The organism is Planobispora longispora (assembly GCF_016863135.1).
Lineage (GTDB): Bacteria > Actinomycetota > Actinomycetes > Streptosporangiales > Streptosporangiaceae > Planobispora > Planobispora longispora.
The window spans coordinates 1-112078 of the sequence record NZ_BOOH01000039.1; the positions used below are offsets into that span (position 1 = coordinate 1).

The 112078-nt window shown below is 68.3% G+C and carries 114 protein-coding genes and 2 tRNA genes (1 of these 116 cut by a window edge); 60 read left to right on the forward strand and 56 right to left on the reverse strand.

The features are described from left to right. The first annotated feature begins 447 nt into the window (after nt 1-447). From Plo01_RS23410 to Plo01_RS23450, 9 genes are all read left to right on the forward strand, one after another. Nucleotides 448-684: a hypothetical protein gene (locus tag Plo01_RS23410; protein ID WP_203892822.1), complete on the forward strand. Its 237-nt coding sequence runs from the start codon at nt 448-450 to the stop codon at nt 682-684. Between the two features lie 347 nt (nt 685-1031). Further along, nucleotides 1032-1391, forward strand: a complete 360-nt coding sequence (locus tag Plo01_RS23415; protein WP_203892823.1) for a hypothetical protein — start codon at nt 1032-1034, stop codon at nt 1389-1391. A 3-nt stretch (nt 1392-1394) separates the two neighbouring features. Next, entirely contained in the window at nt 1395-1586 is a 192-nt protein-coding gene (locus tag Plo01_RS23420; protein WP_203892824.1) for a hypothetical protein, read from the forward strand. Nucleotides 1587-1778: 192 nt separating this feature from the next. Next, on the forward strand, nt 1779-1967 hold the full coding sequence (locus Plo01_RS23425) for a hypothetical protein (protein WP_189243792.1): 189 nt from the start codon (nt 1779-1781) through the stop codon (nt 1965-1967). Between the two features lie 32 nt (nt 1968-1999). Further along, nucleotides 2000-2344, forward strand: a complete 345-nt coding sequence (locus tag Plo01_RS23430) for a hypothetical protein (protein ID WP_203892825.1) — start codon at nt 2000-2002, stop codon at nt 2342-2344. Then, nucleotides 2341-4167: a cell division protein FtsK gene (locus Plo01_RS23435; RefSeq protein WP_203892826.1), complete on the forward strand. Its 1827-nt coding sequence runs from the start codon at nt 2341-2343 to the stop codon at nt 4165-4167. The genes Plo01_RS23430 and Plo01_RS23435 overlap by 4 nt, the downstream gene beginning before the upstream one ends. Nucleotides 4168-4334: 167 nt before the next feature. After that, nucleotides 4335-4511, forward strand: a complete 177-nt coding sequence (locus Plo01_RS23440; protein WP_203892827.1) for a helix-turn-helix domain-containing protein — start codon at nt 4335-4337, stop codon at nt 4509-4511. Between the two features lie 100 nt (nt 4512-4611). Next, on the forward strand, nt 4612-4764 hold the full coding sequence (locus tag Plo01_RS23445) for a CopG family ribbon-helix-helix protein (RefSeq protein ID WP_189243796.1): 153 nt from the start codon (nt 4612-4614) through the stop codon (nt 4762-4764). 4 nt (nt 4765-4768) lie between these two features. Then, nucleotides 4769-5965, forward strand: coding sequence for a site-specific integrase (locus Plo01_RS23450; protein ID WP_239316899.1), 1197 nt, complete (start codon nt 4769-4771; stop codon nt 5963-5965). A 92-nt stretch (nt 5966-6057) separates the two neighbouring features. On the opposite strand, the gene Plo01_RS23455 is transcribed toward Plo01_RS23450, so the two are convergent. The 8 genes from Plo01_RS23455 to galU all read right to left on the reverse strand — a co-directional run bounded on the left by Plo01_RS23455 (nt 6058) and on the right by galU (nt 10978). Further along, nucleotides 6058-6131 (reverse strand) — tRNA-Ala (locus Plo01_RS23455). Between the two features lie 73 nt (nt 6132-6204). Beyond that, nucleotides 6205-6837, reverse strand: coding sequence for a divisome protein SepX/GlpR (gene sepX, locus Plo01_RS23460; protein ID WP_203892828.1), 633 nt, complete (start codon nt 6835-6837; stop codon nt 6205-6207). 124 nt (nt 6838-6961) lie between these two features. Continuing rightward, complete coding sequence (locus Plo01_RS23465) at nt 6962-7606, reverse strand: GNAT family N-acetyltransferase (protein WP_239316901.1); 645 nt, start codon at nt 7604-7606, stop codon at nt 6962-6964. A gap of 45 nt (nt 7607-7651) precedes the next feature. After that, nucleotides 7652-8125, reverse strand: coding sequence for a MogA/MoaB family molybdenum cofactor biosynthesis protein (locus Plo01_RS23470; protein ID WP_239316903.1), 474 nt, complete (start codon nt 8123-8125; stop codon nt 7652-7654). A gap of 90 nt (nt 8126-8215) precedes the next feature. Further along, nucleotides 8216-8644, reverse strand: a complete 429-nt coding sequence (gene moaC, locus Plo01_RS23475) for a cyclic pyranopterin monophosphate synthase MoaC (protein WP_239316948.1) — start codon at nt 8642-8644, stop codon at nt 8216-8218. A 38-nt stretch (nt 8645-8682) separates the two neighbouring features. Continuing rightward, nucleotides 8683-8826 carry a hypothetical protein gene (locus Plo01_RS23480; RefSeq protein ID WP_203892831.1) on the reverse strand — a complete coding sequence of 48 codons (144 nt, stop codon included), beginning with the start codon at nt 8824-8826 and terminating at the stop codon, nt 8683-8685. Next, nucleotides 8823-10010, reverse strand: coding sequence for a molybdotransferase-like divisome protein Glp (gene glp, locus Plo01_RS23485; RefSeq protein ID WP_203893030.1), 1188 nt, complete (start codon nt 10008-10010; stop codon nt 8823-8825). The genes Plo01_RS23480 and glp overlap by 4 nt, the downstream gene beginning before the upstream one ends. A 68-nt stretch (nt 10011-10078) precedes the next feature. Continuing rightward, nucleotides 10079-10978, reverse strand: a complete 900-nt coding sequence (gene galU / locus Plo01_RS23490) for a UTP--glucose-1-phosphate uridylyltransferase GalU (protein ID WP_203892832.1) — start codon at nt 10976-10978, stop codon at nt 10079-10081. 24 nt (nt 10979-11002) lie between these two features. On the opposite strand from galU, the gene Plo01_RS23495 reads away from it, so the two are divergent. The 3 genes from Plo01_RS23495 to Plo01_RS41385 all read left to right on the forward strand — a co-directional run bounded on the left by Plo01_RS23495 (nt 11003) and on the right by Plo01_RS41385 (nt 14000). After that, nucleotides 11003-11590 (forward strand): 5-formyltetrahydrofolate cyclo-ligase, encoded by a 588-nt coding sequence (locus Plo01_RS23495; RefSeq protein ID WP_203892833.1) that lies wholly within the window; start codon nt 11003-11005, stop codon nt 11588-11590. Between the two features lie 297 nt (nt 11591-11887). Then, nucleotides 11888-13393: a potassium/proton antiporter gene (locus Plo01_RS23500; protein ID WP_203892834.1), complete on the forward strand. Its 1506-nt coding sequence runs from the start codon at nt 11888-11890 to the stop codon at nt 13391-13393. 304 nt (nt 13394-13697) lie between these two features. Beyond that, nucleotides 13698-14000, forward strand: coding sequence for an FmdB family zinc ribbon protein (locus tag Plo01_RS41385; RefSeq protein WP_203892835.1), 303 nt, complete (start codon nt 13698-13700; stop codon nt 13998-14000). 113 nt (nt 14001-14113) lie between these two features. Here Plo01_RS41385 and Plo01_RS23510 read toward each other — a convergent pair whose 3' ends face one another. Next, nucleotides 14114-16111, reverse strand: coding sequence for an MFS transporter (locus Plo01_RS23510; protein ID WP_203892836.1), 1998 nt, complete (start codon nt 16109-16111; stop codon nt 14114-14116). Between the two features lie 130 nt (nt 16112-16241). Here Plo01_RS23510 and Plo01_RS23515 point away from each other — a divergent pair, with 130 nt between their 5' ends. From Plo01_RS23515 to mscL, 3 genes are all read left to right on the forward strand, one after another. Beyond that, complete coding sequence (locus tag Plo01_RS23515) at nt 16242-17051, forward strand: S-methyl-5'-thioadenosine phosphorylase (protein WP_203892837.1); 810 nt, start codon at nt 16242-16244, stop codon at nt 17049-17051. Between the two features lie 441 nt (nt 17052-17492). Beyond that, nucleotides 17493-18056, forward strand: coding sequence for a CpaB family protein (locus Plo01_RS23520; RefSeq protein ID WP_203892838.1), 564 nt, complete (start codon nt 17493-17495; stop codon nt 18054-18056). A gap of 87 nt (nt 18057-18143) precedes the next feature. Beyond that, the gene (gene mscL, locus Plo01_RS23525; protein ID WP_203892839.1) at nt 18144-18575 is read left to right on the forward strand and encodes a large conductance mechanosensitive channel protein MscL; all 432 of its coding nucleotides are present in this window, start codon (nt 18144-18146) and stop codon (nt 18573-18575) included. Between the two features lie 42 nt (nt 18576-18617). Here the strand turns inward: mscL and Plo01_RS23530 are convergent, their stop codons facing one another. Together Plo01_RS23530 and Plo01_RS41065 are read right to left on the reverse strand one after the other, a co-directional pair. Beyond that, nucleotides 18618-19589, reverse strand: coding sequence for a M15 family metallopeptidase (locus Plo01_RS23530; protein ID WP_239316905.1), 972 nt, complete (start codon nt 19587-19589; stop codon nt 18618-18620). A 353-nt stretch (nt 19590-19942) separates the two neighbouring features. Next, nucleotides 19943-20068: a hypothetical protein gene (locus tag Plo01_RS41065; protein WP_275415416.1), complete on the reverse strand. Its 126-nt coding sequence runs from the start codon at nt 20066-20068 to the stop codon at nt 19943-19945. 624 nt (nt 20069-20692) lie between these two features. Here Plo01_RS41065 and Plo01_RS23535 point away from each other — a divergent pair. Continuing rightward, a tRNA-Arg gene (locus Plo01_RS23535) sits at nt 20693-20768 on the forward strand. Nucleotides 20769-21002: 234 nt separating this feature from the next. Here Plo01_RS23535 and Plo01_RS23540 read toward each other — a convergent pair. From Plo01_RS23540 to Plo01_RS23580, 9 genes are all read right to left on the reverse strand, one after another. Next, nucleotides 21003-21737, reverse strand: coding sequence for a hypothetical protein (locus Plo01_RS23540; RefSeq protein WP_203892841.1), 735 nt, complete (start codon nt 21735-21737; stop codon nt 21003-21005). Between the two features lie 115 nt (nt 21738-21852). Beyond that, complete coding sequence (locus Plo01_RS23545) at nt 21853-23220, reverse strand: tyrosine-type recombinase/integrase (RefSeq protein WP_203892842.1); 1368 nt, start codon at nt 23218-23220, stop codon at nt 21853-21855. Beyond that, a complete protein-coding gene (locus Plo01_RS23550) occupies nt 23217-23408 on the reverse strand; it encodes a helix-turn-helix transcriptional regulator (protein WP_203892843.1) in 192 nt (63 codons plus the stop codon). The genes Plo01_RS23545 and Plo01_RS23550 overlap by 4 nt, the downstream gene beginning before the upstream one ends. After that, a complete protein-coding gene (locus Plo01_RS23555) occupies nt 23405-24796 on the reverse strand; it encodes a replication initiator (RefSeq protein WP_373871710.1) in 1392 nt (463 codons plus the stop codon). Before Plo01_RS23555 ends, Plo01_RS23550 begins: the two co-directional genes overlap by 4 nt. Before the next feature lie 96 nt (nt 24797-24892). Beyond that, entirely contained in the window at nt 24893-25051 is a 159-nt protein-coding gene (locus Plo01_RS23560) for a hypothetical protein (RefSeq protein ID WP_203892844.1), read from the reverse strand. Beyond that, entirely contained in the window at nt 25041-25388 is a 348-nt protein-coding gene (locus Plo01_RS23565; RefSeq protein ID WP_203892845.1) for a hypothetical protein, read from the reverse strand. Before Plo01_RS23565 ends, Plo01_RS23560 begins: the two co-directional genes overlap by 11 nt. 16 nt (nt 25389-25404) lie before the next feature. Then, on the reverse strand, nt 25405-26049 hold the full coding sequence (locus Plo01_RS23570) for a DUF2637 domain-containing protein (protein ID WP_203892846.1): 645 nt from the start codon (nt 26047-26049) through the stop codon (nt 25405-25407). A 23-nt stretch (nt 26050-26072) separates the two neighbouring features. Then, complete coding sequence (locus Plo01_RS23575) at nt 26073-27422, reverse strand: FtsK/SpoIIIE domain-containing protein (RefSeq protein WP_203892847.1); 1350 nt, start codon at nt 27420-27422, stop codon at nt 26073-26075. Further along, nucleotides 27419-27769 (reverse strand): SCO3933 family regulatory protein, encoded by a 351-nt coding sequence (locus Plo01_RS23580; protein WP_203892848.1) that lies wholly within the window; start codon nt 27767-27769, stop codon nt 27419-27421. The genes Plo01_RS23575 and Plo01_RS23580 overlap by 4 nt, the downstream gene beginning before the upstream one ends. Nucleotides 27770-27898: 129 nt before the next feature. Between Plo01_RS23580 and Plo01_RS23585 the strand changes: the two genes are divergently transcribed. Then, the gene (locus Plo01_RS23585; RefSeq protein WP_203892849.1) at nt 27899-28234 is read left to right on the forward strand and encodes a winged helix-turn-helix domain-containing protein; all 336 of its coding nucleotides are present in this window, start codon (nt 27899-27901) and stop codon (nt 28232-28234) included. A 177-nt stretch (nt 28235-28411) separates the two neighbouring features. On the opposite strand, the gene Plo01_RS23590 is transcribed toward Plo01_RS23585, so the two are convergent. Further along, the gene (locus Plo01_RS23590) at nt 28412-28633 is read right to left on the reverse strand and encodes a hypothetical protein (RefSeq protein WP_203892850.1); all 222 of its coding nucleotides are present in this window, start codon (nt 28631-28633) and stop codon (nt 28412-28414) included. A 150-nt stretch (nt 28634-28783) separates the two neighbouring features. On the opposite strand from Plo01_RS23590, the gene Plo01_RS23595 reads away from it, so the two are divergent. From Plo01_RS23595 to Plo01_RS23605, 3 genes are read left to right on the forward strand one after another with little or no spacing between them, the layout of a single operon-like run. Further along, entirely contained in the window at nt 28784-29524 is a 741-nt protein-coding gene (locus Plo01_RS23595) for a DUF5919 domain-containing protein (protein WP_203892851.1), read from the forward strand. 3 nt (nt 29525-29527) lie between these two features. Then, nucleotides 29528-30004, forward strand: a complete 477-nt coding sequence (locus tag Plo01_RS23600; RefSeq protein WP_203892852.1) for an NUDIX hydrolase — start codon at nt 29528-29530, stop codon at nt 30002-30004. Between the two features lie 34 nt (nt 30005-30038). Beyond that, nucleotides 30039-30665, forward strand: coding sequence for an SMI1/KNR4 family protein (locus tag Plo01_RS23605; protein ID WP_203892853.1), 627 nt, complete (start codon nt 30039-30041; stop codon nt 30663-30665). Between the two features lies 1 nt (nt 30666). On the opposite strand, the gene Plo01_RS23610 is transcribed toward Plo01_RS23605, so the two are convergent. From Plo01_RS23610 to Plo01_RS23620, 3 genes are all read right to left on the reverse strand, one after another. Beyond that, nucleotides 30667-31236 (reverse strand): HD domain-containing protein, encoded by a 570-nt coding sequence (locus Plo01_RS23610; RefSeq protein WP_203892854.1) that lies wholly within the window; start codon nt 31234-31236, stop codon nt 30667-30669. Between the two features lie 68 nt (nt 31237-31304). Next, on the reverse strand, nt 31305-31775 hold the full coding sequence (locus Plo01_RS23615; protein WP_203892855.1) for a GntR family transcriptional regulator: 471 nt from the start codon (nt 31773-31775) through the stop codon (nt 31305-31307). 4 nt (nt 31776-31779) lie between these two features. Next, the gene (locus Plo01_RS23620) at nt 31780-32124 is read right to left on the reverse strand and encodes a hypothetical protein (RefSeq protein WP_203892856.1); all 345 of its coding nucleotides are present in this window, start codon (nt 32122-32124) and stop codon (nt 31780-31782) included. A 164-nt stretch (nt 32125-32288) separates the two neighbouring features. On the opposite strand from Plo01_RS23620, the gene Plo01_RS23625 reads away from it, so the two are divergent. Beyond that, nucleotides 32289-33023: a helix-turn-helix transcriptional regulator gene (locus Plo01_RS23625; protein ID WP_203892857.1), complete on the forward strand. Its 735-nt coding sequence runs from the start codon at nt 32289-32291 to the stop codon at nt 33021-33023. A 163-nt stretch (nt 33024-33186) separates the two neighbouring features. Here the strand turns inward: Plo01_RS23625 and Plo01_RS23630 are convergent, their stop codons facing one another. After that, entirely contained in the window at nt 33187-33729 is a 543-nt protein-coding gene (locus Plo01_RS23630; protein WP_203892858.1) for a hypothetical protein, read from the reverse strand. A 442-nt stretch (nt 33730-34171) separates the two neighbouring features. Between Plo01_RS23630 and Plo01_RS23635 the strand changes: the two genes are divergently transcribed. The 4 genes from Plo01_RS23635 (at nt 34172) to Plo01_RS41555 (ending at nt 40092) form a co-directional block, all read left to right on the forward strand. After that, nucleotides 34172-35974, forward strand: coding sequence for an Eco57I restriction-modification methylase domain-containing protein (locus Plo01_RS23635; protein ID WP_203892859.1), 1803 nt, complete (start codon nt 34172-34174; stop codon nt 35972-35974). A 2-nt stretch (nt 35975-35976) separates the two neighbouring features. Further along, nucleotides 35977-38349 (forward strand): sensor histidine kinase, encoded by a 2373-nt coding sequence (locus Plo01_RS23640; protein WP_203892860.1) that lies wholly within the window; start codon nt 35977-35979, stop codon nt 38347-38349. Beyond that, nucleotides 38342-39475: a hypothetical protein gene (locus tag Plo01_RS23645; protein WP_203892861.1), complete on the forward strand. Its 1134-nt coding sequence runs from the start codon at nt 38342-38344 to the stop codon at nt 39473-39475. Before Plo01_RS23640 ends, Plo01_RS23645 begins: the two co-directional genes overlap by 8 nt. A 110-nt stretch (nt 39476-39585) precedes the next feature. After that, nucleotides 39586-40092: a hypothetical protein gene (locus Plo01_RS41555; protein WP_465264447.1), complete on the forward strand. Its 507-nt coding sequence runs from the start codon at nt 39586-39588 to the stop codon at nt 40090-40092. A 480-nt stretch (nt 40093-40572) separates the two neighbouring features. On the opposite strand, the gene Plo01_RS23655 is transcribed toward Plo01_RS41555, so the two are convergent. Beyond that, on the reverse strand, nt 40573-41097 hold the full coding sequence (locus Plo01_RS23655; protein WP_203892863.1) for a hypothetical protein: 525 nt from the start codon (nt 41095-41097) through the stop codon (nt 40573-40575). A gap of 378 nt (nt 41098-41475) precedes the next feature. Here Plo01_RS23655 and Plo01_RS23660 point away from each other — a divergent pair, with 378 nt between their 5' ends. Together Plo01_RS23660 and Plo01_RS23665 are read left to right on the forward strand one after the other, a co-directional pair. After that, nucleotides 41476-42198 (forward strand): VOC family protein, encoded by a 723-nt coding sequence (locus Plo01_RS23660; protein ID WP_203892864.1) that lies wholly within the window; start codon nt 41476-41478, stop codon nt 42196-42198. Nucleotides 42199-42764: 566 nt separating this feature from the next. Beyond that, a complete protein-coding gene (locus tag Plo01_RS23665; protein WP_203892865.1) occupies nt 42765-43208 on the forward strand; it encodes an NUDIX hydrolase in 444 nt (147 codons plus the stop codon). On the opposite strand, the gene Plo01_RS23670 is transcribed toward Plo01_RS23665, so the two are convergent. The 5 genes from Plo01_RS23670 to Plo01_RS23690 form a co-directional block, all read right to left on the reverse strand. Then, entirely contained in the window at nt 43177-43665 is a 489-nt protein-coding gene (locus Plo01_RS23670) for a hypothetical protein (protein WP_203892866.1), read from the reverse strand. The two genes, Plo01_RS23665 and Plo01_RS23670, sit on opposite strands and share 32 nt — an antisense overlap. A gap of 398 nt (nt 43666-44063) precedes the next feature. Beyond that, nucleotides 44064-44354 carry a hypothetical protein gene (locus tag Plo01_RS23675; protein ID WP_203892867.1) on the reverse strand — a complete coding sequence of 97 codons (291 nt, stop codon included), beginning with the start codon at nt 44352-44354 and terminating at the stop codon, nt 44064-44066. Between the two features lie 294 nt (nt 44355-44648). Then, nucleotides 44649-45200, reverse strand: a complete 552-nt coding sequence (locus Plo01_RS23680) for a hypothetical protein (RefSeq protein ID WP_203892868.1) — start codon at nt 45198-45200, stop codon at nt 44649-44651. Between the two features lie 174 nt (nt 45201-45374). Next, complete coding sequence (locus Plo01_RS23685) at nt 45375-45773, reverse strand: DUF1304 domain-containing protein (RefSeq protein ID WP_203892869.1); 399 nt, start codon at nt 45771-45773, stop codon at nt 45375-45377. Beyond that, a complete protein-coding gene (locus tag Plo01_RS23690) occupies nt 45770-46234 on the reverse strand; it encodes a cupin domain-containing protein (RefSeq protein ID WP_203892870.1) in 465 nt (154 codons plus the stop codon). The genes Plo01_RS23685 and Plo01_RS23690 overlap by 4 nt, the downstream gene beginning before the upstream one ends. 237 nt (nt 46235-46471) lie before the next feature. Here Plo01_RS23690 and Plo01_RS23695 point away from each other — a divergent pair, with 237 nt between their 5' ends. The 5 genes from Plo01_RS23695 to Plo01_RS23715 all read left to right on the forward strand — a co-directional run bounded on the left by Plo01_RS23695 (nt 46472) and on the right by Plo01_RS23715 (nt 52642). After that, nucleotides 46472-47509: a response regulator transcription factor gene (locus Plo01_RS23695; RefSeq protein ID WP_203892871.1), complete on the forward strand. Its 1038-nt coding sequence runs from the start codon at nt 46472-46474 to the stop codon at nt 47507-47509. 121 nt (nt 47510-47630) lie between these two features. Continuing rightward, nucleotides 47631-48296 carry a class I SAM-dependent DNA methyltransferase gene (locus tag Plo01_RS23700; RefSeq protein WP_203892872.1) on the forward strand — a complete coding sequence of 222 codons (666 nt, stop codon included), beginning with the start codon at nt 47631-47633 and terminating at the stop codon, nt 48294-48296. A gap of 138 nt (nt 48297-48434) precedes the next feature. Further along, nucleotides 48435-51593, forward strand: a complete 3159-nt coding sequence (locus Plo01_RS23705; protein ID WP_203892873.1) for a glycoside hydrolase family 130 protein — start codon at nt 48435-48437, stop codon at nt 51591-51593. A gap of 41 nt (nt 51594-51634) precedes the next feature. Further along, nucleotides 51635-52129 carry a nuclear transport factor 2 family protein gene (locus Plo01_RS23710; protein ID WP_203892874.1) on the forward strand — a complete coding sequence of 165 codons (495 nt, stop codon included), beginning with the start codon at nt 51635-51637 and terminating at the stop codon, nt 52127-52129. A gap of 60 nt (nt 52130-52189) precedes the next feature. Beyond that, entirely contained in the window at nt 52190-52642 is a 453-nt protein-coding gene (locus tag Plo01_RS23715; RefSeq protein WP_203892875.1) for an SgcJ/EcaC family oxidoreductase, read from the forward strand. Nucleotides 52643-52739: 97 nt separating this feature from the next. Here the strand turns inward: Plo01_RS23715 and Plo01_RS23720 are convergent, their stop codons facing one another. Next, the gene (locus tag Plo01_RS23720; protein ID WP_203892876.1) at nt 52740-53207 is read right to left on the reverse strand and encodes an ATP-binding protein; all 468 of its coding nucleotides are present in this window, start codon (nt 53205-53207) and stop codon (nt 52740-52742) included. After that, nucleotides 53204-53491, reverse strand: coding sequence for a hypothetical protein (locus tag Plo01_RS23725; RefSeq protein ID WP_203892877.1), 288 nt, complete (start codon nt 53489-53491; stop codon nt 53204-53206). Before Plo01_RS23725 ends, Plo01_RS23720 begins: the two co-directional genes overlap by 4 nt. 239 nt (nt 53492-53730) lie before the next feature. On the opposite strand from Plo01_RS23725, the gene Plo01_RS23730 reads away from it, so the two are divergent. From Plo01_RS23730 to Plo01_RS23745, 4 genes are all read left to right on the forward strand, one after another. Beyond that, the gene (locus Plo01_RS23730; RefSeq protein ID WP_203892878.1) at nt 53731-54588 is read left to right on the forward strand and encodes a helix-turn-helix domain-containing protein; all 858 of its coding nucleotides are present in this window, start codon (nt 53731-53733) and stop codon (nt 54586-54588) included. Next, the gene (locus Plo01_RS23735) at nt 54581-54784 is read left to right on the forward strand and encodes a DUF397 domain-containing protein (protein ID WP_203892879.1); all 204 of its coding nucleotides are present in this window, start codon (nt 54581-54583) and stop codon (nt 54782-54784) included. Before Plo01_RS23730 ends, Plo01_RS23735 begins: the two co-directional genes overlap by 8 nt. A 982-nt stretch (nt 54785-55766) precedes the next feature. Further along, complete coding sequence (locus Plo01_RS23740) at nt 55767-57269, forward strand: ATP-binding protein (protein WP_203892880.1); 1503 nt, start codon at nt 55767-55769, stop codon at nt 57267-57269. 46 nt (nt 57270-57315) lie between these two features. Further along, nucleotides 57316-60225 (forward strand): Z1 domain-containing protein, encoded by a 2910-nt coding sequence (locus Plo01_RS23745; protein WP_203892881.1) that lies wholly within the window; start codon nt 57316-57318, stop codon nt 60223-60225. A gap of 103 nt (nt 60226-60328) precedes the next feature. Here Plo01_RS23745 and Plo01_RS40490 read toward each other — a convergent pair whose 3' ends face one another. Beyond that, nucleotides 60329-60817, reverse strand: coding sequence for a DNA cytosine methyltransferase (locus tag Plo01_RS40490; RefSeq protein WP_239316910.1), 489 nt, complete (start codon nt 60815-60817; stop codon nt 60329-60331). Continuing rightward, entirely contained in the window at nt 60810-61595 is a 786-nt protein-coding gene (locus Plo01_RS40495) for a DNA cytosine methyltransferase (protein ID WP_239316912.1), read from the reverse strand. Before Plo01_RS40495 ends, Plo01_RS40490 begins: the two co-directional genes overlap by 8 nt. 984 nt (nt 61596-62579) lie before the next feature. On the opposite strand from Plo01_RS40495, the gene Plo01_RS23755 reads away from it, so the two are divergent. From Plo01_RS23755 to Plo01_RS23780, 6 genes are all read left to right on the forward strand, one after another. Beyond that, nucleotides 62580-65141 carry a Z1 domain-containing protein gene (locus Plo01_RS23755; RefSeq protein WP_203892882.1) on the forward strand — a complete coding sequence of 854 codons (2562 nt, stop codon included), beginning with the start codon at nt 62580-62582 and terminating at the stop codon, nt 65139-65141. After that, nucleotides 65138-66154, forward strand: a complete 1017-nt coding sequence (locus Plo01_RS23760) for a PD-(D/E)XK motif protein (RefSeq protein ID WP_203892883.1) — start codon at nt 65138-65140, stop codon at nt 66152-66154. The genes Plo01_RS23755 and Plo01_RS23760 overlap by 4 nt, the downstream gene beginning before the upstream one ends. Further along, nucleotides 66151-68052 carry a hypothetical protein gene (locus Plo01_RS23765; protein WP_203892884.1) on the forward strand — a complete coding sequence of 634 codons (1902 nt, stop codon included), beginning with the start codon at nt 66151-66153 and terminating at the stop codon, nt 68050-68052. The genes Plo01_RS23760 and Plo01_RS23765 overlap by 4 nt, the downstream gene beginning before the upstream one ends. Next, nucleotides 68049-68945: a hypothetical protein gene (locus Plo01_RS40500; RefSeq protein WP_239316914.1), complete on the forward strand. Its 897-nt coding sequence runs from the start codon at nt 68049-68051 to the stop codon at nt 68943-68945. The genes Plo01_RS23765 and Plo01_RS40500 overlap by 4 nt, the downstream gene beginning before the upstream one ends. After that, complete coding sequence (locus tag Plo01_RS23775; protein ID WP_203892885.1) at nt 68945-70411, forward strand: DUF6339 family protein; 1467 nt, start codon at nt 68945-68947, stop codon at nt 70409-70411. Before Plo01_RS40500 ends, Plo01_RS23775 begins: the two co-directional genes overlap by 1 nt. 171 nt (nt 70412-70582) lie before the next feature. Continuing rightward, nucleotides 70583-73744 carry an ATP-dependent DNA helicase gene (locus Plo01_RS23780; protein WP_203892886.1) on the forward strand — a complete coding sequence of 1054 codons (3162 nt, stop codon included), beginning with the start codon at nt 70583-70585 and terminating at the stop codon, nt 73742-73744. A 169-nt stretch (nt 73745-73913) separates the two neighbouring features. On the opposite strand, the gene Plo01_RS23785 is transcribed toward Plo01_RS23780, so the two are convergent. Next, nucleotides 73914-74369 carry a very short patch repair endonuclease gene (locus Plo01_RS23785; RefSeq protein WP_444980768.1) on the reverse strand — a complete coding sequence of 152 codons (456 nt, stop codon included), beginning with the start codon at nt 74367-74369 and terminating at the stop codon, nt 73914-73916. A 624-nt stretch (nt 74370-74993) separates the two neighbouring features. On the opposite strand from Plo01_RS23785, the gene Plo01_RS23790 reads away from it, so the two are divergent. Next, nucleotides 74994-76079 carry a DNA cytosine methyltransferase gene (locus Plo01_RS23790; RefSeq protein ID WP_203892888.1) on the forward strand — a complete coding sequence of 362 codons (1086 nt, stop codon included), beginning with the start codon at nt 74994-74996 and terminating at the stop codon, nt 76077-76079. A 520-nt stretch (nt 76080-76599) separates the two neighbouring features. On the opposite strand, the gene Plo01_RS23795 is transcribed toward Plo01_RS23790, so the two are convergent. The 5 genes from Plo01_RS23795 to Plo01_RS23815 all read right to left on the reverse strand — a co-directional run bounded on the left by Plo01_RS23795 (nt 76600) and on the right by Plo01_RS23815 (nt 82688). Further along, nucleotides 76600-77784 carry an ISAs1 family transposase gene (locus tag Plo01_RS23795; RefSeq protein WP_203892889.1) on the reverse strand — a complete coding sequence of 395 codons (1185 nt, stop codon included), beginning with the start codon at nt 77782-77784 and terminating at the stop codon, nt 76600-76602. 287 nt (nt 77785-78071) lie between these two features. Beyond that, nucleotides 78072-79526, reverse strand: coding sequence for an OmpA family protein (locus Plo01_RS23800; protein ID WP_203892890.1), 1455 nt, complete (start codon nt 79524-79526; stop codon nt 78072-78074). 393 nt (nt 79527-79919) lie between these two features. Further along, nucleotides 79920-80273, reverse strand: a complete 354-nt coding sequence (locus Plo01_RS23805; RefSeq protein ID WP_203892891.1) for a DUF3140 domain-containing protein — start codon at nt 80271-80273, stop codon at nt 79920-79922. 256 nt (nt 80274-80529) lie between these two features. Beyond that, nucleotides 80530-81804 carry an erythromycin esterase family protein gene (locus Plo01_RS23810; RefSeq protein WP_239316916.1) on the reverse strand — a complete coding sequence of 425 codons (1275 nt, stop codon included), beginning with the start codon at nt 81802-81804 and terminating at the stop codon, nt 80530-80532. A gap of 65 nt (nt 81805-81869) precedes the next feature. Beyond that, the gene (locus tag Plo01_RS23815) at nt 81870-82688 is read right to left on the reverse strand and encodes an oxygenase MpaB family protein (RefSeq protein ID WP_203892892.1); all 819 of its coding nucleotides are present in this window, start codon (nt 82686-82688) and stop codon (nt 81870-81872) included. Nucleotides 82689-82882: 194 nt separating this feature from the next. Between Plo01_RS23815 and Plo01_RS23820 the strand changes: the two genes are divergently transcribed. Further along, the gene (locus Plo01_RS23820) at nt 82883-84520 is read left to right on the forward strand and encodes a diguanylate cyclase (RefSeq protein ID WP_203892893.1); all 1638 of its coding nucleotides are present in this window, start codon (nt 82883-82885) and stop codon (nt 84518-84520) included. Between the two features lie 51 nt (nt 84521-84571). Here the strand turns inward: Plo01_RS23820 and Plo01_RS23825 are convergent, their stop codons facing one another. The 5 genes from Plo01_RS23825 to Plo01_RS23845 form a co-directional block, all read right to left on the reverse strand. Beyond that, nucleotides 84572-85627, reverse strand: coding sequence for a class I SAM-dependent methyltransferase (locus Plo01_RS23825; RefSeq protein ID WP_203892894.1), 1056 nt, complete (start codon nt 85625-85627; stop codon nt 84572-84574). Nucleotides 85628-85736: 109 nt separating this feature from the next. Further along, nucleotides 85737-86618 (reverse strand): YihY/virulence factor BrkB family protein, encoded by an 882-nt coding sequence (locus Plo01_RS23830; protein WP_239316918.1) that lies wholly within the window; start codon nt 86616-86618, stop codon nt 85737-85739. 194 nt (nt 86619-86812) lie between these two features. Next, nucleotides 86813-87481 (reverse strand): DUF3618 domain-containing protein, encoded by a 669-nt coding sequence (locus tag Plo01_RS23835; RefSeq protein WP_203892896.1) that lies wholly within the window; start codon nt 87479-87481, stop codon nt 86813-86815. Then, nucleotides 87457-87891 carry a phage holin family protein gene (locus tag Plo01_RS23840; RefSeq protein ID WP_203892897.1) on the reverse strand — a complete coding sequence of 145 codons (435 nt, stop codon included), beginning with the start codon at nt 87889-87891 and terminating at the stop codon, nt 87457-87459. Before Plo01_RS23840 ends, Plo01_RS23835 begins: the two co-directional genes overlap by 25 nt. Then, nucleotides 87888-88610 (reverse strand): Sec-independent protein translocase family protein, encoded by a 723-nt coding sequence (locus Plo01_RS23845; RefSeq protein ID WP_203892898.1) that lies wholly within the window; start codon nt 88608-88610, stop codon nt 87888-87890. The genes Plo01_RS23840 and Plo01_RS23845 overlap by 4 nt, the downstream gene beginning before the upstream one ends. Nucleotides 88611-88845: 235 nt before the next feature. Here Plo01_RS23845 and Plo01_RS23850 point away from each other — a divergent pair, with 235 nt between their 5' ends. Further along, the gene (locus tag Plo01_RS23850; RefSeq protein ID WP_239316920.1) at nt 88846-89988 is read left to right on the forward strand and encodes a sugar ABC transporter substrate-binding protein; all 1143 of its coding nucleotides are present in this window, start codon (nt 88846-88848) and stop codon (nt 89986-89988) included. A 13-nt stretch (nt 89989-90001) separates the two neighbouring features. Here Plo01_RS23850 and Plo01_RS23855 read toward each other — a convergent pair whose 3' ends face one another. Then, entirely contained in the window at nt 90002-90988 is a 987-nt protein-coding gene (locus Plo01_RS23855) for an anti-sigma factor RsbA family regulatory protein (protein WP_239316922.1), read from the reverse strand. Nucleotides 90989-91193: 205 nt separating this feature from the next. Between Plo01_RS23855 and Plo01_RS23860 the strand changes: the two genes are divergently transcribed. Together Plo01_RS23860 and Plo01_RS23865 are read left to right on the forward strand one after the other, a co-directional pair. Continuing rightward, nucleotides 91194-92174 (forward strand): NAD-dependent epimerase/dehydratase family protein, encoded by a 981-nt coding sequence (locus Plo01_RS23860; RefSeq protein WP_203892900.1) that lies wholly within the window; start codon nt 91194-91196, stop codon nt 92172-92174. Nucleotides 92175-92224: 50 nt separating this feature from the next. Continuing rightward, nucleotides 92225-92593, forward strand: coding sequence for a VOC family protein (locus Plo01_RS23865; protein ID WP_203892901.1), 369 nt, complete (start codon nt 92225-92227; stop codon nt 92591-92593). On the opposite strand, the gene Plo01_RS23870 is transcribed toward Plo01_RS23865, so the two are convergent. Next, nucleotides 92574-93326 (reverse strand): aspartate/glutamate racemase family protein, encoded by a 753-nt coding sequence (locus Plo01_RS23870; RefSeq protein WP_203892902.1) that lies wholly within the window; start codon nt 93324-93326, stop codon nt 92574-92576. The genes Plo01_RS23865 and Plo01_RS23870 overlap by 20 nt on opposite strands. A 77-nt stretch (nt 93327-93403) precedes the next feature. On the opposite strand from Plo01_RS23870, the gene Plo01_RS23875 reads away from it, so the two are divergent. Continuing rightward, nucleotides 93404-94327 carry a LysR family transcriptional regulator gene (locus Plo01_RS23875; protein ID WP_203892903.1) on the forward strand — a complete coding sequence of 308 codons (924 nt, stop codon included), beginning with the start codon at nt 93404-93406 and terminating at the stop codon, nt 94325-94327. Here the strand turns inward: Plo01_RS23875 and Plo01_RS23880 are convergent. The 4 genes from Plo01_RS23880 to Plo01_RS23895 all read right to left on the reverse strand — a co-directional run bounded on the left by Plo01_RS23880 (nt 94324) and on the right by Plo01_RS23895 (nt 96339). Further along, nucleotides 94324-94632 (reverse strand): transcriptional regulator, encoded by a 309-nt coding sequence (locus Plo01_RS23880; RefSeq protein ID WP_203892904.1) that lies wholly within the window; start codon nt 94630-94632, stop codon nt 94324-94326. The genes Plo01_RS23875 and Plo01_RS23880 overlap by 4 nt on opposite strands. Next, nucleotides 94629-95090, reverse strand: coding sequence for a hypothetical protein (locus Plo01_RS23885; protein ID WP_203892905.1), 462 nt, complete (start codon nt 95088-95090; stop codon nt 94629-94631). The genes Plo01_RS23880 and Plo01_RS23885 overlap by 4 nt, the downstream gene beginning before the upstream one ends. 108 nt (nt 95091-95198) lie before the next feature. Next, the gene (locus Plo01_RS23890; protein WP_203892906.1) at nt 95199-95798 is read right to left on the reverse strand and encodes an OmpA family protein; all 600 of its coding nucleotides are present in this window, start codon (nt 95796-95798) and stop codon (nt 95199-95201) included. Beyond that, nucleotides 95782-96339, reverse strand: coding sequence for a hypothetical protein (locus tag Plo01_RS23895; protein WP_203892907.1), 558 nt, complete (start codon nt 96337-96339; stop codon nt 95782-95784). The genes Plo01_RS23890 and Plo01_RS23895 overlap by 17 nt, the downstream gene beginning before the upstream one ends. Nucleotides 96340-96789: 450 nt before the next feature. Here Plo01_RS23895 and Plo01_RS23900 point away from each other — a divergent pair, with 450 nt between their 5' ends. The 10 genes from Plo01_RS23900 to Plo01_RS23945 all read left to right on the forward strand — a co-directional run bounded on the left by Plo01_RS23900 (nt 96790) and on the right by Plo01_RS23945 (nt 107776). Beyond that, nucleotides 96790-97560, forward strand: a complete 771-nt coding sequence (locus Plo01_RS23900; RefSeq protein WP_203892908.1) for a hypothetical protein — start codon at nt 96790-96792, stop codon at nt 97558-97560. Between the two features lie 121 nt (nt 97561-97681). Next, a complete protein-coding gene (locus Plo01_RS23905) occupies nt 97682-98251 on the forward strand; it encodes an RNA polymerase sigma factor (protein ID WP_203892909.1) in 570 nt (189 codons plus the stop codon). Further along, nucleotides 98251-99126 (forward strand): hypothetical protein, encoded by an 876-nt coding sequence (locus tag Plo01_RS23910; RefSeq protein WP_203892910.1) that lies wholly within the window; start codon nt 98251-98253, stop codon nt 99124-99126. Before Plo01_RS23905 ends, Plo01_RS23910 begins: the two co-directional genes overlap by 1 nt. Before the next feature lie 214 nt (nt 99127-99340). Then, nucleotides 99341-100810 carry a hypothetical protein gene (locus Plo01_RS23915; RefSeq protein ID WP_203892911.1) on the forward strand — a complete coding sequence of 490 codons (1470 nt, stop codon included), beginning with the start codon at nt 99341-99343 and terminating at the stop codon, nt 100808-100810. 165 nt (nt 100811-100975) lie between these two features. Then, nucleotides 100976-102841, forward strand: coding sequence for a CASTOR/POLLUX-related putative ion channel (locus Plo01_RS23920; RefSeq protein ID WP_203892912.1), 1866 nt, complete (start codon nt 100976-100978; stop codon nt 102839-102841). Nucleotides 102842-102880: 39 nt separating this feature from the next. Next, nucleotides 102881-104092, forward strand: coding sequence for a sensor histidine kinase (locus tag Plo01_RS23925; RefSeq protein WP_239316924.1), 1212 nt, complete (start codon nt 102881-102883; stop codon nt 104090-104092). Further along, complete coding sequence (locus Plo01_RS23930; RefSeq protein WP_203892913.1) at nt 104089-104763, forward strand: response regulator; 675 nt, start codon at nt 104089-104091, stop codon at nt 104761-104763. The genes Plo01_RS23925 and Plo01_RS23930 overlap by 4 nt, the downstream gene beginning before the upstream one ends. 250 nt (nt 104764-105013) lie before the next feature. Continuing rightward, the gene (locus Plo01_RS23935) at nt 105014-106288 is read left to right on the forward strand and encodes a cytochrome ubiquinol oxidase subunit I (RefSeq protein WP_203892914.1); all 1275 of its coding nucleotides are present in this window, start codon (nt 105014-105016) and stop codon (nt 106286-106288) included. Between the two features lie 108 nt (nt 106289-106396). Continuing rightward, nucleotides 106397-107134 (forward strand): cytochrome d ubiquinol oxidase subunit II, encoded by a 738-nt coding sequence (locus Plo01_RS23940; RefSeq protein ID WP_203892915.1) that lies wholly within the window; start codon nt 106397-106399, stop codon nt 107132-107134. 234 nt (nt 107135-107368) lie between these two features. After that, nucleotides 107369-107776 (forward strand): VOC family protein, encoded by a 408-nt coding sequence (locus tag Plo01_RS23945; RefSeq protein WP_203892916.1) that lies wholly within the window; start codon nt 107369-107371, stop codon nt 107774-107776. On the opposite strand, the gene Plo01_RS23950 is transcribed toward Plo01_RS23945, so the two are convergent. The 4 genes from Plo01_RS23950 to Plo01_RS23965 all read right to left on the reverse strand — a co-directional run bounded on the left by Plo01_RS23950 (nt 107742) and on the right by Plo01_RS23965 (nt 111087). Next, the gene (locus Plo01_RS23950) at nt 107742-108407 is read right to left on the reverse strand and encodes a TetR/AcrR family transcriptional regulator (RefSeq protein WP_203892917.1); all 666 of its coding nucleotides are present in this window, start codon (nt 108405-108407) and stop codon (nt 107742-107744) included. The genes Plo01_RS23945 and Plo01_RS23950 overlap by 35 nt on opposite strands. After that, nucleotides 108407-108922 (reverse strand): SRPBCC domain-containing protein, encoded by a 516-nt coding sequence (locus tag Plo01_RS23955; RefSeq protein WP_203892918.1) that lies wholly within the window; start codon nt 108920-108922, stop codon nt 108407-108409. Before Plo01_RS23955 ends, Plo01_RS23950 begins: the two co-directional genes overlap by 1 nt. A 105-nt stretch (nt 108923-109027) precedes the next feature. Beyond that, a complete protein-coding gene (locus tag Plo01_RS23960; RefSeq protein ID WP_203892919.1) occupies nt 109028-110686 on the reverse strand; it encodes an alpha-amylase family protein in 1659 nt (552 codons plus the stop codon). A gap of 17 nt (nt 110687-110703) precedes the next feature. Beyond that, a complete protein-coding gene (locus tag Plo01_RS23965; RefSeq protein ID WP_203892920.1) occupies nt 110704-111087 on the reverse strand; it encodes an ester cyclase in 384 nt (127 codons plus the stop codon). 122 nt (nt 111088-111209) lie between these two features. On the opposite strand from Plo01_RS23965, the gene Plo01_RS23970 reads away from it, so the two are divergent. Further along, nucleotides 111210-111833: a TetR/AcrR family transcriptional regulator gene (locus Plo01_RS23970; RefSeq protein ID WP_203892921.1), complete on the forward strand. Its 624-nt coding sequence runs from the start codon at nt 111210-111212 to the stop codon at nt 111831-111833. Nucleotides 111834-111918: 85 nt separating this feature from the next. Further along, nucleotides 111919-112078, forward strand: partial view of a hypothetical protein gene (locus Plo01_RS23975; RefSeq protein WP_203892922.1) — the start only. The gene runs 212 nt beyond the window's last position; the window shows 160 of its 372 coding nt (coding positions 1-160); it begins with the start codon at nt 111919-111921; the stop codon falls past the right edge of the window.

Consider the following 112078-nt stretch of genomic DNA (forward strand, 5'->3'; position numbering starts at 1 on the left):
AAACTCAGCAGTCCGTGGCGCAGGTCAGAGCTGATCTGAGAAAGAGTTGAAGATCCGCATTTATCTGGCTTCCGCCTGTCCGTTTGCTCGGCAAAGCACAGCGTTGGAGGCCCGATCATGGCTGGGGAGCATGTGGCGTCATGCCTCACCCCCATAGACCCGGTTGGGGTGGCTGACCAGCTCCAACGGGAGCTGGCTCAGCATGGGATCACAGCGGATGTGAATGACGGCTACGGGTTGGCCGTGGTGTCGGCCTGGCGTGGTCTGGTCGTGTGGACCAACGGTGATCTTTTCTGGTGGTTCGCCGGTTGGAACGCTCAGCGTGGCCGACCTGTCTATGCCTACCACCCGGCGACGGATCCGAAGCGGGCAGCACGGCGTATCGCCGTCCGGTACAAGGATCTTCGCGCCGCAGACCGTTCCACGTCGGACAGGTCGTGAGTGGGCATGGCGCAGAATGCGAAGCGCCTGACCCATCCACGGGTTCACGAAGTGATCCTGCTGGGAGAGCGTCATGCGGGACACGTGGCGCTTTCGCGAATCGAATTCCTCGACTTCTTCAAGCTGGATATCAGCGACGTGCGCGGCGGATACAGCGCCAGCGCGCTGTATCACGTGTATCTGCGCTCTCGTACTCAGGCACGGATGCAGGACAGCAGCCACGCGGAACCGCAGGGCTGGTAAGTGAGCACGCCAGAGAAGGCGCACGGCTGACGGCTCACTGCCCCCGCTCGTGATGGTGCGGTTGACCGGCTCGCTCTTCCCGCCGCCCCTGTCCCGCACCATCACCTCAACGCCCCCGGCAGAGTCCTTCTGCGCTCATGAGAGCGCCAGTTCCCAGGGCTCTGTCGGGGGTCCTCTCGTACGGGCACGGCCGTGAGCTGGGGCTTATCTCACCACAGGATCTAAGCGATCTCATCGCCGGATGTTTTCGATCTCACCGCATGATCACACCGCGCGATGGGTTGACCCCTTCCCCGAAACCTACCTTCGCCTCGTAGGTCACCGGAGACGGAAGGGATGTGATCTAGATGAACGCAGCTCAGCACCACCGCCGCCGCGAACTAATCGCCGGTTTGCGCGCCCTGGCCGCCTTCCTGGACAGCCACCCGCAGGTGCCCGTCCCCCGGTACGGAGCCATCCGGGTGTCGGTCCACACCAACTACGACACCGACGCCACCACCGAACCCGAGGCGATCGCCGAAGTCGAGCGAATCGCCGCCCTGCTGGGGACCACGCCCACCGTTGAGGGCGGACACCACGTCGCCGGTATGGAGTTCGGCAGCGTCCGGTACGAAGCCGTCCTGGTCACGCGGGCGGCGATGGCTCGCCGCGCCGCTCTGGACTCCTACAGCGACGCGATCACCCTCGACGAGATCGAGGAGGCGTGAGCGATGGACATCGCACTGGTCGCCGTGTTCCTGGGCTTGATCCTGTCGATCGCCACTCTCGCGCTGTTCGTGGTGCTGGTCGCCGTGATCCGCGCCGAGGACCGCCGCCACGCCCCCACCGGAGCCCTGAGCCACCGGCTGTTGGGGACCTACGCCCACCGTTGCCCGCCGGCCGCCTGCACCGGGAGGAGGTGAGCCCTGATGCGCACACTCCCGTCCACGCCTGGCCGGTGCTTATGCGGTGCCGACGCCAAGCCCGGAAACCGGCGATGCGCCAAGTGCCGTGCCCGTTGGCGCTGGCACCGCCGCAAGTCCCGGCACGACGGCCTCTGACCCGCCCACCGTCCCCCGCCCCCGGAAATCCCCTGTGAGAGGAGGTGAGGTCCCATGACCGTAACCGTCCCGCTGGTGCTCGTGTTCGGCGCACTGGTGTTCATCGCCTGGCGTTACCTGGGCCTGCGCTGGTGGCACGCGCTGATCACCCTGCTGTTCGGCTTCCTGCTGGCCGCGACCGCGCTCGCGCCCGGTATCCGCAACGCCATCCGCGCGGTCCTGAGCTGGATCACCGGCCACTGACCCCTGTCCCCGACCGAAGGATGTGATGCCTAATGCCCCACCGCCACCCCTACCCGCACACGGATCTTCAGGAGGTTGCCTCTCGCAACACCACCGCCGCCCAACTCCTGACGGCACTCACCCACGACCCCCTACCTCTGCTTCCCATCTGGGCGTACGTGATCGCCGCCCTCGACGACATCGAAGCCCTGATCGACGAGATCACCGGTCTACGTGCCGAACTGGCCAGCGTCCGCCACCAGCGCGCCAACCTGCGAGCCGCCATCCGCGCCACCCTGGCGGCCGACCGCGACGGCGACGACGATCCCCTGTACTACATCCGTGACGAGCTGCACGCCCAGACCAGCGCCGACCAAGCGGCGGGTGAGGGCCGATGAGCAGACATCGCGTCTCACGCCATCAGATACGCCGCAACGCCCGCCGGATGCGCCGCTACGGCGTCCAGCCCGTCGGCATGATCGATGATCTGGAGTTCGCGCCCCTGTTCATCGCCGGTATCGCCCGCCTGGCCTGGCGGTACCGCTCCGAACTCGCCCCCTTCACCATCGCCACGTCGGTCCTGCTGGGCGGCATGATCCTGCGGCACTGGTTCCCCGAGTGGTGGCCCACCGTCCTGATCATCACGATCATGCTGGTCGGTGTGCTGGTCGTCTGGGGCCGATGGGTCAACCTGCCACGTCCGATCGAACGCGGCTACGCGGCCTTCACCACGGCGTTCGCTGGAACGTGGCTCACCCTGGCCGCCTACCACGGACCGTTCACCGCTCCCCTGCCCGCCGTACTTGGCATCGGCACATTCCTGCTGGCTGTGCCCTGGTGGGCGCATCGGCGCAGACGTGCCCGCGTGCGGGTGGAACGCACGCTGGCCGCCTGGCCGGACATCGCCCAAGCGGTCGGCCTGGCCGGATCCCGCGTGCAGTCCGCGATCGTGGATCTGTGGGGGTACCGCTTCCGGCTCGGGCTCGGACTCGGGCAGACCGTTGAGGACGCGGTCAGCTCCGTCCCCCGCCTGGAATCGGCGCTGGGCACCGCACGCGGCGGGGTGCGCGTTCAGCCGGTGGCCAGCAAGCAGGCCAACCGCGCCGATGTGCGGGTGATCGAAACCGACCCGCACGCCGACGCCATCGCCTGGCCAGGTCCGTCCATCACCTCGATCACGCAACCGGCCAAGCTGGGGCTGTTCGAGGACGGCAACCCCGTCCGTGTTCCTCTGCTCCGGCGGCACGCGCTGTTCGCGGGCATGTCCGGGGCGGGCAAGTCTGGTGGCGTGAACGTCCTGCTGGGGGACCTGACCGCCTGCCAGGACGTGATCCTGTGGGCGATCGACCTCAAGCGCGGCATGGAACTCCAGCCCTGGGCCTCGTGCATCGACCGGTTGGCCACCACTCCGCAAGAGGCGGAAGCCCTGCTGGCCGATGCCGTGGTCATCCTCGACGGACGGGCCGATGACCTCACCATGCGCGGTGAGCGCGTGTGGGAGCCGTCACCGGAACGACCCGCGCTGATCATCATCGTCGACGAGTACGCCGAGCTGGCCAGTGAGGCACCACGGGCCATCGATTACGCCGACTCGATCGCCCGGCGTGGCCGCGCCCCAGCGGTCAACCTGATCGCTGCCACCCAACGTCCTTCCAAGGACGCGATGGGCAAGAGCGCGATCCGCTCCCAGATGGATGTCCGGCTGTGCTTCCGCGTCCGGGAACCCCGCGACGGGGATCTCATCCTGGGCCAGGGCATGGTCAAAGCCGGATGGCAGCCGCACAAGCTGGATGCTCCCGGCAAGTTCCTGATCAGTTCCCCCGAACACGACATCCCTCGCCGTGCCCGCACCTACCTCCTCGATGACGAGGGGGTACGGGCCACCGCCGAGCAGCACGCCGTCGTTCGCCCGGTGCTCGACGAGGTGTCGGCCCAAGCGCTGGAACGCGCGGCTGATACGTCGGCTCCGCTGCCCAGACCCACCGTCAAGCCTTCTCCCCGGCATGCCCGCGACAACGCCGTACGGGAGGCTGAGGAGGCTTTGGCCGCCGCACTGAGGCAGGCTCCCGGTGACGGGGTCAGCATCGGCGATCTCATGCGCGCTACCGGCATGCGCCGTACTTGGGTCTACCAACGCCTTCAGGATCTGGGTCGTGCGCGTCAGGTCGAACAGGTCACGCGGGGGCGCTGGCGAGCCCTGCCTGAGATACACGATCCGTAACCGTCAACGTCCGCCGTCTGCGTCCGTCCGCGCGTCTGCGCGTAGATAAGCGCCTGACAGACGCGGACGGACGGACCGGCGGACGATCACAACCCGTAATCAGCGACAGCGCGGGATCACCGCGAAGAAAGCGAGCCGCCACTGACGAACGAGAGGGGGGATGCCCCATGCAGGCATACACCGTCGAACAGGTAGCGGAGATGTTGAGCATCGGCCGTGACAAGGTCTACTACCTGCTCCGCACCGGACAGCTCAAGAGCATCAAGATCGGCAAGCTTCGCCGGATCACCGACCAGCACCTTGCCGCCTTCGTCGCCTCACTGGAGTCCATGGACGAGGCGTAGAACAGCGTGCTACAACGTTCTACAGGGCCGGTTGTGCGGCACCGCCGCACAACCGGCAAGCGCCTCTTGATACCTGCACGACACAGGAAGGAAGCCGTCTATGACACGCGACCGAACGACCCTGCCGCCCGTCCGGGTGGACGCGGAGCTGAAGGAACGTCTCCGCAGGTACGCCGAGTCGCAGGAGCGAGACGTGTCGTGGGTGATCAGGAAGGCGATCGAGGAGTATCTCAACCGCCACGAGAAGGGGTGATCCCTTGGCCAAGATCCTGATCGGCACGTACGAAGCGACCATCTACCCCGAGGGAAACGGCTACACCGGAGCGATCTCTCTCGGCTTCGGCCCGGACGGCAAGCGCCAACGGGTCAAGCGGAAGGGCCGGACCAAGGCCGAGGTGAAGACCAAGCTCATCGAAGCCGTCAAGGAGCTGGAATCCGGCGTCAAGAGCTCCGACAAGTACACCGTTCGCGACGCCGTCGAGGACTGGTTGTCCAAGGGGCTCAAAGGACGTTCGGCGGGGACGGTCGGCAAGCTGACCACACTCGCCCGGAAGCACGTCATTCCGCTGATCGGCAAGGAGAAGCTCAAGCGGCTCACCGCCGATCAGGTGGACGAGTGGCTGGACGGTCTTACCGGCGACCTCTCTACGAGAACGCTCGGAGAGGTTCACGCGATCCTGAAGCGCGCCATCCGGCAGGCTCAGGCCCGAGACCTCGTGTTGAGGAACGTCGCCGAGCTCGTTCAGACGCCTACGGGAAAGGAGGGAAGGCCGAGCAAGGCACTGACGCAGCAGCAAGCCGACGCGGTCCTGCAATCGGCGAAGTCGTCACCGCTCCACGCCTACGTGGTGCTCAGTCTCACCACGGGCATCCGTACCGAGGAAGCCCGCGCGCTGCGCTGGGATCACGTGGTCGCCTGGGACAAGACCGCCAAAGGATGGCGGGCCGTCACCGACGTCGGGTTCAAGCACGAACGATTCGCCATCTACGTATGGCGAGCGGACAGGGTCACCGGCGACACCAAGACGCCGAAGTCCCGGCGCACCCTGGAGATCCCCAAGCTCGCCGCCGAGGCGCTTCGGCAACACCACGCACGACAGGCCGTCGCCCGCCTGAAGGCAGGCGACGCCTGGCAGGAGAACGGTCTCGTCTTCTGCACGAGCGTCGGGACTCCGCTGGACGCCCATAACGTGCGGCGATCGTTCCGGGCGATCACCCGACAGGCGAAGGTGGGTGAGGACTGGACTCCCCGCGAGCTCCGTCACTCGTTCGTCTCGATCATGAGCGCGAACGACGTGCCCTTGGAGACCATCGCCGATCTCGTCGGGCATGCGGGCACCCGAGTGACCGAAGCCGTGTACCGAAAGCAGCTCAAGCCGGTGATCACCAAGGGTGCCGAGACCATGAACGCCGTCTTCGGCACCGGCAAGACCAGGAAGCGTAAGTCCGCGTGAGGTGGCTCCCCGATTGGCTCCCACCGACCCTCAGACATGGAAAAAGGGCTCCGGATCAACTCCGAAACCCTTTCCCACCTGCATCTTCCTTGTGGAGATGAGGGGATTCGAACCCCTGACCCCTTCGATGCGAACGAAGTGCGCTACCGGACTGCGCTACATCCCCAAGGCGTGAACTAGATTAGCAAACTTCTCAGGGCACTCGCGCCATCCGGGTACCGGGCCTGTCCCGCCGCCGGTCAATCGCCGACCGCGCGGACGGGAGGATCGGCGTACTGGTCGAAGATCTCGTCGCGAACCGTGGTGAGGTCGATGACCTCGGCCGCCGGGCGCCGGGCCTCCAGTTCGGCTCTCCGCTGCGCCTCCAGGCGGGCCCGCCTGGCACGTTCCGCACGGGCCTTGGCCGCGGCCGCGCGCCGTTCGGCGTCGACGCGGACGGAGGCGCGCAGCACGGTCAGGTAGGAGACCAGGAGGATCACCGAGGGGGCCACGCCCCACCAGGGGATCACCTGGGCGGCGGCGGTCACCGTCGAGGCGAGGACCAGCAGCGCGCACCAGAACGTCAGCCGTCTCCGCTTGGCCACGATCCTCGCGCGGCGGCGCAGCTCGGCGCGGCGGCGCTCCGCCTGCCTCGCCGCGGCCGTGAGCTGGGGGCCGGTCTCCGGCGCGTCGTCGGGCGCGGAGGGCTCAGCGGTGACTTCGAACTCTCCGGTGAGGGTGTCGCCCTCGACGGGCTGGTCCGGCTGGGCGTACGGCTCGGCGAGTTCGTGAGGCTCCGGAAAAGTGGCACGGTCCCGTCTGAGCCACATGGGCACGAGGACGCACAGCCACATGATGACGATGGCCAGATACAGGAAAACACTGCTGCTCACGGCCACCTCCGGGCAGCACGAAGGCGCGCGTGGTCCGTCGGCGCCCTCGATGTGCTCACGTCACGCACCGTAAGACCGCGTGTCACTATTTGACGAGCATTCGATGCGGTGTGTCGTGAGATCTTCAAACCTCTTCGCGGGAGGTGCCGCCGGGAGCCGCGGCCTCGCGGTCGAGGCGCCATCGCGAGAGCAGGCCCCGCGGCGCGTCCTCGACGGTGAGCGCGTAGCAGAGGTGGTCGCGCCATGCGCCGTCGATGTGCAGATGCCTTCGCCGGATGCCTTCCTCCCGGAAGCCGAGCTTCTCGACCACCCGGCGGCTGGCGTGGTTCTCAGGCCTGATGTTGGCCTCGACCCGGTGCAGCCCGGTGACGAAGAAGCAGTGGTCGACCGCCATGGCCACGGCGGTCGGGATGATCCCCTTACCCGCCAGAGCGCCGTCCACCCAATAACCGATCTGCGCGGACCGGGCCGAGCCCCACACGATGGCCCCCACGGTGAGCTGACCTGCGAAGGCGCCCCGATAGGTCACGACCCAGGGCAGGGCCAGTCCCTGCCTGGCCTCCCGGCGCAGGGAACCCACCATCGAGATGTAGGGGCCCAGGCCGCTGCGGGACAGGGGCGTCTCGGGGTTGCTCGGCTCCCAGGGGCGGAGCCACGCGGCGTTGCGCAGTCGCGTCTCCCGCCAGACCCGCACGTCCCGCAGGCGCAGCGGCCGGAGTCCTACCGGGCCTTCCGTAAGGGTCACCGGCCAGCCACGAAGTCGATCCACGTTCCCAATCATCCCCCCAAGCAGGGCCGTCGTGCCACGAGACCGTCAGCGTGGATGGTCCCCGCCCCGGATTTGGTCCACGGCGTGCTTGAGGACGGGGGTCAGTACGGCCATGCCATCACGGACCCCTCCGGAGGAACCGGGCAGATTGACGACCAAGGTGTTTCCCGCCTGGCCGGCCAGTCCCCGGGACAGGATCGAGGTCGGCACCGCGTCGCGGTTGACGTGACGGATGGCCTCGGCGATGCCGGGGATCTCCCTGTCGAGCACCCTGCGGGTCATCTCCGGGGTCAGGTCGGCCGGGGTGAGCCCGGTGCCGCCGGTGGTGACGATCACGTCGTACCCCTCGGCCACTCCGGATCTGAGCGCCTCCTCGACCGGCTCGCCGTCGGGGACCACGCGCGGGCCGTCCACGTCGCATCCGGCCGCCGCGAGCAGCTCGGCCAGCAGCTTTCCTGACTTGTCCTCGTATATACCGGCGGACGCCCGGTTCGACGCCGTGATCACCAGGGCTCTCACGCGCTCTCCCTCCACGACTTCCACGGACGTTACGGCCGCGGTACGGCCTCCGCGACCGCTACGACCGGTCCCGGCCCCGACCCCGGCCCCTCAAGGACGGGTCCACACCCCGGTCTTGCCGCCGGTCTTCTCCTCGACCCGGACATCCGTGATCACGGCCGCGGGGTCCACCGCCTTCACCATGTCGATCAGCGCGAGCGCGGCGACCGTGACCGAGGTCAGGGCCTCCATCTCCACGCCGGTCCGGTCGGCGGTCTTCACCCTGGCCGTGATCTCCACGCCGTCGTCGGCCACGGTCAGCTCGACCTTCACGCCGTGCAGCGCGATCGGGTGGCAGAGCGGGATCAGGTCAGGGGTGCGCTTGGCGCCCATGATGCCGGCGATCCGCGCGGTGCCGATCGCGTCGCCCTTGGGCACGTCGCCCGAGCGGAGCAGGGCCACGGCCTCGGCCGAGAGCAGCACCTTTCCGGTGGCCGTGGCCGTACGGACGGAGATGTCCTTGGCCGAGACGTCCACCATGCGCGCCGCGCCCGTCTCATCGATATGCGTGAAGTTGCTCACAATGTCTCCTCCGCCGGACCTCTCGTCCGATCCTCGGCCCGGCTCACCGTCCGCACCTCCGCCTGCCCCTCGGCCCGGCTCACCGTCCGGTCCTTCACCGGGCCCGCGAAGCCGCCGCGGCCGGTGGTCCGCTCGCTCACAGGGGAATGACCTCCACCGCCGCGCCCTCGGGCAGCTCGGTGACGTCCTCCGGCACCACGATCAGGGCGTTGGCCGAGGCCAGGGCGGCGAGCTGGTGGGATCCCTGCCGGAGCACGGGGGTCACCACGCCGCCGGGGCCGAGGACGCCGCGCAGGTATGACCGCTTGCCCGCGGGCGAGCGGAGCGGGGCGCCGGTCACCGCGGGCACGGTGGGCGTGGGCTCCGCCCGCCGGCCCTGCATCTTCCGCAGCGCCGGCCGGACGAACAGCATGAACGACACGAAGGACGACACCGGGTTGCCCGGGAGGGCGAAGACCGGAACCTGGTCCTCACCCACGACGCCGAACCCCTGCGGCATGCCCGGCTGCATGGCCACGCGCTCGAAACGGACCGTGCCGAGCGGGGCGAGCGCCTCCTTCACCGGCTCGTACGCGCCCATGGACACGCCGCCGCTGGTGATGACCGCGTCGGCCCTGACCAGCTGGGCGTCGAGCTGGTCGAGGAAGCTCCTGGCGTCGTCGGCGACGATGCCGGCCCGGTAGCCCTCCCCGCCCGCCTCGCGGACCGCGCCGATCAGGGTGTAGCTGTTGGACTCCCAGATCTGGCCGGGGGCCAGCGGGCTTCCCGGCTCGGCCAGCTCGGCCCCGGTGGAGATCACCACGACCCGGGGGCGGGGCCGTACCAGGACCCTCCTGCGCCCGACCCCGGCCAGGATGCCGAGCTGCGCGGGACCGATCGCGGTGCCCGCGGGGAGGACCACGTCACCCGAGCGCACGTCCTCACCCGCCGAACGGATCGCGTTCCCCTTGGTCACGGGCCGCCCGATCGTGACCCGGGCGGTGCCGCCGTCGGTCCACTCGACCGGGACCACCGCGTCGGCCCCCGCGGGCAGCGGCGCCCCGGTCATGATCCGTACGGCCATGCCGGGGCCGAGCGCGTGCAGGCGGTCGTCACCGGCCGGGACGTCGTCGATCACCGGCAGCGTCACCGGGGCGGCGCCGACGTCCTCGGCCCGTACGGCGTAGCCGTCCATGGCCGAGTTGTCGAACGGCGGAAGCGGGACCGGGGAGGTCACGTCCTCGGCCAGCGTGGTGCCCAGCGCCTGGTCCAGATCCAGTTCGAGGGGGGCGAGCACCCGGACGGTGCGCAGGATGTCGGCGAGGTGGTCTTCGACCGGCCTCATCGGGATCACCTGGTTCATCTGGTTCGCCTGGTTCATCTGGACCGCCTGGTTGACCTGGTTGACCTGGTTCATCGCGAGGCCAGGAACTCCTTCAGCCAGGGCAGGAACTCCGGCGCGAGATCGGGGCGCTCGGCGGCGAACTGCACGACCGTGCGCAGGTAGTCGAGCTTGTTGCCGGTGTCGTAGCGGCGGCCGCGGAACAGCACGCCGTGGACCGGCCCGCCGCCGGAGACGTCGCGGGCGGCCAGCGTGCGCAGGGCGTCGGTGAGCTGGATCTCGCCGCCGCGGCCCGGCGGGGTGTTCTCCAGGACCCCGAAGACGGCCGGGTCGATCACGTAGCGGCCGATGATCGCCCAGTTGGACGGCGCCTCGTCGGCCGGGGGCTTCTCCACCAGGTCGGTCACCCGGACCACGTCGTCCTCGGCGGTGGGCTCGATGGCGGCGCAGCCGTACAGGGAGGCCTGCTCCCTGGGCACCTCCATGAGCGCGATGACGCTGCCGCCGTGCGTCGCGCGGACCTCGATCATCCGCTTGAGCAGCTCGTCCCGCGGGTCGATCAAGTCGTCACCGAGCAGACAGGCGAACGGGTTGTCGCCCACGTGCTGCTTGGCGCACAGGACCGCGTGGCCGAGGCCGCGCGGCTCGCCCTGCCGTACATAGTGAAGAGTCGCCAGGTCGGCGGGCTCGCGCACCTGGGACAGGCGCTCGTCGTCGCCCTTGGCCTCCAGCACGTCCTCGAGCTCGATCGCCCGGTCGAAGTGGTCTTCGATGGAACGCTTGTTCTTGCCGGTCACCATCAGCACGTCGAGCAGTCCGGCGGAGACGGCCTCCTCGACGACATACTGGATCGCGGGCTTGTCGACAATCGGGAGCATCTCCTTGGGCGTCGCCTTGGTCGCCGGAAGGAAGCGGGTGCCCAGACCCGCCGCGGGAACGACGGCTTTCGTCACAGGATCGAAGTCGGCCATGTTCGAACCATAACGGAGGGACCTGTGGACAAGGTGAAGCTGCGCTCCACGATCGCCGCAGCGCGCGCCGCGATCACGGAGGAGGAGCGGCACGCGGCTTCGGTCCAGATCAGGGAGTCCCTGCTGGAGCAGCCTTGGGTGCAGATGGCCGGGCTGGTCGCCTGCTACTGGTCGGTCGGGGCCGAACCCGCCACGCACGGCCTGGTCTTCGCGCTGTGGAAGCACGGCGCGACGGTGATGCTCCCGGTGCTGCGGCCGGACGACGATCTCGACTGGGCGGTGTACGACGGGCCCGACACGCTCGCCCCCGGCCGCTTCGGGATCATGGAGCCGGTCGACACCCGGCGCGGCGTCGACGCGATCAGGACCGCGGCGCTGGTCGTCGTCCCCGCGCTGGCGGTCGACCGGACCACGGGCGTACGGCTCGGCCGGGGAGGCGGCTCCTACGACCGCGCCCTGGCGCGGGTCGGGCCGAACGTGCCGACGGTCGCGCTGCTCCACGAGGGAGAGCTGCTCGACGGGGTACCCGGGGAACCGCATGATCAGGCGGTCCGCTACGCTGCGTCACCCGGCGGTATCGTCCGGGTGGGAGCGAGGCGATCTGCCGGGTAAGACACAATGGTCCCGGAGCAGGACAGAGACCGGGGCGAATCCCCCGCTCCCTGACACGGGATCGGCTTGCGGGCTTTCCCGTCCGGCGTGAGCGGCCCGCCCGGCACAAGCGGTTCATCCGGCATGGGCCCACTCGTCCGGCGCGAGCGGCCCATCCGATGTGGGCGGCCCGACCGGCGCGAGCGGCCCGTCCGGCGTGAGCCGTGGGCGAGGTCCTGCCCGCTTCAGGCATTGGACGACGAGCGAGAAAGCGGTCCCCGCGTTGAACGAACTCGGCAGCTCTCTCGTCCGGTCTCGATGAGCTGGAACAACTGGCTGCTTCTCGGCGCGATGATCCTCATCGCCGCCGTCGTCGCGGTTCGCGTCACCCACTGGAGCGGGCTTCCCAGCCTGCTCATCTTCCTCGGCTTCGGCCTGCTCATCGGCGAGTCCGGCCTCGGGATCCAGTTCGACGACGCCCAGCTCGCCCAGCAGCTGGGCCTGGTCGCGCTGGCGATCATCCTGGCCGAGGGCGGCCTGACCACCACCTGGAGCCACGTCAAGGGCTCCATTCCCACCGCGGTGGTGCTGGCCACCGCGGGTGTCGGGGTGAGCATCGCCGCCGTCGCGGTGCCGGCGCGCTTCCTGCTCGACATGGACTGGCGGACCTCGCTCCTGCTCGGTGCGATCCTCGCCTCCACCGACGCGGCGGCGGTCTTCTCCGTCCTGCGCCGCCTGCCCCTGCCCCGGCGGCTGTCGGGCATCCTGGAGGCCGAGTCCGGCTTCAACGACGCGCCCGTCGTCATCGCCGTGATGCTGCTGAGCACGAACGCCACGCCCAGCATCGGGAGCGCCCTCGCCGAGGTCGTCCTCGAACTGGCGATCGGCGCGTGCGTCGGCCTCGTGGTGGGCCAGCTGGGCGTCTACGCGCTGCGCCACATCGCGCTCCCGGCCTCCGGCCTGTATCCGATCGCGGTCCTCGCACTCGCCTTCGTCGCCTACGCCGGGGCCGCCCAGCTGCACGGCAGCGGCTTCCTCGCGGTCTACCTCGCGGCGCTGGTCATGGGCAACTCCCGGATGCCGCACCGCGCCGCCAGCCGGAGCTTCACCGAGGGCCTCGCCTGGCTGGCCCAGATCGGCCTGTTCGTCATGCTCGGGATGCTGGCCAGCCCCTCGAAGATGCCGTCGGCGATCATCCCCGGCCTGGTCGCGGGCCTGATCCTGGTCGCGGTCGCCCGGCCGCTGTCCATCGTGCTCTCCGCCCTCCTCGTACGGCTGGCGGGCGTCGACCGGCTGAACTGGCGGGAGCAGGCGTTCCTGTCGTGGGCCGGGCTGCGCGGCGCCGTGCCCATCGTCCTGGCCACCATCCCCTGGGCGGCCACCTCGATCGACGACGCCACCGCCAGGTTCGTCTTCGATCAGGTCTTCGTCATCGTGGTCGTCTACACCCTGCTGCAGGGGCCCACGCTTCCCTGGGTGGCGCGGCTCCTCGGGGTGGCCATCCCCGACCAGGCGCGTGACCTGGATGTGGAGTCGGCCCCGCTGGAAGAGCTCAAGGCCGACCTCCTGCAGATCAAGGTGCCGCCGTCGTCCCGGCTGCACGGCGTGGAGATCTTCGAGCTCCGGCTGCCCAGCGACGCCCAGGTCACGCTCATCGTGCGGGACGGCAGGACGTTCGTGCCGTCGGAGACGACCAGGATCAGGACCGACGACCAGCTCCTCGTGGTGGCGACCGCGGCCTGCAGGGAGACCGTCGAACGGCGGATGCGCGCGATCAGCCGCCGGGGCAAGCTGGCCGGCTGGTTCGGCGAGAGCGGCACCTGATCCTTTTCAGGCCGCGTCAGGCCGCCGGCCTTCCGGAAACGAGACTCTTGATCTTCCGACGCCGAGGCTTGCGACCTTCCCGGACCGGGGCCCTCGATCTTCCGACGCCGAGGCTCCCGACTTTCCGGGGCTGGGGCCCCTGACCTTTTGGGACGTCTCGATCACCCGGCGGCAGGACGCCCTACTCCCGACACCCTGACCGGAATGTGATGGCTCCGACTCGCGTTTATGCTAGTCGACGCCTTACCATTAGCAGTCGAGACGGTCGAGTGCCAATCGGCGCGGACCCCATGAGGAGGAGAGCGTGCCCACCTACCAGTACGCCTGCACCGCCTGTGACAACCAGTTCGAGATCGTTCAGAAGTTCACGGACGACGCGCTCACTGTGTGCCCGAGCTGCCAGGGTGAGCTTCGCAAGGTGTTCTCCGCGGTCGGCATCGTTTTCAAGGGCTCCGGTTTCTACCGGACCGACAGCCGGTCGTCGAGCTCGTCCACGGTGAGCTCCACCACCTCGACGTCCTCGGCATCCTCGACGTCCTCGTCGACGTCGACGGAGTCCAAGTCCGCCTCGACGCCCGCCCCCGCCCCCGCGGCCGCCGCTTCCTGAGGCCGGCCTCCCGGATCCCCGCCCTCCCCGGCCCTTCCGGGGCACCGGTCCCGGCCTCGTCCGGTCCGCCGGTTCCGGCCTTTCGCGGGTGACCGGTCCCGGCCTTTCGCGGTTCAGCGGCCCGCGGGCCGGTCGGCCGCCGCGCCGAGCAGCTCCCGGGGGAGCCGGTCCAGCAGCTCGCGCAGTTCGGCATGGTCCCCGGGATGCCAGTCCTCGATCAGCAGGGTGAGACTGTCACGGGCCGCCCGCACCAGACGGTCGGCGGCGCGTTCCCCCTCGGGGGTGAGCTCCAGGCGGGTCCCTCCGTCCGCCTGGCGGATCAGGCCGCGCTCCGTCAGCTCCCTGGCGTACGGCCGGCCTTCCTCGACCGTCACGCCCGCCCGCTCCGCGAGCTCCGCACCCGTCTGCGACCCCCGCGTGCCCAGGCGGGTGACCAGCCAGACGGAGCCGGGCGGCAGCTCGGAGAGGCCGGCCAGGTCGCCGAGCCGGCGGTAGTAATCCCTGCGCATGCCCGCGCCTGCCAGCCGCCACAGCCCTCGCTCCACCTCGTCGAGCGACGACCGCTCCGTCGACACGGCACCGTAGCCCTCGCCCAGGTCGGCCGCCGTGGTGGTCTGCCGGAGCGGCACCTGGGGAAGCAGCCAGGCCAGCAGGAAGGCGACCAGCGGCAGCGGCGCGCCGAGCAGGAACACCCGGGCGATCGCCTCGGAGTACGCGTCCATGAACGCCGTGGCCGCCTCCGGCGGGAGCTTCCTGATGGCCGTGGGATCGGCCTGGACGGCCTCGGCGAAACCCGGCGGGAGTCGCACCGTCCGGGCGAGCCGTACCAGATCGTCGGTCAGATGCGACGTGAAGATCGACCCTGCGATCGCGACGCCGAAGGAGCCGCCGATCGAACGGAAGAAGGTCGCCCCCGACGTCGCCACCCCCAGGTCCTCGAAGCCCACGGCGTTCTGCACCACGATCACCAGGACCTGCATGACCAGGCCCAGTCCCACGCCCAGGACCAGCAGGTAGAGGCTCAGCTCAAGCGTGGGCGTGTCCGTGCGGAGGCGGGAGAGCAGGTAGAGCCCGACCGCCGTGATCGCGCTGCCGGCGATCGGGAACGGCTTGTACTTCCCGGTTCTCGCGATGACGTTTCCGCTGATGACCGAGGTGACGAGCATGCCGGCCATCATCGGCAGCAGGTGCAGCCCCGACATCGTGGGCGAGACTCCCTGCACGACCTGGAGGAACAGCGGCATGTAGGTGAGCGAGCCGAACATCGCCAGGCCCACGATGAAGCCGATCAGCGACGCCACGTTGAAGGCCCGCAGCCGGAACAGCCGCAGCGGCAGCACGGGCTCCACCGCGCGCCTCTCGGCCAGCCACCAGAGCAGGACGAGCACCGCCGCCCCGGCGCCCAGGCCGATGATGACGGGATCGCCCCACGGATAGAGACTCCCGCCCCACGTGGTCAGCAGCACCACGCAGGCGGAGGCCCCGCCGAGGAAGACGATGCCGAGGTAGTCGATGGAATGCCTGGTGGTCTTGGTCCGGGACGGCAGCACCGCCGCGACCACGGCCAGCGCGAGGACGCCGATCGGCAGGTTGATGTAGAAGACCCAGTGCCAGGACAGGTGGTCCACGAACAACCCGCCGAGCAGCGGCCCCGCGACGCTGGAGACGGCGAAGACGGCGCCGAACAGCCCCTGGTACCTCCCGCGTTCCCGGGCGGGCACCACGTCCGCGACGATCGCCTGCGCGAGGACCATGAGCCCGCCCCCGCCGATCCCCTGCAGCGCCCGGAACCCGATGAGCTGCCCCATGTCCTGGGACAGGCCGCACAGGGCCGAGCCGACCAGGAAGATGACGATCGCGGCCTCGAAGAGTTTCTTGCGGCCGTACTGGTCGCCCAGCTTGCCCCAGAGAGGGGTCGAGACCGTCGAGGAGAGCATGTAGGAGGTGACCACCCAGGACAGGTGGTCGAGCCCGCCCAGATCCCCCACCACCGTCGGCAGCGCGGTGGAGACGATGGTCTGGTCCAGTGCGGCGAGGAGCATGGAGAGCATGAGCGCCCCCATGATGAGTCCCAGCCCCTTCTCCGGCCGCTTGGCTCGATGAGCGCCCATCCCGTTCCCCCCGGTCGACGTACGGCCTGCATACCCAGAGCGATAGTCCAGTCACATTCCGGACACAGTTATCCACAGGCGAGGACCCGCCCCTCTTCACCGGGCGGCCCAGGACGCTAATGTCGGCGCCATGGTCACTCGCGCGGACATCGGAGTCATCGGCGGCTCAGGTTTCTACTCCCTGCTCGACGACGCCACGGAGGTCGAGCTCTCCACGCCGTACGGCCCGCCCAGCGACGTCATCACCGTCGGACGCGTCGGGCCGCGTTCGGTGGCCTTCATCCCCCGCCACGGGCGCGACCACCGCTTCCCCCCGCACCGCATCCCCTACCGGGCCAACCTCTGGGCCCTGCGCTCCCTCGGGGTCCGCCAGGTCCTCGCCCCCAGCGCCGTCGGCTCGCTCCGTCCCGAGCTGGGCCCCGGCACCCTGGTCGTCCCCGACCAGCTCGTCGACCGCACCTCCGGCCGCGTGCAGACCTACTACGACGCCGGCGGCGTCGTCCACGTCTCCTTCTCCGACCCCTACTGCCCCGCGGGCCGCGCCGCGGCCGTGTCGGCCGCCGGGTCCGCGGACTGGGAGGTGGCCGACGGCGGCACGCTCGTGGTCATCGAGGGCCCCCGCTTCTCCACCCGGGCGGAGTCCCGCTGGTTCACCGCGAACGGCTGGTCGATCGTCGGCATGACCGGCTTCCCCGAGTCCGTCCTCGCCCGCGAGCTGGCCATGTGCTACACGTCGCTCTCCCTGGTCACCGACCACGACGCCGGGGTCGAGGCCGGCGAGGGGGTCACCCACGAGGAGGTCATGGCCTTCTTCGCCACCAACGTCACCCGGATGCGCTCACTGGTCACCGACCTCATCGGCGGCCTCCCGCAGGATCGCACGTGCCCCTGCGCCCAGGCCCTCGACGGCCTGAAGCTCCCCTTCGAGCTCCCCCGCTGACCACCCCGCCCGCTCCACGCCTCCCACCGGCGTCCGCACCTCCACCCGTCCCGGGTTCCGCGCCACCCGGCTCCTCTCTCCTTGGAGTCAGCCATGCGCGCCTTCCGCTCCCAGCCCGAGCCTCCCCGCCGGGAATCCCCACGCGGCGGGCTCTCCGGCCCGGGCCTCTCCCTCCCCGGCCCCGTTCATCCCGGGCCCGCCCAGTCGGGGTTTCCCCGCCCCGGAGAGGCCCGGGCCGGCTTCCCCTACCCCGGAGAGGCCCGGGCCGGCTTCCCTCGCCTGGGATCGCCCCGTCCCGGACCTCCCGGCTCCGGAACCGCCCGCTCCGGATCCCTCCGCCCCAGACCGCCCCGTTCCGGTTTCCTCCGTTCCGGTTTCCTCCGTTCCGGTTCCCTCCGTTCTGGATTCCTCCGCCCCGGGTTCCTCCGCCGCCGCCATCGGGTGCTCGCCACCGTCCTGGCCGCCCTGGCCGTGGCGTGCGCCATGACCGGGCTGCGGCCGGACACCGCCTCGGTGACCGTTCTCGCCGCGGCCCGCGACCTTCCCGGCGGTGTTCTGGCCGCCGCCGACGTGCGGCCGGTCGCGCTGCGGCCCGGTACGGCCCCCGACGGCGCCCTCCGCCCGGGCACGCCCATCGCCGGACGGATCCTGGCCGGTCCCGCGCGCCGGGGTGAGCCCCTCACCGACGTCCGTCTCCTCGGGCCGGGCCTGCTGGCCGCCCACCGCCCCGGAACCGTCGCCGCCCCCGTCCGGGTGGCCGACCCCGAGAGCGCCCGCCTGCTGTCCCCCGGGGACATCGTGAACGTCCTGGCCGCCCCCGCCGACTGGGACGGCCCCGCCACCGCCAGGACCGTGGCCGAGGGCGTCCCGGTCGTCGCCCTCCCGACCGGCGAGGCCGGCGGCGGAGCGCTGATCGTGCTGGCCACCACTCCCGCGCAGGCGATCGAGCTAGCCTCCGCTCAGGCCGGCGGGAAACTGTCGATCACCATCTCCACGCCCAGGTAATAACCCGGCCGGGCCCGGGTAATGAAAAAGCTTCGCCGTACCGACGGACATCTGTGATCAACCGGAAACCCCCTGTGAGGAGAGGCCATGCTGAGCGGATTCAAGAAGTTCCTGCTCCGGGGCAACGTGCTCGAGCTCGCCGTGGCGGTGATAATCGGCGCCGCCTTCAACGCCATCGTGCAATCGCTCGTCAAGGACGTCTTCACCCCGCTGCTCGCGGCGATCGGCGGTCAGCCGCACTTCGAGAATCTGGAGATCAAGGTGGGCTCAAGCGCGATCAAGTACGGCTTGTTCCTCAACGCGTTGATCTCGTTCCTGATCGTGGCGGCGGTCGTCTACTTCTTCATCATCGCCCCGTACGAGAGGCTCACCGCCCGGTTCTCCTCGCCGGAGGAGACGACCCTGCGCGAGTGCCCGGAGTGCCTCTCCGAGATTCCCAAGGCCGCCGTCCGCTGCTCCCACTGCACCGCCCAGATCTCCCCGTTGATCGATCAGAAGGCCGATCAGGACCAGAGGTGAGACGGCCGGCGGGACGCGCCGGGCGTCAGAACCCGCCGGGCGTCAGAGAAGGGACCCGAGCTTGGGGTCGTACTCCCAGTGCCAGGGCTCGAAGGGGCTGACGTAGGCCCACTGGGGGTGGATCCAGCCGAACCTCTTGCCGTTCGCCTCGAGCCAGTTGAACTCCGGCGACCGGAAGTTCTGCACGCCTCCGCACAGGTCGACGGCGAGCCCCAGGCCGTGGTTGCTGCGTCCCGGGATGGCGGCCAGGCCCGGGCGGCGATAGTAGATCGACTGCTGCTCGGCCAGGCTCCGGTAGCTGTCCGTCACGCATATGGGCCGGCCGAACCGCTTGCGGTAGGCCTCATTCAAGCTGATGAAAGCGATCGCCGCATCCGCTCGCAGCTCGTGCCCCCGCTGCTGGAGCGGGCAGAGATAGAGCCTCGGGATCAGCCCGTTGGGGAAGTCTCCGGTCGAGGTCGCCTTCGTCGGGTTGCACCCGTTCGCCGCCTGCCCGGACTTGTCGATCTTCACGCCCAGCTTCACGAGCGCCTGGGTCAGCGTTTTCACGATCTTGTCCGAGCGGGCCTTGAGCGTCTCGATCTCGGCGTTCATCTGCGCCTCGGACAGCAGATTGTCCGCCCGCAGCTCCTGGGCCTCCGCCGCGATCCGCTCCCGCTCCGCCTGCAGGCGGCTGCTCTCCTCGAGCACCTGGTTCCGCTGGGCCACGATGTGGGTCGTGCTCGCCATGGCCCTCAGCGCGGAGGCGTCACCGTTGCCGGCCAGGAAATTCTCCAGGCCGTTGCTGCCCGACTGCTGGTAGAGGACGCCGACGAGGTCCGAGAGCGGCTGCCGTACCTGGGCGAAGGCCTTCTCCGCCTCCTGCAGCTCCCGCAGCTTGGCGGTGAGCTCCCGCTCCGAGGTCTGGATCTTGTCTCGCCGCTCCTCCAGCGCCCTGGTCGCGACCTCGAGGTCCTTGGCCGCTTTCTCGGCCTCGCGGCGGAGCTCGGTGAGGTTCTCCGGATTCCGCTTCACGACGCCCTGAGCCCCAGCGGGCGATCGCTGGGCGACGGAGGCTCGGGCCTCCCCCAGCGGCTGCCGGGCAGCGGCGGACTCCGGAAAGAGGGAAGTCATCGTCGCGACGACGACGATCAGACCCGCTGATCGACGAGGTGGCACGTCTCGACCCCTCCGTTTGCAACTCGTGACCTGGGTCAGCCACGCACGTTACTACAGCTCACCGAGTGCATGAGCCAGACTCCTCAGACCCGCTATGCACTGAACGTACGATTTCGCGCGTATTTTCGGCATGCTTTCCGGCGAGCACGCTCCAGTTCCAGCGAGCGCGGGTTCCCGCAACCACGCTCCGGTTCCAGCGAGCACGGGTTCTAGCGAGCACGCTCCAGGCACACCTCCCACAACCACGTCCCCCGCCACTCCTCCGCACAGTTCAGCTGGACACTGATCTCCAGCCCGCCCGATCCCTTCGCGGGCTTGTCCGGCGCCCGATCCACCCGAGGCTTCTCCTCCGGCCCGGGCCGCCCTTCCTCACGCGCCGCCCCCGAATCGTCGGGCGCCGTTCCCGGCCCCTCAGGCGCTCGCCGCCCCCGGGAGTCCCCACGCGTCTCCCGCGCCCCCTCAGCCCTCGGCTCCAAGAGGGCCGGCACGGCCGTGACCGCCGGAGGAACCACCCTCCGATACATCTGATCAGGCTGCAGGGGCGGCGGCGGAGGCACCAGCTTCGGCTCCGTCACCGTCACCCTGACGGGCATGATCGTGGCAGGCAACGCCACGACCGACCCCTCCCAGGGCTCCGCGTCCACGACGCCCCGCCCCGGCCCCACCCCACGTCCGGCTTCGAATCCGGCCAGCTCCGCCACGAGGAGACTCCCGGCCAGAAGCATCGGAGCGCACATCGCCACACCGAGCACCATCGGCCGCAATGCCCGCCCTCTGATCCACTTCCGCTGCCCTTTGATCACGAAGCGTGACATTAGCCACTCCGGCACTCCCCCCACCCATCCGCTTGCCATCCCTTTGTCACAGCTCAGCGAACCGATGACTCACAGCACCCCCACCCGCACCCCCCGATCGCACACACACTCCCCGTTTTTCGCTACTCTTACAGGTACGCCCTTGCCTCCGTAGCTCAGGGGATAGAGCACCGCTCTCCTAAAGCGGGTGTCGCATGTTCGAATCATGCCGGGGGCACCATCTTGACCTTGTCATCCGCCATCTGACCTGGGAGTTCTCCCCGGTACGGCGTGCGCCCCTGTGCAGCCGTAGGCCATCGTGAGCGGCCCTGAGTCGCCGTTCACGGAATATACACGGGATGATCTTGAAGAGTCTCGGCTAGTTCGACGCACAAACAAGCCTTCCCTTGGCTCATGAACTGATGGTGAAGCAGCACGGCCAACTCGCCCATGACCGAGTGATCACAATCGCCACTCAGGAGGCACAGCCGCTAATCGGCTCTTCGACACCTCCCGCTCTCAGGAAGTTGATCTGCACCTTCCCGCCCTTGGAGCGCGTCCCATAGGTCTCGAAGAGGAAATCAGCAGTCATGGCGGACGGATCAGCCCCCGGGGCCCAGTAAAGATCACCCTTGAGGACGGCCGGAGTCCAAGTCTTGGGGTCGTGCATGAGGAAGGTTGCCTGGCTGCAGGGCGAGACGGTCATCTCGAAGTTCTGTCTCGCCTTCTTGGCACCCACAAGAGACAAGATCCAAACTTTAGTAGCGGCCGGGTTGGCATTACGAATCTTGATCTTCATCCCGGCAGGATCGGAATATGCCAACACAGCCACCCGCCTAACAAAATCTGCATGCGCACGCATCTGATCGTCCCGTTGCCGTTGTTCCTCGCGCTGCATCTCTAGCTCTTGCCGCTGCACCTCCCACTGACGCTGTGTCTGCCCAGTCCACAGAGTGATCAGGAGAGCGACCACGCCGACAACGACGCCTGCTATTTGCCCACGACCTCCCAACAGGCTTCCACGTGCAGCCATCTCAGCATGATCATGCTTGCGACTGCCTTCTTCGCCGTCCGTCGACCCCTTCGACATCGCCCCAAGAACCCCAACTACGCCAGAGGCCACCACGAAGAGCAGGAACCAGAACGGCAGCGAGCCCCATCCGAACGGTAGGGGGATGGGAGTGGTCAAAAGCTCGCCAAGGTCAGGCACTGAGCGCCCCCGCCAAGGTTCATGTTTCTTATAAGGATCTTTAAGCGTAACGGTCCGATACGCCCCCTAGTTCCGGCGGTGAGGCATCTATCATGAGCCCCGGGACATCACCCGATCATGGGTCCAGCGCCCTAGAGATCTGCCCGTTGGCGCGCGTTCGCTGTCCCTCGATGCACTTCGCGTACACGCGAAGAAGCACGTCCACCCCATGGCCGGCCCGCTGGGCGACCTCGGTCGGCGGGACACCCGCATTGAGCCACAGAGAGACCGCCGCGTGCCGCAGGTCGTACGGCCGGGCCGCCAGCGGGGAAACGACCTGTTCGACGGTGAAGGCCAGCCGGCGAGCCTCTTGCCAAACGGCGGAGTAGGCCGAGGAAGAGAACGGCTGGCCCTTGCTCGTGCGGAAGAGCCTGCCGTCCTTCGCCGTGCCGTACGCCTCAATGTGCTCACGGAGGATCTCGACGAGGACCGGAGGGATCGGGATCTCCCGCGTGTCGTCCGCGGCCCGGTGCTTGAGACCGCGCTCGTCGTGGGTCTCCCCCGAGTTGGTCCACCGCTTGTTCGCCTGTGGCCGCGCCTTCTCAAGCGTGATCATCCCCCAGCCCTCAGCCGGGAGATCGCAGTTCTGACGCCGCAGGCCCGATGCTTCCTCCGGGCGAAGCGCCGCGTAGTACATGCAGGCGAACATGGCCCTCATGCGGGAGCCGCGCGTCCGACCTACCTGCCCCACAGCCTCAATCAGCGTCCGCACCTGAACCGGGTTGACCACCGTCCGAGGGTCGATGGTGCCGGCGGCTTTCGGAGGCTTCCACTTGACCGCGTGCAGCGGGTTGACGGACAGCTTCTTGAGCTCCACCGCGGATTCCATCATGTGGTGGAGTACGGCCCGCTTGCGCCGTACCGTGTTGGCCGCCGCCGGCTCTCCGTCGAAGCGGAGGGCGATCGCGTCGAGAGCCGAGCGGATCACGGCCGGTTCCAGCAGCTCGACCAGGGGCAGGGACGCCGCTTCCAGCCAGCCAAACGCCGTCTTGTGCTCCGGCCGCAGTTCCCCACGCCGCTTGTCGGGCAGGAAGGCGTACTCCCTGAGTACTTCTCGGAGGTCTTCGTCATCCGGCCGGCCCGGGAGGTCCTTGGTAAGCGCCGGGACGAGAGACAGCAGCGCGTACGTCATCGTCTCGCGGGTACGAGCCGCCGAGTGGACCCAGCGGGCCGCCATGTACGACCGGGCGAAGCCGAAGAAGGTCGGTCCGACGTCGGCGGCAGGCTTGGTCATCGATGCGGGCAGGCCCGTCACCAGATCGAAGGCTTCCCCCTTCCTGGCCGCCTGCCGTAGATCAGAGACGAAGCTCTCGGCAAGCGCCTTTGTCCGAAACGTCTTCGATCGCTCCTTGCCACCGAGCTTCCAGCGGACGACGTACGAAGGCGTCTTGCTGGAGGCGTTCCGGCGGATGTCCCAGATCTTCACGTCGTAGGAGGTGTTCACGCCGCCTCCCGGAGGGTGTCCAGCCAGGCCGCGAAGTCGCTTCGCCAAACCCGGATTTCACCGTTGGGCAGCTTGATGCACTTGGGCGCGTGGCCGAGTTCGCGCCACCGGTAAAACGTCCGGCGGGAGAGCCCGCCCAGCTCGTCGAGAACCTGAGGGACGGTCAGCAGCTCATCGCGGCGGGTCATCGGGCATCGCTCCCGCCGGCCGTCAGGGCGGGTAAGGCCGTACCGGTCAGCGCGGCGGCAAGGAGGGCGTCACCGGCGGAGTAGCCCTTGCCCGCGTACTCCCATTCGGTGATCACGAGGACGGTGTCCTCGTCGAACAGCGGAAGCCGTCCGGTGCTGATCTCCTCGGTGCGGACGAAGGCCGTCCGGTCGGCTCGGATGTCGCCGAGGGTGATGGAGTAGTGCCGGGACCGGGTGGAGAAGTGGCCCCGGAAGCCGAGCATGTGCGCCCAATGGATCAGCCGGAGGTCGGCCAGCTCGTCGAGTTCACCGAGGCGGAAGCATTCGGCGATGAGCCGCCGGGCGTGCTCACGCAGCGGCAGGGCGGCCAGGTCGGCGAGCGGGCTGATGCGTCGATCCAGGGTGCCGACGCATTCGGCGGCCTTGGTGGCGTACTTGGCGATGTAGCCCGCGACGGTCTGGTCTGAGAGGTCGCCGTCCATGGTGATCGGGCGGATGTCGAGCTGCGTGCCCCAGCGCAGGACCCGGGCAGGTTCGTCGGCCGACGCCGGGACGGTGACGCTTACGGCGTGGACGGCGTGCCGTACGGCCTCTGCCAGTGCCTCAGCCGTCGCCCAGGCCGGAGGCGGGAAGGCCGGTCCGCCGGGGCCGTCGAGGCGGATGACGGCGTGGAAGTGGACCACGCCGCGCCGCTGGTACTCGGCGACCTTCGCAAACGAGATCGTCAGGTGCTGGCGGAGCTCCCTCAGGGTCAGTCCCGCGATCTTGGCAAAGCGCCGGCGGAGGGCATCGGTGAAGCGCTGCCAGAGTTTCGGCGACACGGCGTTGAACAGCACGCTGCCCGCGTAGTCGTAGCAGTCGGGGCACAGCGGTTCGCCGAGGCGGGGATCGTCGGCCCCGTGCCGGGCCGTGCAGGACATGACGCGCCCGTGCGGGCACGTCGGAGCGTCGCGGCGGGCGTGGCAGGGCAGGACCTTGCCGTCCTTCTCTTGCCGGGTGTGCACGATGCCGAAGGACGGAGCGGTCAGGGTGACGAACAGGCACGGGTGAGCGGTGACAGTGGCCGGGACGCCCTTACCACCGGCCAGGCCCGCGCGGATGAGCTGGTAGGTATCGGCCCGGTAAGTCTCGGCGCAGGCCGGGCAGCGGGAGGCTCGCCGGGTCTTGCATGGCAGGTGCAGGATGCCGTCCGGCTCGTGGCGGGTGCTGTAGCGGTGCAGCAGTTCGCCGGTGGCGCGGTCGATGTGGTCGATACGACCCCGCAGGTGGATCGGCTGTCGGCATCCCTTGGTGCGGTGGATCTGGGCGGCCCATCGGGCGTAGTGTGGATCGTTCAGGCGGGTGATCATGCCTGCGATCGCGTGCGGGCGCATGTGGGTTGCGGGCAAGATGGAGACCTCCTTTCGCTCGTTCGGGTGAAGGGATGGCCCCCGACCTGGCAGGCGTCTTGGCGGATGTACGGCCAGGCCGGGGGCGCCGAGGGTTCAGCAGAAGCCGAGGCCCTCGCAGTGGAGACAGATCTCTCCGTAGGAGTCGAGGCCGGCGCCGCCGCAGTGGCAGCAGATCCAGCGCTTGGGAGCAATCGGCGGAAGCGGTTGAGGGACGGGCGAGGTGATCGCCTCGTCGGTAAGGTCAGGCCGCATCGGCGGCCTCCGGGGTAACGCAGCCGGAGTAACTGACGTCGGCCTGATGCTGGGCACGCCGGGCGGCCAGGACCGCCAGGGCCTCGTAGCCGACCGGGCCGAAGGTAAGACGTGCCTTGTGGTGGCCGTAGATCGTGTCTGAGGGGTCGGGCACGGTGCCGAGCAGCGCGGCGATCCGGTCGATCTCAGCGATCATCTCGGCGTCGGTGCCCCGGGTGGGGAAGTACAGGAACGTCACATCGTGGCGGGGGACGGGGACGGCCGGGTTGGCCTCCAGGAAGGCGGCCAGGTCCCGAAGTCCCTGAACGACGGCGGCTCGGTAGTCGGTGTTGGTCATCGGCTCTCTCCTTTCCTTAGGCGGTGTGCAGGGCGTTGAGCAGGTCTGTAGCGAGCTGATGGGACACGCCCAGCCGGGCGCGCAGGGTGTCGCGGGTGATCGGCTGGCCGTGGGTGGCGTGGTAGTCGTCGGCCACGCGCCGGGCGTAGTCGACGAGTTCGGCCGCCGGTCCGGCCAAGGCGTTCTCAACGGCAGGGACAAGCGCAGGGATCTCGGCCGGTCCGCCGGCGGCCTCCGGGGCAGAGTCCGGGATGGGTGTCGGGGACGGTTCGGGGTGAGGAGCCGAGGCGCGGCGTTCCAGCATGGAGACCGCGATCAGGAACGCGCCCGCCGGAGTCGCGGCGCAGATCCAGCCCCATACCGAGGGTTCGGCCTGGGCCAGGTTGGCGGCCAGGGACAGCATGATCCCGGCGGCCAGGACCAGGGTCGGCCAGGAGATCGGTCCGGAGCGGACGCGGCCGGTCTTCTTGTCGCGCTGGCGTTCCCGGGCGGCCATCACGCAGGTCAGATCGATGCACACGGCCACCGCCCAGGCCATCGGCCCGGATTGCCCGTGTTCGGTGGCCGTGTCGCGGATGTGGGTGAACGATCCAGCCCCCGCGATCGCGGCCAGGATCAGGACCGGTCCGGAGTCCAGCAGCCGGCAGGCAAGGCGTCGCATCGCATCCCCCTTTCAGTGATCGGTCAGGCGTTGAGCAGCTCGTCGAGGTCGGCATCGTTGATCTCGGCGTCGTGGGTGCCCTCGATGAGTTCGGCCCAGGACGGGGTCAGATCGGCGTACATGCGGGCGGCGTGTTCGGCCGCGTGCTCGGAGACGTAGAAGGAGCGCGCCCGGTACCACTGGCCGTCCTGGGAGGCCACGATGGCGACACCGGGCGTCTCAGCGGCGATGGAGCGAGCCGACACCAGGGCGGCCGGATCCAGGTCGCCCAGGGTCATGGTCGCGGTTTCGGGGTCGTTGACCCGGTGGCAGATGCGGCCTGAGCACTGCGCGCGCAGCGCGGTGACGCCGGGTCCGAGGTCGGAGCCGATGCGCTGGCCGCAGCAGAACAGGTAGATCCCGAACGCCCGCCCGAGTTGGGCGACCCGCAGCAGCGCTGTCGAGGTCTTGGCGATCTCGTCTTTCTCGGACTTGTCGGCCATCAGGTACAGCTCGGCCAGCTCGTCGACCAGGGCGACGACCGGGACCGGGCGGATGGCCGGGGGTAGCTGCCAGATGTTGCGTGCCCCGGCTTGGCGGCACAGGCCCATCCGATCGACCATGAGGGCCACCAGGTCATCCAGGAGACTGACCGACTCGGCACGGCAGGTGGCCAGCGCCGACAGGCGCGGGCCGTACGGGGTGAACTCCACCCCTCCCTTGAGGTCGAAGCCGACCAGCGCGACCGGTTGCGGCGCCAATCCGACGATGAGCGCGTTGGCCAGGTTGGATTTACCGGACTGCGTGGCACCGGCGTTGATCCAGTGCGGGACTGTGCGGAAGTCGAGCACCCAGGGCTTGCCGGTCTCCAGCCGTCCCACGGTGACCTTGAGCAGCTCTGAGGAGGCGGGGATCTGATCGACTCGCACCAGCGGATCGCGCATGGTCGCGGCCAGCACCACCCGGCCGGGCCGGGGCGAGGAGACCCGGATGGCGTGCACCCGCCAGGAGTGCGCGAGCCGTTCGGCCGCTTGGGCGTAGTCCTCGGGGATCTGGCCTTCCAGGGTGCGCAGGGTGACGCGCCAGCCGTAGCGGGTGGGCTTGGGCAGCCACATCCACGGCTTGGTATCGACGGCGACCCGCTGGAAGCGGCGGCGGACCTTGACCAGGCCCGTGGAGGCGACCGCGCCGGGGGTGAGGGTGAACCACCAGCGTTGCCGCTTCTTGGTCAACCCGCAGCCGAGAGCGACCTTGCGCCAGGTGGCCCGGACGCTGAGCGCGGTGAGCGGGTAGCCGATCAGGAGCCAGAAGGAGCGGTAGTGCGTGCGTCGCCAGACCCACAGGCACACCAGCAGGCAGAGCAGACCGAGAAGCGCCCAGAGGATGTCAGTCACGTTCGCCCCCCTCCCGGCGTGCCGGAGACGGGCACGATCGAGGCGGCCTTGTAGCTGACGCCCCAGCGCAGTTCGCCGTTGCGGGTCTGCTCCCAGGTGTAGCCGATCATGCCGGTCGGAACGACGTCCTGGCCCTGGGTGATCGAGGGTTCGCCGGAGGTGCCGACCTTGACCAGTTCCATCCGGCCGAAGTCGTCTTCGGCCAGCAGCACGGTCTCGTAGATGGTGTTGCCCTGCTTGTCGGTCTTGATCTTTCCGCTCTCCTGGTCGATCAGGCGGGGACGAGGTGCCTTGGCGCAGCTGAAGCGCAGGCGGTGGGTGTCGACGGGAATCGGAATGTTGCGCATGCAGTGACCTCCTTATTGGTCATGGTCAACATAGTTAACCTAGTTGGCTGAGGTGTCAATGAGCTCGTGGTTGGCTTGGTCGCCGCCCTGTGCTGAACTAGGGGCACTAGCGGCGAAGTAAGGGGCGGGATGGTCAAGAACACGGGGCGGCCCGGTTACTTGCAGATCGCCGACGATCTGCGCGAGCAGATCCGGGGCGGATCTCTTGCGCCCGGTACTCCGTTGCCGTCCACCGCGCAGTTGGCCGAGCAGTACGACGCATCCTTGAGCGTGGTGAAGATGGCCGTCGGCCTGCTGCGCAACGAGGGCTTGGTCATCGGCCAGCAGGGCAAGGGCGTGTTCGTCCGGGACGATGTACCGCCGGCCTCGCCGCCCGCCGATGAGCTGGCCGAGATCCGCCTCACGCTGCGCGACCTATCGGAACGACTGGCGAAGGTCGAGGCGGAGCTGACCGACCGTAGGTGAGGCTCTCACCTCGCACATGGCAGCCGGTGACCCGGCGCGCCAGACCTGCCGCGCGACTCGGCGGCACCGCGGCCAAGCGCATCCGCCGGTCTTCCTGACGCATGCCGACCATGACGAGCACGTAGCCGGCGAACACGGCGGCCCCGAGTGCGAGGCCGATGATCAGCGGGAGCGCGCTCACGTCCAGCTCACCCCGGCCTCGGTGATGCGGCGGGGACGGCCGGCCGGACGGCGGGTCTCGCCGCGCCGCTTGGCGGTACGGCCCTTGGCCGCCCGGCGCTTGAGCCAGCGCTCCCGGGCGTGGCACTTGCGGCAGAGGGTCTGTCCCTCCTCCAGGGCCGCGCCGCAGATGCAGTCGGGGGTCTCGTCGAGCGGACTGATGACGGTGGTGTTGATCATTGGTATCGCTCCTCTCGGTTGGTGATTGCTTGCTTGCGATACCGAGAGTGCGCCGATCAGGGAGGACGAGATCACTACAGGACGGGACAGGTCCAGGACGTCCGGTCTACGATTGCCAGGTCCCTAGTCATCCCCCTCTGGGCAGGTGGAATGGCGAACGAGCGACTGCGCGCGGCCCTGCTGGAACGCGGGGCATCGGTGGCGGAGCTGGCCGAGGCGATTCAGGTCGATCCGAAAACCGTGGAGCGGTGGATCACTAAGAACCGCACGCCGTACCGAAAGCACCGTTTTGCAGTGGCGTCGTTCCTGAAAATGGACGAGGCTTACCTGTGGCCCGAGGCGCTCTCGCCTCAGCAGGTGGCGGCTGCTTCCGAGAGCGAGATCGTCACGGTCTATCCGCATCGCTGGGCTGTGCCGAGGGACGCCTGGGGACGCCTGTTCTCAGCCGCCGAACAAGAGATCGGCATCCTCGTCTACAGCGGCCTGTTCCTCGCCGAAGACACCGGCACCCTGCGAGTTCTAGCTGAGAAAGCCAACGCGGGCGCACGAGTGCGGTTTCTCTTCGGCGATCCCGATTCGGTCGAGGTCGCCCAGCGTGGCGCGGACGAGGGCATCGGCGAGGCCATGGCCGCCCGCATCAAGAACGCTCTCGTGTTGTTCCGGCCGCTCCTGAAGCTCGACAGCGTAGAGATCCGGCTGCACCGCACCGTGCTGTACAACTCCATCTACCGCGCCGACGATCAGCTTCTCGTCAACACCCACATGTACAGCCAGCCCGCCGCCAACGCGCCCGTGCTCCACCTGCGTCGGGTGGCCGGCGGCGACATGGTCACCGCTTACATCGAGAGCTTCGAGGCCGTCTGGGCCGGAGCCAGGCCCGTAGAGTCCTGAGCCATGGCCCGCCGCATCGACTTCTACGACGACCCCACCGCCCCCGCACCCAACAGCCTCGTGCCCTCGGTCAACGTCGTGGTCACCAACGACGCGGGCGAGATCCTGATGATCCGCCGCAGCGACAACGACAACTGGGCCGTGCCGGGCGGCGCCATCGACCTGGGCGAGTCGCTGCCGGAGGCGGCGATCCGGGAGACGCTGGAGGAGACCGGCATCCGGTGCGAGATCACCGGAATCGTCGGCACCTACACCGACCCCCGCCACGTGATCCTCTACACCAGCAACGGCGAGGCCCGCCAGGAGTTCTCCATCGTGCTCACCGGCCGCGCCGTCGAGGGCGAGCCGACACCCAGCGATGAATCCCGGGAAGTGCGCTGGGTGCCCCGTGAGGAGGTCGAGACGCTGACGATGGACCGGTCAATGCGCCTGCGGATCGGTCACTACCTGGCCGGCCGATCCGGGCCGTACATCGGCTGAGTTCACTTGATCGTCTTGCCGTACGGTAGGCGCCATGAGCACTCCTGACGCCCCCCACTATCCCTGGATGGATCTTCTCCGTACCGTCAACCGAGCGGTCCATGAAAGGCATGAGCGGACTTTGGTTTCCTATCCACCGGGGTCTATCGGTCACCAGCAGGTGACCGCGCAGTGTCCTCCCGATTGGCTGGGCGCGGAGGGCGCCGCCGAAGCCGAGATCGTGCGGCACGAGGAGCGCCTTGGTATGCGCCTGCCGCCGAGCTACAGAGAGTTTCTCCAGGTCACCAACGGTTGGGATGAGGAGACCCGTTCTTCTCTCCGCTTGCTGCCCATAGCCGAAGTCGGCTGGACCCGTGATGTCGACCCGGGGCTTGCTGAGACATGGGGTCCCAAGCTGGGCCTCCCGGACATCCCGGATGAGGACTATTTCCGCTACGGCGCGGGGCAGGACCCGATTCACATCCGTGATGAGTACGTGCCCGGCACTCTCTACATCGCTGAGTACCTCGAAGGCCAGGTCTACTTGCTCAACCCGCACATCGTCACGCCCGACGGCGAGTGGGAGGCATGGACCTTCGCCACCTGGTACCCAGGCGCATACCGCTTTCGGTCATTCTGGGATCTCATGACAAAGGATGTGTTTCGCGAGTTCAGGCCCTGACTTATCGCCCCTCGCCACTCTGCCGAGCTTCGGCGAGGGCTGTCTCTACGGCTCTGACCGCGGCCAGGATGCACGGCGTTGACGCCGTGATCGATTGCGAGACGAGGTGCTCGGGGCCGTAACGGGAGTGGATCTCAGCCAGGCGCTCGGTGACATCGAGAGGGTTGCCGTCCGGACCGGTGGTCATGTCGCAGTAGGTCAGCGCCTCAACCAGCTCCGGGCGCTCCTCATCGAACTCGCTCGTGAGCGCGTCGAAGAGATCGCGGTTGAGCGCCTCATTGACCGCACAGGAGTGGTGCGCCACCAGACGGCATAGGGTGTCCTCCGCCTTGACGACATCGCGCAGGTAGCGTGCCCCGTCGAGCGGATGGAACCCGGTGCTCACCAGGTTGGGGGCGTACCCGATGTCATGCAGGTAGGCGGCGGCAATCAGCGTGTCGGTCTCAGGGCCGAGGATGAGTGCGAGCGTCTCGGCCCGGCCGGCTACCCCCTGGGTGTGTGCCCAACGGCGCGGCAGAGGCTGCTCTAGAAGGTCTCTGGCCAGGTCACGCGCCCACTCAGCTTGTCCCATGCGGTTCACGATAAAGGCCGGACCCTCGGGGCACATCCAGAGTTCGGCCAGGGACGTCCTGAGACGCCTCAGTCGTGCAGGGAGCGGACGAACCGGCCCTTGCCGTGTTCGGTAATGATCAGCCCTTCCCGCTCCAGCTCTGCCAGGGCTTGGCGGACCGTGTTGCGCGAAGCCGCATACTGTCGCCGGAGCACATGCTCACTGGGCAGTGCGGCGCCGGCGACGAGTGTCCCGGTGTGGATCTGTTCGCGGAGCTCACCAGCGATCACCTGATAGCGATACGACGGCCCGCCGGACGAGCCGTCGGTCACCACGCGGCCCTTGCCGGGCAGGGTGACGATCAGCCCTTCATCCTCCAGGATCGCCAGGCCCCGCCGGGCCGTGGTCCGGGCTACCCGGAACTCTGTCACCAAGGCCGCCTCTGATGGCAGGGCGGTTCCCGGCGGGTAGGTGCCCGCGCCGATCCGGGCGCGCAGCCGATCGGCGAGCTGATCATAGACTCGCCCGCCGGTCAGCCACCGGCTCTCGTGTTCGGGCATCGGCTCAGGTGCGGTAGGCGTCGATGATTTTCGTGAGGTCGAGGCCGAGCTCTCCCTGCTCGCCCTCATGCCACCCGGCCCGGGCCGCTTCGGCGACCCGATCAGCGGCCGGGAGCAGACGCAGGCACGAGACCCGCTCATCAGGCCGATCTCCCCAGTAGAACCACTGAAACGCGATGTGGACATAGACCCGGCGGGTCCGGAAGGTACGGTCGGTGACATCCAGGCAGGGGCGGCCCTTCTGATCGGTGACCAGGACTGCGGTTGTCTCCCGATCGGACAGCTCGCCACGTAGGGCGGTCAGCAGATCGACCTGATAGGCGTGCTGATTCTCTTTCAGTGTGCCCATGACGGAACTCCCATCGGTGCGGAGGAGAGGGGAGCCCGGGCGCTGGGCTCCCCTCTCGCCGAGCTTTCTCTTCGGGACCGAGTCCGGGCACCACGAGTTGCGGACGTCTAGGGACGTCTCGTGTTAGCGTCACAGACACGGACCCTGCGGAAGGGGCGCTCCTCATGAACGAGAACCTCCGGCACGCACTCATCCGAGCACGGTTGCATCCCGTCGACATCGCCGCCCGCCTGGCCGTGGATCCCAAGACCGTCACCCGCTGGATCGGCGGACGCATCCCGCACCCCCGCCACCGCTTGGCGGTTGCCGATCTCCTCGGCCTCGACGAGGGCGAGCTGTGGCCCGCGGGCACCCACAGCCGACGAGGAATCTCCGATGAGATCAAGGCGGTCTATGCGCACCGATGGGCTGTGCCGGTAGATGTCTGGCGGAGTTTCTTCCAGGCCGCAGACAAGGAGATCGGCATTCTCGTCTACAGCGGCTTGTTCCTCGCTGAGGACGCCGGATGCTTGCGCGCCCTCGGCGAGCGAGCACAGGCAGGCGTTCGAGTACGGATCATCCTAGGTGACCCCGACAGCCCGCATGTCGCGACCCGAGGCGTCGAAGAAGGCGTCGGCGGTGACGTCATGACCGCCCGAGTCCGCAACGCACTCACTCTCTTCCAGCCGCTCCAGAACATCGAGGGAATCGAGATCCGGCTACATCGCACGGTGCTCTACAACTCGATCTACCGGGCCGACGACGACCTCTTGGTCAACCTGCACGCCTACGGCACCCGAGCTGCCGATGCCCCGGTCATCTACCTGACCCACACCGAGGCCGACAACACGGCAGCGACGTACCTGGACAGCTTCGAACGCGTCTGGACCAGCGCCAAACCCGCCACTCAGACGCTATGACAGACAGGACGCTCAAGATGTCAGGGCTCAGGACCCATTCGACGGATCCGGCGCAGGGGGCGGATGACACTCCGACTAGATGATCTTCGGTATGTCTAGATGACAGTATCGTGGCCGACATGCTGGGGACAGGGCGCGGTCAGGGACCGGCCGCCCGAGGAAGTCAGCCAGCCCAGAGACGGTAGCCCTGCTTCAGCACGGCGAGGACTGAGGGGCTGCCGGTCGGCCAAATGTCGATGCGGTAGCGGAAGTGGTCACCCAGCTCGGAATCGTTATGCCCGGATGCCGGAGGAGCAGAAGGCAGGTAAGACACGCGCACCCGATAGCGACCGGCTGCGACGGTGACATGCCGTTCCTGGCCGGGATCGTCGGCCGGGCCGTAGACCGCCAGGTCACCGGTGGGCAGCTCGATGTCGGCCTCAACGACGTGATCGGCTTCCTCAAGATCCGCTATGGGGGCGGTGGAGTAGAGCAGCAGCGTCGTGTCCACCAGGTCGCTTCGGGCGGTTCCAACGGCGATCGAGTGCGGCTGCACGCCGATGCGGTGGACGTAGACGGCCTCCTCAGTCCACCCGGCGGGAGCGCTCAGGTCGTCCTCGGCATGCGATCTCATCCACACGCCATGAGCGTCGAGATCCTGCAGATAGAACTGACCGTGATCGGCAAGAACCGTGAAACGGTGGCGATCAGGCGCTGAGGAAGGCATTCGCCAACGCTACTGAAGCTCGCATCGCCCCAACCACCTGGCCTGCCTGTCCCGTCGAGGTCAGCGGCCCAGGAGTCATAAGCACGATCTGTCGCTCAGGTCATGAGACCCGACAAGGACAAGACCAAGATCCAAAGAAACTTATCTGTACGTCTTCGAGGCGGTCGCTGACCGCGCTGCGGCTCTTCGGCCGGTCGCGACCAGCGCCGCCACGCCGTAGCCTGCACGCACCTCGCACACGGCCCGACCTTCAGGAGATCATTCCAAGCAGGGCAGACCAACGCAACGCCCATACGCAAACCCGTCTGCATGACACGGCTGCACAGCACAAGAGATCCCTGTACCTATCAAAGGTCGTGCGAGTATCGTTTCGGTAGGCCCGTGACGCTTCGTGCCAGGGAGCTGTGAGGTGCGAGCACTTGTGAGCGGGCAAACTAGACCCGTGACTGACACTCGACAGCCGCTCGCCTCAACGGTCCACGATGTCATGACTTGGTGCCGTCAGATCATGACAGAGCCGCTACCCGAAACAGCTGTCCCCGGCGCATCGCTCGCCCAGAGGCAGATGTTGGCTGCACTTGGAGGGCTTGCCGGCGCCCTCGTCGAGGAAGGCGTTGATGTCTCAAAACACTGGGACAATTGGCCAACAGAGGTCACCGTCTGGGCGAAGCAGGCTCCGAGACCACCCGCCCACTTGGTGAGCCAGGTAAAAAGCCATTTGGCGAAGCCCAGTCAAACCGACCTTCTTGCAAAGCTATACGAGCGTATCGTCACCGGGGTCAACCGTCGACCACTCGGGACATTCTTCACGCCTCCAGCAATTCTTGACTATATGATCTCATGCGTAAACCGAAATATTTCAAGGCCGCCAGCATCGATAATCGATCCAGGCGCAGGTGTCGGCGCGTTTACCGAAAGAGCGTTGACTGAATGGCCTGATGCAACCGTCCACGCAGTTGACGTCAACGTCGTCACACTTGGAATGCTAGCATCCAGATGTGCAGTCCTTTCCCATAAACGTCAACCTCAATTCCACCACTCCGACTTCCTGACATGGCTAACGGAAAGAGAATCCAGAGATGAGCAGCCAAGACTAATCATCGGCAACCCCCCATACACGCGCCACCAACTTATGACGGCAGCGGTAAAACGTAATGCGCAGCTGGCATGCGGCCACCTTGCACCCGACGGACGTGCCGGGCTGTCAACATATTTCCTCGCAGCCAGCCTTAACGCACTGACAAAGAACGATTCAGTTTGCCTCCTGCTTCCAGCTAACTGGCTAGAAACACACTACGCCTCCGGAGTTCGTCGTCATATCTGGAACTTGAAGCGTCGCCACACAGAGATACACCGATTTTCGGACGCCAAGCCGATCTTCCCCCAAGCGCAGGTATCGGCCATGGTGATATTCATTGGGCCGGAAGTGCCTAAGGATGTCTCGTTGAAATATTTCGAGGTTTACGAAAAGGCGGACGGGACGTTCGAAAGCAGCCGGAGCCTAACGATCGACCGGACCGAAAAATGTCCGTCAACATTCAGCATCGAATGCATGGAGCCAGTCAAGGCGCAACACAGGCGGAAGTCGGAGGAAAGTATCTCACTAGGGCAGTTGGCGGTGGTGCGTCGCGGAGTCGCAACCGGAGATAATTCGTTCTTTCTTCGCACAGATACTCAAGTAACACAACTGCCAGCCAGTTCCTACGTACCAGCCATCCCGAACCTTCGGTCCATTGACGGCGTGGATCTGAACCAAGCAGCGCACGAAGCGCTCGGCGTCCTAGGAGTTCGCCGGTGGCTACTCAGGCTCGATCAGACGGATATTGACCACCCACTAATTTCCCGCCTGCTTCAAGAAGCAGCTCAGCTCGGGACACCTGATCGCTACCTTTGCCAGGCGCGCACTCCATGGTATGCCATCGAGCGCCCCACAATTCCGGACATCCTCATTTCGCCAATGTCGAAGGGGCGATTTCGGGTGGCTAGAAATTCCGTCCAGGCAACACCAACGAACTCTCTATATGGAATTACTCTAAGGGGACGCGATAACCTAGATGAGATCACTAGCGAGCTGGTCAACTGGCTCGTCAGTGAGGCAGGGCAGGCCAGCCTTAGAGCAGGCGCCCGCAAGCAAAGCGATGGCCTTTTCAAACTTGAACCACACGCCCTTGCAACTATAAAGATCCCTCAACGCATAGCGCGCCTAATTGCTCACACAAAACCACAGGGCATACTGGAGCACTGAAAATGACTCGCTTCGAGTTCACTGTCGATACACACCTCTTTCGCGAGCTTGGCGAATTGCTCGTAGGTCGTGATAGCACAGCCTTGATCGAGCTCATAAAGAACGCCTATGACGCAGACGCCTCGGTCGTGCGCGTACGAGGAGTAAATCTAGGTCGCAATGGAACGATCGAGATCACCGATGACGGCGTCGGGATGACCGGGCAGGTCTTTCGAACAGCATTTCTCAGAATCGCGGGCCGATACAAAGAGGGCGGGGAACGAATTAGCCCTGTATTTGGTCGACGCTACACGGGGGCCAAGGGCGTTGGTCGGCTCAGTGCACATAAACTCGCCCGCACACTCGAGATCTACTCCATCCCGAGAGCCGGCGTCTTCACATCCGACCCCGAAGAGGGCAACTCCGGAGTTCACGCTGTAATCGACTGGGATGCCCTGGAAAATGAGAATGAAACACTGGACCGAATCTCCAGTGGACTAACTGTAGAGCTTGCTGATTCAATGGCCCAGAAGAGTGGTACACGACTCATACTTAGAGGACTCAAGTCTTCCTGGACCCCTACACAGCTCCGCAGATTCACCGATGAGCTACACGCTGCCCGCCCCGCGACTGAGCTGATTACCCCCCCTGGAGCCGAAATGGTTCGGCAGGAAAGTCTTCTGGGGCCGGCTCAGTACTGGACCACTGGTAATGATGATCCTGGGTTTACGATTCTCATGGAAGGAGACCTCCAAACAGGAGAGGATTTCTTCGGAACCCTAGTTCAGCGCTCTCACTGGCTTCTTGAGATTGACGCACTGGGACCTGTCGTCCGGTTTGGCATCCAGCCGACAGTCAATACTTTCGATCGAGATGAAGAAGCACGCTCATACTTCTTCGAAAAGCCGCACCCGAACCCGTCCGAAGGTCCGTTCTTCTCAGCGCGCATATATGCGCGCGAAAGTAGATTAGCGACTGATCGCGCATCCGATCTCGCCCGCTTCAATCAGCGCCGTGGAGGAATCCGGGTCTATTTGGAAGGCTTTCGAGTCCTTCCGTATGGTGGCGCCAAGGATGACTGGCTAGGGCTGGACAGGGACTATGCCCGACGTCCAAGAAGTTTTGATATTGACCTTGACAGTTCGGCTCTCACTGAACTCCCCCCCCAGGAGAAGGAAGGGTTCCTCAGCCAGGGCAACGATCAGTACTTCGGAGCGGTATTCCTAACCGCACGCGGAGCCGCAACGCTGCGCCCGGTTGTGAATAGGGAGGGCTTTGTAGAAGACGAATCATTCGAGCTCCTGCGGAATCTCGTCCGAGCCGGCGTCGATCTCGTAACGCGAGCACGAGCGGCCAGGCTCCGCAACAAGCAGGAAGAGGAGCGCGCAGCGGAAGAGGAAGAACTACGCACCTCAGTCTACGACGATCGATCGAGGGAGACGCCTACCGAGCCCAAAGGCAGCCCCCCCTCTGCCTCTCCCCCCACCCCACCACCGAGCTCAGATATTCAACGGACGATCCGAAATCCGATCATCACAGCACGACAAGAACTGGTTATTCTGGGCGGTGCAGAGGACCTCTCCGCGGACCTTCTTCCTCAGGTAGAACGAGCGAAGTCCGCCCTTGACCTAGCAGAATCACGAGCTCGGGCCTGGGAAGATGAAAGGGTGATGTTGCGCGTCCTCGCTGGCGTAGGGCTACAACTTGCCGCGTTTGTACATGAAATCAATGGTTTGCAGGGACAGGCAAATTCTATTCGCGATCTAGCTGGCTACGCCATTGGGACCCAAGACCCGAAGGAAACGACAAAGCTCCTTCGCACCTTGTCGGAGGCTGTCGACACACTCGCTCAGTCACTAGCGAGGCAGAGTAGCTATCTAACCGACATCGTAGGTCCGGATGCCCGTCGTCGGAGGCGAAGAATTCGCCTTACGGAGCTCGCTGATACTTCGATTGACTTCCTGACTCAAAGCATGGCAGATCGAGGAATCCGCCTAGAAGTAGATATGCAGAGTGGGGTTAAGACTCTCCCTATATTTCCAGCCGAAGCCACCATAATTACTACAAACCTACTGACAAACGCCATTAAAGCTGCTGGACCAGGCGGCCGTATTCGACTGCGTGGCTACGAGGCCGCTGACGGCAGAGTAGTAATCACTGTTGAGAACACCGGAGTGGCTGTAGACCTCTCCGACTCGGAGAGATGGTTCAAGCCCTTTGAGTCGACCACCACTGAGATGGACATAGTTCTTGGGCAAGGACTTGGGCTGGGACTTCCAATCACGCGTCGCATGGTGGAAGAATACGGCGGTATGGCCACTTTCGTGGCGCCCTCGAACGGATTTTCTACTGCCGTAGAGGTGTCCCTCCCCGCCCAAGGAGTTCGCCGTGACTAGCGGAGACATCCCTTTCGTCCTAATAGTTGACGATCGTCCTGAAGGTGAACGGAGCAAGGCCGCCGTAATCAGCGCGAGTGGCGTCCTAGCAACGGTGCGCGCCCCAGCTGACGTTACCGTCGAAGACATCAAACGAGCAGCACTTATAGCAGTGGATGAGTATCTCCTCTGGCCTCCCGACATGATGGCGCGTGAACCCGCTTTTCTTCCTGTTGACGGTCTGGCCCTGATCCGTGTGCTTCAGCGGCGAGCTTGGATGTCCAACGTCTCCCCTGTATTTGTGCTGCGGAGCGCCGACCTCGACACGCTGGGAGAGAGTCTTCCTGCCGCGATCCGCGAGCCGGCTCTCGCCATGCAGCATGATCTGGATTGGGCATTCAGGAAGCAAGACAAGGGTGAGGGCAGGAGAATCGTCGCACTCGCAGCTGCTCGATATGATCTCCAGAGTTCTTTCGAATCTGGCGCACCTTGGGACGGAGGGTCCCGATGGCTGGGGATCACGCCGAGTTCATGGTCTGAAGCAGCGATGAATCAGGTTCAGGCGTGCCGACCTCCGGAGCATGCAGTAGCTGCCTATACCGGAGGTGCTGCGTGGCTCAGATGGTTCGCCCAACGTATCCTTCCCTTCCCCGGAATTCTCCTGTCCGATCTGCACACCGCGCTTCGCCTTCGTCTCCGGATTAAGGATTTCCACGCCATCGTGAAGAGCGGCTCCCCTCTCGCCTCCCAGCTCGAGACATTGCGCTACAAAGGTCACCTCCACGATTTCCTTGGCGATCGTTGGTGGCGCGCCGGTGTTGACACCTTCATCGACTCGTTGCTTGCGGATGCAGAATGGGATGTTCCTGAGCACGTGGCTCTAGCAAGCAAGCTAAGCGCAATCCATGGTCTCCCAATTGAGGCGGTCTCCGATCCACACCCTGTCATTACCATTGATGTTCAATACAAGGAGTCGACTGAGGTAATCGACGCGAGCAAGGCGGTTCGACTGAGTCCTGACCTATGGCCAGTATTCGCTGATGAGCCATGGGCAGACATGGACGACGCTCTGCAAGAGGCTGACCTAGAGGCCCTGGTGGCCCGCGCGGAACGCCACCGCCTCGACGAGGCTCGGGAGCAGAGTTGATCGACGCTACTTCTGATCCAAATCCGTCGGCTAAGGACCGGTCCAAGCTAGCCGTAGTTACTGATACGGGCCCGCTGCTGTGCTTTGGTCACATACCAACCGGGGTCCGAATGTTCCGGGATCGTTATTATGAGCGAATCTGCTGGCCGCAAGCAGTGGCTCGAGAATTAGAGCGTCACTGTCGCAGATTCGGGGCCGTGGGTGATGCCGCTAAGCAATGGACTCCTCGCGTCATACGATTCCTTGGGGACCCTGTTGTTATCGAGAAGCATCAAGATATCGCTGATATGCATAGCAGGGTTCAGAATATGATGCCAGAGGACCGCAGAGATGGCCGGGAAGGCATGGACCAAGGCGAGGCCGAAGTTCTCGTGATAGCACGGAATGAAAAGCGCGCAATGCTGTGCAATGAGCAGTGGGCACGTAGGGTCGCAGATCAACTCTCCATCGCTAACTTCTGTGCCGCAGATATCATCGCCGCAGAAGTTCAGGGCGGGAAGCTGACAGCGGCGCAGGGATTTGCCCATCTTCGAGCCATGTCGACATCCGGCATCGATCATGGTGGACGTGTTCGCGGACCCCTTGATCTGACTCAGTGGCCCACACCTGCGCCGTAGGATTTTGCCGGCAAGCGACTCGGATAAGGCGTTGCTCCGCGTCCTTATGCTTGGATTCTCGCTCGCGCCAGAGGCGACTGTGAATGCGGCGAATCGAGTGGGCGCCACCAGGCTCATGTGCGTGACGGCCAGCGATGCTGGTCCCCTTCCGCCGGAATGTCGCGGTCATCGTGAGCAACGCTGATGTGCGCTATACACGAGATGATCAATACGGCAACACGGCAGCATCCCTGCGTTTCGGCTGGTCAGTGCATGCGATACAGCCATTCTGCTCGCGCTCTCCTAAAGCGGGTGTCGCATGTTCGAATCATGCCGGGGGCACTCTCTCCACCAGCCGCCAAGCCTCCGACCAGGGGCTCAGCGCGGCCTCTTCTGACGATCACATGCAGCCGGATGCCGTCGCATGCAGCCGTAGGTCAATGATCGCGGGACATAATGGGGGCGATCTTGAAGGTGTTTCCCCAGGTCGAGACTGACGACTCAGCCATTCACGAGACGAGCCGCCACTCTGGAATGACGTGCCCCCACAATGAGCGCCACAGCCGCGAGAACGTATGCGACCGAGGCCAGCATGGCGACTATGGGTTCTCCTCCACTGGAGGAGAAGTCCGGCTGAACGCCAGCGCTGACATCGTCCGTGATGACGTCGCGGGGAAGCTCACCGAGGAAAAGCGCCAGGTTGATGGCCGCCATGACACCGAGGACGACTGCCACGGCCATCCCCACCGACCACCACCGACGGCAACAGACGGCCGCAAGCAGGACGAGCAACGGCAGGCCACCCACGACGAGACCATCCAGGACGAAGAACGAGCGTGCGGCAGCCCCGATGAAGAGCGCGGCGAAGGAGACCAGCGGCATGTAGTCGACACCGCCGCTCTCAGTCGAAGCCCTGAGCACCCACGGCACCAACACGGCGAACACGGCGAACACGGCGAACACGGCCAGGATCAGCCACGGCCACGCGCGACGAACACTCATCCCTTGCTTCGGCTGCTCAGACACCCGCAAAGTATGCCAGCGCCTTGATATGCCGAAGGCCCCGGAACAGGTCCAGGGGGGTGTGTCTGGATAACGGCTCTGTCCCGTAATCTGCGACAGGGCCAGAACAACGGCGTAACTCCTGATCAAGGAGAACGCACCTGATGAGTACTGTGATCCAGGCATCGACAGAGATCGACCTGGAGGATGCCGCGGTGGCGCGCAAGAAGCCGGTGAACCGCATGCCGGAGAGGCCGACGTGGCTCCCAGGCTGTGATGACGCAGCCGTCGGGCACGTCCGTGATGCCGACGATCGGGGAGAGCGCCGATGGGCTACTTCCCGTAAGGAGGTGCCGGTGTCGTGGTCGGGTTTTGTCGGAGGGCCGGGGCAGGATGACCGGCATGACCGTGACAGGACGCTTGGAGCTCGTCGCTCTCGACGCGACGGACATCGTGGGGCTCGCCTCGTTCTATGCCGAGTTGACCGGCTGGCAGCCCGTCCGGAACGTGGACGGCTGGATCACGCTGCGCGCCAGTGATGGGCAGGAGGTCGCCTTCCAGGAGGTCGCCGAGCACATTCCACCGCAGTGGCCGGGGCAGGAACACCCTCAGCAGGTCCACCTCGATCTGATGGTCGACGGGCACGAGGAGGCGGCACAGCGTGCGACGGCGCTCGGTGCCACCCGGCTCGCAGACGGCGCCACCTGGATCACGCTGGCCGACCCGGCGGGCCATCCATTCGACCTGTGCCAGCGGGACGGGGTCGGCCCGCAGGCGCAGCTGTTCGCAGTGACCATTGACGCTCCCGACGCGTCAGCGCTGTCCCGCTTCTACGCCACCCTGCTTGGGATGGAGGTGACCTACGACGGCCCCGAGGGCGCGCTCGTCACCGGTAACGGCAAGCGTCTGATGTTCCAGCAGGTCAGCGACTATACGCCGCCGCAGTGGCCGGACCCGGCGCACCCGCAGCAAGGGCATCTCGACGTCATCGTCGACGATCCCGATCATCTGAAGGCGGTCGGGGCCCGGGCAGAGGAACTGGGCGCCACCCGATTCGCCGACGGCGCCACCTGGATCACGCTGGCCGACCCGGCGGGCCATCCATTCGACCTGTCGATTCCCTGACCCGGGATCCGCACCCGCACGCGGATCTGCTCGCCCTCGTCCTCGCCTCCTGCACGACCAGCGGTGATAGTCCCGAAAACACCGTACGAGCAAGCGCGTCGACATCATGCATGACTCAGCGTGACTCCATAGCGCGTATCGTCACCACCGAATCCGCGACAGAGCCGTTGTTCTTACACTCCCGTCCAGGGCCTTTCATACGGATCAGAGATCAATCATCGAGCGCATCGGAGATCTGCCGGTTGGCGCACTCCTGCTGTCCTTCGATGCACTTGGCGTAGACCTTCAGCAGCACGTCGACGCTGTGGCCGGCCCTCTCGGCGACCTCGGTTGCCGGAACCCCCGGGTTCAGCCACAGCGTGACGCAGGTCGTACGGCCGGGCCGCGAGCGGTGAGGCGACCTGTTCGGCGGTGAAGGCCAGCCGTCGGGCTTTCTGCCAGACGCCCGAGTAGGCCGAGGAGGAGAACGGCCTCCCCTTGGAGGTCCGGAGACGACCGTCAGGAGAGCGCGAGCCTGCCCCTTCTAATACGAAACGGGGCGCAACTACACCAGCAGAGTCCAGACCATGGCTCAGCGGATCGACTTCTACGACGACTCCACCGCACCCAGGCCCAACAGCTTGGTCCTCTCGGTGAACGTCGTGGTCACCAACGAGGCAGACGAGATCTTGATGATCCGCCGCTCCGACAACGACAACTGGGCCCTTCCCGGCGGTGCGATCGACTTGGGCGAGTCTCTGCCGGAAGCGGGGATCCACGAGACGTTGGAGGAGACCGGAATTCGGTGCAAGATCATCGGCCTGGTGGGCACGTACACCGACCCGAGACACATCATCCTCTACACGTCCAACGGGGAGGCCCGTCAGGTGAACCGCGCCGGGATCGGTGGAGCGACTCCGCAGAAGGCGGGGAACATCAACCCGGATGACCGTCTCTACCGCTGGAACCCATGCACCGATGTTCAGCCGGGAGTCATGGCTACATGCGGCGCAGATCAGTGCTGTCGATGATGAAGAACGTGTCATGTCCGCGGCAACCTGCGGGCGGTGTGAACTCGGCGTGGGCCGGATGGTCCGGCTGGATCCACGATCCTCCCCCGCTCACGGTGTCTCCGTCGAGAATCTGCTCCCCTGTGGGGATGGTGACGCCCCTTCTGCCGTCCGAAGCTCGCAGCGGTACGGTGCCCTCGGGCCACACGGGGATGGCGGTGCTCGTCGGCCAGGAGGTGGCGGGAATAACGATCAGGCAGGACTGGTCCTCGACCCATTGCAGGCGCGCGTTCAGCGGCATCATCTTGCTGCCGCGCGGGTTGGTGTGTACAAGGATGACCGGGTCGGTGCCGATCGCCGTGTGGGAAGGCGCGGGCGGTGTTGCGGTGTCGCCGACGGATCGACCTTCGGCGTCGGCCGTGCAGGCGGCCAGTGCCGTGACGCCGGCCAGTACGGCGGCCAGGGCCGCAGCTCTCATCATGGGCTCCTTCGGCAGGGACGCCGGGCCGTAGCCGGTCTGTTAGACGGGTACAGCTCAGCAGCGGAGCTATCGGGTCCACACGTAATAACGTCCACACGCAACAACGAGAGCCCCGTTGTGGTAGTGGTTCACCGGCGTGAAGGCGCACCGGGGGCGCCGTTGCCATCGTAGAGAAATTCAGCCAAGGCGCCGTATGTTTCCCCGCCGTCCCGGTGGAGCTCCTGGGAGGATGACGGCCCCTGGAGATCCTCTCCTCCTGCCTCTACCGGTACGGCGCGGTCGCCTGCTCCTGCGCCTATGCGGGCCTGCGGCCGGCTGACGCCCGCACGGTCATCGGCCCGCCCGACGTGTGGCCGCGCCTGCCGGAACGCGACTACCGGCGCTGATCGCACCTCTCAGAGGAGCAGCCAGCGATCGCCCACTTCCTTGAGCATGTCCTCCATGGAGGAGTAACCCGGTTCGAGTCGCAGCCACCACTCGGCGAAGGGCCGGCCGTACCGCGTGAAGGCCGCCTCGTGGATCGGGGCGGCATCGCGGGGCGGAGTCAGCCCGAAGTGCTCGTCCAGCCAGGCGAGATACTCGCCGTGGCCGTCGGTGTGATCCTCTTCGTCGAGGTCGGCCCCGTTGAGGTGGGCGCCGTCGAGGGCGAGCAGGCGGAACAGGTCACGCAGGTCCGACGCCTCCATGAAGATCTCCCCCTCGTCCCCGCAGAAGACGACCGGCAGCGTGGCCAGGTCTTCCCGGTCGTCGCACCGCCACAGGACGTAGAAGGAGCCGGAGTCGGAGGCCCGGGCGAAGGGGATCAGCCGCTCCTTGAACTCCGGACTCCGGTACTGAGAAGCCGCTTGCAGGTCACTGAGGCGACGCGCGAACCACCGCTGGAGCGATGCGCCGAGACAGTGCCGTCATGCGGCCGGCGCTTTGCGGACGCCTGACTGACGGCGCTCCGGGACAGTGACGGCTACGGCTTTCACGACCGGTCAGCGATAGTCCACGACCGTGACATGCTCCCCGTACCGTTCGATCAGGGCCAGCATCCGATCCACGTCCAGCCGCCACCCATTGATCGGGCGGCTGGACTCGACCAGATTCCGCGGTATCCCACCAGAGGTCAGCATCGCGCGGGTCATCGCGTCCGGGCCACCGGGCAGGGCAGGGGCGCCTGCCCTGCGGTCCAGACCGATATAACCGATCTGGGCGTACTTGGATCCCCACGCCCACAGCACGACGGCCTCGATCTCCCCCCAGGGGACGAGGACTGCGCCAGAGGATGGTCGCAAGAACTCCGAACCGAGGGTGATGCCCTCCCAGTCCACACGCAAGGGCAGTTTGCGGGACATCATCCTGGCCGGGAGTACGACGCAGCCGAAACCGGAGAAACCACCGCATAGCAGGCGCAACCAGAGCGGGAAATCCTCCGACGACGCCAGAATGGCGACCAACACGAAGGCCAAGCAGCCGAGAAAGGCCAGGAAGTCCTTCCAGCTGAACCCGTACCGAGCCTCATAGACATCCGGATCATGCTCCATCACGATCGCTCCGTTCACGGATGGGGCGGAAGAAGACGATCTCGGCGGCTGATCACCATTACAGGCCACCGAGCCGCCCGTAGCAAGCCCCTCTCCCCCGGTCGACGGCCCATCAGCCGACTGATCGGCTGGGAAAACGCCGCGGACCGGCCAGGGAGGGAACCCCGCGGGCGGGGCTCAGAACGCGGCGGCGATGAGGGCGATCAGGGCGGGGACGCTCGCGGCGAGGGTGCCGGGCACGCTGGCGCCGCGTTCCGGGTAGTGGCCCAGCAGGTCGGAGACCCCCATCAGCCAAGCGGACAGGACCATGTTGACGCAGCAGAAGATCACCAGGGTCGTGCCGGCCGCTTCCCGGCCGGTGTTGAGCAGGACCACGCCGGTGATCACGCCGAGACCGAGGAAGAGATTGCGGAAGCCGACGTTGAAGGCCCACATCATGACGGCCGGCACGTCGGCCGCGGGGGTGCTCAGGAACCGCTGCGCGAACGGGCGGCCCAGAAGGAAGCTCTCCAGCGGGAAGACCCCGATGTAGATGAGGGCCTCGATCAGCGCGAATGTCTGGGCCGCGGCGTTCATGGCGTCGCCGCCGGGGTCATGAAGGTGACGCCGTGGCGCTCGGTGACCTCGAGCACCAGGGGGATCACCTCGTCGAGAGGCCGCCCGGCGGGCACCGTCTCATGGAGGTCGGCGAAGAAGCGCCCCATGGCCCCCTCGACGGTGAACACGAGGAACTTCACCGACGGCGTCAGGGCGGCGAAGGTGTGCGCCGCGTGGGGCGGCACGGTGAGCGAGGAGCCGGGCATGAGCTCGTACGCGGTCTCGTCGACGTGGGCGGTCATCCGCCCGTGGAGCAGGTAATAGGCCTCGGGCCAGGCGTGGCGGTGCAGGGGTACGGCGTGGCCGCGCGGGGCGTCGATCTCGAACAGCTCGTAGAGCCCGTCGGTCTCACCGGCTCCGATCTTGACCGTGTGGACCGCGTCCAGGGCGCTGAGCTCCACTCCCCGGCCGGGACCGCTGTAGTGGGCACGGATCGTCATCGCTGAATCCCCCGATCGTTCCGGCTGTCACCTCGACCCGAGGGACCTGTCACCTCGACCCCGGGAGTCTGTGATCTCGACCCCGGGGATCTGTGATCCCGGCCGCAGGGGCCTGTCATCTCGACCCTAGGGACGCGAACGGGACCGGCCCATCCCGTGGACGGGGGCTGCCGGGCGGCACCGCGAATCCCAGAATCCGGGGATGGCCGTACCGGCCTGCCAGCGCATACTGGAGTCATGTGGGGGGACCGGGCCGAGCGTGCCCGGAGGGAGATCGCCGCGCTCGCCGCTCGGGCGCCGGGCGTTCCCGACCTGCATGCCGCCGTCCTCGACGTCGTGCACCGGACGGTGCCGTTCGAGCAGGCGTGCTGGGCCGCGGTCGATCCGCGCACCCTGATGATGACGGCGGTGACGAACCATCCGCCGTGGCCGGTCCCGGCGGAGGACGCGGCGCGGTTCGCCGAGAGCGAGTACGCGGGCACCGAGCCGAACACGTTCGCGCAGCTGTCCCTGCGCAACGTGCCGGTGGCGCGCATGTCCGACGCGCCGCACCGTGACGTGGTCCGCAGCGTCCGGCTCAACGAGCTGCTACGGCCTCGGGGGCTGGAGCACGAACTGCGCGCGGCCTTCCTCGTCGACGACACCTGCTGGGCCGTGGGCGGGCTCTTCCGCGGGCCGTGCGGTGACTTCACCGATCGCGAGGTGGAGTTCCTGAGCGCGATCGCCGCTCCGCTGGCCGCGGCGACCCGGATCGCCGTACGCGCACGGGGGCGGTCCCAGCGAGGCGTCGACGGACCGGTGATCGTTCTCGCCGGTCCGGGCGGTGAGCTGCGGGCCGCCACCGCGGCCGCCGCGAGCTGGCTGGCCGAGCTCGACGAGGCGGCGCCGGGCCGGTTCACCGTCACGCTCCACGCCGTCGTGGCCGGCGCGCGGACCGCTCCCTGCGGCACCGCCCGGACCCTGATGCGCGATGTCGGCGAGGGGTGGGTCGTCCTCCAGGCCAGCAGGCTCATCACCGGCGACGATCCCGACCAGATGGTCATCACCGTCGCGCCCGCGACCGCCGGCGAGGTGGTACGGCTGCTGCTCACGGCGTACGGCGCCACCGCCCGCGAACAGGACGTCTGTTTCGAGGTGCTGTCCGGCCGGTCGACGGCGGAGATCGCGGGCCGCCTGTTCATCTCCCCGCACACCGTCCAGGATCACCTCAAGGCGCTCTTCGAGAAGGTGGGCGTGCGCAGCCGCGGTGAGCTCGTCGCGAAGCTCCAGCCCTGACCGACAACCCCGACCGAGAATCCTGACTGAGAATCCTGATCCAAAGCCCTGGTCTGAAGCCCTGGCGGGAATCTCTGATCGAGGACTCTGGTCGAAGTGATCGTGGATTACTGTCCCGATCATGACCGAGTCCTCCTGCCTGGGCACCACCCGGACGGCCTACGACGCCGTCGCCGTCGAGTACTCCGCGCTGTTCCGCACCGCGCATGAGAGCAAGCCGCTGGACCGCGCGATGCTCTCCGCCTTCGCCGAGCTCGTACGGTCCACCGGCTCCGGGCCTGTCGCCGATCTCGGTTGCGGTCCCGGTCACGTGACGGCGTACCTGCGCTCCCTCGGGCTGACCGTCTCCGGTCTCGACCTGTCGCCGACGATGATCGCCCTGGCCCGTGCGGCCTATCCGGACCTGCGGTTCGACGAAGGGTCGATGACCGCCCTCGACCTGAAGGACGGCGCCCTCGGCGGCATCCTCTCCTGGTACTCCGTCATCCACACCCCGCCGGAGCTGCTGCCGACGGTGTTCGCCGAGTTCCGCCGGGTGCTGGCCCCGGGCGGGCACCTGCTGCTCGGCTTCTTCGCCCACGACGAGCCGTCGCACCTGGCCGAGCCGCTGCCGTTCGACCACAAGGTGACGCTCGCCTACCGGTGGTCGCCCGGCCACCTCGCCGACCTGCTGCGCCAGGCCGGGCTCGATGTGACCGCCCGGCTGCTGCGCGAGCCCGACGAGGACGAGAGGTTCCTGCACTCCCGCCTCCTGGCCCGCAAGCCGAGCCGGAGCCCGGACGTCTAGCGCCGTATCCCGGGCCGCTCAGCACCGCATCCCGAGCGCTCAGCACCGTATCCCGAGCGTTCGGCGCCGTATCCGGGGCGCGGAACAAGTGTCATTCTTCTGGTATCAGGGTTCGGCCCGTCCAACCCGTGGACCGACATGACACTGCTTGAACGCGAGGCCGACCTCGGTGCTCTGGAGGCCGCCCTGCGGCGCGCCCTGGACCGGCGCGAGCTGACTCTCGTCGTCGTACGCGGAGAGTCGGGCATCGGCAAGACGATGTTGCTGCGGACGTTCGCCGACGGCGTCCGCGGCCGTCATCCCGAGGCGCGCGTCGCGCACGCGGAGGCCCGGGAGCACGACGCCGGTTTCGGGGTGCTGCGCGTCGCGGTGAAGAAGCTGCGCGAGGACGAGATGCGCAGGGGCAGGAAGGCGGCCAGGCGCGCCGCCGCCCTCATGCAGCGGGTGGCCCCGGCGCTCCTCGAACTGGTGCCGGTCGCGGGGACCCCGCTCTCCAAGACCGCTCAGGCGCTGATCGACAACGCCGGAACCGAGGCCGCGGCGCGCGACGGCGGCCCGTTCGAGCTGACCATCGGCGACCAGTTCATCGCCTACATCGGAGACCGCCCGCTGGTCCTCCTCCTGGACGACCTGCACGAGGCCGACCAGGCGACAGTCGACCTGCTGACCCAGATCACCCTGGACCTGTCCCGGGCCGACCTGCCCGTGCTGCTGGTCACCGCGTTCCAGCCGTCGTCGGACGACCTTTTCGACGGGGAGCTGCCGATCGAGAAGTCGCTGTGCCGTCTGGGCCGCCACATCGACCTCGTCCTGCTCGATCCGCGCCCGCTCTCGGTGGCCGGGCTCACCGCCCTCGCCGCGGACGTGTTCGGCCGGTCCGTCCCCCTTCAGGTGGCCGCCTGGGCGCAGCGCCGTACGCGCGGCAATCCCTTCCAGGCCGAGCACTCGCTGCGCACCATGCTGGAGAGCGGCTTCGCCGACACGGTGGAGAAGTGGTCGCCCGGCTGGGTGCGCGAGTATCTGGAGCACGTCGACCTGACCCTTCCCGGGCAGATCGAGGCCCAGCTGCGGCTGCGGCTGCCGCGGCGGGGCACTCCGGAGCACGACCTGCTCTCCCTGGCCGCGGTTCTCGGCCCCGAGTTCTACCGGGCCGACCTCGCGGAGCTGTCCTCGTGGGACGGCGAGCGGCTCGATGCCGCCCTGGCCGCGCTGACGGCCCGGCGCTGGATCACGCCCGCGCCCGATCTGGGCCAGGCGGCGTACCGGTTCGCGCACGAGACGATCCTCACGTGCGTGATCACCGCCCTGCGTCCCCAGCGCGTCTACCGCGAGACGCACGCACTCGTCGCCCGGAGGCTGGATGCCTCGCTGGCCGAGACGCTCGACTACTTCGAGACGTTGTCGGCCCACTACCGCGAGGCGGGCCTCGTCGACGACCAGCTCCGGGTCGTGGGAATGGCCTGCAAGGCCGCCTACAGCCGGCCGAGCTGGCAGGCGCCGATCCTCAACCTCGTCAATTCGGTCTGCGACGAGCTGGCCAGATCGGAGCGGGCCTCCTACAACTGCGAGGCTCTGCTTCTGAAGAGCGGCCTGCTCAACCAGATGCAGCAGTTCGAGACCGGCCACATGACCGCCGTACGGGCGCACGAAGCCGCGCTGGCGCTGGGCGAGCCGCGGCTGGTCACGCGGGCGCTGGCGCTGCGCATCGGCATCGAGAGCGCCGGCAACCCCGATTTCACCCGGCTCGATCTCGCACGCCAGGTCGTCGACATGTGGAACTCGCTGGGTGATCGGGAGGCGCAGGCGGAGGCCCTGTACGACCTGGCCGTCAAATGTCTGCGCCTCGGCGAGTGGGACGCCGGTCTCGCCGCCCTCGCCGAGGCGGAGGAGCTGGGTGGCCCGCAGGCCCGCATCTACCAGGTATGCGGGGAGCTTCTGGCCGACGGAGGGCGCTGGGCCGAGGCGATCGCCCCGCTGGAGCGGGCCCGCGCCCTGTTCGCTGAGGCCAACTCGGCTGTCGGGGTCTGCGCCGCGACCGGATGGCACGGCCTGGCCCTGGCGCGCACCGGGCGTGCGGACGACGGCCTGGAGGAGGTCCGTACGGCGCTGGCGACGGAGTGCGAGACCCTGCGCAGCCGTGAGGGCGCGGCGAAGTGGCTGCTCTTCGTGGGCGAGTACTACCTGGACGCGGACGAGCCCGCGAAGGCGGGGGCTCCGTTGTGGCTCGCGCACGAGCTGTTCGGCGAGCTGGCCCACGTGGCCACCGCCCGGACGGGCGCGGCCATCGACCGGCTCCGCGCCGCCCTGGGCGTGGAAGCCTACGGGGCGCTGCGGGCCGGGTTCGATCCCCGGACGAACTCCTGGTCCTGTTACGGGTTCCTGTGGCAGCTCGGGCCTTTCACCAAGTTCCCGGGCAACCCGGTGCTGAGCCCGAGCGGCGACGGCTGGCAGTCGATCGCCGTGCTGAACCCGGCCGCGATCGCCGACGGCGACCGGGCCACGCTGTTCTACCGCGCCGTGGGACCGGGGCGGACGGCCGACGTGTCGTCCATCGGGCGCGCCGACAGCGACGACGGGATCGCCTTCACCCCGGCGGCCTCGCCCGTGCTGGCGCCCGCCGAGCCGTACGAGCAGCCCGGCGGGTGCGAGGACCCGCGTCTCGTCCGCGTGGACGATCAGTGGGTGCTGACCTACACGGCGTACGACGGGAGGATCGCGCGCCTGGCCGCCGCCACGAGCCCTGACCTGGCGACGTGGCGCAGGTCCGGGCCGATGCTCGACGAGGGTGCGTGGGACGAGTACTTCCGGCGCTCGGAGTTCCCCGAGACGCCCGAAGGGTGGAGCAAGTCGGGTGCGATCCTGCCGTGGAAGATCGACGGGCGGTGGTGGATGTACTTCGGCGACACCCACATCTGGGCCGCCTGGTCCACCGATCTGCGCCGATGGCAGGTGATCAGGCGGCCCGTGCTGTCACCCCGGCCCGGTTCCTTCGACTCCCGCCTCGTGGAACCCGGCCCGCCGCCGGTCGCCCACCCCGACGGCATTCTGCTGATCTACAACTCGGCCGACCGGGACCTGCGCTACCGCGTCGGTCAGGCGCTGTTCGCCGCCGACGACCCCACCCGGCTGCTGCGCAGGTCGGCGAGTCCGACGCTGGAGCCGACCGTGCGCGAGGAGTTCGAGGGGTATGTCTTGAACGTGGTGTTCGCCAGCGGGCTGGTGCGGCGTCACGACGAGTGGCTGCTGTACTACGGTATGGCCGACTCGCGGATCGGCCTGGCCGTCGCACGCGCGTGACGGATCAGAGCCGCCCGCACTTCCCGAGGAACGGAGCTCTCATGGCCGAGCGGACTCTCGAGGACGAGCTCTACGAGGCCGAGCGGCGGCTGCAGGCGGCGATGCTCGCCGGGGACGTCGAGGAGCTCGACCAGCTGCTCGACGAGAGGCTCGTCTTCACCGGGCCGCCGGACGGCCAGTGCCATACGGACGCCAAGGAGCTCGATCTGCGCAATCACCGCTCGCGGACGCAGGTCATGACGGAGGTCACCCAGGAGGATCTCACCGTGCTCGTCGCGGGGAGCACCGGCGTCACCTGCTTCCTCGGCACGTTGAAGGGCACGTTCGCGGGCGAGCCGTTCGCCCTGCGGATGCGCTACACCCGCACCTGGCGCCGGGTACGGCTGGCGCATCCTGGCCGCCCACGCCAGCCCGGCGACCATGCCGACCGCCGGGCCGCCCGCCGAGCCTCCCGCGGACGCGGAAGCCGCAGCGCCCTGACCCGTGAGATCCACTGCGGGAATCTCCGGTCCGTTGTCAGGAGTGGCCTTCGTTGACACACCCGGTGAGACGCCTAGGGTGAGATCGTCACTCGGGCTGTCGCTCCTGGAGGTCTCATGACCGACGACTCCGCCGTCCGCGATCTCTACTCCCGCCTGCTGGATGCCTGGAACCGCCGCGATGCCAAGGACTACGCGTCGTTGATCGCCGACGACGGCACGATCATCGGCTTCGACGGCAGCATCGAGACGGGCGGGCAGGAGGTCGAAGAGCACCTCGCCGCCATCTTCGCCGACCACCCCACCGCCTCCTACGTCGCCAAGGTGCGCGAGGTCCGCCCACTCGGCCCGGACACGGTGCTGCTGCGGGCCATCGTCGGCCTGGTCCCGCCCGGGGCCGACGACCTGAAGCCGGAGGGCAACGCCCACCAGACCCTCGTCGCGGAGCGGCACGGGGACACCTGGCGAATCGTTCTCTTTCAGAACACCCCGGCCCAGTACCACGGGCGTCCTCATCTCGTCGAGCAGCACACCGCCGAGCTCCGGGAGCTCCTGACCGCGCGTCCGTGACTCCGGCGTGGCTCCGGCATGGCTCCGATGGCTCCGGCATCGTGGCGGGCTTGGCGCGGTGCCGTACGGCGCGCACGACCTCCGCTGCGGACCGGGCTCAGCAGAGACCGTCGCCCTCCTCGGCCTCGTCGATCTGGCACCAGACCGCGGTGCCGGTCTCCTCGTCGTGGTGCACTCCCCATTTGGCCGCCAGCGCCTCGACCAGGGCCAGACCACGGCCGCTGTCACCGGTGGGGTCGGCGGCGCGCAGGAAGGGCATGCTGGCAGCCGAGCCGTCATCGATCACCTCGATGTGCACCAGGCCGTCGGTGGCGCCCAGGTAGACGGTCACCGTCCCGTCCGGGCCTCGTCCGGAGTCGGAGTGGATCACCGCGTTGGTGATGAGCTCGCTGAGCAACAGCAGCGCCGTGTAGCGGGTGTCTGCGCCCTGGTCGGCCAGCAGGTCCTGGGCCCAGGCGCGGGCCTGCGGTACGGCGGCGGGCCTGCCGAGGAGCGGGGCGGTGAGCGGGCCGGGGCGGCGGGCCTGCCGAGGAGCGGGGCGGTGAGCGGGCAGGGGCGTGCTCATGCGATCGCCACCGCGGCGATGATGTCGGCGGCGTTGCGGGCCTCGGCCCAGACCTGCTCGCTCCGGCGCCAGCACCGGGCCCACCAGGGCCGCCAGGTGAAGAGCCAGTCGCGGCCGTGGCGGGTGGCGGTGATGCGGACCCGGGCGCGGCCAGTGGAGATGACCTCCAGCACGGGTTGCCCGGCGGCGGGCAGCACCAGGGCGGTGCCTACTCCCAGGTCGCGCAAGTCCCGGCCCAGCCGGACCAAATGGATGAACTGCTCTTGCTGATCGTGTGAAGTCATGATGAGTGCCTCCTACCGGAAAACCGGTTCGCGGGGGTGGAGATTGCTGACGGTCCCGGCGCGGGAGGAGGCCAGCTCGACTATGCCCGATTTTTTACTTTCAGTAAGAGTCGAACACGTACAGTAACGACATAGTCATGATGCGCTTGGCGAGTGCAGGCTGTCAATGCACTGTGCAAATTCAGCTTGATTGATGCATCTGCCAGCGAAGAAGTGATCACTTCGGCACACTGGGTCACATGTCCCCGGCCCACAGCCCCACCGTCAGGCTCCGGCGTCTGGCCCGCGAGCTCCGCAGGATGCGCGAGGAAAGCGGTCTGAGTCCCGAAGACGCGGCGGCCCGCTTGGGGTGGAGCCGGAGCAAGGTGAGCCGTATCGAAACCGGTCGCACCCGAGCCGGCCTCACCGACGTCGCCGCCATCTGCGACCTGTACGGCGTCGACTCCTCGGTCCGCGCGGGACTGCTCCAGCTCGCCAAAGAAGCCCGCCAGAGGGGATGGTGGACGGCCTACGCGGACGTGTTCACCGGCTCCTACATCGGACTCGAAGACGAGGCCTCCCTGATCCGGCAGTGGGAGGTCCAACTGATCCCCGGCCTCCTGCAGACTGAGGACTACGCACGCGTGGTGATCAGCACGGGACGGCCGGACCTCCAGGACACCGACGTCATCCACCGGCGCGTCATGGCCCGCATGGCCCGCCGTACGCTGCTCAGCCGGCCGGACGCTCCCGAGCTCTACGCGATCCTGGACGAAGGCGTCATCCGCCGCCCGATCGGCGGCCGGGACCTGATGCGGGACCAACTCGACGCGCTACTGGTCGCGGCGCGGCGCCCCAACGTGACGATCCGGCTCCTCCCCTACAGCGCCGGAGCCCACGCCGGGTTGGAGGGGACGTTCACCATCCTGTCCTTCCCCGAGGAAGTCGACCCCGACGTCGCCTATGTGGAGGGCACCGCGGGTGACATATATGTCGAGAGCTCAGACCAGGTGAATCGCTATACGCTAGCCTTTGCCCGCATTTGCGACGTGGCCCTGTCCCCGGCGGACTCCACGGAGCTGATCAATGAGGCGAAGGAGCGTCTGTCTCATGACTGACCTGTCGAACGCCGTCTGGCGGAAGAGCAGCCTGAGCGGCAGCGGCAACAACTGCGTCGAAGTGGCCGACCTTCCCGGCCTCGTAGCCATCCGCGACAGCAAGGACCCCCACGGCCCGGCGCTGCTCTTCTCCCCTGCTGAATGGCGAGCCTTCACCACCGGGATTTGCAACGGCAGATTCGACGATCTGATCTGAGCCTCCGCCGTACACACCCGGCTGCCAGCCATCTGGTACCGAAACCGCGCCCAAGCCGAACAGCGCCTCCGTACGGTGATCGAGTCCGCCGTGGAGAAGCGCCACGTCACCACGGTGAAGCCCTTGCTTCAGCCTGAGGTTGCCCCCTCGGAGCGAGAAGCCACTGCCCCGGTCCTCCCGGCGACCGAGGCACCAAGGTGCGGATGGAGTCCGTGGACGACTTCGCCGGCCGCAGTTGGTCGGCTCCCTATCGCACCTCCCGGGTACGACTGATCGCCAAAGCCCTCCCTGATATGCACCTTCCGGAGGCACAGTTGCTCGGGCTCTTCAGCACCCGGTTGCTGAAGCCCGTCCTGACCCACGTTGTCATCACCGACCGGCGCATCTTCGCATTGGGTGAATCGGCTGTGGACTCCGATGACCCCGTGGTGGCCCTCCTCGTGTCCGACATCGCAGCCTGTGATGTACGTAAGCGCGGCTTCGGCCGTCCGAACACCTTGTCCGTGCGGCTGCGCGACGGATCCGTCGTCGACCTGGGCGACATCCCCCCTGACGACAACACGGTGATCCGCCGGATGATCCGTGAGATCTCCGCTCAAGCGGCGCCGACGCGGGCGCGCAGATTCAATCCGCCGCCCGGATGGCCGCACCTCCCGTCGGATTGGATCCCTCCGACCGGCTGGAAGCCTGACCCGACGTGGCGCCCGCGCCTGAGGACTGGGAGTTCTGGACCGAGATGGCGGGCATACGGGTATCGTCTCCGGCCGTCACCACGGTGCCGGTCGAGGCAAAGGCCGTACAGGAGGAGCGGGCGAGCGCCACAGTCGAAGAGTCCGAGGCCCATACCGGGTCACCGGCCGACCGATCCGACATCGCGTCTCAGGCCGATTCCCTCACCGGAGAAGCCGGGCGGGACTCGTCTTGTGCATCCTTTACTCCAAGTTCGGTTACGTTGCAGAGCGTACACATTGGAGAATCAACTATGTCCACCTGGCGCGAGCAGATTCCGACCAGTGGCTCCGTGGAGCTCCCACCCGACCCTCGTGCGCTCGAAGGGCTCGGCCGTAACCACTCGTTGGAGACCGCCGTCGCCGACCTCGTAGACAACTCCATCGACGCCGGGGCGAGTCACGTGCTCATCCGTCTCGTGAGGGTGGAGGGTCGGCTCCGCGCACTGTATGTCGTGGACAACGGTCACGGCATACCGGAATCGAAGATCGATTCAGCGATGACAGTCGGCGGGCGTCGCACCTACAGCTCCGGAGACCTCGGCAAGTTCGGTCTCGGCCTGAAGGCGGCCTCGTTCAGCCAGGCTCGCAGCTTGACTATGGTCTCGAAGGCGTTCGGATCCCCGTCCGTCGGCCGACGTTGGCTCCTCGACGAGAACCGCAAGGGATTCCACTGTGACACCGTACCCACGGATTTCGCGGAGGACGAGTTCTCACGGGACTGGGGGTTCGAGGAGATATCCACCGGAACGGTGATCCGCTGGGACAACGTCACGGGCTTTCCCGCCACGAACGACCCGGCGCGAGTAGAGGACTTCATCTCCCGTACGGCCACCGCCCTGCGCAACCACCTCGGCTTGGTCTTCCACCGCATCCTCGACGCCGGCAGAGTCGACATCTCCATCGACGTGGAAGACGTCGAGGTCGACGCTCCCGGCCCCCGGCTCCCCGTGGACCCTCTCAACCCCTTCGGCTACACCCGGTCGGGCCGTACGGGCTACCCGAAAACTCTGCAGGGTCGACTGGACGACACCGATCTCGCCTTCAACTGCCATATCTGGACGGGTCGTTCCAACCTCCCGCAGTTCAAGCTGCCCGGCGGGCCGGAGCTCCGGCAGGGGATCTACTTCTACCGTCGTGACCGCCTGCTCCAGGCCGGCGGAGGCTGGCACGGCATCCACTCGTCCGATCGGCGGTTGCAGCTCGCCCGCGTCGAGGTCGAGATCGACGATGACGTCGTCGGACTTTTCACCATGAACCCGGAGAAGTCACGGGTCAACGTCGGCCCTGAGTTCACCCAGCTGGCCGAGCACGCCACGGCTGAGGACGGTACGACCTTCGTCGACTATCTCGCCGCGGCCGAGCAGACGTTCCGGGAATCACGCAAGCGCACGAACGAGCGCCGGAAGATGGCTCCGCTCGGCAAGGGCATCGCTCCGGACCTACGCAAGGCCATAGAGCGCGAGATCCCGTTCGATGAGGACGAGGAGCCCATCGACATCAGGTGGAAGCGCTTCCCCGATGACGACTTCTTCGAGATCGACCGGGAGCATCGCACGCTGTGGTTGAACGAGAGATACCGCCCCGATTCCCGGGGGGAACGACGCAGCGTGAACGACGCACCGCTGACCAAGGCGCTGCTCTACCTCGTGGCCGAAGACCTGTTCCGCGGCGAGTACCTCGGTGCCCGGGACAAGGACAACATCGAGCTCTACCAGGAGATCCTGACGGCCGCGGCGAAGAGCGAGCAGGCATGATCATGTCCGATTTCCCGGTTGAAGCGCTGAAGCATGGAGTGACCGCATGACCGAGACGTTCCGCAGGGCCTATTTGGGTGCGCTCGCGATGATGGACGCCACGGGACCTCGAGATCTGCACGGTGCAGCAGCCTTCGCCGGTGGCGACCCTTCCGTCTCCTGCGACGACGCTGCCCTTCGCGCCTATCTGTCGAACGCCCATCCAGATGACGCCTTGGGCAAGGGCCTTCACCTCCGCCTGGCCACGTGGGACGGTGCGGCATCCGGTGAGCCATGGGCGGGAGGCACAGAAGCCAACACCGAGGAGCGCCGAGCGGAGGTCGTACGGCAGCTGAAAGTGGACGATCAGACCGCCATCCTGTTCCGTGAGCGGTTCCCCATCGCCGGCGTCGAAGAGCCCATCACCATCGCCGATCGGTGGGACCCCTGGTACACCGACGCCATCCAGCGGGAACGCGGCTTCTACTGGGACCACTACAGCCGTTTCCTCAACGAGGAGCGCGGTTGGGCGCCCGAAGCCGTCGCAGCACTCGACATCGCGACGGACCGGGTGGTCGAGCGGCTGTCGGATCCCGCGCGGGAAGACGCCTATCAGGCCAAGGGACTCGTCGTCGGCTACGTCCAGAGCGGCAAGACCGCCAACTTCACCGGCGTCCTCGCCAAGGCCATCGACTCCGGTTACCGTCTGATCATCGTTCTGACCGGGACGACCGACCTCCTGCGCGCCCAGACACAGCGCCGCCTCGACATGGAACTCGTGGGCCGGGAGAACCTCCTCCGCGGCATCGACCCCTCCGACGGCGAAGCCCTCGACTCGGTCGACTACCAGGATGACCCGGACTGGATCGACGACAAGTTCGTACGGCACCGTGCCCGCCCCTCCGACACGGGCTTCCCCGACGTCCATCGGCTCACCACCCACCGCTTCGACTACAAGAGCCTCCGACAGGGCATCGCCGCCCTCGACTTCGAGAAGAGAGAGCGCAACCGGCCCTTCTTCCATCCCGACAACCTGTTCTCCAGCGACGCCCGTCTTCTGGTGGTCAAGAAGAACGCGACAGTGCTCGGCAAGCTGGTGAAGGACCTCAACAAGATCACAGCTCGTCTGGGCGAGATCCCGACGCTGATCGTGGACGACGAGTCGGACCAGGCTTCGGTCAACACCAGCAACCCGAAGAAATGGAAAGCGGATCAGGTCGAGCGGACCGCCATCAACCGGCTGATCTCGCAGCTGCTCGTGATGCTGCCGCGGGCTCAGTATGTCGGTTACACGGCCACCCCGTTCGCAAACGTCTTCATCGACCCAAGTGACGCCGAGGACATCTTCCCCAAGGACTTCCTGATCTCTCTCAGCCGCACGCCCGGATACATGGGGGCCTCGGACTTCCATGACCTCGACTCCGAACTGGAGCCGTCGCAGCGCACGATCTCCAACTCCAAGGAGAAAGCGCATGTGCGCATGCTCGCGGAAGACGGCGGGGACGACCATGAACTTCTAGAGGCGATGGACGCCTACGTCCTGGCCGGCGCGGTCAAGGTGTACCGCGAGCGCCAGGGCCACGCTCCTTACAAGCATCACACGATGCTCGTCCACGAGGCGATGGCGAGAGACATACATCGCGGGCAGGCTGAGAACGTCCACAACCTGTGGAAGTCACGAGGCTACTTCTCGACCGCCTCGCACGACCGTCTCCGGGCCCTGTACGAGAAGGACATCCTTCCGGTGTCCCAGGCGATCGCCCCGGGGCTGCCCACGCCTTCGACCTTCGACGAACTGCGCCCCCATCTCGGAGAGGCAGTCTCCCGAATCGGCCGAGCGGGCAACCCCGTCATCGTGGTGAACAGCGACAAGGACATCGAGCAGGAGGAACTCGACTTCGAGCGGAACAGGGTCTGGAGAATCCTGATCGGCGGGAACAAGCTCGCACGGGGGTTCACCGTCGAAGGCCTCACCGTCTCCTACTACCGCAGGCTCACCAAGCAGGCGGACACCCTCATGCAGATGGGTCGGTGGTTCGGCTACCGGAAGGGATTCAAGGACCTGGTCCGCCTCTACATCACGTCCGAGCTCTACGAAGCCTTCGAGGCGGTCGTCCTCGACGAGGAGCACTTCCGGTCAGAACTCCGCCGCTATGCCGAATTGGTCGACGGCCGCCCTCAGATCACCCCTAAGCAGATCCCTCCGCTGGTCGCCCAGCATCTCCCCTGGCTCAAGCCGACTGCCGTCGGCAAGATGTACAACGCCGTTCTGACGGAGCGCTGTTCTCCGGGGGTCGGCATAGAACCGACGGGATACCCCAACAATCCCGCGCTCATCAGCGCCAACGCAACGGCCTTCGTCCCGGTTCTTCAGGCCGCTCAGCGGCGGGTCGAATTCCGGACGGCCTTGGGCCCGAAATTCCCCGCTCTCACGGGTCTGGTGACTCACCCCGCGCTGCTCGACGTTCTCACATCGCTCGCGTGGTTGAACTCCGAGCATTTCAAGCCGGACCTGGCATGGCTGCGAAAGCTCCGCTCCGATCAGGTTGAGGACTGGGTGTTCATCCTGCCCCAGCATGCCCGCGCCTCAGAGACGCACGGACTCCTCCTGGGCAACGGACCGCTCAGCCTGCACGAGCGCAACCGGCGTCGTGCACCCCACTTCGGCGCCATCAGCACGCCGCGCCACAGGACACCGGCCAGACGAATCGCCGGAGTCGAGAGGTCGATCGGCGATCCCGTCGCCGACGAGCTGGCTCGCGGCAGGCGAGGGGCGATCCTCCTCTATCCATCGTTTGAAGAGGGCCTGAAGGTCTCCGGACCGACCGAAGAGGTATCGCCCGAAAAGGTGATCATGGCGTTCCACCTGGTTGCGCCGGATACCTCCCAGGGGGGCAACAGCCGCCTCCTGATGTTCACGACCAGGGACAGCAGCCAGAGCAACGCTGCCATCATCGACACGGTCCAGCAGAGGTAACGCATCTTCGAAACCACGTTGATGGGGTGCACGGGTCCGAACCCACGTACCCCATCAGCACTGCCTGCTCACCGATCCCCCTTCTCCGGACGCCCGCAGAAGGTCAGCTGATTCGATTTCTTTCCCGCTGGAACCGTTCGTGACGAGCGTGACCCTCCTGGCCTACGAACGCCTTGAAGCCTTTGAGCTTGTATGCCAACCCAGTACCATCGCTCCGGACTTCAATATGGAAGTCCCTGCGGAGCGAGTCGATCCGGCGCGCCAGATCAGCAGTATCCAGAGGGGCTTTGATGGCCTTGGCGATCTGCGCGAGAGTCATGAACTCCCCTCGATTGCGAAGAGCTCGATAGATCCGATCGTGTTCCGTGTCCATGTCGCATTCACGGGGTTCGGTCGCGTGAGCGAGCGCGGCGGAGACGGCGATGCCGAGCGTCTTGGCGACCGGGGGAGGGAACGCGTTGCCGATCTGTCGATACCTCGCAGTCTTTCTACCGATGAAGGTCCATGCGAATTCCTCATCGTCCCAGCCCTGTAGGCGGGCGACCATCTCACAGGTCAGTTTGGGACCGACATCGAATACCTCATCAGCCAAGGGAGCGCGGTCCTCCACGCCCCACCCGTCGACTCCCATTTCGGCCCACGTCTTCTTCGCCCGGCTGGGCCCGAGATCGGCGCCACCGTGCTTCTTCGAGCCTCCGACGATGGTCGGTGCGATCGTATTGGCCCTCGCGGCCCAGGCCTCCGCCCCCCTGCCAGCCGTTGGCCGACATCAGCGGGAACAGCACCTTCCCGACGGTGGGAGGAGCGTGGGTGGCAGGGGTCGGCCAGTGAAAGAACGCGAAATCATCCGGTCTCATCGCGATGAGAACGAACCGGGGCCGTAACTGGGGCACACCATAATGGGATGCCTGCAGGATCCGCCATTCGGCGGCGTACCCGAACTCGCGTAGCCGGTCCAGCACGTGCTGCCGGTAGCCCGCGAACCTGGGCATGCTCATCCCGCGGACATTCTCCAACAGCAGGGCACGAGGTTTGATGATCTCGATCTGTTCGACGGCCCACGCGAATAGATCTCGCTCGTCGGTGGCTCCAAGCTGTTTGCCCGCGATCGTGAAAGGCGGGCAAGGCACCCCGCCGGCCAAGAGGTCGATCTCACCCGCGTAATCGCGTGGATCCCACAGACTCCGATCGGCGACGTCTCCGCACGCGACCTTCCAGTGCGGCCGATTGTGCCTGAGTGTGGCAACGGCATTCTCGTCCAGCTCGACCAACAGATCGTGCTCGAATCCAGCACGCTCCAGCCCGAGCGCCTGACCACCGGCGCCGGCACAGATCTCCAGGACCTTGAAAGGTCCTCCAGCGTCGCCCATGTCCGTCCTCCCCTTGGTTAGAGAGGAGAGTATCGATCCCTGCCGACAAATCAGAAAAGTCACCATCTAAAGCGGTTAGCACCCGTAATGGCCAATAAGAGCTGATCCGAAAATCAGCGGTTCGCGGGACAGGCGACAATAAATGCCAAGTTAGTCGGGCGTTTCGGGGCGATACGGAGCTCAGGCGGCGGGTTCGACGGTGACGCCATTAACTCTGATCGAGCACGGGGCCCCTCACTCTCACCGTGTTGAGACGGGGCTCCGGCAAGACATCTGCCCGCGCCCGGCCGGCCGGAAGGCTTCATCCTGCACGGAGTCGCTCGTCGAGCAGCGGATCACGCCGTCGAAACCATGCCATGCCCGCTTGCGCATCGACTGGCTCCGTGGGCTACAACTTCTATCCCCGGGTCCGTCACACGGCGTGAAACGTCACCCTCCATCCGGCGCTCCCTCCGCTCAAGTCCGCAGCGGCAGGGTCAAGGGCGAGCAGGTCATCGTCAGCAGGCCTCGCGATGCCCTCACCCCGACCGTCGCAGCCCTCCGATGATCCGCGGCCACCGACGTCGGTTCTCGCTTCCCCGACGACTCCGACCGGAACCACCGGCCTGTACCAGACGCATCCGACCTCTCCAAACTCTCCACAGACGATTCCGCTCATCGATGGAGGAAAGCAGCGACGGCATAGACCGACCAGCTCGCGGGAATCACTCAGCAGTACATTGGCGAGTCGGCGAAATATCGCTGTCGATGCTCCATGAATAGAGCGATCTACCATTACGAGCCGAAGACCTGACCGGCCGATGCTTACCCGACGTGCCACCGGTGGGGCTGGTGGATTGTCGGTCCCTGGTCGTAGCCTCACTCTGGCCGGTCAGACGGACCTCGAGCCGGGCCCTTCCCTGGAAGGGCCACCTACGCTTGGGGCGAGTTCCCATTTGGCGTCCACGTACTGATGTTCAGCGAGCTGTGTTATCAGGAGACCCCATGAACGACGAATTCGAAGACATATACGAAACGTTCAGGGCTCTTCTCGACGCCTTCACCCCCGCCGAGGCGATCAAGAGGCTCGAACTCATGAGGGTCGACCAGGCTGTCATCCAGGAGATCAGGGATCGACACGAGCGGCAGACCATCTGGATCAAGGAGTTTGAGGAGCCCCACTCCGTCGTCTTGGGCAACCGCGACACCTGGTACACCGGCCCGTCCCCGAAGGACAAGTGTTGGCCGGCGATAGTCCGTCAACTTGAGAAGGCCGACTGGTCCCCGTCTGCGATCGACAGCCTCGACACCGCCTCGACCCGCATCGTCTCGCTGCTGAGCCATCCCAAAGAGAAGAAGTTCTCCACCCAAGGGCTGGTCGTCGGTTACGTGCAGTCGGGCAAGACGACCAACTTCACCGGAGTCATGGCCAAGGCCGCCGACCGGGGATACAAGCTGTTCATCGTCCTGGCGGGGATCCACAACGGCCTGCGCCGGCAGACTCAGGCCCGGCTCGTCCAGCAGCTCGTCGAGCCGAACCCCACGCAGTGGCACCAGTTGACCGACCTCGATCGGGACTTCGTCCCGACCGCCAACGCCGCGTCGTTCTTCGGAAAGAGCAACAAGGCACACGTGCTCTGCGTCATCAAGAAGAACTCGACGGTCCTGCGAAAGTTCAGCAAGTGGCTCGCCTCTGCGTCGGACTACCTGCAGGACTGCCCTGCGCTGATCATCGACGACGAGGCCGACCAGGCGACGGTCGCCACCAAGACGATCAACCCGAAGATTCGGGAGATCCTCGAACGCCTGCCCAAATCCGCGTACGTGGGCTACACCGCCTCGCCGTTCGCCAATCTGCTGATCGACCCCAGCGCCGGCGACCTCTACCCGCGGGACTTCATCGTCAACCTGCCCAAGCCCGATGGACACTTCGGCACAGAGGTCCTCTTCGGTCGGTACGCCCTGGACGGGGAAGACCCGGAAGACGTCGACGACGGCTACGACATGATCCGCGAGGTCCCCGACAGCGATGTGGAACTCGTGCGTCCTCTCAGGCGGGTCGACGTCGACGGATTCACTCCCGAGATCACCGCGACCCTGCGTGACGCCATCCGTTACTTCTGGATGGTCACCGCGGCCCGACGTGTACGCGGCGCAGGCAATCCGCACAGCACCATGCTCATCCACACGAGCGTCAACACGGCGGTGCACAACAGCTTCCGAGACCCTTTGAAGAACCTCCAGAAGGAGACGAGAGCCTCCCTCGACGACTCGACCGTCCTCCAAGAGCTTCGCAAGCTGTGGGACGACGAGACCGCCCGGGTCTCGGCCGAGGACTTCGGCGAAGTCAAGGTGGAGTTCAACGACCTGCTCCCCGAACTGCCCGGCGTCCTGGACGACTGCCGGATCGTCATGGACAACTCCAGCAGCGAGGACCGTCTCGACTACGAGAACGGCCCCGTGGTGGCCATCGCAGTCGGCGGAAACACCCTGTCACGTGGTCTCACGCTGGAAGGCCTGTCGGTCAGCTACTTCGTGCGCGCCGTGTCCGCGTACGACACCCTGCTGCAGATGGGGCGCTGGTTCGGCTACCGCAACGGCTACGCCGACCTGCCTCGGATCTGGATGACGGCCGAGCTCAACGAATGGTTCCGGCACCTGGCCACAGTCGAGACTGAGATGCGCCGGGACATCGACATCTACATGACCGAGGACCACACACCGCTGACCTTCGCGGTGCGTCTGCGCACCCACCCTGCGCTCCGGGTCACCCAGGCCGCCAAGATGAAGGACGCCGTGACGGCCGCCTCCGCCTACGGCGGTCGACGTGTGCAGACTCGGTACTTCCACACCGACGCCGACTGGCTCCTCGACAACCAAGCCGCCGCCAAGCAGCTCGTCGCGAAGGCCGTTCAGCATGCGACCCGGTGCGATGAACGTCCGGAAGACGGTCGTTTCGTCTTCCGCGACGTCCCATACGATCTGGTGATCGGCTTCTTGAAGCGATACAGCTTCCACGAGAAGTCGCAGGAGTGCGACGCCGGTCTGCTCATCCGCTACATCGAGAAGCGGGTCCGCAACGCGGGATCCCTGCGACGATGGAACGTCGCCATCGTGGGGAACCCGTTGGGGGACGACGCCGATGCGTTCGAGTTCGCCCCCGGGGTGGCGGTCCAGCGAATCGTCCGTGCGCGGCTGGACACCCCCGAGTCGGGCTTCGCCGACATCAAGACGTTGATGAGCCGTCGGGATGCAGCGGTCGACCTGACCGGTGAAACCGGTCAGCTCACCGAGAAGGAGATCGAAACCGAGCGGCAGAAGCAATCGCCCGACACGGGGCTGCTGGTGCTCTACCCGATCGACAAGGTCTCCACGCCCCCGCAGCGGGAGAAGCAGCGCCGCAAGCCGCTCGACGCCGATGAACACGTGATCGGTGTCGGCCTGGTCTTCCCCCGACCCGACGGCGAGGACAGCACCATCGAATGGATCTCTGCGGACCTCTCCGGTGTCGACATCGAGATCGAAGAGGTGGATCTCAGCCCGATCGACGCCGAGGAGACCGAGTGAGCGACGGCCTCCGAGACCTCATCGATCAGCACTGGAAGGAGCTGGAGTCCCAGCGAGCCTCCGGAGATCGCAAGGTGCGCGTCTCCGAGCTTCCCTTCGACATCGCCCACGGCCGTCTGGCCGTCGCCGTCGACTACGAGGGCCACCGTCATGTGCTGGTGCCGATCGGTTCCCATCAGGGCGTACGACGCGGTCCCGACGGGCCAGTCCTCGTACTGCGGAAACGCCCTCTCGAAGGGGAGGACAGCTACCAGACGTATGCGGATCTCGGTTGCCTGCGTCCCGATCTGAACGACCTCTTCACCCTGTTGTGTGCGGACGTGATGAAGACGACCGAAACCATGCCGAGCACCCCCCTCAAAGCCCTCTACCGCGTGCTGGACCGATGGAAGGCGTTGTTCCAGACCAAGGGGGCTCCCCTCGGCGTCGAACAACTCGCCGGGCTGTTCGGTGAACTGACGGTGCTCGTACGGCTGTTGGAGGAAGACGGCAGCGCCCACCGGCTGTGGCGGGGCCCAGGCGGCCATCACCACGACTTCTCCGCCGACCGCACCGCGGTCGAGGTGAAGGCATCGGTCGGCGGTGACCTCCGTCGCGTACGCATCCATGGTCTGGAGCAGTTGGAGGCGCCGCACAACGGGTCTCTGCAGTTGGTCTGGTATCGACTGGAGCGGCCCTCCAACCGAGGAGAATCTCTCCCCGAGCTGATCGAGCGGGCACTCGGACGCGTGGACGACGAGAGCGCCTTACTCAGCCTGCTCGCCGCCGTCGGCTACCACTCATCCGACGTCGATCTCTACCGTGATATCCGCTTCTCAGCCATTGAGGAACGCTGGTACGAGGTGGACGCCCCATTCCCCAAACTGACAGGTAAAGATCTTGCAACGGCAGGCATCCCGATCACTGTGGCGGACGTCGCCTACACGATCGACTTGTCCCACGAGCCACCGACCCCCTTGGAACCGGACCGAGTGAACGAACATCTGACCAGCATGCTCAGGGAGCCCTCATGACGAAGGCGTCCTGGTTCTCCCAGCCCTTCCCACCCGAGGGGGCGAGCGCGGCCGAGGGGATCCGCAAGCAACTCGGCCGCCCCGAGTTGGATCTGCTGACGATTCTCGTACGGGAGTCGGCCCAGAACAGCTGGGACGCCCGGCTGCCCGACCGCACCGAGCCGGTCGACTACGCCATCGACATGTGGGCTGTGAGCCCCGCGCGTGCGGCGGCTTGGCGCGACCTGTTGTCGCAGGATGCGCCCCTCAACGACCACCTACCGCTCCGGCAATCGTTGAGCCGGCCGACGATCCGGGTGATGGCGGTCTCCGATCGCGGTACCAGCGGGCTCGGCGGCCCTACTCGGGCAGATGAGGCCGTGGCCAAGGGCCACGATTTCGTGTCTTTCGTACGCAACGTCGGAGAGCCCCGGGACACGGAGCTCGGCGGCGGCACATACGGGTTCGGCAAGGGCATCTTCTATCTGATCTCTGAAGTTGGAACGATCCTGCTCCACACGCGGTGCAGGGTCGACGGCGGATACGAGACCCGTTTGATGGGCTGTGCCCTCTGGAAGAGCTACGTGGCCAACGGATCAGGCGGAGAACGGCGATACACCGGCCGGCACTGGTGGGGCGACACCACCGGAGAGGTCGTCGAACCGCTGGTCGGCGCCGAAGCGGACGCCGTGGCGCATCGCCTCGGATTGCGTCCCTTCGGTGCCGACGAGACGGGCACCACGATCGTCGTCATCGATCCGCTCTTGGAGGGCCGGGACTCCCCCGCCGAGGCAGCCGGTTACCTGGCGGACACGATCGCATGGCACCTGTGGCCGAAGATGCTCGACTCCTCCGACGGACAGCCTGCGATGCGTTTCTCGGTGACCTGCGACGGCGTCGCCTACCCGGTCCCCGATCCTCGGGAAACCCGACCGCTCAACCTGTTCGTCGCGGCATATGAGGCCATGGAGGGTCCGGGAGGCAAGGACCTGAACTGCCTGAGTCCCAAGAAGTTCCTCGGCAGACTCGGATTGGTCAAACGCACCGCACCGGCTCTGGAGGCCACCGCCGCGTCACGGATGGTGGACATCGAGAGCGCGGTTCACCATGTATGCCTCATGCGTCCGGCGGAGCTCGTGGTCACGTATCGCCCGGGACCGAAGTCCCCGAGTGAGTATCAGCACTACGCCGGCGTGTTCCGGGCCGATTCAGCTCTGGATGAGACCTACGCCAAAGCGGAGCCCCCGACGCACGACGCATGGCATCCGCAGTCTCTCGAGTATCCGGAGAGGACCTACGTCAACACCACGTTCCGACGCATCGACGAGGCGTTGAACGCCCTGTTCGACCTCGGCGGCGTGACAAGGGGTGACTCCGCCAAGGTCGCGCTGGGCGCGGCCAGCACGAAGTTCGCTTCCCTCGTCGGCGGCGTGTGGGGGACGGGGGGCGCCACTGACTACAGCAAGCCCGACGGCGTCGACTACAGCAAGCCTGACGGCGCCGAGACGGCATCCCGCCGCCCCGCATCAACACCATCCGGATCGGATGAGGGGGTGACCCCGGGCAGGACGGCTCGACGTCGCCCTCGCGTGGAGTACGTCGGTGACCCCTATTACGGAGAGCTCTCGGGCACCCCGGTGTTGATCCAGGAGTTCCGCTTACCCGTGCCCGGCCCTCAGCAGGTGCACGCCGGCCTTGCCGTGGCGGTGGCGGGTCCCGGTGGGCGTGAGACCGATCCGCCATTGGGAGCCGCCATGCCCGAACTGATCGGTTGGGAGGATCCGGACGGATCACTGCATGAGACTCCGTTCCATGTCATCGGAGGCGGTGACGATTCGACTTGGCGTGCGATCATCCGCCCCGCGCCCGACACGATGACTGAGGTCGACATCTTCACGGAAGCGGTGCAGACGCCGTGAGCCGCCGTGTGCTGCCGTACCGACGTCCGTCCGAGGACGTCGTGCAGGCCGACTCATGGTTCCTGGTGACCGAGGACGGCGATCTGGCGCTGCCCGAGTCGCTGTCAGACTGGGACTACCAGATGGATCTGGAACTCCGTCGCAGGGTGCGCGTCGATCTGGGCCGCGCCAGATCCGAGACCGGACTCCCGCCGGAGACCGCCCTCACCCTGGCTGCGGTCTGGACCGCCACCGGGTCGAACCTGCGTGGCCCCGCAGATCGCATCCGGATGGAGGGGACCGGTCCCGCCGAGGTCGAGATCAGGGCTCAGCTCCGAGGATCCGACCTGGGCGGCGTACTCGTCCTGGACACCGCACTGGTGCTGTCGGACGCCCTCCCGGACGGCAAGCCGTCGGCACCACGCCGCGCCGGATCGGTGCTCTGGAGCGACCACCGATCCCTGAGACTTCAGGGCGACGCTCCGCAGTTTCCCATGGCAGTGATCGACTTCGCCAAGACCTCGTTCCCCGAGAACGCGGCCTGGCACCTCCAGATCGGCGGCAATCTCCACGGAGCCACCATGGGCTCGTTGCTCCTACTGGTCAATGAGCAGAACACCGTCACGGCGACCGCGTTCCAGAACGCGGCGAAACCTCGTCCGGTCGACAGGGTCGTCCTGTCGGCCGTCTACGCCGACGCCGCACGCGTCATGGTCGAACACGCGCTGCGTCACGACGACTTCAGAGACGGAGCGGCCTTCCTCGAGGACACCTTGGGCTCCACGTTGCTGTCGCTGTTCCATCAGCTGTTCCCGGGCTCATCGATCAATGACGTCCGGCTCAGGTTCAACCACTCGCCCAGCCTCTTCGCTTCGGAGCTCCAGGCGGCAGTCAAGATCTTCGGGGAGGTGTGATGGGGCTTCTCTATCCCCGACTCCTGGCCGGCCAGACCAAGCCGCTGCATGAGGAATACCGGCACCTGGCGATCACCGACCTGATGGGACGCGCCGCCACCGCCCACGACTCAGCCGTGTACGTCGCGACGGGAGGTGATCGGGTCTCCGAAACCAGGCTCCGCGAACTGCGTGATCTGGTAGTGGATCTCGCCAAGGAGTCCGGCTTCCCCAACGAGTCCAACCGTGAGCTCCGTGCGGCGTTCGATCTGCGTCTCGCCGCCGCTCTGCACTCTGAGATGAGACTCGTACCCGCAGAAGCCGCATCCGGAGACGTGTGGGCGTTCCTCGCCCTGGTTCTACTCCCCGACGTCGCCTATTGGCGGTATCCGATGCCTCCGGGCGATCGGGTTCTGGCCACCGACCTCACGCGACACGTCTTCGGACGCATGTGGTGGCGCGCCCAGCTCGTGCATTCCCCCGGTGACTCCGATCCCTATGCGGCCTTGAACATCCTCGGCGAGGCCGCTTTCGATCAGATCTACGCGCGCCGCAAAGCGCTCGGCAACAGCCCTCATCTGGTCAAAGCCATCCTGCGGGTCTGGAACGAACTCGATCTCCGCGGGCTCGACGAACGCGACGCCCTGCGGGACTTCCTCAAGCGGCTGCTCCGATTGACCCCCTTCGTACTCTTCGAAGCTCTCAGCGATCAGTCACTCGACGGCGAACTCCGCAGGGCTGCCAGGGAGACCGTCAGCGCGTTGCTCAGCACGACATCGCTGACCGCCGACGAGCGACAGACCAGGATCGACGCCGTCTTCGGCGGTTCTGCGGAGGGGGACGCGCGCACCGGATCGACAGGGGCGACACCAGCCCCTCATGGCGAGGTCTCCCCCGTACAACCCCCGTCCGCTCAAGTCGATCGCATTTCTCCGGATGAGCCGGCACCAGGAGGAGCGGAGGGCATCGGTCAGTCCGCCGGCGGTACGACGCCCTACAACGTGTACGGAGGTCAGGGCTTCGGTGACCCCTTCGAACTCGGCCTCCGAGAGCGCGCCGAAGCCATCGCGGCCGTCGTGGCGGCGGAGGGCCCGGTCCAGGCCGTGCGTGTCTACCGCATCATCAGCCGCCTGGCCGGAATACCTCTGGACGATGTGACGGTCGGCATCCTGGTGAGTGCGACGAAGTACGCCGTCCGCACCAAGCTGATCGAAGCGGAAAGCGAGATCGGTCAAGCCGACTATCTGAGGACGACGCTTCGACTGCCCGGTCAGCCGGCATGCGTTCTCCGGACTCGCGGTCCACGCGATCTCGATGAGATCCCCGGCCGGGAACTCGTGACGGCCGTACGATCGGTGCAGGCTGAGGACCTGGTACAGGACCATGACTTGCTCGCAGAACGTGTCTCCCTGCTCCTCAGGGACGAGAAACCGACGGAGCGCTTCAAGGAGATCCTGGTCGAAGCCCTGGAGAGATACGGCTTGTAGTGTGGGATGTCACCTGATCATCGCACTGTGCTCCGCAGGCGGACGCGTCGCTCCGTCCGGCTCGATCGGTGACGTCCTGCCGGGCTCCATCCGGAAGTGTCGGTCCGGGTGGCTACGCTGGCGCCCTCTGGATTCAGTGATCTCAATCATGCACAAGAGAGCTGATCGATCATGACCTTTTCCGCGGCTGTCTGCGTCGAACTCCTGAAGGCTCTGAGCCCCGAAGCGCAAGCCATCGTGACGTCCGACGCCCGGCGTCTGCTGGTGATCGCCGGCGCTGGTGCGGGCAAGACCGAGGCCATGGCTCGGCGGATCGCTTGGTGGCACGCGCGCGATGGGATCCCGAAGGACCAGATAGTGGCCTTCACCTTCACCGAGCAGGCCGCCGAGGAGATGAAGTTCCGGATCCGGAAGTACATCCAGGTCGTCGAAACGCCCGGAACCGACCCGAGCCTGGGAGGCATGTACGTCGGAACGATCCACGGCTTCTGCCTGGAGACCCTGCGTAAGCTGTGGCCGGACGAGTACCACAACGACGACGTGGTCGACGACGTCGCCCGCTACTCCCTCGTCCAGGAGGGTTACACCTACCTTCTCGGACTCGAGGCGCTCGAGAAGGCCCTCCAGGCGGAGTCAGGGAAGCCGTACTCCTCCCGCGGCCGAACGATCGAGTACTTCCTCCAGGCCTACGATCTCCTGAACGAGTACGACCGGCTCGACGTCGAGCTCCCCTCTGAGCCCCGCCCCGACATCGGCGCGGAACAAGAATGGTGCAAGCAGGCTCGACTCCTGACGGAGACCGGGGAGGGCGCCGTCACCGAAGCCTTCGCCCGGTCAGCGGCCCGCTACTACGCCTATCTCCGGTGCAGGCACTTCTTGGACTTCAGCACGGCCCAGTCCGAGTTGACCCGTCGACTCCGCGCCGACGATGCGGCTCTGGCACGACTGCGTACATCGATCACCCACCTGGTCGTCGACGAGGTCCAGGACATCAACCCCGTCCAGGACGGGATCCGGCGCATGCTCGTCGACGACCAGGACGGCTGGCTGACCGCCGTCGGCGACCACCGTCAGGCCATCTACGGCTGGCGCGGCGGCCGCATCGACATCATGGCCGACCTCGCAGCCGAGCTCACGGCCGACGAGGACGGCGACGTCCTCGACCTGACCAGGAACTACCGCTCGACACCGCGGATCATCGACATCTCCAACCGCTGGAACGCCACGATCAACGTGCCGGGAACGATGTCCAGCCCGGACATGTCCCACGGTCGCGTCGGTCGTGTGGACGCCGACGCCCAGCACATCGGAGTCGTCGACTTCAATGGAGACCGCGCGGACGAGGCCGAATGGATCGCCGCGACCGTCAAGGAGCTGGTCCCCTCCCACAGTCTCGGCGCCGTCCACGACACACCCGACGGTGAACGCGGCATCACCTACTCCGACGTCGCCGTACTCGTCCGCAGCAGCACCGACGCCCGAACCTACCTGCAGGCTCTCCGTGACGCCGGAATCCCGGCGGTCGTGAAAGCCGGGCCGGACCTGTTCGCCCAGCCCGAAATCCTCTTGTTCGCGGCGGCGCTGTCACTCTCCGGCGGACGCGACACCTTCATGGGCGCCGACTGGAACAAGCGATCACTGCCCAGCCGGCTCAGGGATGTCCTGGGCATCACAGACGCAGATCGCCCGGGCGCAGCCGAGCGGGCCATCCGCGCGGCTTTCAACACCCTCGCCGGCGAAGGGTTGACCATCGCCCCCGGTTCAGCCGACAGGGTCATCCGCGCCGCCAGGGGCATGGAGGCCCGGCTTGCCGGAATCCCCGTCAACCGAGCGGACATCGCCGTCCTCAGCACCCCGGAGCTGCGGAAGTGGCTGTCCGGCCGTGATCCCGTCCGCAGAGTCTTCCCGCAGACGATGCTTCAGTGGCTGATGTCGGAAGCGGGCGTCTCGGCGTGGGACACGCAACACGACCGCGCCGTCGCCGCGATGTACCACCTCGGACAACTCAGCTCCCTCGTCACAGGGATCGAGACGCCTGGGTGGACGCGGGCCAAGTCCTATAGGCACCAGATCACCAGCCTGCTGCTGTGGGGAACCGAATCCGCCCGCCCGCAGGAGGCGCCACTCCTCGCCACCCCCGACGCGGTCACCGTCACCACCATCCACAGCGTCAAGGGCCTGCAGTACGCCGCCGTGTTCGTAGCCGACGTGTGCTCGTCCCGCTTCCCGAGCAAGAATGCCAAGCAGGCACCGAAGCTTCCCTTCCGAGATCCGCTGGCTCAGGTCATCGACCCCACCTCTCTCGCGGACAACGCGAACAACGACGACGAACGACGGCTGATGTACGTCGCGATCACCAGAGCCGAGCGGTTCCTCTACGTCTCCGCGTCCAAGCCCTCGAAGTTCTTCAAGGAGCTCAAGGGGATCGTCAAGGATGCCGGTTCCCACGTCTGGGACTCCACGGGCAGCGTCCCGCAAGCCATCCCCAGCCTCCGTCCGATCGCCAGCGAGCGCAGCCGTGAAGACCGCCTGATCACCTCTTTCTCCGATCTCCGCTACTACCTGGAGTGCCCGCACGACTTCTACCTGCGCAAAGTCCTCGGTTTCACCCCCACCATCGACCAGGCTTTCGGCTACGGCCGCGGCGTCCACAACCTCATGCGCGCCGTCCACACCGACCCTGCGCGTTGGGCCGAACTCGCCGCCGACCCTGTCGCCCTCAGACAGGCCGTCCAAGAGCTCATCGACCGCGGCCTTTTCTACCTGCGGCACACCACGGGCGAACCGGCCGAGAACATGCGCCGTCGCGGTGTCGAGATCGTCACCGACTACGTCCAGACCTACGTCGACGAACTCCGCCGCCTCACCTTCGAACCCGAGCGGGAATTCGAAGTGCTCGTCCCCGGTGAGGACGTGCTCGTTTCCGGTGCCATCGATGTCGTGCGCCTCGACTCACCGCCCCAAGTCACGATCATCGACTTCAAGTCGGGGGAACGGGAGACCGACAAGCACGACGCCCTCGACGAGGACGAGATGAAGCTCCAGGTCTCCCTGTACGCCGTGGCGGCCCGTCAGGAACTGGAGTACGAGCCCGAGCGAGGCCTGGTCCGCTACCTGGGTGAGAGGGACCCTTCGCGCAGGGAACTGAACGTCCCGCTCGACCAGCAGACCATCGATGACAGCCTGGCGACGGTGAAGACCCTTGCGGGCGGCATCCAACGCCGCCAGTTCCGCTCGGGTCCCCACAAGCCGGATAAGAACGGCGGACACCGCTGCATCACCTGCGACTGGTCGCGCATCTGCGGCTTGAGCAGGAACTCGTCGACCGCGTAGCGGGAATGCCTCCGCCGATCCGTTTCCAACTGGGCCGCTGAAGCGTGACAGCAACCGTGCCGGACCCGCTCGCCTCCGTCATAGTCAGTCGTCCGGTGGTGGAGGACAGGTCACCGACGCCGAGGTCCTGGAGCCCGTCCGAGCACGGGGAGCTGCAGCGAGGCGGCGGTCATCGACTCCGCCCTGCCACCTGTGAGGCTCGGGCGGTACGGACCGCCGTCGCGACGCGGTGTGCCGCTTCCACGGGGTCCTCATGCTCCCAGACCCTGATGACCGACCAGCCCGCCTCCTCAAGCCTGCGATCGGTGTCTGCGTCCCGTTCCCTGTTGGCGCGGAGCTTCTCCGACCAGTAAGCGGAATTGGTCTTGGCCACGCTGTGATGTTCGGGGCAGCCGTGCCAGAAACAGCCGTCCAGGAAGACCGCGATGCGGAGACGGGGGAAGACCAAATCAGCCGTCCGACGGCGGCCCGGAAGAGGGAGACGGACGGCGACCCGGTAACGCAGACCGAGAGCGTGCACCGCTTTCCGCAGAGCGAGCTCGGGCTTGGTATCGCGACTCTTGTTGGATCGCATGCTCGCCCGGACAGCGTCGCTAGAAGCCCACGACTCTGCTCTCGTACCCATGAGGTCAAAGATATGGCGGTCGTCGCCGAGTCGGCTTACAGCTTTGTCCGTTCATGGATGCAGAAGGCAGGGGTTCCCGCAAACTGGGAGCTCGTCGGCGAGAAGACAGCCAGATGCCGACAGGCGGGAAAGGCGTTCCCGCCACCCGTCGCCGCAGCGGTGGGCAGAGAGATCGCAGCTGTACTCCTCGCAGTCCCATGATCCGGGCTCGTCTCCTGACGGACGCCCTCGCCTCGATCGGCACCCGCCCGGGACGGTGGAAGCGCTCAAGCTCCGATTGAACTCGCCTCGTCAGTGAGCGGAGACTCCGAGCGCATCGGAGCCGGACGGGGAGGGATCTCATCGGTATCCCCGACGAGCCAGTGAAGGAAGCCGATGACGTGTGCGTTCATGTTGGAACCCACCACGGCGGCAGCCTCCTTGGCCCGCCTATGGAGTTCCGGGTCCGGGCGGTACACCGCGGCAGCGTACCTGTGCTTGTTGGGCATGGTTTCACCATGTCATGGTGGCCGGCCACCGCGAAGAGAGAGTATGCTTGCCCGGTCATGGGTAGATCCAGAGGCGTATCGGCGATCAACGCATGCGAGTCCTGCAGCCTCTGACCCCTCGAGGCCAGGAGAGTACGTGCACGCCCGCGGAATTGTGGATCTGTTCGCTGGACCCGGCGGGCTGGACGTGGCGGCGACCTGGCTGAAGATCCCCGTGATCGGCATCGAACTCGACGGCAACGCGTGCACCACTCGGAAAGCAGCCGGGTTGGGCACCGAGCAAGAAGACGTGCGCGCCTGGGGCCCCAGGGATTTCCCGGACGCCAACGTCCTGGCGGCCGGGCCTCCGTGCCAGACGTATACCGTGGCGGGATCCGGTACCGGCCGCCAGGACCTCAACAATGTGCTCGGTTCCGCTAAGCGCATGGCCAACGGTGAAGACGTCAGCGCAGACCTCAAGAAGCTGTCTGACCCACGAACGGCTCTGGTGTTGGAACCCCTCCGATGGGTGCTCGAGGCCAGAGAGGCCGGACGCCCTTACGATGCGATCATCTTGGAGCAGGTGCCATCCGTCCGACCGGTCTGGGCGGTGATGGACGAGATCCTCACGGGCCTGGGCTATTCAGTGGCTCACGACGTGCTGCGCACGGAGCAATACGGAGTGCCGCAGACTCGCCGTCGCGCGGTTCTGATCGCCCGTCGTATAGACGAAGGCGCGGATAAGGTGACGCTGCCTAAGGCGACCCATCACCCGTACCGCAAGGGAGTCCCTCGTCCCGAGGAATCCGAAGGCATCAAGCCTTGGGTGGCGATGGGCGAGGTACTACAGCGGCCGAAACCTTTCGTCGTCATCTCCAACTACGGTACCGGCGGCAACCCTAAAGCCCGCGGAGAGCGCAAATCCACCGAACCGTCCGCTACCGTCACCGGAAAGATCTCTCGCAACCGGGTATTAGAAGCCGACGGCACCGTCTCCCGTTTCGACAATGCCGAGTCAGGATTGATCCAGACCTTTCCTCGGGATTACCCATGGGGAGGCAGCGATATCCCTCAGCAGATAGGCAACGCAATCCCACCGCTCCTCGCTGCCCACGTCATCGTCGCAGCCCTCGGTACGGGGGCCGACGTCCTCAAAGATCTAAAAGCGGAGAAGCTGCCGCTGTGGTCAGAAACCGCGGCCACCAAATCCCAACATCCAGGCCGGGATCGCGATATCCCATAACCTGCTGCATCCCGCCCGACCCTCGATGGAGCCAATCAAAACGAGTTGCACGGCTAACTGAACGAACCTGCAGGCCGTACTGCTACCACAGAGTGAGTTGATCCCGGTCTCGCGGCCCGTTCCTGGACTCTGACAGTTGGAGGCGCCGGTCCTCCGAGAGCCCCGACGAAGTGGCGATCAGGATCTTTTCCGCAAGCCTCATCGTTTCAGTGATCGATGGCGCCTCGATCAATATCAGCCTAGGCCGATCCGGATCGGAATTAAATCCACACCCCGAGGCATGAATGAAGTTGACCCGGTTTGGCGTACACCTTTGATGTACTCCGACTTTGGTGGCGACTCCACCGAACCCGGGGCACACCAATGTGTCTACCGGACCGGGGCAACTTCACGCCGCCACCGACGTGGATCTGATGACGACCTACGTCGGTGGCACCCGGGAGTGCGTCGCGGCGGTGGTGGCCGACGAAGGACTGGAGGCCATGGAGATCACTGTGGACCAGTCAGGGTCGAAGCGTTCTCACGTTGTGAGACCGAGTAGCTGAAGCCCGTCTGCGGGGTGGCTGCGGTAGTGGTCGATCGCGGCGGCGATGTTGGTCCAGCCGATCAGATGGGCCAGGCCGATGGCCAGGTTGCGCAGGCTGGCCATGATCCGTGGGGCGGTGCCGGTGCGGACCCGGGAGGCGTCTTCGCGGTAGGTGGCGTCGCGGATGTGGTGCAGGGCCTCGATGCTCCAGTGGCCGCGGATCAGTGCGGCGAGGCGGGCGTGGCTGAGGCGGCCGGGCGGCAGGCTGGTGATCGCGTAGATGGTGACGATCGTGGTCGTGCCGGTTCGGTGGTCGGTGCGGCGGCGTTTGACCTGAATGGCCTGGGTGGCGTGGGGGAAGGGCAGGCCGGGCCGGGTGGTGCAGATCTTCATGCGGCGGATCTCGCGGCGGCCGTGACCGGTCTCGTCGGTGCGGTCGTTGAGGAACGCTTGGCGCCAGGGCAGGGCTTTGAGCCGGCGGTGCAGGGTGGGCTGGTTGCCTTTGACGAGGAAGATGTAGTGGCCGCCGGCGGTGATGATCTGCCGGGCGTGTTCGGCTTGAGTGTGCAGGGCGTCGGCGGTGATGACCACGTTCGACAACTCCAGGCCGGACAGCAGCGGCGCAAACGCGCCGATCTCGTTGCTTTTGGCCGCGACCTGCCGCTGAGCGACGACGGTGTGGGTGTCGTGGCGGAGGGCGGCCAGCAGGTGCACCGTGCCATCGGTGGTGCGGCTGCCGCACAGGGCCTTGCCGTCGATGGCCAGGCCGAGCAGGGGCGTTCGGGGGGAAGTGGTGGTGTCGGGCGGCGGGCAGGCGGCCAGCGCGGCGAGGTAGGCGCAGGTCGCGGCATCGAAGGCGTCGCCGTCCAGGCGGGCCAGGAGCCGTCCCAGGGTGGAGGCGGCCAATCGCATGGTGGGCGGCAGACCGAGCCGGGCGCGCAGATCGGCGTCGTAGCCGGCGATGAACCGGGTGATCTTCGCCAGTGATGTGGCCCCGCCGAGCACGGCGAGCAGGGTTAAGGCCAGCAGCGGGCCGAGTCGGTAGCGGCGTCCGCGGCGGCTGCGCGGGTCGGGTACGGCATCGAGGACCTCGGCCAGGGTGGGCAGGTCGACGGCGGGATCGGCGAGGGGGACGTGCTCCAGGTGGCGGGAGAGCACGTCGATCGGGGATGATGGCACGCGAACGCGGCCCCTGTTCTTGATCGACTGGCTTAGACAACCGACGATCATCAGGGGTCGCGTTTGTCATCTCCGCACTGGGGTGTTCCTACGTGCCCACCCGGCTCAGGGGTGCAGCAGTCTCAGCAGCCGAGAACGCAACGGCCTTGGTGGACCAGTCGCTCGCCTGGGACAGCGATCCCCTCAATCCCGTCCCCGCCGACCGCGAGAGATATTGAGCCGGGACGCGTCATGGCACAGCCGCCCGCCGGGGGACTCCTGCGCCCGGGGTGCCGGGATCTCCGTACTCAGGAGATCGGGATCCCGGGGACCGACCCGATGCCCTCCGCCTCGAGTGTCACCGTCTTCACCCCGTCGGCCGGAGCGGGATAGTAGACGTAGGATCTGAGACTCTCCCCGGGGTCGAGTGCCATCATGGGGCTCTCCGCGAAGCCGGTCTCGTTGAACCTCACCGGGTGATACCTGGCTCCGGTGGCGGGCTCCACCAGCGTGAAGGCGCCGAAATCGGCCGCCCGGGAGAACTCGTACTGCCAGCCGACGAACGGCTCGGGGGCGGGCTGGAACCACGCCGTGCCCGAGTTCACCACGTCGAAGGCCGCCACGATGTAGGCGCCGTCCCGGTAGAACGGGTGGAAGTCCACCCGCAGCTCGCCGCCCTCGTGCGCGAGGGTCTTGGTCAGCGAGCCGACCACCGGGCCGGGGTCGGCGCGGAAGGGGGCCGGCTCGCGTGTCGATCCCCTGACATCGTCCGCCGACGGCCCGGCCGTGGTGGTGACGTCCGGCCCCTGCTGCTTGATCTGGTAGGAGATCTCCACCCGGCGGTTGCGCGCCCTTCCCTCCGGGTTGTCGCCTCCGTCCTGCTTCTCGTTCCTGGCGATCGGCTCCTTCTCGCCCTTGCCGGCCACCTCGTACCGGTAGCCGGTGCCCAGCTCACGGGCGAAATAGGCCTGTACGGCCCGCGCACGCCTGATCGAGAGGGCCTCGTTGTAGGAGTCCGATCCCTTGGCGTCGGTGTGGCCCTCGATGACGACCGGCGGCTTGGCCGGGTCGGCCCGCCGCCGCGTCTCCTCGACCACCTCGTCGAGTACGGCGGCGGCCTCGGCCGACAGCTTCGCCTGGTCGAAGGCGAACAGCACGTCGGTGCGGAGCCCGATCGTCTCCGTGGCGCCTTCCTGGGTGGTCGTCCGCTGCGGGGTCTCCACCAGTTCCTGCAGGTCGGCCACCCAGGACCAGACGTTGCCCGAGGGCAGGACCACCGGCCACCGGTGCTCCGATCCGGCCGTGGGCTCGGCGCTGCTCCCGGGCTCGGCGCTGGGCTCGGAGGCGCCCTCGGTGACCGGTACCCCGGTCATCGGCTCCATCACGAAATCCGGGGCCACGGTGATCTGCTCGACTTCCGGGGGCAGCGGCGGGAAATACACCTCGACCGGGTAACGCACCCCCGGCCGGAAGTCATCGGCGAATTTCTCGTCGAAATCGAGCCTGTTCCGGGTCCCGAAAGCGATGCCTTCCCAGTCGTTCTCCCGCAGGGTGAAGTACATTTTCCGGCCCACCGGGTCCAGCAGCCGGAACCTGGCGAAGCCGACGTTGTAGGGGGTGGGGACCTCGTAGCCGAAGTTGCCGCTGGCGGCCTTGTCAGGCTGCGTCGTGGTGATCTCCATCTTCAGCGCGGTGAGCGTGGGATGGCGCTCGATCGCCTTCACCTCCACCTTGAACGGGGCGGAGAGGTGATAGTCGAGCACGGCGTCCCGTACGTAGGAACCCGCCGAGGGCCGGCCTGCGGGCGAGGCGGACGGCGATTGCGAGGCCGATGGCGATCCCGGGGCCGATGGCGGTTCCGAGGCCGGTGCCGTCGGTCCTGGTGAGGCCTGCGGCGTCGCCGGGGTGGTGCAACCGCCGAGTACGGCCACCGCGAGCGCCGTCGACACTCCTCGCATGACGTGCATGACGCGCATGGCTTCCGTCTCCCGCGTAGGGGTCACGACGGGAAATCATGCTAACGAAGACAATTCCCATGATCTACAGCCGACCGCCGCGGCGCGTATGCAGTCCGGGCAGATGTACCGATCGCACCGGCCATAGCCGTACACCCATACACCCGGACACCTCGGTCCGCACCGCGGCGTGCGTGGAGGTCAGCCCTCCGTTCTGGAGGGTCTGAGGGGGTCGTGCCCGACCGCCATCAGGGCCCGGCGGCGCTCGTCGTCCCGCACGTTGGCGGAGGCGTGGGCCTCGGCGTCCTCGGCGACGCCGATGACGCGCCGCATCGTCTCGATGTCGTCCGAGGTGAGATCGACCTTGCGCTTTCCGAGGATGTTCAGCACCTCGCGGCCGAGGCCGGGCATCCACTGGCCGGGGTCGGCGGGGGAGGCGTCCTCGCCGGAGCCGGCAGCCATCAGGAAGGCCCGCAGTTCCTCCGACGTCATGTTCACGAAGTCGTGGAACTCCTGCCACAGCCGGTCGAGGTCCGGATCGGAACGGTCGGTCATGGTGCTCTCCTGTCTCGTACGGGGTCCGGTACGGCTACCGCGCGGGACCCGGCACGGCCTCGCCCCCGGGTACGGGCTGCGAGAACCGCGGGCTCGGCTCCCGTCCCCTCACCGGACGTCCCGTTCCCGGCGACCGCCGGGAAACGCACCAAATGCCGACAAATAGCCATATCTTGCCAACACTTCAACGAATCCCCGCGAAGAGCTCACCGGCCTCCGCGAAGCGCGCACCGCCCCCGCACAGCGCACCGGCCGTTCACACCGCGGTCGGGAACGTCTCCAGCTCCTCTTCCTCCGGCGGCTCGTCGTGCAGCGGGTGCAGCGCCTCGCTCCGGTCCAGCCACAGGAACGCGTCGTAGCGGCGGCCGAGCACCGTCGGGACGTAGTTCCCCCACCTCTCCCGGTCGGGGCGGTAGACCACCCCGATGGCGCGGTGGCTCGCCGGCCGGTCGTACCAGTCGGGCCGCCGCCCGGCCGGGGGCACGACGAACAGCGCCCGTTCCAGCCCGGTGGCGTGCAGCAGGGACTCCAGCGAGGCGGACCTGGCCGGCGGGACCCGCATCACCTGGGCGGGGGCGCCCCACCGTTCCGCCGCCACCACCGTGCCCTCGTACGTCCCGAACCCGACCAGCACCACGTCGTCGCCGTGCCGTTCCCGGGCCAGCTGCCCGAGGTTGGTCATCCCGGCGGCGGCCATGTCGGTGGCGCGGGCGTCGCCGACGTGCGTGTTGTGCGCCCAGACGACCCCCCGGGCGCCGTCGCCGTAGAAGCCGGCCAGCCGGTCGAGGGTGTCGGCCATGTGGACGTCGCGGACGTTCCACGACTCGGGACCGCCCCGGACCATGGCCCGGTAGTACTCCTCCGCCCCGGCCACCACCTCGGCGTTCTGCCGTACGGCGAAGCCCGCCTCGTCCTGCGGGGCCGCGGCGCTCACCGCCGACAACATCCCGACGACCTCCTTCTCGCAGGAGTCGGGGAGCAGCCGCATGGCCAGGCCGTACTGCTGCGGGTCGTGCCCGTAGGCCTCGAAGCAGAGCAGCGCGCCCAGGACCGCGTCGAGCTGCTCGGGCAGGTGCCGGAGCGCGTAGCGGCGCACGGCCCGCAGCGAGTCCCACAGGCTGTAGACGTCCAGCCCGTGGAAGCCGCAGCGGCGTCCCTGCGGCTGGGACTCGTTCCACCGGCGCAGCCAGCGGCAGAAGTCCACGACCTCCTCGTTGGCCCACATGAACGTGGGCCAGCGGGCGAAGCCGTACAGGGCGTCGTAGGGATCCTCGGCGCCGTCCCGGGTGACGGAGCGGTGCACCCGGTCGCAGTCGGGCCAGTCGCCCTCGACCCCGACGAACCGGAAGCCCTTCTCCGCGATCAGGCGGCAGGTGAGCGCCGCCCGCCAGGAGTAGAAGTTCTGGGTGCCGTGGCTCGCCTCGCCGATGAGGACGTAGCGCGCGTCGCCGACGCGTTCGAGGAGCGGGTCGAGGTCGTCCGGGGCGGCCAGGGGCAGGGCCGACCGCCTGATCTCGTCGGGAGCCGTCACTGCTCCTCCTCCCCCGGAGCGCCGGCGGACCCCGGCGGGTTCCTCCCGGAGCCCCGGGGGATGTCCTACCCGGCCCGGGCGGCCCCATGCGAGGGGCGCCGCGCGGCGAACCTCCTGCGCATCTCGTACAGGTAGTAGTCGCGGGGGAGGGTCCGCACCCGCATGGGCAGGCGCGGGTAGACGGCGGCCAGCGTCCGCATGAGCAGGGTGAAGCGCGCCTGCCGGAGGGGGGACCAGTGCCAGCCGTACTGCCTGCGGATCGGCTCGGGCATCAGGCCCGCGGTGATGAGCCGGATCGCCGGCAGTCCCGGGCGCGTGTACCAGGGCAGGGCCGTGGGGTTGAGCACCTGGTCGGCGACGGCCCGCGAGGCGTCGCTGATCTCCAGCGTGTTGAGCATGTCCGCGTAGTAGACCCGGAAGTCGGGGTAGGTCGCCGGGAGCAGCTCGGGTGGGCAGCCGAGGATGGTGGCGAAGACCTTCGACTGCTCGTAGTACGCGGCCAGCTCGGCGGCGCTCAGCTTCCGGAAGAGGCTCTCGTAGACGTGCACGCCCGTGGCGAAGAGGGTGGCGGCGACCCAGACCTGGAGCTCGGGGTCGTTGGCGCGGTAGTCGGGCCCGGTCACCTTGTCGTGCATGCGCGTCACGACGGCGCTCAGCGTCTCGGCTTCCTCGCGGGTGCCCCACGACACGGCGTAGACCCACTGCATGGTGCCCCGGAGCCGGCCGAGGGGGTCCTGGGCGGTGTAGCTGTGGTCGTAGACGCCCTGGGCCACCTTGGGGTGGGCCGTCTGCAGCAGTGACGCCGCCCCGCCGGCGGCGATCAGGATGCCTTCCCGGGCGACGAGGCGGATCAGGTCGTCATCCTTGAACAGTCCGTTGCTCATGCAATCATCGTAAGTAAGCCATTACTTCTCGACAAGGGTTCACCCGGACCATCGGCAGGCGACCGGCCTCATCCAGGGAAACCTCCGGGGAAACACCGGGAGGAGAAGAAAACGCCGTGCGAACTCCTCAGGTCGGAGGGTCGCCGTCCCGATGGGGACCAGGAGGTTCACGGGACACGCACGGAGGGATCAGGATGCTGGGGTTGCCGTTCCTGGTCCTGCTTTTCATGCTCGCCACGGCCGTGGGCGCCGCGGTGACCGCCGTCGGCTGGCGGCGGCGCAAGGCGGCGCCCGCGGTCGCCGCGCTGGCGCTCCTGTCCGCGGCGATCGTGGTGTGGTCCGCGGCGGACGCCCTCGCCTTCCTGATCCACGACCCCGTGGTCGGCCACGTGGTGAGGGTGGTCAAGTTCCTCGGCGTGTGCGCCATCCCGGCGGGATTCTTCTGCCTCTCCCACGCCGTGCTCGACCGCGCGTGGCGGCTGTCGCGCCGTACCGCCCTGCTCCTGGTGATCGAGCCGGTGCTCATCCTGGCCGTGAACGTGACCGACCCCTGGCACCACCTGTTCTTCCTGCCGCCCGACCCGGCCGATCCCGTCACCTTCACCAGGCCCGGCTTCGCTCCCCTGTTCTGGGTGCACACCGCCTACAGCTACCTCCTGATCGGCTCCGGCCTGGCGCGGCTGGTCCGGGGGTGGGTGCGGGGTCCCCGCCTCCAGCGCAGGCTGTACGGCGTCGTCCTGCTGGGCTGCCTCCTGCCGGGCCTGGCCAACGTCGTCGCCATCGCCTGGGGCGACTACGCCACGGACCTGACGCCCATCGGCTTCTGCGTCACCGCGGTCGCCACCTACTGGGCGCTCGTCCACCACTCGCTGCCCGAGCTGATCCCCGTGGCGCGGGATCGCGTCTTCGACCTGATCGGTGACACGGTCACCACCCTCGACGCCTCCGGCCGGCTCCTCGACCTCAACTCCGCCGCCGAGCAGATGCTCCGGCAGCTGGCGCCCGACCTGCCCGACCGGCTCGTCGGGTACTCCTTCGAGAAGGAGTTCGGCGGGCTGCCGCCCCCCGACGGCGGGGAGACCGACCTGATCCTCACCGACCGCGAGGGGCGGCGGCTGGAGCTGAACGTGCGCACCAGCCCGCTCCACGACAACCGGAGCCAGCGCGTCGGCTGGGTCATGGTGGCCCGGGACGTCACCGCGATCAACGGTCAGCGGCGGGAGCTGGAGCAGGCCAACGCCCGGCTGCACGAGCAGCTGCGCACCATCGAGCTGCTCCGGGCCGATCTGGCCGAGCAGGCGGTGCGCGATGCGCTGACCGGGCTGTACAACCGCCGCTATCTGCTGGAGGCGCTGGAGCGGCTGGCGGCCGAGTGCGCGGTGCGGAGCCGGCCGTTGAGCCTGGCGCTGCTGGATGTCGACCATTTCAAACAGGTCAACGACCGTTACGGGCACGCGGCCGGGGACGAGGTGCTGGTGCGGTTCGCCCGGTGTCTGGCCGAGGAGGCGGAGGGCACGGCCGGGGCCGGGGTGGTGGCGGCGCGTTACGGCGGGGAGGAGTTCGTGCTGGTGTTTGCGGGGGCCGACGGGGCGGCGGCGCGGGCGCGGGTGGAGGCGTTGCGGGTGCGGGTGGCCGCCGAGCCGGTGCGGACCGGGGGGCGGTCGGTGCCGGTGACCTTCAGTGCGGGGGTGGCGTGCCTGGCGGGCGGGCAGAGCCTGGAAGGGCTGCTGCACGCCGCCGACGAGGCGTTGTACGCCGCCAAGCGCGCGGGCCGCAACCGGGTCGAACCCGCCGCGGTTGCGGACGATCACGCGTCCGGAACGGCGGCGTGACGCCTTCCCTCGGGGACGCGCCCCAACCTCTCAGGGACGCGCCCCGACTTCTCAGGGACGCGCCTCGATGACCAGGTTGTACTCCGTGGTCAGCGCCGCCCGGACCCGGCTGAACCCGGCCTGGGCGAGCACCTCGCCCAGGCGCTCGGCGCCCGCCTGGGCGCCCAGCCCGAGCCCGGGCTCCCCCGACAGCGAGTGGGGCACGCACAGGAACGTCGAGGCGTTGTAGTAGCTCATCGAGACCGGGTTGCCAATCCGGTCCTCCAGCCGGTCGGCCGCCGCGGGCTCGACCAGGAGCAGGGTTCCGTCCTCCGCCAGGCTCTCCCGGGCCCGCCGGGCGGCCGTCACCGGGTCGCTCATGTCGTGCAGGGCGTCGAAGAAGCAGATCAGATCCCACGGGCCGACGGCGTCCTCGGCGGCGTCTCCGACGTGGAAGTGCACGCGGGCGTCCACCCCCGCCTTGCGCGCGGCCTGGTGCGCGGCCTCGATCGAGGACTCGTGGTAGTCGATCCCCTCGAACCGCGAGGCGGGGAACGCCTCGGCCATGAGGATCGTCGAGGTGCCGTGCCCGCAGCCGACGTCCAGGACGCGGGCCCCGGCGCGGAGCCGGTCGACCACGCCGTCCAGGGCCGGCAGCCACTGGTCCACCAGCGACATCCGGTAGAGCGGGCCGAAGAAGCGCGACACGCCGGTGAACAGCCGCGCGTCGTGCCGGTGCCACCCGAAGCCCTCACCGGTGCGGAAGGCCTCGGCGATCCCGTCGGCCGCGAGCCAGATGGCGGCCGCGATCTCGATCTGCCCGGACAGCGAGGTGACGGCCTCGTCGTCGGCCAGCACCGCGGCGTGCTCGGCGGGGAGCTCGAACCCGCCGGTCGCGGGGTCGTAGTCCAGGTGTCCCGCGACGGCCTGTGTGGACAGCCACTCGCGCAGGTACCGCTCCGCCAGGCCGGTGCGCCCGGCGAGCTCCGCGCTGGTCAGGGAGCCGGCCCCGGCCATGACTCGGAAGATCCCGAGCAGGTCTCCGAGGTAGTTGGAGAGGCTGAGGCTCGCGCCGAGCCCCTCCTGGGCGATCTGGGCGTGGAACGCCTCGAGCTTGGTGAGGTCCATGGTCTCTTTCCTCCCGTTGGTCGTCGTACCTCAAGGAGGATCGGGGACCGCGCTGCCACGGCCCTGTCGCCCGGCTGTCACCCGCCTTCCGTCACCCGCCGATCGCCTGTTACCCGGTGTCCATCTTCCGGGTGTCGCGGGGCTCGACGTAGGGCTCCTTCTCCGGCGGATGCCCGTCCTCGATGGCGCGGGCGCGGGCCAGCTCGGCGTCGAACTCCACGCCGAGCAGCACGGCGATGTTGGTGATCCACAGCCAGATCAGGAAGACGATGACGCCGGCGAAGGCGGCGTACGTCTTGGCGTAGGAGCCGAAGTTGGCCACGTAGAACCCGAACGCCGCGGAGGCGATGATCCACAGGATGACGGCGAGCATGCTGCCGGGGGTGACCCAGCGGAAGCCCGGGTGCGCCACGTTGGGCGCGGCCCAGTACAGCAGGGCGAGCACCAGCATCACGGCGAGCACCAGGACCGGCCACTTGACGATGTTCCAGACCGTCACCGCGGTATCGCCCAGGCCGAGCATCTTTCCCGCCTGCTCGGCGAGCCCGCCGGTGAACGTCACGGCGACCGCTCCGGCCGCGGTCAGAATGATCAGGACGGTGGTGATGGCCAGCCGCAGCGGCAGGGTCTTCCAGATGGGCCTGCCCTCGGGCATCTCGTACATGATGTTGGCGGCCCGCATGAAAGCCGCCACATAGCCCGAGGCCGACCAGAGCGCGACGGCGATACCGATGATCACGGCGATCCCGGCGCCGGGCTGGCTCCCCCTCAGGTTCTCGAGGAACGAGCCGATGATCTGCGTGGCGGGGCTGGAGGGCAGCGCCTCCAGGTTTTCGATGAGCGAGTCGATCGCCGTCTTGCCGAACAGGCCGAGCAACGAGACCATGGCCAGCAGCGCAGGGAAGATCGACAGCACCGCGTAGTAGGTGAGCGCGGCGGCCCAGTCGGTGAGCTTGTCCTGTTGGAACTCCTTGACGGTGCGTTTGAGCACTCCCCACCACGACTGCTTGGGCAGCTCGGTCGGGCCTTCGGGGGGTGTGTCACGGTCACTTCCGCGAACCGTTCCGGCGGAAGATCGTCTGCTGTCGTCGTGTGTCATCGGATGCACCGTTTCCGGAGTGGAAGCCGTCGCCGCTCCGCCCCCGTCGGAGGCGGAGCGGCGAGGATGGACGGACGGCTACGGGGCTACATGCGGGAGCGGGTCTGGTCGGTGACCTGCTGAGCCTGCTCCCGAGCCTGACCGCCCGTGGTCCTGGCGGCCTCGGTCGCGCTCTCCTTGACCTGCTGGGCCGCCTCCTGGGCGATGCCCTTGGCCTCCTGGCCGAGGTTCTGGGCCGATTCCTGGAGCGCGGCCTTGACCGGCTCCACCATGTCGCCCGCCTGCTCCTTGAGTTGCTCGGCGGCCCGGTTCTCGGCCTCGGTCCTGGGCAGGAGGGTCGCCGCCAGCAGTCCGGCGCCGAAGGCGATCATTCCCGCCGCCAGCGGGTTGCCCTGCGTGCTCCGCATCACCTGCTCCGGTGTCTCCTTCACCACTTCGGTGGCCTGGTGGGCCCCGTGCTTGACGGTCTCGGCGGCCTGCTGGGCGCCGTGCTTGACGGTGTCCGCCGCCCCGGACGCGCTCTCCCGGACCGAGTGGGCGGCCTGCCCGGCCTGCTCCCGCACCCGGTGGGCGGCGTGGGTCGGGGTCCCCATCACGCGCTCGCGCACCGCGTACATCTTCTGACGCATCCGCGCGGTACGGCGCTGCGCGATCCTCCGCGGGCTGGTCCGCTCGGCGAGCCGATCGACGTCGGCGGCCAGTTCCGCCCGGGTGGCGTTGATCTCCGCCCTTATTTCGTCAGGTTCCGCGCCCATTGTGCGTCCTCCTTGAGCGTCTCGATGGTCTGTTCCGGCTTGGGGGATACCTGCTGCATGCGCTTGCGTCCCGTCACGAACAGCGCCGCGCCGATCGCACCCCATACGACGGCGACGATGAGCGCCGCCCAGCCCAGGTCCATGACGTTGCCCAGGCCGAACATGACGGCCAGGGTCACCAGCAGCGCGGTCATGTAGCCGGCGAACCCGGCCCCGCCGAGCAGTCCGGCGGCCTTGCCCGCCTTGGCCGCCTCCTGGCGGATCTCCGCCTTGGCCAGTTCCACCTCCTGGCGGAACAGCCGGGACATGTCCTCCCCGATCTCGCTGATCAGCTGTCCCAGCGAGGGGGATTCCGCGTGACTGTCGACCCCGGTGTCCGGCCGGTGGTCAGGCCGAGGGGGCGCGCTCATCGCGACTCACCGTCCCAGCGGTTCGGCGGGTAGGCGCCCTGCGACTCCGCCGGGATGCTCTCCGGGGTCGTCGGCCGCGCCAGGGGGTCGGCCTGCTGCACCGACTGGTACGGCGGCGTCGTGTGCGCGGGCGGGGTCACCGGTCGCGCCGGCGTCTCCGCGACGCTCGCGGCGGTCGGGGTGAAGGCGGTGCCGCTCCCGGTGCCCGTCGACGTGGTGCCGCTGCCCGTGTCCGACGACGTGACGCCCGTCGTGGCCTTGGCGACCCGGCCGGCCAGGAATCCGGCCACCAACGCCCCGGCCAGGAACAGGCCCGGACGGCGGCGGGCGAAGTTCTGGACCTCGTCCACCACGCCGGCCAGCCCGTGCTCTTCCAGGTAGTCGGCGGCACGCCGTCCGCTGTCGGCGATCTGCTGGACCGCTCCATGGACCGGGGAGTCCGGCTTGACGGCCTCCTTCATCGACGACAGGTCGTCGGACCACTGGCGGATGCCCTGAGCCGCGCGGCGGCTCTGGTGCTGCGCCTGCTCCCCCACTCGGTCGCGCAGCTGTCCCGCCACGCGACGCGCCTGGTGCCTGGCCTCTCCGGCCACCGCCCGCGTCTGCTCCTTGGCGGTCTCCGCGACCTCCCCCGCGGCCGACTTGGCCTGCTGGGCCGTCGTCTGCATCCCCCCGCTCTGTCCGGAGTAGTCCCCCGCTCCGGTCGGATACTCACTCACCGATGCCTCCAGCGGTTGTTCCTTTTCGGATGATGCGCCCGCTACCCTCAAGGACCGCATACATTCACAAACCGCTTAAAACAGCGTCAATGATCTCCTTTGCCGATCAGTTCTTTGCCGCGACCCCTTCACGATCCCCACCGCCCCGGCGTTCCCCCTTCACCTGCGGGTACGGCTTCCGCCGGGAACGGCCGGCCACCGGCCGCGGCGGGCGATCACTTGTCAGGAGGCGGCCATGAAACCGGTGCGGCGCATGGCGGAATCCGCCGTGTCCGTCCTGACCGTGGCGGTCCTGGCCTTCGGGGCCCTGGCGTGCGGCTCCACCGGGGAGACCGGCCGGGACGACGGCCCGGCCGCCACCGCCTCCGGGGGCGCCGCCTCCCGGACCGCCGCGGACGGTTTCCGGATCGGCCTGCTGCTCCCCGACTCGACGGCCGCCCGCTACGACAGGTTCGACCATCCCTACATCGCCCAGGAGATCGCGACGCTCTGCCCCATGTGCGAGGTGGTGTACCGGAACGCCAACCAGGATCCGGGCCGGCAGGAGCAGCAGATCGACGAGATGCTCGCGAGCGACGTCCGGGTTCTCATCCTCGACCCGGTGGACGCCGCGGCGATCGGCCCGGCGGTGGTCAGGGCCAAGTCCCGGGGGCTCGGCGTGGTCTCCTACGACCGTCTGGCCGCGGGCCCGATCGACGCCTACGTCTCCTTCGACAACGTCGAGGTGGGCAGGGCGCAGGGCGAGGCCCTGCTCAAGGCGGTCGAGAAGAGCGGGTCCCGCGGGCGCGGCCCCATCGTGATGATCAACGGCTCGCCCACCGATCCCAACGCGGAGCAGGTCAAGCGGGGCGCCCACGCCGTCCTCGACGGCCGGGTGGAGATCGGCAGGGAGTACGACATCCCCGGCTGGAGCCCCGACCAGGCCAACACCCGGGCGGCCGAGGCGTTCGCCGAACTCGGCGCGGACAGGGTCGCCGGCGTCTACGCGGCCAACGACGGCATGGCCGCGGGCGCCGTCCAGGCGATGCGCGCCGCGGGGCTGCCCGGGAGGATCCCGCTGACCGGCCAGGACGCCGAGCTGGCGGCCGTCCAGCGCATCCTGCTCGGCACCCAGACGATGACCGTCTACAAACCGATCAGGCCCCAGGCGCGAAGCGCCGCCCGGATGGCCGTCGACCTCGGCAGCGGTACGGCGGTGAAGGCCGTCCGGACCGTGGGCAACGGCACGTCGTCCGCGATCCCCGCCGAGATCATACAGCCGACCGTGGTCACCGCGGCCAACGTCGGCACGACCGTGGTCGAGGACGGCTTCTGGACGATCGAGGAGATCTGCGCCGGGGACGTCCGCAACGCCTGCCGCGCCGCCGGGCTCACCTGACCGGGCGGGACCGTCAGGCGTCCCTGTGCCCGTTCACGTCGAAGTGGACCCGCGTGGTGGTGCCGTCCGGGCCGGTGTGCACCCGGACCAGATCGCCCAGGAGGTGCGTCACGAGCAGGCCGCGCGAGCCGAGCTGGCGGGCGTCGGCCGGGTGGCGTCCCGCGAGGGGGTCGGTGATGTGGCCGGCGTCGCTGATCTCGAAGACCACCTGCCCGTTCTCCCGCCAGATCCGCAGGGTGCCCGATCCGCCGCCGTGGTCGAGGCTGTTGGCGGCCAGCTCGCTGGCGATCAGCCGCAGGTCCTCCAGGCGGCTGCCGGACAGCCCGGACCGGGCGGCGTGCTCGACGGCGAAGGCGCGGACCCTGGCCAGGGGGCCGGGGTGGAGGTCGTAGCCGTACCGCATCGTGGCGGCGCCCTCGGGGGCGGACAGCGGCTGGTTGCACGCCCGCAGCACGTCGTCCAGCGCGTACCGGGTGCTGGGGCGCGTTCCGGAGGCGTCGACGATCACGGGGTGGGTCTCCTCCGCGTCCTTGATGACCGCGGGATCCAGCCTCTCGGCGTCGTAGGGGCACAGGATCGTGACGTCCCGGCCGGTGAACGCCAGGTTGATCAGCGCCTCGTGCTGGAGGCACGCCGGGTATTCGGCCTCGGAACGGCCGGCCCAGATGGGCTCTCCGATGATGCGGACGCGGGTGCCCGGGTGACGGTCGGCGAAGGCGCGCAGCACGTTGGGGATGATCCGCCCCGGGTTGCGCCCGGCCTCCTCCATGTTCATCAGCCGCACCCTGGCGGCCTGGCGCTCACCCAGCGCCTCGCGGATCAGGGTCAGGTTCCGCTGCGGCACGGCGACCGCGACCGGCTGCCCCGCCGCCAGTCCGTCCAGGATGAAGGGCACGGTTCCCAGGAGATAGTCGCCGACGCCGCGGTAGAAGAGCGCCGGGTGCTCGAAAGTAGGATGCTGCGGCCGCCCAGAAATCCACTCCTCTGGTTCGATTGCCACACTGACCATCCCGAATCGATGAACCGATATCTCCAACGTACCCTCTGCCCCGTTTTCCGGGACAAGGATCCGCCGAGTGACACGGGGCACACCCTGTTTTCCCCCAGGCGGTTCACGGGCAGGTCAAGCGCCGAGTGCCTCGATGATCCGACGGACGGAGCCGTCCCAGGGGCGCGCGGCGACGCCATAGGGAAAGATGCCTGACATGCGTATTCTGATCATCGGCGGTACCCGGTTCGTCGGCCGGCACATCACCGAGGCCGCGCTCGCGGCCGGGCACGACGTCTCCCTCCTGCACCGAGGGCGGACCGGCCCGGATCTCTTCCCCGAGGCGGAGCACATCCTGGCCGACCGCGACAGCGGCCTGTCGGTCCTGGGCGGCCGGGAGTGGGACGCGACGATCGACGTCAGCGCCTATCTGCCGGCCCAGGTCGAGGCACTGGCCGGCGCCGTCTCGACCGGCCAGTACGTCTTCGTCTCCACCACGGCCGTCTACGCCACCCCCAAGGAGCCGGGCTTCACCGAGGACTCCCCGCTCGCGGAGCTCCCCGACCCCGCCGGCCCGGTCCCCGACGTCGTGACCGGCCAGACGTACGGCCCGCTGAAGGTCCTGTGCGAGCGGGCGGCGACCGGCGCGTTCGGCCCGGGAACACTGGTCGTCCGCCCGACCTACGTGATCGGCCCGCACGACTACACCGGCCGCTTCACCTACTGGGTCAACCGGATCGCCCGCGGCGGCGAGGTCCTGGCCCCCGGCGACCCGGACGACCCGATCCAGGTGATCGACGGGCGCGACATGGCCTCCTGGATCGTCGCCATGACGGAGAAGGCGGAGGGCGGCACCTTCCACGCCGTCAGCCCGCCCCCGCCGTTCACCTTCGGCGACATGCTTCGGGCGATCGCCGCCGAGGTCGCCCCGCCCGGGACCACTCTCACCTGGGTGGACGCCGACTTCCTGCTCGCCCGCGGTGAGAACGGCCGTTCCCTTCCCCTGTGGGGCGAGGGCGACGCGTGGACCGCGGCCAACACCGCCGACCCGTCCGCCGCCCACGCCGCCGGTCTCGCCCCCCGCCCGTTCGCCCGATCGGTCCGCGAGATCCGCGCGTCCGAGGCGGGCTTCTCCGTCGAGACCACGATCACCCCGGAGAGGGAGGCCGAGCTCCTGGCCGCCTGGCACGCCCGCTGACCCGGGTCCGGCCGCCGCCCCCGAAGATCGGCATCTGCCAGAATCGGCGCATGCTGAACATTCGGACGATCGTGCTGGGCGTCGACGACGTGCCGCGGGCGATCGAGTTCTGGACCCGGGCACTGGGATACGTCCCGCGCGAGGGTGAGGTGCGGGACGACTGGGCGGTGCTCGAACCGGCCGGCGGCGCCGGCGTCGCGCTGGCGCTCGACCTCAGCGAGTCGCCGGTCCAGGAGCATCCGCGCGTCCACATCGACCTCTACGCCCGGGACACCGCCGACCAGGCCGCGGAGGTGGAGCGGCTGATCGCGCTCGGGGCCGGGCGGGTCGACTGGGACCTCTACCCCGAGGACCCCGACTTCGTCGTCCTGGCCGACCCCGACGGGAACCGCTTCTGCGTCATCGACCCGACCCACTGAGCCCCGACCCACTGAGTTCCGGCCCGCTGGGTTTCGCCGTACCGGCCAGCGCCAGGTCCACGGCGCGCTCGACGTGCAGGCGGGTGGAGTCGAACACCGGGACCGCGCTGTCCTGCGGGCCGATCAGCAAGGTGATCTCCGTACAGCCGAGGATGACCCCCTGGGCTCCGCGGGCGGTCAGGTCCGCGATGATCTCCCGGTACGCCCGGCGGGAGGCGTCCTCGACCCGGTTGCGGGTCAGCTCCCGGTAGATGACGTCGTGCACCAGGGTGCGGCCGGGCTCGTCGGGGACGATCAGGTCGATCCCGTGCCCGCGCATCCGGTCGCGGTAGAAGTCCATCTCCATCGTGAACCGGGTGCCGAGCAGTCCCACGGTCGTGAGCCCCGCCCCGGCGATCCGTTCCGCCGTGGCGTCGACGATGTGCACGAACGGCACCTCGATCGCGGCCTCGATCTCCCCGGCGACCCGGTGCATGGTGTTGGTGCACAGCAGGACCAGCTCCGCCCCGCCCTCCTGGAGCGTCCGCGCCGCCCGGGACAGCAGCCGGCCGGCCGCGGCCCAGTCGCCCGCCCGCTGCATGGCCTCGACCTCGGCGAAGTCCACGGTCAGCATGAGGCTGCGGGCGCAGTGGTGGCCGCCCAGCCGGCGGCGGACCTCCTCGTTGAGCAGGCGGTAGTACTCCGCCGAGGACTCCCAGCTCATGCCGCCGATCAGGCCGATGGTTCGCGTCATGCGGAAATCCTGGCGCGAGCCGCGGCCCCATAGGTAGACCTGGATTCCTTTGTCGACCCCCAAGCGATACTTATGCCATGACCCACGGTATGGACCCCCACCGCCTGCTGGTCTTCCGGGAGATCGCCCACGCCGGGTCGATCGCCGGCGCGGCCCGCGCCCTCGGCTGGACCCAGCCCGCGGTCAGCCAGCACCTGCGCCACCTGGAGCGGCGGGCGGGGATGGCCCTCGTGCTGCGTCTCCCGCGCGGCGTCCGGCTCACCGAGGCGGGCCGGCTCCTGCTCCGCCACGCCGACGCCGTCGCCACCCGCCTGCAGGCCGCCGCCGACGACCTCGACGCCCTGGCCCAGCTGCGGGAGGGCGCCGTACGGCTGGCCGCCTTCCCCTCGGCCAGCGCCACCGTCGTCCCGGCCGCCATGGACCTGCTCGTCCGGCGCCATCCCGGGGTGGACGTACGGCTGCGCGAGGCCGAACCGCCCGAGGCGTCCGCCCTGCTGGCCGCCGGGGAGGCCGACCTGGCCGTGACGTTCGCCCACGCCGGTCAGGAACCGGACGACCACCCCGGACTGGTCCGGACGCCGGTCGGCGAGGATCCGCTCCTGCTGGTCCTGCCACGCTCGCATCCGCAGGCCGTGCCCGGAGACCGGCCGGTGAGCCTGCGGTCGCTGGCCGCCGAGGCGTGGATCGCCGGCTGCGAACGGTGCGCCGCCGGGCTCCGCCGGGCCTGCGAGGAGGCCGGGTTCGTCCCCGACGTACGGCACGGCACCGACGACTACGTGGTCACCCAGGCGCTGATCGCCCGCGGCCTGGGGGTCGGGCTGCTGCCCCGTCTCGCTCTGGACGCCTTCACCGCCCCCGGCGTCGCCGTCCGGCCCGTTCCGGGGCTCCGCCCCCGCACGCTGTATCTGGTCCACCCCCGCGAGGCCGACCAGATCCCGGCGGTCCGCGCCACCCTCCGCGCCCTGCGCGACACCCTCGCCCCGGCGGCGCCGCCGATCTAGTGCTGCTCGCCGACGATCGCCCGGAGTGCGGCGACGTGGCCCCGGTAGGCGGCGCGGCCGGGTTCGGTGAGCTGGAGCCAGACGCGCTGGCGGGTGTCGCGTACGGCCTTGCGCTGTTTGACGTAACCGGCCTCGATCAGCACGGCCACCTGCTTGCTGAGCACGGAGGCGCTGACCCCGAGCTGCTCTTGGACAACGCTGAACTCGGCCTCGGCGACCGCCTCCAGCAGGGCGCAGATCCGCAGCCGGTTCGGCGCGTGGATCGTCATGTCGAACCCGCCTGTGAGGTCGTGCGCGTCTGTCATGCTGACGTCCGGGAAGGCCTGCGGCAGTAAATAGTGAGAGCGAACATGGCGACGGCGTTCACCGCCGCCGAGATGCCCCAGCCCCACGCCTGGCCGTACCGCACATCGAGCACGGCGGCAGCCGCCATGAGGCCGACGAGGAGCAGCCCGGCCAGCGCCATCACCACCACCTGGCGCCTGTCGCCCCTGCTCACGATCCCGAACCTGTTGAAGAACACCCGCATGGCGACCATGATCCCCGCGATCGACGCCAGGGAGACGACGGCACCCGTGGGCTGCGGGAGCAGCACGCTCAGCGGAGCTGCCGCACTCAGGAGGGCGATGGTGGCGGGGTACCACATCGGCATCGGCGTGGCGTGGAGAGTGGCCTGGACCTGCTCCACCTGGCGGAGCGCCGCAGCAGCCTCCTCACGGGACAGCCGGGGGGCGGGGTTCTGGGAGCTCGCTTGTGTTTCCATGACGGAAAGTCAATCAGCGACTTTCCAACTCGTCAACTCTAGACTTTCCGTCACGGAAAGTCTTAGGTTCGACGCATCCCGCAGCATGCACCCCGCGCCCCGGCGGGCTCAGCCGGGGAAGCTGATCTCCACCCGGCGGTTCTCGGCGCGGCCCTCGGGGTTGTCGCCGCCGTCGGGGGTGGTGTTGGGGGCGACCGGGTCGGCCGCGCCGTGGCCCTCGACGACGAAGGTGATGCCCTTGCCGCCCAGCAGCCGCTCCAGGGACTCCCGCACGGCCTGCGCGCGCCGCCGCGACAGGTCCAGGTTGTAGGCGTCGTCGCCCTTCGCGTCGGTGTGGCCGTCGATGCGCACCTGCTCGCCCCCGGCCTCGGCGGCGAGCGTCTTCGCGGCCTGCGCCAGGCGGCTTCTGGCCTTGGGGGTGAGCGTCGCCTTGTCGAAGGCGAACAGCACGTCGGCGGCAACGATGATCTTCCGCTCGGCGCCCCTGCTCTCGTCCGTGAGCGACCCGTCCAGGGTGGCGATGCGCTCGCTGATGTCCAGCACCCGGCCCTGCATGTCGAGCATCGGGGTGACCAGGTCGAGGACGGGCGCGGTGACCGGAGGCCCCGCCTCCACGGGGATCGGCGTGGGCGACGGCCGCGGCGCGGGGGTGGACGCCGGGGCGAGCAGGGCCGCGGCCAGCGCCAGGGCGCTAGCCGAGCGGTACATCGGCCAGGGTCCCGGCGTTGGGGATGTGAACGTCCATCGAGGTCACGTCGTCGGGCGGGGCGGCGAAGGTGGCGGAGAACGCCGCGCTCTCGCCCTCCTTGAGGAACAGCGACCCGATCCTGCTGCAGACGCATGTGTTGTCGCTGTCCAGTGCGACCAGGTGCTTCTTGGCGTTCTTGGTGTCGATCAGGAACACCCCGTCGACGGTGGGGTGCTGCTGCGGGACGGCCGAGAAGGCGTTGTTCACCTGCCAGCCCAGCCCGCCGTCGCCCTTGGTCACGGTGGCGGTGAAGGTGAGGTTCACGAACCGGTCGCGGCGAATGAACTGGACGATCTCCACCCGGAAACGGTGATTGTCGATGGCGCCCTCCCGGCCGGCCACGACCTTGTCCGGCGGTGCCGTCGCCCTGGCCGTCGAGGCGTCCGAGGCGGTGGAGGTGAGCTGCACCCGCTCCTGCGGGAGCTCCTCGTCCTGGCCGAACTGGCAGCCCGCGACCGCCAGGACCAGCGCCGCCATGGTCACGATCTTCATCGTTCTCATGGGACGAGGATCCTAATAAGCGGCATTTGCTGATTTCTAGCGAAAATTCAGAATTTTTAGATGCGTTAAGCGCGCCAGCCAATACGCGATGAGCAAATTAACCCGACATATGTTGTTAAACCGGACAGGACGGCGCCGCATCCGGCCGTGGCTGTACGGCCCCGCCTGAATCCAGGACAGATCAGACAAAGGCGCCACTACGCTCGGGGGAGGATCGTAGTCGCCGTGTTCACCGGCGTCGGGCCCGGCTTCGCCCTCATCGGGCAGCCGGAGGCGGACGCGCTGGAGCCCGCATCCTGACCTGGAGCGGCCGGGACGCTCCAGGGCCGCACCCGGGCGGCACCCGTGCGCGGGAGCGTGCGGGAGTGTTGACGCCGGCGGCGCGGCCGAGTTCTCATCGATCTTCCAGAGCGTGCCCGCGGGGCACGCGCCCCGGCGAAGGGAGCGTCGATGCCGCAGGCCGGGCAGTCCCAGGATCCTCCGGTCCGCAGGGAGCCCTCGCTCAGGGCCCGCCTCATCGCCCTGGCGGTCGGGCTGGCGCTGGCCGTACCGCTCGGGACGATGTTCGGCACGTGGACCTACAGGTCGTTCGAGACCCACTACGCCCTGGAGATCGATCCCGGCGGGCTGATCGCCGCCCACGCGGTCGTCGAAGACGCCTGGAGCGCCTTCGCGACCTCGACCGGGGACACCGAGCGGTTCGACGGCAACGGCTCCCACGGGGCCCGGCTGCGGGTCGAGGGCCGGAGCGAGCCGGAGACCTTCGACCCGCTGCCGGAGGAGATGCGGCAGCTCCGGGAGGGGGAGACGGTCGACGTCGTCGTCTGGGACGGCCGGATCCTGCGGGTCGAGTCGCTGCTCGTCGCCACCGGCTGGGCCGACGGCTCGCGGATGTTCGCCACCCTGTTCCTCTACCCGTTCCTGCTGGCCGGTTCGCTGGCCGTCCTGTGCCAGATCGTCATGCTGTCCCTGCGATGCGTCAGGTCCGGCCGCTCCCTTCCCCGCTACGAGCGGGGGACCACCTTCAGCGCCGTCGCGTGGGCGGTCACCGTCGGCCACGTCCTCGCCTTCGCCTTCTGCGGGGCCGTCGCCCTGCGCGAAGAGGAGCTGTTCTGGTGGCCGCCGGTGTCGTCCGGGGCCGCGCTGTGCGCCGGGACGATCGTGCTCGTGCGGAGGGTCCGGAGGTTCCGGCGGCCGGTCGAGCTTCCCGTCGGAGCATGAGACCGCGGGGACATGAGACCGCTTCTTCTGTCATCCCGTGAAAAATCATAGAAAGGGATGAAACGCAACGCCGATGCCGGACAGGTACCAGGTGACCGAGTCCCCGGCGGAAGGAAGCAGCGTGGGTCCCCCTGATCCCAAGCGGCGCTTCGATGAGATCTACACCGCGCACTATCCCGATCTCCTGGCCTACGTGCGGCGGCGTACCGGCTCCCCCGACGACGCCGCCGACGCGCTCGCCGAGACGTTCGCCACGGCCTGGCGCCGCCTGGACGACGTCCCCGGGGGACACGACGCCCGCCTGTGGCTGTACGGCGTGGCCCGGCGCGTGCTGGCCAACGGCCGTCGCGCCGAGACCCGCCGGACCGAGCTGGCCGTACGGCTCCGCGCGGAGCTCACCGCCTGGGACGGGCATTCCGGCGGAGCCCGGAGCACCGTCGAGGACGACCCCGGCGGGGTCCGCGCGGCGTTCATGCGCCTCAGCCCCGATGATCGGGAACTGCTCTCCCTGGTGAGCTGGGAGGGCCTGGACCACGAGGAGATCGCGACCGTGATGGGCTGTTCGCGCGGGGCCGTGCGCCTCCGGCTGCACCGGGCGCGCAAACGGCTCGCCGGGGAACTCGACTCCGCCGGGCTCGACCTGGCCCGGTACGGCTCGCGCGCGGTCGCACTGGTGAAGAGGGAGGCATGATGCACGACGTCGACCGTCTCGTGGCGGGCATCGCCCCCGATCCCGGCCCCGGCATGACCCCCGGCGCCCGGGAGCTGTTCGACGAGATCACCGCTGTCGCGCCCGCTCCGCGCCGCCGCCGGTTCACCGCGCCGTTCCGCGCCGGGACCGTACGGCGCCGCCGGTGGACGACCCTGCCGATCGTCGTCGCGTCGGCGGCCATGGGAATGCTGGTGACCTGGATGCTTCCCGGCTCGCTGGGCCCCCTTCCCGCCTCCGCCGCGCTGGACGTCAAGAGGGACGGCGACTACTACGTCGTCACGGTGAAGGACCTGTTCGCCGATCCCGAACTGTACGAGTCCGAGCTCAAGGCCCGCGGCATCAACATCTCGCTCCACGTCGCGCCGACGTCCCGGAGCCAGACGGGCAGCATCCTGCTGCTCCAGGACGTCGATCTGCTCAAGGCCGGGAAGCCGGTGCCCGTCGACGGCCCGATCGAGACGATCGAGGCTCCGGGCCGCTGCCGGTCGTTCGGCGGCTGCCCGATCGGCCTGAAGGTCCCGGTGGACTTCACCAAGCGGGCCGAGATCACTCTGGGCAGGGAGGCCGGGCCCGGCGAGAGGTACCAGATCCCCCCGGCCATCGGCATGCCCGGCGAGCCGTTGCACTGCGTGGAGTACGCCAACCGGACCGTCGCCGAGATCACGGCCGTGCTGCGGGAACGCGGCGTGGAGGCGGAGTTCACCTCCTTCGCCTCCCCGGACCAGCCGATCCCCGGGAACTGGTACGTCCATGACGGCGTGATGAGCATGGCGGACCGGGCGCTTCTCCTGGCGGGTCCCGAGCCCAACCCGGCTCCCCGCCCGGTCGAGACGTTCTGCCCCAAGGGGTCGTAACCCGCCCGCCGCCCTTCCCACGCCACACGCTCTGTTCCGCATGCCCGGATTCCGGACGCTCCGCCTGATCCGGCCGCCCTTCCCACGCCACACGCTCTGTTCCGCATGCCCGGATTCCGGACGCTCCGCCTGATCCGGCGGCCCTTCACCAGACGACCTCACCGGATGCTCCCCGCGGGCTCCGGTGGGGTCCCCCTCCGACGATCGGTTCACCGTGCTCACAGACGTCCGCCCGGCGGCGCCTCCCCGGCCCCGCCGCATCGTTCCCGCCGCCCTCGCGGACCACCGCGTCTTCGCCGTCCTCCTCGTGCTCGCCGCCGCGCTGCGGGTGGTCACGATGCTCGGCTACCGGCCCGCCCAGCTCTACTGGTACGACTCCTTCACCTACCTGGACACCGCCGTCCGCCTCAAGCCCTCGGCGGCCTTCCACCCGATCGGCTACCCGCTCCTGCTCCGGGTGTTGTGGCCGTTCCACAGCGTCGAGCTGATCGCGGCCGTGCAGCACGCGATGGGGCTGGCCATCGGGGTCATGATCTACGCCCTGCTCCGCCGCCGGTCGCTGCCCGGCTGGGGCGCGGCGCTGGCGACCGTGCCGCCGCTGTTCGACGCCTCGTTCCTCCGGCTGGAGCATTCGGTCCTGTCGGACACCCTGTTCATCTTCCTGATCGTCGCCGGGCTCACCACGCTCATGTGGTCGCCCGCGCTGTCGGCACGGGCCGCCACGGGGGCTGGCCTGCTGTTCGCGGCGGCGGCGCTCACCCGGACGATCGCGCTGCCGCTGCTGCTCCTGGTCCTGCTCGTCCTCGCCGTCCAGCGCGCCGGGCGGCGGCACGGGCGGCCGGGGGAACGGCCGGGACGGCGGCGGGGGTGGCGGGGGTGGAGGCCGCTGCTCGCCATGGCCCTGGCCGGGACGCTCCCGCTGGCCGCCTACGCCGCCTGGTACGGCGCGCACCACGGCAGGTTCGCGCTCAGCGGCGCCGACGGGGTCGCGCTCTGGGCCCGCACGATGACCTTCGCCGACTGCGCGGTCGTCAAGCCTCCGCCCGAGCTGGCGCGGCTCTGCCCCAACGGCACCGTCATGGACGCCGCCTCGGAGTACGTCTGGGCGCCGGGAGCCTCGCTCAACCTGCTCCCCGGCGGCCGGTTCGCGCACAACGACGCGGCCCGCTCCTTCGCTCTGCGGGCCATCGCGGCCCAGCCGTCCGACTATCTCCGCGAGGTCGTCGAGGACACCTCCATCGCCTTCTCCTGGACGCCGGTCGCCCACCCCAAGCGGGTCGTCCCGGCCGTCGGCTTCGGGCACGGGGACTGGCCGCTGCCGGAGCAGCCCCTGATCGACAAGGTGACGCGGGAGTACGACCCGGACATCCGCGGCCTGTACTCGGTCCGCCCGTACGCCGACGTCCTGGTCGCCTACCAGTACCCGGCGTACCTGCGCGGGCCGCTGTTGGGGGCGATCCTGCTCGTCGGCGCGGCGGGGGCGCTGCTGCGGCGCCGGGGAGCCCGCCCGGGGACGCGCCGCGCGGTCCTGCTGCCCTGGGCGACGGCGGCGGCCCTGCTCGTCGGGCCGGTCGCCGTCCTCGACTTCGACCACCGCTACGTGCTGCCCGCGGTCCCGGTCGCCTGCCTCGCCGCCGCCCTCGCCCTGCGGTCCCTGCTGGTACGGCCGCCGGCGCGGGAGTGACCGTCACGGACGCCGCGAGACCCCGGCCGCCATTACAAATCTCTTTTCAGGCGATTTACCAGTGCAGATCGGTTCAATCACTCCATTCCGGATGTGCGAACACCTGAGCGACATGTACTTTTTGTTCGGTCGTTGATCGGGGTTCGCCGACGGGGAGGTGGAACGGTGTCGAAAGCGACATTCCGGGAGCGATCGCGATACTGGTTCGACAACACCATGTCACGGGGCACCGGGGCGCTGATCGGGTGGCTCGCGGCGATCTCCGTGGCACTGATCGTCGTGGTCTCGGCGCTGGTGCTGTGGCTGACCCCGGTCGAGGCCGACAAGCACCACGGTGTGGCCGGGGTGCTGTGGGCGACGCTGATGCGCACGCTCAGCCCGGGCAAGGTCGCCAGCGACACCGGGAGCGCGCCGTTCATCGCGCTGATGTTCGCCGCGTCGCTGGGCGGGCTCATCATCGTCAGCGCCCTGGTCGGCGTGCTCGCCAACGGGTTCAAGGAGCGCTTCGAGCGGCTCCGCAAGGGCCGCTCCCGGATCATCGAGCGCGGGCACATCGTGATCCTCGGCTGGTCCGACCAGGTCTTCACGATCGTCAAGGAGCTGGTCGAGGCGCACGCGAGCCGGCGCGGCTCGACCATCGCGATCCTCGCCGACCTGGACAAGGTCGCGATGGAGGACGCGCTCCGCACGCACGTGGGCGACACCGGGCGGACCAGGGTGGTCTGCCGGACCGGCCGTCCCGTCGAGCCCGCCGACCTGGACCTGATGAACCTGGACGCGGCCCGCTCGGTCGTCGTGCTCTCCCCGCAGGGAGAGGACCCCGACGCCCACGTCATCAAGACCCTGCTCGCCCTGGACAAGCGCGCGGGCGACCACCCCCCGGTGGTGGCCGCGATCGCGAGCACCGGCAACATGGCCGCCGCCCGGCTCGCCGGAGGCCCGGACGTGCACCTGGTCGACTCCGACGACACCGCCTCGCGGCTCATCGTGCAGTCCTCCCGCCAGTCGGGCACCTCGGTGGTCTGCATGGACCTGCTCGACTTCTCCGGCGACGAGATCTATCTGCGCTCCGATCCGAGCCTGGCGGGGACGGAGTACGGCCGGGCCCTGTCCGCCTACCAGACCGCCACGGTCATCGGCCTGCGCCGCAAGGGCCGGGTCATGCTCAACCCGCCCATGGACACCGTGATCGCCGCCGACGACGAGATCATCGTGATCGCCCCGGACGACTCGATGATCCACCTGGCCGACGGCACGCCGAAGGCCCACGAGGACGCGATCGTCCTGATCGAGCACGACGAGCCGGGCCCGGAGCGGACCCTGGTGCTCAACTGGAACGGCCGGGGCAGGCAGATCATCCGCTGCCTCGACGGCTACGCCGCCCCCGGCTCCGTCCTGGACGTGGCCTCCGACCACCCCGACGCCGCGACCGGCGTCGAGGGCCTGGTCAACCTCACGGTGAACGTCAAGGACTGCGAGACCACCGACCGCTACGCGCTGGAGTCCCTCGGCCTGGGCGTCTACCAGCACGTGATCGTGCTGTCCGACGACCGCTACGACGCGGCGCACGCCGACACCCGGACGCTGATGACCCTGCTCCAGCTCCGCGACACGCAGACCACGCTCGGCGAGCGCTACTCGATCGTCAGCGAGATGCACGACGAGAACAACCGCGCCCTGGCCGAGGTCACCCGGGCCGACGACATCGTGATCAGCGACACGGTCATCGGTCTCCTGCTCGCCCAGCTCACCGAGAACCAGCACCTGGCGGAGGTGTTCGGCTACCTCTTCGACTCGCGCGGCTCGGAGATCTACCCCCGCCCGGCGAACCTCTACGTCCGCGCCGGGGCGCCGGTCAGCTTCACCACGGTGATCGAGGCGGCCCGCCGCCGCGGCGAGACCGCGATCGGCTACCGCCTGGCCGACCGGGTCAACGAGGCGCCCCACTTCGGGGTGGTGCTCAACCCCGACAAGTCACGTCTGGTCCGGCTCGGCCCGGACGACTCCGTGATCGTCCTCGCCGAGCACTGACCCGCCCACGTTCCCGGCCGGGTGATTAAAGTACGCGACGTGGGATCTGTCCGCGTGGGATCCGTCCGCCTTCCCCTGAGCTCCCTGGCCACCGGGCTGGTGATCCTGGGGGTCCTCGGCGGCACCGTCGTCACCGCCGCCTTCAGATCCGGGGTGACGCCCAACGTCTGGGACTACGTGCTCCCCCTGCTGGTGTGCGCCGCCCTGCTGGTCCGCCACCGGTTCCCGGTCGAGGTGCTGGTCGTCGTGACGGTGGCGGGAGCCGTCTACTATCCGGTGGCCCGCCTGGACGGCACGCTCTACCTCGCGCTGCTCCTCGCCCTGTTCACCGCCGCCGACCTCGACCACCTCGGCGCGGCCGTGACCGTCACCGTCCTGAGCCTGCTGGGAGTGCTGCTCGGCGAACTGAACAGCCCGGTCCAGCACCTGGACGTCAGCCAGCTCCTCCTCCTGGGCGGCTGGACGGTCGCGACCGTCGCGATGGGCGGGGTGACCCGCAACCGCCGCGCCTACCTGCGGGAGGCCGAGCGCCGGGTGGCGGAGGCCGAGCACGGCCGTGAGGAGGAGGCCCGGCGGCGGGCCGCCGAGGAGCGGCTGAGGATCGCGCGGGAGCTCCACGACGTGCTCGGCCACAACATCTCGATGATCAACGTGCAGGCCGGGGCCGCGCTCCACCGGATCAAGGACCGCCCCGGGCAGGCCGAGCCGGCGCTGGCCGCCATCAAGGAGGTCAGCAGGCAGACCCTGCGCGAGCTGCGGACCACCCTCGGCGTGCTGCGCCAGGTGGACGAGGACGCGCCCACCGCTCCCGCGCCGAGCCTGTCCAGGCTCCGGGAACTGACCGGCGGGAGCGGGCTCGCCGTACGGACGGAGGTCCTCGGCGAGCCCCTGGACCTGCCCGCCGAGATCGACCACGCCGCCGCGCGCATCATCCAGGAGTCCCTGACGAACGTCGTCCGCCACTCGGGCACGTCCGCCGCCGAGATCTCCGTCCGGTACGGCGCCGCCGAGCTGACCGTCCGCGTCGACGACGACGGCACGGACGGCGGACCGGACGACGGCGACGATCCGGGCGGCGGTCCGGACGACGGCGAGGCGGGGGCCGCCGCGGAGACCGCGGGGCGGGGCTTCGGCATCACCGGCATGCGCGAGCGCGCCGTCGCCCTGGGCGGGACCCTGGAGGCGGGGCCGCGTCCCGGCGGCGGCTTCCGGGTCCTCGCCCGCATCCCCCTGAGGAAGGACATTTCATGATTCGCGTGCTGCTCGCCGACGACCAGACCCTGGTGCGGGCCGGCTTCCGGTCGATTCTGGAGGGCGAGGACGGCATCGAGGTGGCCGGCGAGGCGGCCGACGGGCAGCAGGCCGTCCAGCGGGCCCGCGAGCTCCGCCCCGACGTGGTGCTGATGGACATCCGGATGCCGGAGCTGGACGGCCTGGAGGCCACCCGGAGGATCGCCGCGGACGAGCGGCTCTCCGGCACGAAGGTGATCATCCTGACCACCTTCGCACTCGACGACTACGTGTACGGCGCGCTGCGCGCCGGGGCGAGCGGGTTCCTGGTCAAGGACACCGAACCCGTCGAGCTCATCCACGCCGTCCGGGTGGTCGCCCGGGGCGACGCGCTGATCGCGCCCGCGATCACCCGCCGGTTGATCGCGGAGTTCGCCGGACGGGTGAAGCCTCCCGCCCCGGGCCCGGAGTTCAACGGGCTGACCGAGCGCGAGCGCGAGGTGCTGACGCTGGTCGCGGCCGCCCTGTCCAACGACGAGATCGCGGCCCGGCTCGTGCTGAGCCCGGCGACAGTCAAGACGCACGTGAGCCGGATCATGAGCAAGCTGCACGCCCGCGACCGGGCGCAGCTGGTCGTCCTGGCCTACGAGGCGGGCATGGTCACCCCGGGCTGGCTGGCCGAGGGCGCGTAGCCGGGGTCCCACCGGGCCGGTCGGCCGAGAGCGCGTAGCCGGGGCTCCGCCGGGCCGGTCGGCGGAGGGCGCGTAGCCGGGGTCACCCCGGGCCCGGGCCGTGGCCCGGGACCTCCCGGCGGATGATCGGGGACGCCCCTCCCGCCGGTCCGGGATGTAGGGGGACCGGCCGGGAGACAACTTCCGGAGTACGGGTGATGCCCTCCCGGGACGGATGCGGCGGCGGCAGCCGTACCCGGAGGCTCTCCGCATGGACACGCCCGACCTCGCCCGCCTGCAGTTCGCCCTCACCGCGGGGGGACACTTCCTGTTCGTGGCCCTCACGCTCGGCCTGGCCACGCTGATCGCGATCATGCAGACGCGGGCCACGCTGACCCGTTCCGCCGTCCACGGACGGATGATCCGGTTCTGGGGACGGCTCTATGTGATCAACTACGCGATGGGCATCGTCACCGGGCTGGTCATGGAGTTCCAGCTGGGCATGGCGTGGAGCGGGCTGACGCACTTCGCGGGGAACGTGCTCGGCGGGTCCCTGGCGATGGAGACGCTCGTCGCGTTCTTCGTCGAGTCGACCTTCCTCGGCCTGTGGATCTTCGGCTGGGACCGGCTGAACCGCTGGGCGCACCTGGGGGTGTTCTGGGTGGTGACGCTCACCGCCTACGCCTCGGCCTACTGGGTGCTCGTGGCCAACGGTTTCATGCAGAACCCGGTCGGGGCCGAGGTCTCCGGCGGCGTGCTCCGGCTCACCGACGCGGCGGCGGTGCTGGGCAACCCGACGGCGCTCACCGCCTTCGGGCACGTCCTGTCCGCCTCCCTGGTCGCCGGGGCGTTCTTCGTGACCGGGGTGAGCGCCTACCACCTGCGCAGGCGGACCGCCGAGCGGGAGTTCTTCCGCCGCTCGCTGCGGATCGGCGTGTTCACCGGCCTGCCCGCGCTGCTGGCCGCCGCCGCGTTCGGCGGTGCCAGCTTCGTGTTCGTGCAGCCGACGAAGGAGGCCCTCTTCGAGGGCGACGCGGCGGAGTTCGCCCGGCTCCAGGCGGAGGCGGTCACCGCGCACGGCTCCGCGACCGGGCTCGCGGACCACCTCCCGCCCATGGGCCTGGTGCAGGCCGGAGCGATCCTCATGTTCGTCGCCTTCGTGGTGATGCTGCTCATCGCGGTGCCGAGCGCGCTGCTGGCGCTGTCCCGCCGCGCGGTGCTGGGAATGCGCTCCTGGCACCTCGTCCTGATCGCCGCGGTCCCGCTGCCGTTCGCCGCCGTGCTCGGCGGCTGGGTCTTCCGGGAGGTCGGCCGCCAGCCCTGGGTGGTGTACGGCCTGCTGACCACGGAGGAGGCGCTGAGCGACCTGTCGCCCGGCACGCTGCGGTTCTCGCTGACGGCCTTCGCGGCCCTGTTCGCCCTGCTGGTCGCGGCCAACGTCTGGATGCTCGCCCGCAACGCCCGCCGCGGTCCCGTCGACGCCCCGAGCCTCCTGGACGAGCCCTCGGACACGCCGGCCGAGCGCGCGCCGGCAGCCGCCTTCTGACGCGACGCCTCCGACCGGCCCGGGCACGAGGGCCGGCTCAGGCACGGCGACCGGCTCAAGAACGGCGACCGGCCCCGCACGACCCCACGAACCCAAGGACCGTCACCCATGGAAATCGCGCTTCTGGCGTTCTTCGCCGTCGGCTACTTCGTCCTCGCGGGCGCCGATCTCGGGATCGGCATGCTCCTGCCCCATCTCGGGCGCTCACCGGCCGAGCGCCGCCGGGTGCTCGCCGCGATCACCCCGTTCTTCCTGGCGAACGAGGTCTGGCTGGTCACCGCGGTCGGGATCCTCGCCGGGGCCTTCCCCGTCCTGGAGGGCGAACTGCTCAGCGGGCACTACGCGGTCTTCACCACGCTGCTGCTCGGATGGGTGACCCGGGACGCCGGGATCTGGCTGCGGGGGCGGGTGGACCGGGCCGGATGGCGGGCCGCCTGCGACACGGCCGTGGTCGCCGGGAGCTGGACGGTGGCGCTGAGCTGGGGCGTCCTGCTCGCCGCGACCGTGGGCGCGGCCCCGCCGGTCGCCGTCCCGGTGGTCGCGGCCGTGGTCGCGCTGTTCTGCGCGCACGGGCTGGCGCTCGCCGCGCTCCGGCTGCGCGACCAGCCGAGGGAGCGGGCGCGGCGGCCTTTCGGCGCCTCGGGCGAGCGCACGGTCTACGCCCTGACGGCGGGTGGGATGGTGCTGGTCTGCCTGCTGGCCGGCTCTCGCCTGCCGCTGGCGGAGAACCTGGCCGACCCGGCGACGCTCGCCCTGCTCACTCCCACGGCGATGGTGCTCGTTCCCCTGCTGGCGGGAACGCAGGTGTGGCTCTGGTGGAGCCTGGGCCGGATCAGGCCGCAGTGATCATGAATGCCAGGCCGAGAAGCACGGCGACGGGGATCAGCCACACCACGGCCTCGATCGCGAACTCCTTGTACATGGTGAACTTCTTCCTCTAGAGCGTGCTACGACAACAAAGACATCGACCCGTAGCATAGGGGCTTGAGGAAAAGCCCGGAATCCGCCCTCCGGCGGAATCACGGCCTCCCTCCTCACGCTGTGACCGGTGTAACACCGCCCACCGCGTGAGGAGCCCTCATGACCGTCCGAGAGCTGCGCCTGGTCGTCACCGCCGCCGACTACGAGGAAGCCCTCCGCTTCTACCGCGACACGCTGGGGCTGCCCGAGCGGGCCGCCTACTCCTCGCCCGACGGCCGGGTGACGATCCTGGAGGCGGGCCGGGCCACGCTGGAGATCGCCGATCCCGCCCAGGCCGAGTTCATCGACCGGGTGGAGGTGGGGCGGCGGGTGGCCGGGCGCATCCGGGTCGCCTTCGAGGTGGACGACTCCCCCGCCGTCACCCGGAAGCTGGAGGAGGCCGGGGCCGAGGTGGTCGCCGAGCCCGTACGGACTCCGTGGAACTCGTTGAACTCCCGCCTGGAGGGCCCCGCCGGGCTCCAGCTCACCCTCTTCACCGAGCTGGAGGCCGAGAAGGAGGAGTCGTGACGGAGCCCGGCAGCCGGGCCGAGAAGGCGCTCATGCCCTCGGCCCACGTCCGGTCGAGGTCGGAGCCCTCGGGATAGCGGCCGTCGAGCTCCAGGATCACCATGCCGTGGGCGAAGGACCACAGGGCCTGGGCGAGGTACGGCTCGCCGGCGGCGAGGAAGAACGGGGTGCCCGACCACTCCTCCAGCCCGGGGGCGAGGCGCTCGCGGGGCAACGATCCCGAGGTCGTCAGGCGGTAGAGGTTGGGGTTGGCCAGCGCCGAGGCCCGGTAGGCCCGGAGCACGGCGCCGATCGCGCCCCCGCTCCCCGCCGCGGCCCCCGCGTCCGCCCCGGCGGCGTCCGCGCTCCCTCCGGCGTCCGCGTTCTCCGTCGTGGCGCCCGCAGCCGCCTCGTCGAGCGCGGCGTGGAGCAGGGCTCCCACCTCGGCCAGCCCTTGCTCGATCAGGGCGGCCTCGACCGCCGCCTTGTCGGGGAAGTGCTTGTAGAGCGAGGGCGCCCGGATGCCGAGCCGCTCGGCCAGCGCCCGCATGGTGAGACCGTCGCGGCCTTCCTCCTCCAGCAGCGCCCGCGCGGCCTCGATGATCTTCGCCGCGCGGAGTGTGCGGGGGGTGAGTTCCGGCCGGTCGCTCATCAGACCATCTTCTCAGCCTGCTCGGCCCGGGCCTTCAGAGCCGCGTTCATCGCGGCGAAGCCGTCCGCGACGTCCAGCGCCTTCCCGGCGAACGGGACCAGCGCGCCGGTGAACGTCTCGCCCTGGATCAGCCGGCTCCGGCCGCCGCCGAGGTCCTCGATGAGGAAGTAGTGCTCGCCGTCCACGACGCCGGGCATCACGAACCGGCCGAGCCAGCGCAGCTCCCGGCCCGGGGTCGCGGCCAGGACCGTCGGGGTGAAGGTCATCTCGCCCCCGTTGCCGGCCAGCCGGTTGGTGAGCGTCGCGCCGACGCTCGGCTCGCCCTGGGCGCTGACGATGAACGGGTTCCACTGCGGATAGGCGGCGAAGTCGGTCAGCACCTGCCACACCTTCTCCGGGGAGGCGTCGATCTCGATCTCGGTGCGGACCTTGCGCGGGTTGACGCGGGTCCAGGCGTAGACCGCGACGGGGACGACGAGCAGAACGGCGACGGGGGTCAGGAACCAGGCGAGCATGACGTCCTCCAATGGCTAACGCTGTTAGCCACAACAGTAGCTAACAGCGTTAGCCTCCGCAAGGGGTGCAGAGGATCCGCCCCCGCGCCGGGCGCGGAGGAAGTGTCAGGACCCCTTGGCCGAGGCGTCCTCCGGGAGCTGGTCAGGCTCGGCGACCCGGAACCAGCGGCAGCCGTAGGGGCCCATGGTGAAGCGCACGCGCCCGTCGGCCGGGACGTCCACCGTGCCGTCCACGAGCAGGTCCACCAGGACCTGCGAGTCGTCGACGCCGCACAGGAGGAGCTCCACCTCCGCCTCGCGGTCGGCGAAGTTGTGCACGGCGAGCACGGTGCCGCCCTCGGCGTCGGCCCGGTGGGCCAGCACGGCCTCGTCGCCCGCGTCCAGGACCTCGTACTCGCCCCAGGCCAGCTCCGGCGACTCCCGGTAGCGCTCGATCAGCATCGTCACCCACCGCAGCAGCGAGTCCGGGTCGCGGCGCTGCTGGTCCACGTTCACGTGGCGCGGGCCGTACTCGTCGTCCGGACTGGGGACGGAGACCTTCGGGTCGTCCGAGAAGCCGCCGTCCGGAGACCACTGCATCGGCACCCGGACCGCCATCCGGCCCTCGCCCGCGAGGTTCTCGCCCATGCCGATCTCCTCGCCGTAGAACAGCACCGGGGTGCCCGGCAGCGAGAACATCACGCTGTAGGCCAGCTTGAGCCGGCTCAGGTCGCCGCCGAGCATCGGCGGCAGGCGGCGGCGCAGGCCGCGCCCGAACAACTGCATGTCCTTGTCGGGGCCGAAGGCGTCGAAGACCTCCTGCCGCTCGGAGTCGGTCAGCTTGTCCAGGGTCAGCTCGTCGTGGTTGCGGATGAAGGTCGCCCACTGGGAGTCCTTCGGCGGCTTGGGACGCTCGCGCAGCGCGTCGGCGAGCGCCTTGGGGTTCTGCCGCGCCATCGACAGGTGGAGGCGCTGCATGCCGATGAAGTCGAAGCACATGGTGACCTGGTCGCCGTTGCCGTTGCCGAAGTACTTCATCAGGTCGGGATAGGGCAGGTTGACCTCGCCCAGCAGGATCGCGCTGCCGTCGCGCCGGTTGAGGAAGGCCCGCAGGTCGGCGAGGAACTCGTGCGGGTTCCCGCCCACGCCCTCCAGCAGGAACGGCACCGCGTCCACCCGGAAGCCGGACAGCCCCAGCTCCATCCAGAACCCGAGGATGCGCGCGATCTCGTCGCGGACCTCGGGGTTGCCCGTGTTCAGGTCGGGCTGGAACCGGTAGAAGCTGTGCAGGTAGTACTGCCCGGTCCGCTCGTCGAACTCCCAGACGCTGTCCTCCTTGTCGGGGAAGACGATCGCCTTGGGATCGTCGGGCTCCGGCTCGTCCTTCCAGACGTACCAGTCGCGCATGGGCGAGTCCCGGCTGGAGCGGGCCTCCTTGAACCAGGGGTGCTCGTCGGAGGTGTGGTTGACCACCAGGTCCGCGATGACCCGGATACCCCTGTCCCGGGCCGTCCGCATGAACTCCACGAAGTCGCCCAGCGTGCCCAGCCGGGGATCGACGGAGTAGAAGTCGGTGATGTCGTAACCGTCGTCGCGGTCGGGGGTGGGGAAGAACGGCATCAGCCAGATGCACGTCACCCCGAGCCTGTCCAGGTGGTCGACCTGCTGGGTCAGCCCCCGGAAGTCGCCGATGCCGTCGCCGTTGCCGTCCTTGTACGTCTCGACGTCCAGGCAGTAGACGACGGCGTTCTTCCACCACAGGTCCGCGGTGTAGGTCAGTCGCATGCGCCCGCACTACCCCCTCATGAACGATTTATGAGGGTCTGTTCACGCGGGTCCGGCCCTTCGGTGATCCCCCACATCTCCGCGAGGCGGCCGTCCTCGATGCGGAAGATCTCGATCAGCGTCGGCTGCGCGCCGCCGTCCGGGGTCGTGATCCCCTCGACGGAGGAGCGGACGGCGACCTTGTCTCCGTCGACCAGGATGTCCTGGGCGACGACCCGCATGCCGGGGAACAGGGCGACGACCTCGCGCCAGGCGTCCCTGCCCGCCTCGAACCCGGTGGCGCCGAGCGGGTGGCTGACGAAGCCGGGGGTGTGCAGGTCGGCGGCCTGGTCGAACTGCCTGGTGTTGAAGCACTCCTGCATCCGCTGCACCAGGGCGCGTGCCTCGTCGCGTGCGGTCATCGCCGTCATCTCCTCGGGGCCGGTGGATCGGGTCATGACGAGCGGCGCGGACCCATAACCGGTGCGTCGCCCCGCTTACTTCCCGGACTATACGGTGCGCCGCCCCGGTTATGCTAGGGAACATGTCCGGACGATCATCCGAACCCGTTTCAGCGGAGTCGTCGGCAGCCCACGGGAGTGACCGCGAGCTGCGGGCCGACGCGCGCCGCAATCGCGAGCAGATCCTGCGGACCGCTCAGCGGTCGTTCGCGGCGGAGGGGCTCGGCGTCTCACTGGACGAGATCGCCCGCCGCGCGGGCGTCGGCCCCGGCACCGTCCACCGGCACTTCCCCAGCAAGGAGGCGCTGTACCTCGCCGTCGCGATCGATCAGTTCCGGCGGCTGGTGGCGGAGGCCGAGGTGCTCGCCGCCACCGACGACCCCGCCGTGCTGTTCACGCTGCTCTCGCGGATGATGGCGACCGGCGCCGGGAACGCGACGGTGAAGAGCGCGCTCGTGGCCGCCGAGTTCGACCTGCGCACCGCCGCCCCGGACGTCGCCGCGGACCTCACCCGCCATGTCGCGGACCTGCTCGGCCGCGCACGCGCGGCCGGCGCCGTACGCCACGACGTCACCGTCGAGGAGGTGATGGCACTCGTCGCCGGCGCCTTCGCCGCGATCCGCCACGCCGGCGCCGAGACCAGCCCGGACCGCTCGGCGCACATCGCCCGGCTCATCCTCGACGGGCTGCGCCCCCGGCCCCGGTAGAGGACACGCTCCCGGCCGAAGGACGCATACCGGTGGCTGCCCGGCGGCTATGGTTGAGGGCAATCGTGACCCACCGGAGGGCATCATGCGGCAGCTGAGGCGCAGTGCGCCCTTCGGCTGGCTGCTCGCCCTGATCTTCCCGTTGCTGGTCTCCGGCGGGGCCGCCGCGACCGGCGCGTCGCTCCTCGCCCAGGTCCCGACCCTGGTCAAGCCCTCCGGCGAGCAGCATCCGCTCTCCCGCCCGA

Excerpts from the sequence above, each read along its gene's own strand:
- Plo01_RS23410 (WP_203892822.1), top strand. The coding sequence starts at position 448 with ATGGCGCAGAATGCGAAGCGCCTGACCCATCCACGGGTTCACGAAGTG.
- Plo01_RS23415 (WP_203892823.1), top strand. The coding sequence starts at position 1,032 with ATGAACGCAGCTCAGCACCACCGCCGCCGCGAACTAATCGCCGGTTTG.
- Plo01_RS23420 (WP_203892824.1), top strand. The coding sequence starts at position 1,395 with ATGGACATCGCACTGGTCGCCGTGTTCCTGGGCTTGATCCTGTCGATC.
- Plo01_RS23425 (WP_189243792.1), top strand. The coding sequence starts at position 1,779 with ATGACCGTAACCGTCCCGCTGGTGCTCGTGTTCGGCGCACTGGTGTTC.
- Plo01_RS23430 (WP_203892825.1), top strand. The coding sequence starts at position 2,000 with ATGCCCCACCGCCACCCCTACCCGCACACGGATCTTCAGGAGGTTGCC.
- Plo01_RS23435 (WP_203892826.1), top strand. The coding sequence starts at position 2,341 with ATGAGCAGACATCGCGTCTCACGCCATCAGATACGCCGCAACGCCCGC.
- Plo01_RS23440 (WP_203892827.1), top strand. The coding sequence starts at position 4,335 with ATGCAGGCATACACCGTCGAACAGGTAGCGGAGATGTTGAGCATCGGC.
- Plo01_RS23445 (WP_189243796.1), top strand. The coding sequence starts at position 4,612 with ATGACACGCGACCGAACGACCCTGCCGCCCGTCCGGGTGGACGCGGAG.
- moaC (WP_239316948.1), bottom strand. The coding sequence starts at position 8,644 with ATGGTGGACGTCTCGGCCAAGGACATCTCCGTCCGTACGGCCACGGCC.
- glp (WP_203893030.1), bottom strand. The coding sequence starts at position 10,010 with ATGAGGCCGGTCGAAGACCACCTCGCCGACATCCTGCGCACCGTCCGG.
- galU (WP_203892832.1), bottom strand. The coding sequence starts at position 10,978 with ATGGCCGACTTCGATCCTGTGACGAAAGCCGTCGTTCCCGCGGCGGGT.
- Plo01_RS23500 (WP_203892834.1), top strand. The coding sequence starts at position 11,888 with ATGAGCTGGAACAACTGGCTGCTTCTCGGCGCGATGATCCTCATCGCC.
- Plo01_RS23510 (WP_203892836.1), bottom strand. The coding sequence starts at position 16,111 with ATGGGCGCTCATCGAGCCAAGCGGCCGGAGAAGGGGCTGGGACTCATC.
- Plo01_RS23515 (WP_203892837.1), top strand. The coding sequence starts at position 16,242 with ATGGTCACTCGCGCGGACATCGGAGTCATCGGCGGCTCAGGTTTCTAC.
- mscL (WP_203892839.1), top strand. The coding sequence starts at position 18,144 with ATGCTGAGCGGATTCAAGAAGTTCCTGCTCCGGGGCAACGTGCTCGAG.
- Plo01_RS23550 (WP_203892843.1), bottom strand. The coding sequence starts at position 23,408 with ATGACCCGCCGCGATGAGCTGCTGACCGTCCCTCAGGTTCTCGACGAG.
- Plo01_RS23560 (WP_203892844.1), bottom strand. The coding sequence starts at position 25,051 with ATGCGGCCTGACCTTACCGACGAGGCGATCACCTCGCCCGTCCCTCAA.
- Plo01_RS23565 (WP_203892845.1), bottom strand. The coding sequence starts at position 25,388 with ATGACCAACACCGACTACCGAGCCGCCGTCGTTCAGGGACTTCGGGAC.
- Plo01_RS23570 (WP_203892846.1), bottom strand. The coding sequence starts at position 26,049 with ATGCGACGCCTTGCCTGCCGGCTGCTGGACTCCGGACCGGTCCTGATC.
- Plo01_RS23580 (WP_203892848.1), bottom strand. The coding sequence starts at position 27,769 with ATGCGCAACATTCCGATTCCCGTCGACACCCACCGCCTGCGCTTCAGC.
- Plo01_RS23585 (WP_203892849.1), top strand. The coding sequence starts at position 27,899 with ATGGTCAAGAACACGGGGCGGCCCGGTTACTTGCAGATCGCCGACGAT.
- Plo01_RS23590 (WP_203892850.1), bottom strand. The coding sequence starts at position 28,633 with ATGATCAACACCACCGTCATCAGTCCGCTCGACGAGACCCCCGACTGC.
- Plo01_RS23595 (WP_203892851.1), top strand. The coding sequence starts at position 28,784 with ATGGCGAACGAGCGACTGCGCGCGGCCCTGCTGGAACGCGGGGCATCG.
- Plo01_RS23600 (WP_203892852.1), top strand. The coding sequence starts at position 29,528 with ATGGCCCGCCGCATCGACTTCTACGACGACCCCACCGCCCCCGCACCC.
- Plo01_RS23605 (WP_203892853.1), top strand. The coding sequence starts at position 30,039 with ATGAGCACTCCTGACGCCCCCCACTATCCCTGGATGGATCTTCTCCGT.
- Plo01_RS23610 (WP_203892854.1), bottom strand. The coding sequence starts at position 31,236 with ATGGGACAAGCTGAGTGGGCGCGTGACCTGGCCAGAGACCTTCTAGAG.
- Plo01_RS23615 (WP_203892855.1), bottom strand. The coding sequence starts at position 31,775 with ATGCCCGAACACGAGAGCCGGTGGCTGACCGGCGGGCGAGTCTATGAT.
- Plo01_RS23620 (WP_203892856.1), bottom strand. The coding sequence starts at position 32,124 with ATGGGCACACTGAAAGAGAATCAGCACGCCTATCAGGTCGATCTGCTG.
- Plo01_RS23625 (WP_203892857.1), top strand. The coding sequence starts at position 32,289 with ATGAACGAGAACCTCCGGCACGCACTCATCCGAGCACGGTTGCATCCC.
- Plo01_RS23630 (WP_203892858.1), bottom strand. The coding sequence starts at position 33,729 with ATGCCTTCCTCAGCGCCTGATCGCCACCGTTTCACGGTTCTTGCCGAT.
- Plo01_RS23640 (WP_203892860.1), top strand. The coding sequence starts at position 35,977 with ATGACTCGCTTCGAGTTCACTGTCGATACACACCTCTTTCGCGAGCTT.
- Plo01_RS41555 (WP_465264447.1), top strand. The coding sequence starts at position 39,586 with ATGTTCCGGGATCGTTATTATGAGCGAATCTGCTGGCCGCAAGCAGTG.
- Plo01_RS23660 (WP_203892864.1), top strand. The coding sequence starts at position 41,476 with ATGACCGTGACAGGACGCTTGGAGCTCGTCGCTCTCGACGCGACGGAC.
- Plo01_RS23665 (WP_203892865.1), top strand. The coding sequence starts at position 42,765 with ATGGCTCAGCGGATCGACTTCTACGACGACTCCACCGCACCCAGGCCC.
- Plo01_RS23670 (WP_203892866.1), bottom strand. The coding sequence starts at position 43,665 with ATGAGAGCTGCGGCCCTGGCCGCCGTACTGGCCGGCGTCACGGCACTG.
- Plo01_RS23675 (WP_203892867.1), bottom strand. The coding sequence starts at position 44,354 with ATGGAGGCGTCGGACCTGCGTGACCTGTTCCGCCTGCTCGCCCTCGAC.
- Plo01_RS23685 (WP_203892869.1), bottom strand. The coding sequence starts at position 45,773 with ATGAACGCCGCGGCCCAGACATTCGCGCTGATCGAGGCCCTCATCTAC.
- Plo01_RS23690 (WP_203892870.1), bottom strand. The coding sequence starts at position 46,234 with ATGACGATCCGTGCCCACTACAGCGGTCCCGGCCGGGGAGTGGAGCTC.
- Plo01_RS23695 (WP_203892871.1), top strand. The coding sequence starts at position 46,472 with ATGTGGGGGGACCGGGCCGAGCGTGCCCGGAGGGAGATCGCCGCGCTC.
- Plo01_RS23700 (WP_203892872.1), top strand. The coding sequence starts at position 47,631 with ATGACCGAGTCCTCCTGCCTGGGCACCACCCGGACGGCCTACGACGCC.
- Plo01_RS23705 (WP_203892873.1), top strand. The coding sequence starts at position 48,435 with ATGACACTGCTTGAACGCGAGGCCGACCTCGGTGCTCTGGAGGCCGCC.
- Plo01_RS23710 (WP_203892874.1), top strand. The coding sequence starts at position 51,635 with ATGGCCGAGCGGACTCTCGAGGACGAGCTCTACGAGGCCGAGCGGCGG.
- Plo01_RS23715 (WP_203892875.1), top strand. The coding sequence starts at position 52,190 with ATGACCGACGACTCCGCCGTCCGCGATCTCTACTCCCGCCTGCTGGAT.
- Plo01_RS23720 (WP_203892876.1), bottom strand. The coding sequence starts at position 53,207 with ATGAGCACGCCCCTGCCCGCTCACCGCCCCGCTCCTCGGCAGGCCCGC.
- Plo01_RS23725 (WP_203892877.1), bottom strand. The coding sequence starts at position 53,491 with ATGACTTCACACGATCAGCAAGAGCAGTTCATCCATTTGGTCCGGCTG.
- Plo01_RS23730 (WP_203892878.1), top strand. The coding sequence starts at position 53,731 with ATGTCCCCGGCCCACAGCCCCACCGTCAGGCTCCGGCGTCTGGCCCGC.
- Plo01_RS23735 (WP_203892879.1), top strand. The coding sequence starts at position 54,581 with ATGACTGACCTGTCGAACGCCGTCTGGCGGAAGAGCAGCCTGAGCGGC.
- Plo01_RS23740 (WP_203892880.1), top strand. The coding sequence starts at position 55,767 with ATGTCCACCTGGCGCGAGCAGATTCCGACCAGTGGCTCCGTGGAGCTC.
- Plo01_RS23745 (WP_203892881.1), top strand. The coding sequence starts at position 57,316 with ATGACCGAGACGTTCCGCAGGGCCTATTTGGGTGCGCTCGCGATGATG.
- Plo01_RS40495 (WP_239316912.1), bottom strand. The coding sequence starts at position 61,595 with ATGGGCGACGCTGGAGGACCTTTCAAGGTCCTGGAGATCTGTGCCGGC.
- Plo01_RS23755 (WP_203892882.1), top strand. The coding sequence starts at position 62,580 with ATGAACGACGAATTCGAAGACATATACGAAACGTTCAGGGCTCTTCTC.
- Plo01_RS23765 (WP_203892884.1), top strand. The coding sequence starts at position 66,151 with ATGACGAAGGCGTCCTGGTTCTCCCAGCCCTTCCCACCCGAGGGGGCG.
- Plo01_RS23775 (WP_203892885.1), top strand. The coding sequence starts at position 68,945 with ATGGGGCTTCTCTATCCCCGACTCCTGGCCGGCCAGACCAAGCCGCTG.
- Plo01_RS23780 (WP_203892886.1), top strand. The coding sequence starts at position 70,583 with ATGACCTTTTCCGCGGCTGTCTGCGTCGAACTCCTGAAGGCTCTGAGC.
- Plo01_RS23785 (WP_444980768.1), bottom strand. The coding sequence starts at position 74,369 with ATGGGTACGAGAGCAGAGTCGTGGGCTTCTAGCGACGCTGTCCGGGCG.
- Plo01_RS23805 (WP_203892891.1), bottom strand. The coding sequence starts at position 80,273 with ATGACCGACCGTTCCGATCCGGACCTCGACCGGCTGTGGCAGGAGTTC.
- Plo01_RS23815 (WP_203892892.1), bottom strand. The coding sequence starts at position 82,688 with ATGAGCAACGGACTGTTCAAGGATGACGACCTGATCCGCCTCGTCGCC.
- Plo01_RS23820 (WP_203892893.1), top strand. The coding sequence starts at position 82,883 with ATGCTGGGGTTGCCGTTCCTGGTCCTGCTTTTCATGCTCGCCACGGCC.
- Plo01_RS23825 (WP_203892894.1), bottom strand. The coding sequence starts at position 85,627 with ATGGACCTCACCAAGCTCGAGGCGTTCCACGCCCAGATCGCCCAGGAG.
- Plo01_RS23835 (WP_203892896.1), bottom strand. The coding sequence starts at position 87,481 with ATGGGCGCGGAACCTGACGAAATAAGGGCGGAGATCAACGCCACCCGG.
- Plo01_RS23840 (WP_203892897.1), bottom strand. The coding sequence starts at position 87,891 with ATGAGCGCGCCCCCTCGGCCTGACCACCGGCCGGACACCGGGGTCGAC.
- Plo01_RS23850 (WP_239316920.1), top strand. The coding sequence starts at position 88,846 with ATGAAACCGGTGCGGCGCATGGCGGAATCCGCCGTGTCCGTCCTGACC.
- Plo01_RS23860 (WP_203892900.1), top strand. The coding sequence starts at position 91,194 with ATGCGTATTCTGATCATCGGCGGTACCCGGTTCGTCGGCCGGCACATC.
- Plo01_RS23865 (WP_203892901.1), top strand. The coding sequence starts at position 92,225 with ATGCTGAACATTCGGACGATCGTGCTGGGCGTCGACGACGTGCCGCGG.
- Plo01_RS23870 (WP_203892902.1), bottom strand. The coding sequence starts at position 93,326 with ATGACGCGAACCATCGGCCTGATCGGCGGCATGAGCTGGGAGTCCTCG.
- Plo01_RS23875 (WP_203892903.1), top strand. The coding sequence starts at position 93,404 with ATGACCCACGGTATGGACCCCCACCGCCTGCTGGTCTTCCGGGAGATC.
- Plo01_RS23880 (WP_203892904.1), bottom strand. The coding sequence starts at position 94,632 with ATGACAGACGCGCACGACCTCACAGGCGGGTTCGACATGACGATCCAC.
- Plo01_RS23885 (WP_203892905.1), bottom strand. The coding sequence starts at position 95,090 with ATGGAAACACAAGCGAGCTCCCAGAACCCCGCCCCCCGGCTGTCCCGT.
- Plo01_RS23890 (WP_203892906.1), bottom strand. The coding sequence starts at position 95,798 with ATGTACCGCTCGGCTAGCGCCCTGGCGCTGGCCGCGGCCCTGCTCGCC.
- Plo01_RS23895 (WP_203892907.1), bottom strand. The coding sequence starts at position 96,339 with ATGAGAACGATGAAGATCGTGACCATGGCGGCGCTGGTCCTGGCGGTC.
- Plo01_RS23900 (WP_203892908.1), top strand. The coding sequence starts at position 96,790 with ATGCCGCAGGCCGGGCAGTCCCAGGATCCTCCGGTCCGCAGGGAGCCC.
- Plo01_RS23910 (WP_203892910.1), top strand. The coding sequence starts at position 98,251 with ATGCACGACGTCGACCGTCTCGTGGCGGGCATCGCCCCCGATCCCGGC.
- Plo01_RS23930 (WP_203892913.1), top strand. The coding sequence starts at position 104,089 with ATGATTCGCGTGCTGCTCGCCGACGACCAGACCCTGGTGCGGGCCGGC.
- Plo01_RS23935 (WP_203892914.1), top strand. The coding sequence starts at position 105,014 with ATGGACACGCCCGACCTCGCCCGCCTGCAGTTCGCCCTCACCGCGGGG.
- Plo01_RS23940 (WP_203892915.1), top strand. The coding sequence starts at position 106,397 with ATGGAAATCGCGCTTCTGGCGTTCTTCGCCGTCGGCTACTTCGTCCTC.
- Plo01_RS23945 (WP_203892916.1), top strand. The coding sequence starts at position 107,369 with ATGACCGTCCGAGAGCTGCGCCTGGTCGTCACCGCCGCCGACTACGAG.
- Plo01_RS23950 (WP_203892917.1), bottom strand. The coding sequence starts at position 108,407 with ATGAGCGACCGGCCGGAACTCACCCCCCGCACACTCCGCGCGGCGAAG.
- Plo01_RS23955 (WP_203892918.1), bottom strand. The coding sequence starts at position 108,922 with ATGCTCGCCTGGTTCCTGACCCCCGTCGCCGTTCTGCTCGTCGTCCCC.
- Plo01_RS23960 (WP_203892919.1), bottom strand. The coding sequence starts at position 110,686 with ATGCGACTGACCTACACCGCGGACCTGTGGTGGAAGAACGCCGTCGTC.
- Plo01_RS23965 (WP_203892920.1), bottom strand. The coding sequence starts at position 111,087 with ATGACCGCACGCGACGAGGCACGCGCCCTGGTGCAGCGGATGCAGGAG.
- Plo01_RS23970 (WP_203892921.1), top strand. The coding sequence starts at position 111,210 with ATGTCCGGACGATCATCCGAACCCGTTTCAGCGGAGTCGTCGGCAGCC.